The organism is Deinococcus arboris, from assembly GCF_009755355.1.
Lineage (GTDB): Bacteria > Deinococcota > Deinococci > Deinococcales > Deinococcaceae > Deinococcus > Deinococcus betulae.
This window is the reverse complement of sequence record NZ_WQLB01000002.1, coordinates 54,705-168,843: the sequence shown is the minus strand read 5'-3', so window position 1 is coordinate 168,843 and position 114,139 is coordinate 54,705. Positions and strand designations below refer to the sequence as shown.

Below are 114,139 nucleotides of genomic sequence, written 5' to 3'. Positions count from 1 at the left end.
TGATTAACCCCGCCCTGATGAGCGCTGAAGACAACCTGGTGGTGACCACTCACCTCGTGCGTACCCTGGAGCGCGCCTACGAGAGCATCTACCGCCTGGTCGGCAAGCGCCTGCGCGCCCGCATCGCTGGCGAACTGCTGGAGCTCAAGGACACCGCCCTGGCCACCCAGCTCGACAGCGGCGAGACCCTGATCTACGCCACGCACGACGAACTGGCCGCCGCCGTGGGCAGCGTGCGCGAGACCGTGACCAAGGTAGTGGGCGAGCTGAGCCGTGAAGGCGTGATCAGCGCCGGCTACGGCAAGATCACCCTCAAGAACGAGGCCGCTCTCAGCGAGATTGCCGCCGCATAACCTCAGCTGTTCAGCGCCGCAGTCCACCCCGGACGGCGGCGTTTTGTTGTGGGGTCATATTTTCTGTTTCTGCCGACGTGACACCCAGACTGGACACCGGGCATTCCCACCGCTCTCGCCTCTGCGTACACTCAGCCGGTGACCCCGATCTATACCCCAGAGCGTCCCCTGCGCGTGGCTGTCATTGGCAGCGGCCCCAGCGGCGTGTATGCCGCCGAAGCCCTGCTCAAGCAGACCGACGTGCCGGCCGAGGTGGACGTGTATGACCGCCTGCCCACGCCCTACGGCCTGGTGCGGTACGGCGTGGCGCCCGACCACCTGACGATTAAAAGCGTGACCAAGGGGTTTGAAAAGACCCTGGCCGACCCCCGCGTGCGTTTTCTGGGCAACGTGGAGTTTGGCACCGACCTGACCCATGAGGAGGCCCTGGCCCACTACGACGCCGTGCTGTACGCCGTGGGGGCCAGCAGCGACCGCCGCCTGGGCATTCCCGGCGAAGACCTGGCCGGCAGCATGAGCGCCACTGAATTTGTGGCCTGGTACAACGGGCACCCCGACGCGGCGGCGCGTGAACTGCTGCTGCACGCCAGCGGTGTGGCCGTGGTCGGCGTGGGCAACGTGGCACTGGATGTGAGCCGGATCCTGGCGAAAACCACCCAGGAACTGCACAGGAGTGACATTGCGGCGCACGCCCTGACGGCGCTGGACAGCAGCCCGGTGCAGGACATCTGGATTCTGGGCCGCCGTGGCCCGGCGCAGGCGGCCTTTACCACCAAGGAACTGCGCGAATTCGGCGAGCTGAGTGACGCCGAGCCGGTGGTCATCCCTACCGAGATCGCCCTGACGGACGCTGAAGAAGCGGCCATCACCGATAACACCAAGAAAAAGAATGTCGAGGTGTTGCGTGAATTCGCCGCCCATGAACCTGAAGACAAACCCCGCCGCGTTCACCTGCGCTTTCTGGTCTCGCCAGTCGAGATTCTGGATGATGGTCATGGGCGCGTGGGCGGCTTAAAGGTCGAGCGCAACCGACTGGATGAGAACGGCAACGCCGTGGGCACCGGCGAGTACGAGGTGCTGCCCGCCCAGATGGTGCTGCGCTCGGTGGGCTACCGGGGCGTGGCGCTGCCGGGCGTGCCCTTTGACGAGAAGCGCGGCGTGATTCCCAACGCGGAAGGCCGGGTGGAAGGTCGGGCCGGCGAGTACACCGCCGGCTGGATCAAGCGCGGCCCCAGCGGCGTGGTCGGGACCAACCGCAAGGATGCCACCGACACCGTGGCCCACCTGCTGGCCGATGCCAAAGCGGGCGCGCTGCCCGGCGCGGCGCAGTCCACCCGGGAGGCCGTAGACGCGCTGCTGGCCAGCAAGGGCGTTCACGTCTACACCTTTGCCGACTGGCAGGTGCTGGACGCCCACGAACTGGCCGAGGGCAAAACGCTGGGGCGCCCCCGCGCCAAGGTGGTTCACCGCGAGGCCATGCTGGGGCTGCGCCGGGGGTAAGCGGCCGCGCTGAGCTTGTGCACCAACTGGGGAACTCCGGGCCCCTGGCGTAAGGCCTGAAGCGGCTTCAGCGCTCTCCCAAGTTGACAGAACGGCCAGTACGCCGAACTCCAACAGCACCCATTTGCGTCCCTGCGCCTGTAACGGCGGGGGACGTTTTTTTTGCTTCCTCTGCGATACTCAGCGGCATGAGTGACCCTGTCCTGCCGGCCGATGTGCTGGTGATTGGCGCCGGTCCTGCCGGCCTGCACGCCGCCTTTTACGCCGCCTGGCGCGGCCTGAGTGTGCGCCTGCTGGAAGCCCGGGGCGAGGTGGGCGGCCAGCTGAGCGCCCTGTACCCTGACAAGCGCGTGTATGACGTGCCGGGCCTCCCCGCCACTCCGGCTGCCGACCTGGTGGCTGGGCTGCGCCGGCAGCTGGACGGGCTGGACGTGACGACCCACCTGCACACCCTGGCACACACCCTGGAGCAGCTCAATGGCAGCTGGACCGTGCAAGCTGAGACGCCGGAAGGCCCGCACACCTTCACCGCAGGCGCTGTGATTCTGGCGCTGGGCCTGGGCGCCCTGCGGCCGCGCGAGGTGCGCCTGCCCACGGGTGGCCACGCGGATGTCCGCACCGACATTCCCGACCCCAGCGGATTTGCGGGCCGGCGCGTCCTGATTGTGGGCGGCGTGCCGCAGGCCACCCGCGCCGCACTGGAACTCAGCGGAGCCGGAGCACATGTCACCCTGACGCACCGCCGCGTGGGCTTCCGGGGCAGCGCAGCCGAGTTGGCCGGTCTGAACGCCGCGCAGGCCGAGGGGCAGCTGGACGTGCTGGCCCCCGCCGTTCTCAGTCACCTCAGCCCCGGTGCCGCCCACCTGAGCGTGGACGGCCAGGATCGCACCGTCCCCGCCGACACCGTCCTGATTCTGAACGGTTACCTGCCGGACCTGAGCGCGGCCCAGACCTGGCCGCTGGCCTGGCAGGGCGAGTACATCCCCGACGCGCTGGGAGGCCACACCGCTCTGAACGGCGTGTTTGTGGCCGGCGACGTGGCGCGTTCAGGCGCCGACTTCAAACTGATTTCGGTGGGGCTGGCGCAGGCGGCGGTGGCAGCCAATCATGCCGCGCACCATGTGCGCCCCGACCTGAAGGTGCGCCCTGGCCACAGCAGCGAAAAGCGACTGGCGTAAAGGCGTGGGGCGCAGGTTGGAGGCAAAGCAGAGTCAGCACACCAAAGGACCCCATCAAGAAGTCCAGGTGGTCAGTCTCCCCTTGCTGAAGCCGCCGGCCTGTCGTCCGTTCAGCTGGTCAGTTCAGCAGGCCCCGGTGGAGGCGCGGCTGCAGGCCCCGCTCGCGCACCAGCGCACGGACCTCCTGGCAGCGGCACGAGCGGTAGGTGCACAGCAGCGCTTCAGGGTTACGGCCCAGCAGGTTCACCGTGGCGTCTACCAGGCGGCGCACCCGGTACAGGCGCAGGGTGGCGCCGCCCACCTGGGTGCTGCGCAGGCCCAGATGCACTTCAGGCGCGAGGTTGTCAAAGTCCGCTGAGCAATTGGGGAAGGCGGTGGGGACCACCTGACCCTCAAGCGGCACGTAGCGCGTCAGCAGCGGCATGCCGGCCACATGTTCGCCGTAATGCACGCTGGTGTTGCTGCCAAAATCCACGCCCATCAGCAGCGCGTAGCCGTCCAGGTCGTACAGGGCGCCAATCGGCTGATAGGGACTTTGCAGAGACTGGGCCTGCGTGATCCGCGCGGCCTCCTGTCCCAGCGCAATGAAACTCAGGGTGGGGTGAAACGACCGCAGCGCCTCGGCGCGGTCCACCAGTTCCTGCGGCACACGCCCGATGTCACGGCTCACCTTGGAGGTCCGAGTAAAGCGCGCGTTTGTCACCGAGGTCGGCCGTGAGAGCAGCGTGCTGTAGGTAAAGGCAGGGGCCACCACCGTCGCCGTGCGGGCCGCCAGCGCGTCAACCACCGCCGCCGCCCCGCCCTCCAGAGTGCCAAAGGCCTTCAGACTGGCATGGATAATCACATGCTGCGTGCCGTCCAGCCCCAGCGCTGCCAGTCCTTCATCCAGTTCGGCAGGCGTAACAGCGGATCGGCGCAGCAGGTTCAGCACACTGGGCAGTTTACTCCTCTTGCTGCTGCATTCCACCTGCCCAGCCCACTGAAAGCCGTGCTGTCCAGCCTAGAGAGAGAAGATAACTTGACTATTCCTATCAGGTTTATCAGGATAGAGGGAGTTTTGGGACGTGAGCCCTGCCCGCTCTTTTCTAGAACCTCTTGCCCCAGCCAGGCCGTCAAGTGACCGCCGGCCTCTCCAAGGAGAAACCGCCCATGACCTCACTTCCTTCTCAAAGCACAGTGGGCCTGTATTACGGCTCTTCTAATGGCGTGACCCAGCACGCCGCTGGCCTTATCGCGGACGCCCTGAAGAGCCTGACAGGCCTGACCCTCCAGCCTCAGGACATCCGCAAGGCCAACCTGAGTCGCCTGCCCGAGCATCAGGTGCTCTTGCTCGGCTGCTCGACCTGGGATATCGGCGAACTTCAGTACGACTGGGAAGACCAGCTGGAGGCCTTCCAGGCACTTGACCTGACCGGCGTACAGGTGGGGTTCTTTGGCTGCGGAGACCAGTACGGCTACCCAGAAACCTTTCAGGACGCGCTGGGGATTCTGGCCGCCGCCGCCCAGGCCAGTGGCGCGGCCCTGATTGGCAAGGTCAGCACGGCCGGCTACGACTTCGGCGCCTCACGAGCCGTGCAGAACAACCTGTTTGTGGACCTTCCGCTGGACGAGGACAACCAGCCCGAGTTGACCCCAGAGCGGGTGCAGCGCTGGGTGGCCCAGGTGGTCCACGAAGCCCAGCTACCTCTCCTGACCGAAACCCGGTAACCAGAGCGGCGGTCGGCCTCTTCAGGAAATCGCTTTTTTGCTGCCCTTTGGCTCTGCACTCCCCCACCTTTCGGCTTTGACGTAGATAAGGCGAGCCTCTAGCCCATCTCTCTGGACGAAGAAACGCGCCCCGGCTTCTAGCTTCCGGGGCGCGAGAGGTTTGCTGCTCGGTTACTTCACAAAGAGCATCTGGCGGTAAGTAGGCAGAGGCCAGTGCTGCTCGGCCACGACCTTTTCCAGTGCGTCAGCGGCCGTGCGCACGGCACTCATGGCGGGCAGGACATGGTCGCGCATGTGGTGGGCCTTGTCGTGGACCTCGTCGCCGCCGGTGGCCGCGTTCTGCTCACTCAGGCTCTGCACGGCGTCGTACAGGGCGTCAGCCGCCGCCTCAACCTCACCCGAGATGGCGGTGACGGCGCGGCCAGCCCCCGCCGCCCGCAGGTCGCCCAGGTACTTCACCGCGGCGGGCAGAATCATGGTGCGGGCCATGTACTCGGTGGTTTCGCCCTCGATGTTCACCGTCTTGAAGTAGATGTCGTACATGATTTCCTGACGGGCCGCCAGCTCGCGGTCGCTCAGGACGCCAAACTTGGCGAACAGCGCAGCATTTTTCTCGTCGGTCAGGTGCTCGACGGCGTCCAGGGTGGTCCGCAGGTTCAGGAGCCCACGGTCCTTCTCGGCTTCCTGGTGCCACTCGTCACTGTAGCCGTCGCCGTTAAACACAATGCGCTTGTGGGCGCTGTAGGTGGCCTTCACGATGTCGGCCAGGGCGGCGTTCAGGTCGCCGCCGGCCTCCAGCTTGGCCTGCAATTCGGCGGTCAGGGCCGTGACCGCGTCGGCCACGATGGTGTTCAGGACGGTGATCGGGAAGGAAATGCTCTGGCTGCTGCCCGCCGCACGGAATTCGAACTTGTTGCCCGTAAAGGCGAAGGGGCTCGTGCGGTTGCGGTCCCCCGCATGGCGGGGCAGTGGGGGTAGCACGCTGGTGCCCAGGCCCAGCAGACCGGCTTCCGTGCCGCGCCCGCCCTGACCCGATTCCAGACGGTCAAAAATCTCGCTCAGTTCGCTGCCCAGGAAGATGGAGATGATGGCGGGCGGCGCTTCGTTGGCCCCCAGGCGGTGGTCGTTGCTGGCGCTGGCGACGCTGATACGCAGCAGGTCCTGGTGTTCATCCACGGCCTTAATGACAGCGCTGGTGAAAAACAGGAACTGCATGTTCTCGTGGGGGGTGTCACCGGGTTCCAGCAGGTTCTCGCCCTTGTTGGTCGCCATGCTCCAGTTGCAGTGCTTCCCCGAACCGTTCACGCCCGCAAAGGGCTTCTCGTGCAGCAGGGCCACCAGGCCGTACTTGCGCGCCGTATTGCGCAGCACCTGCATGGTGAGCTGCTGGTGGTCAGCGGCAATGTTGCTGTCCTCGAAGATAGGGGCGATCTCAAACTGGCCGGGGGCCACCTCGTTGTGACGGGTCTTGACCGGAATGCCCAGGGCGTACAGCTGGGTCTCGGCGTCGGTCATGAAGCTCAGCACGCGGTCGGGGATGGCGCCGAAGTAGTGGTCTTCGAGTTCCTGGCCGCGCGGCGGCTGGGCGCCAAACAGGGTGCGCCCGGTCATCACGAGGTCGGGGCGGCGGTAAAAGTATTCCTCGGCAATCAGGAAGTATTCCTGCTCGGCGCCCAGGGTGCTGCCCACGCGCGTCCCCTCGCTGGCGCCAAACAGTTTCAGGGCCGGCGTTACAGCCTTATTCAGTGCTTCTACCGAACGCAGCAGCGGGGTCTTGGTGTCCAGCGCCTCGCCGGTCCAGCTGGCAAAGGCAGTGGGAATGCACAGGGTCGCCCCGTTGGCGTGGCGCATGATAAAGGCCGGGCTGCTGGAATCCCAGGCGGTGTAGCCGCGCGCTTCAAAGGTGGCGCGCAGGCCGCCCGAGGGAAAGGACGAGGCGTCGGGTTCGGCCTGAATCAGTTCCTTGCCGCTGAAGGTGGCAATAGCCGCGCCGTCGCCGTCGGGCGAGACGAACGAGTCGTGCTTCTCGGCGGTGGCGCCGGTCAGCGGATGAAACCAGTGGGTGTAGTGGGTCGCGCCCTTTTCCATCGCCCAGGTCTTCATGGCCAGGGCCACGGTGTCAGCAATGCTGGGGTCTAGGGTCGCGCCGCGCTCCAGCGTGGCCTGAATGCTCTTGAACGTCGGCTTGCTCAGGCGCGCCCTCAGCTGCTCCAGGGTCAGCACATCGCTGGCATACACGCCGGTCACGATGTCGCTGGGGGTGGCGGTCGCGGCGGCGTCCGTGCGCCAGTTGCGGGCCGCAGAAATCACGTCGAAGTCATGGTTCATGTCGCTCCCTGTGCGCGGCAGGGCGGGGTGGGGCGCCGCGTGGTGTCCGTCCCTCAATTCCACGTAAAGCCCCCGCCCCTGCCGGGCGTCCTCGCCGGCGAGTATAGGAGGGGTAGCCGAGAGCGGTCAACGCATTCTCCTGAACAAGATGCGACTTTCGACATCACCTGTCCCGTTTGGCCGACTCTGGCTTGCACTTTGTTGCGACTTGTCAAAGCGTCTGATCAAATCAGTGAATACAAGTTGCACCGTGCCTCTTTTAGCTGGAGAACGCCGTAGCATTTCGGCACAACCGTTCCCACCTCACTCTTTCCCCTGGAGACCCTCTGTCCATGTCCCCCCGTACCCCCATCCCACCGCCCACCCGCGAGCAGATTCTGGCTCAGCTGCAAGAGGCGGAGGTCAAGTTTCTGCGCCTGCAGTTCACCGACATTCTGGGCACCACCAAGAACGTGGAAGTGCCCAAATCGCAGTTTGCCAAGGCCCTGAGCGGCGACGTGACTTTTGATGGCAGCGCCGTGGAGGGGTTTACCCGCGTCGAGGAATCCGACATGCTGCTGCGCCCGGACCTGGGCACCTTTCTGATTTACCCGCAGTTTTCGCGCGAGGAAGGCGAGCGCGGCAAGGTGGCGCGCCTGATTTGCGACGTGACCTTGCCGGACGGCACCCCCTTTGAAGGCGACCCCCGGCAGGTGCTCAAGCGCCAGATTGCCCGCGCGCAGGACAAGGGCTTCGAGATGTTCGTGGGCACCGAACCCGAGTTCTTTCTGTTTGAACGCACCCCGGACGGCACTGGCAGCACCGTCACCCACGACCGCGCCGGGTACTTTGACCTGGCCCCGATTGACAAGGGCGAGCGCATCCGCCGCGAGATCACCAACAAACTGGTCGAGATGGGCTTTGAGATTGAAGCCGCCCACCATGAGGTCGCGCCCGGCCAGCACGAGATTGACTTCCGGTACGCCCCGGCGCTGGAAACCGCCGACCGCATTGCGACCTTCAAGTTTGTGGTCAAGCGCGTGGCGCTGGAATACGGCCTGCTGGCCAGCTTTTTACCCAAGCCCATGCCGGGCGTCAACGGCAGCGGGATGCACTGCCACCTGAGCCTGTTTAAGGGCGGCCGCAACGCCTTTGCCGACCCTGAGGGCGAATACGGCCTGTCGCGCACTGCCGAGCAGTTCATAGCCGGGCTGCTGGACCACGCTGCCGGGATGGCAGCCGTCACCAATCCGCTGGTCAACAGTTACAAACGCCTGGTGCCGGGGTTTGAGGCGCCCGTGAATATCGCCTGGAGCACCAGCAACCGCTCGGCGCTGATCCGTATACCGGCCAAACGCGGCAATTCCACCCGCGCCGAGGTGCGGATGCCTGACCCCAGCTGCAACCCCTACCTGGCGCTGGCCGTGATGCTGGCCGCTGGCCTGGACGGCATCGAGCAGGGGATGGAGCCGCCGCCCGCCATTCAGCGCAACATCTTCAAGATGACGGTGCGCGAGAAGCGCCATCACCGCGTCAAGGAGCTGCCCACCGACCTGCGCGAGGCTGTTGAAGAACTGCAAAAGGACGAGGTCATGGCCCGCGCGCTGGGCGAACATGTGCTGGATCATTTTGTGGAGGCCAAGCAGGCCGAGTGGCGCGAATACAGCGCCGCTGTGCACCCCTGGGAGCTGCAACGCTATCTGGACTTGATTTGAGGTGAAGCCAGCGGCAGTCGTCGTCAGCAGCCACTGACAAATTCATGAAGCGGGGGCGTGCCCTCCCCCACTGACCTGGATTCTGGAGCAAAGCCGTCGCAGACAGGGCCCAGGCCCAGAGAGGGGCGCAATGTGAGGGGACAGAAAGACACCGCTGTCCACCACGCCCCCAAAACAGACTTGCGCCGCCAGCCTCATCCGAGCGAGTGGCGCCGAAACTCTGGCACAGTTTGAGCAATTGTATTGCCAGCGTTTGGAGTCAGGGCGCAACGCAGCTCCCGACTCACTCTCATTCTGACAAAAACATTTCAAGGCGACTCATGAGGCGCGCATTGACAGACTTTAAAGCCGCTTCTAAAATTGCCGCATCTCTACACCGCACCCGGGACAGTTGGCCCGAAGTGCATCTATATCCGGAGGATTCATGAAGAAGACCGCGATTTCGCTGACCGTCCTGGCCGCCCTGGCCATGGGCACCGCCTCCGCCCAGACCACCATCAAGATTGCCAGCCTCAGCCCCCTGTCTGGCGGCCAGAGCGACCTGGGCAGCCAGATTCGCAACGGCGCGCAGCTGGCCGTCAACGAGTACAAAGCGCAGTTCAAGAAGCTGGGCTTTGACCTCGTGCTCGTCCCCTACGACGACCAGGCTGACCCCGCCACCGGCACCTCGGCTGCCAACAAGATCGCCGCTGACCGCCAGATCATGGCCGTTGTGGGCACCCTAAACAGCGGCGTGGCCATTCCCGCCAGCGCCGTGCTGGTCAAGAGCCGCGTGGCGATGGTCTCCCCGGCCAACACCGCCAACGGCGTGACCGACCGCGGCCTGACCAACATGAACCGCATCGTGGCCCGTGACGACGCCCAGGGCCCGGCCGGTGCCAACTTCATCAGTGGCAACCTGAAAGCCAAGAAAGTCTACGTCCTGAACGACAAGACCGCCTACGGCGAAGGTCTGGCCAAGGAAGTTGAGAAGGCCCTCAAGGCCAAGGGCGTGACGGTCTCGGCCAACGAAGGCACCGAGGAAAAGAGCGACTTCTCCGGCATCATCGCCAAGATTCGCCTCCAGCGCCCCGACGCCATCTACTTCGGCGGCATCTACAACCAGGTGGGCGTGTTCATCAAGCAGCTGCGTGAAGCGGGCCTGGCGACCCCCGTGGTCGGCGGCGACGGCCTGGACAGCGGCGAACTGCCCACCATCGTGGGTCAGGCCAACGCCAACAACATCTACTTCACCACCGTGGCCGCGCCCATCAGCGCCCTGCCCGCTTCGAAGGTCTTCGCCGCCAACTACAAGAAGACCTTCAACGACGACGCCCAGGGCTTCGGCGCCTTCGGCTACGACGCCGCCAAGGTGGTCGTGCAGGGCGTGCTGAACGCCGTGCGCGCCAACGGCAACAAGCTCCCCACCCGCACCCAGGTCGAGACCGCCATCCGCAAGGGCAGCTACACCGGCCTGCTGTCGGGCAGCGTGGCTTTCAACTCGGCCGGTGACCGCAAGGCCGCCACGCTGTACGTGATGAACGTCACCAGCGGGCAGTTCAAGCTCAGCACCAGCATCCCCGTCAAGCCCGTCAAGCAGTAAGGGCAGCGGGTTTCACCAAAGACCCCGTACCACCCTGGGGCCGGGCCACGCGCCCGGCCTCTTTTTCTGCCTTCTTGCCAGAACGGTAGAAAAAGAGGCCGGCTGGGCCGACCCCCAAAGCTGGACAGGCAGCCTGCGCCGCTGGAACCAGACATTTGTGAAACGGGGTACGATGCGCAGCAACGGAGTTCAACCAAGTAGGCGCGCTGATAGGCGCCGGAACGCCGCATTGTTCTCTGCCCCCCGTTTTCTGTGGCCACGCCCCCCGTGGGCGGCGCCCCCACCTCTGGATTAGAAAGGAGTTGAGTTTTTTGGATCTCGCCACATTGCTGCCGTTCCTGGTGGAAGTGATTGTCGGTGGCCTGGTGCTGGGCTTCGTGTACGCCATCATCGCTCTGGGCTACACCATGGTGTACGGCGTGCTGCAGCTGATCAATTTCGCGCACAGCGAGGTCTTTGTGACCGGCGCCGTGGTCGGCTTTGAAGTGTTTCGCGTGCTGGCCGGCGTGGAGATGAACGGCTACCTGAAGCTGATCATTGCGCTTATCTCGGCCATGCTGGTCTCAGGGCTGCTGAACGTGCTCATTGAGCGCCTGGCCTACCGGCCCCTGCGCAGCGCCCCCAAACTGGTCCCGCTGATTACGGCGATTGGGGTCTCGCTGATTTTGCAGGACGTGCTGCGAATTATTGAAGGCTTCCAGGGCCGCTTTGACCTGACCTATACCCTGCCCGCCGGCTTTTCCGGGCCGTTCTGCGGCGCCGAGAGTTCCTGCGCCAGTGTGGGCACCTTCCTGAACAGCATCGGCGTGCGCATCAAGGTCACGGACGTGATCGTGATCGTGGTGTCGCTGGTCAGCCTGGCGGCGCTGAACTATCTGGTGAACCGCACCCGCATGGGCAAGGCCATTCGCGCCACCGCGCAGGACCGCGTGACGGCCGGCCTGATGGGCATTGACGGCAACCGCATGATCAGCCTGACCTTCCTGATCGGCGGGGCGCTGGGCGGCATCAGCGGCGTGCTGTTCGGCATGAAATTCGGGACCATCAACGCCTACAGCGGCTTTGACCCTGGCATCATCGCCTTTACGGCGGCCGTGCTGGGCGGAATCGGTTCGATTCCGGGCGCGGTGCTGGGCGGCCTGACCCTGGGCGTCATCCAGAGTCTGATTGGCGCCATGAGCGTGCTGGGCAGTGTCACGGGCATTGCCAACCTGGAAGCGATTGACGCCTCTTACCAGCGCATCGGGGCCTTCCTGGTGCTGGTGCTGATTCTGATCTTCAAACCCACCGGGCTGCTCGGTAAGAGCAACGTGGAGAAGGTATGACGGCCGCGCCCCGCAAGCCCGCACGGGCCTCACGCGCCGAGCAGTCGGTGCTGCTGCTGCTGTTTTTCCTGGTGACCAGTGCAGGCCTGCTGGTTTCTCACAACGGCGACCTGCTGAACCAACTGGGCAGCGTCGGCGCCGCGCTGAAAAACCCCATCGTGGAAGCGCTGCTGGTCAGCCTCTTCCTGGCCAACATCCTGTTTGCCTACCTGTGGCGCGCACACCCGGCCGTCAAGGCCGTCGTGGGGGCCGGCAGCCTGCTGCTGGTGTTGCCCCTGGCGGGCCGCGCCGACACCAGCCTGCTGGACCTGAGCATTCAGGTCATGATTTTCGCCGCGCTGGCGCTGGGCCTGAACATTGTGGTGGGCCTGGCCGGTCTGCTGGACCTGGGCTACATCGCCTTCTTCGCGGTGGGCGCCTATACCTGGTCCATCTTTGGCAGCCCTCGTTTCTCGGAAATCCTGAGCTACTTCGGCGAGAACCCCGGCGCCACCAACGCCAGCACCCTGGCGCTGGGCCTGTTCCTGACCGTCATCACGGCGGCCAGCATGGTGTACCTCAACCGCCTGACCAAGCGCACCGCCGCCACGGCCGCGACCACCTGGAGCTTCCGCGTGGCGAGCCTGGGTCTGGTGGCCGGCATCATCCTGACCGCCCGCGCCATCCTGGTGCTGATGTCCGGGCAAGCCGACAGCCTGGCCGGCGGCATCAACCCCGCGTTCTTCTGGCTGTTCCTGGCGCTGGCCATTTTCACGGCTGCCGTGGTGGGCGTTCTGATCGGCCTGCCTGTGCTGAGGCTGAAGGGCGATTATCTGGCCATTATCACCCTGGGCCTGGGCGAAGTGATTCGCGTGCTGGCCCTGAACCTCGACCTGTACTCGGCCGGCTCTCAGGGCATCACCCCAGTCGGCAGCGCCTCGGTGCCGTGGTTTAACGCCCTGGCCGGTGCACTGGGGTTTGAAGAAGCGCAGTACAACCTGCTGTTCCTGTACCTGCTGGTGCTGGCCGTGATTGCGGTCATCATGATGGTGAATGTGCGGCTGGACAAGAGCCGCATCGGCCGCGCCTGGATCGCCATCCGTGACGACGAGGTGGCGGCGCAGGCGATGGGCGTGCCCCTGCTGCAAACCAAGCTGATCGCCTTTGCGACCGGGGCCTCGTTCGCCGGGGTCATGGGCATGATCTTTGCCGCCAAGCAGACCTTTATCAGCCCCGAGAGCTTCGTGCTGAACGAAAGCATCATGGTGCTGGCGATGGTGATTCTGGGCGGCATGGGCTCGCTGCCCGGCGTAGTGCTGGGCGCCGCTGTCGTGGCGCTACTGCGGTTCCGCGTGCTGCCCGGCCTGGGCGAAGCCACCGCCAACGTGGACTGGATTCCCCAGCAGGTCAACCCGGCCCAGCTGCAAAAGCTGATCTTCGGCGCCATTCTGGTGGCCATGATGCTGGTGCGCCCTGAAGGGCTGCTGCCCAGCCGCCGCCGTCAGCTGGAACTGCATCACGACGACAACCAGGAAGACGACAGCGTAGACGGCAATGCGGGCGCGCTGGGTAGGGGCAACCAGGGCGACGTCTACAGTCCGGGGCTGGCCCCCGCCAACGAAAATGACCGCAGTGGAGGCGCGAAGTGAGCGGGGCAACTATTCTGGACGTGGCCGGTGTGACCAAGGTCTTCGGCGGCCTCACGGCAGTCAGCGACGTGACCATGAGCGTTCCCGAGCGCAGCATCGTCAGCGTGATCGGACCGAACGGCGCGGGCAAGACGACCTTTTTCAACATGGTTACGGGTATCTATCAGCCCACCAAGGGCACCATTCGCCTGGCCGGGCGCGAACTCGTGGGCCTGCGTCCCGACCAGGTGACCGAGGCCGGCATTGCGCGCACCTTTCAGAACATCCGGCTGTTTTCCACCATGACCAGCGAGGAAAACATCATGGTGGGACGGCACTCGCGGCTGAAAAGTGGCTTTGTGGACGCGGTGCTGCGCACGAAAAAGTTCCACGGGGCCGAGCAGGAAGCGCGCGACGCTGCCCGCGTGATGCTGGATTTCGTGGGCCTGGGCAAGTGGCGCAATGAGCTGGCCACCAACCTCCCCTACGGCGACCAGCGCAAGCTGGAAATCGCCCGCGCGCTGGCCACCACGCCCAAGCTGATCCTGCTGGACGAGCCGGCCGCCGGCATGAACCCGCGCGAGACCGAGGACCTGAAGGCCCTGATTCGCCGGATTCGCGACGAGCTGGGCGTGACGGTCTGCCTGATTGAACACGACATGCGCCTGGTCATGACCCTGTCGGAGCACATCACGGTGCTGGACTACGGCAGCAAGATTGCCGAGGGTCTGCCCCACCAGGTTCGCAACGACCCGCGCGTGATGGAAGCGTACCTGGGCCGCGGGGCGGCGGCCGGCGAGTACGGGAAGGAAGAGCGCCCCCATGCCTGACACCATGCTGGAACTGAACGACGTTCACACGTATTACGACCACATCCACGCCCTCAAGGGCATTTCCATGACCGTGAACGAGGGTGAAATCGTGGCCCTGATTGGCGGCAACGGGGCCGGGAAAACGACCACCCTGCGCACCATCAGCGGCATGATGAAACCCAAGCGCGGCAGCCTGACCTTTAAGGGGCAGTCCATCGCCGGGATTCCGGCCCACCACATCCTGAACCGGGGCATCAGCCATGTGCCCGAGGGCCGGCGCATCTTCAAGGACCTATCGGTGCGCGAGAACCTGGACGTGGGGGGCTACACGGTCAGCGACCGCGCCCTTATCGAAAGCCGGATTCAGGAGGGCTTCGCGTTCTTTCCGCGCCTGAAAGAGCGCGAGAACCAGCTGGGCGGCACCATGTCGGGCGGCGAGCAGCAGATGCTGGCCATCGCCCGCGCCCTGATGGTCAACCCCAAGCTGCTGCTGCTGGACGAGCCCAGCATGGGGCTCTCGCCCCTCTTCGTAGAGGCCATCTTCGACATCATCGTCAAACTCAACCGGGAGCGCGGCACCACCGTGCTGCTGGTGGAGCAAAACGCCAACATGGCCCTGAGCATCGCCCACCGCGCCTACGTGCTGCAAACCGGCGAAATCAGGCTGTCGGGCAACGCCGCCGACATCGCCAAGGATGAAAGCGTGCGCAAAGCCTACCTGGGCGACGAGTAAAGACCTGCTGCGTCCTGGGGCCGACCTCCTGCTGTGGGGGTCGGCCTCAACCTTGCTGGCTGGGCGGCGCAGACAGGGATAGGCTGCGGCCGTGATACAGATTCTGTCCATTTCCGGAACAGCCGGGAGGGAGACGGGCGTCCCACGCCTGCGGCGCTTTGCAACCCCAATTCCCAGAAATCCGTCCTTTTCTTTCTCCATCTGCTGCGCAGCTTGGTCAGTCCGGTCGGAACAATTCCAGCACATGTTCCGGAATTGTTCGGAGCCTGTATGAAACGTCTGCTGCCCCTCCTGACCGCCGCGCTGCTGGGCGCCTGCGCCCCGGTGCAACAGGCGGTTGACCCCGCCGCGCGGCCCAGCCCTGCGGACTACGGCCCGCACACCTTTCCGATGGAATGGTGGTATGTCAGCGCTTACCTGCCGTCCGAGGCGCTGGCGCTGCACTGGGCGCAGTTCCGGGTGCGGGACACGCGGCTGCCGGTCCCGCTGATGATTTCGCATGTGGCAGTGACGGACCTGAAGAGCGGCAGCCTAAGCTTCTTGGAACAGCCAGCAGGGGGCGGCGAGGCCAGCTTTCCCCCGCTGCGCCTGAGTCAGCAGGGCTGGACTTTCCAGCAGCAGGGCACCTCTTCCACCGCGCCCTTCGAGCTCAAGGCGGGGCCGCTGGACCTCACCCTGACGCCTCTGAAGGGACCAGTCATTCATCCGCCCGGCTACAGCGGCGGGCCAGAGGTGGGGGCGCTGTATTACCAGAGCGTCACGCGGCTGGCGCTGAGTGGCACGGTCAACGGGCGCCCCGTGCAGGGCCAGGCCTGGCTGGACCACCAGTGGGGCAATCAGATTCCGGGGCAGACGGCGCTGTGGGACTGGTTCAGCGTTCATCTGGAGGGCGGTGACGACCTGATGGTCTACCGGGTGCGCAGGCCAGACGGCGAGGTGGCGCAGCTAATCGGCAGTGTGGTGGACCCCAGCGGTCAGGTGCGGGCAGTGACCGGCCTGCGGGCCACACCTGGCGAGACGTGGATCAGCCCGGCGGGCCACACCTACGCCCTGGGCTGGCACTTGCAAGCCGACGACTTTGACCTGACGGTGCGCGCCCTGCGCCAGGAGCAGGAACTGCGCAGCCGCAGCACCCGCATTGACTACTGGGAAGGCCCCATAGAGGTGCAGGGCACCTGGGCCGGCCAGCCCGCGCGCGGCACCGGGATGATGGAACTGGTGGGCGGGCCGCAGCGTTCATCTGGCGCCGCCGCTTTACAGATGGAACGGGGCCGAGTCAAGGGCATCTGAGGCAGGCGTGCGAAACTTCACGTTCTAGACTCCGGGCACAATCAACGCGGTGGGGCCGGGCTTTTGCCCTGCGCTCCTGTGCCGCGCTGCTGTCTACAAGCTTTCCCGGAGGAACCTCATGAAGCGATTTGCCCTGATTCTGACCCTCGGCCTGCTGACGCCGCAGGCCCACGCCCTGTCCACCATGATCGACTGCGCCAAAGACACGGCCAACGCCCGCTGCGTGGCCAAGAACGCCCCAGATGGCGTGGGCACGGTGGGCAGCGGCTCTTCTTTTTACCAGGGTGGCAGTGAGCAGCTGCGCGGCGGCTTTGTCACGCCCGACGGCCAGACGCTGTACGTGGCGCTGGAAACCCTGCGCAACACCGACCCCTTTGGCGTGGTGATGGCGATTGACCTGAACACCGGCAACCGCCGCGTGGTCAGCGGTTACCTGAACACCGTCGAGAAGGTGGGCAGGGGCGTGCAGGTGCAGGGTGACCGCGACCTGCTGGACCTGTACACACTGGGCAGTGTGACCGACGTGCAGCGGCTGCCCGACGGCTCACTGGTGGCCTACGCCGGGCAACTGATCCGCATTGACCCCACCACCGGGGACCGCACCCTGCTGTGGACCCCCACCACGGCCGCCGACACGCGGGTACGTGACAGCGTGGAACTGAAATACGCCGACCCGCGCCGACCTGCTGCGGCCAGCAGTAGCCCCAGCACCTCTGCGCCGACCGTGCCCAACGCCACAGTGTCCACGCCCATCGGCAACGTCAATGTGGGCGGCCTGCTGGGTGGGCTCCTGGGCGGCAACAAGCCGGCGGCAGCGCCAGCCCCCGCGCCCCAGCCCCAACCCACGGCGCCTGGCAACGGCTACTTCTGCACGCAGGTCAATGCAAAGGCGGTCACGCCGGCCCTGCCCATGCCCTACATGGCTGTTGATGGGGACGGCAGCGTGTACCTGCTGGGCAACAACGCGCCCATTGCCGCCGGCTTCGCGCTGTTCAAGCTGGACGCCAAGAATGATTACCGCTGCACCTCGGTCTCGCGCTTTGATGTCAACGGGGACAACGTGCAGGGCAGCGGGATTCCCTGGACCAGCAGCCTGGCTGGCACCGGGCCGCAGTTTGGCGACTTTGCGGTGAACGGAACGACGCTGTACGCCTCAGGCGGGCCAAACCCCAATTATATCGTGGTCAGCGTGGACCTCAAGACGGGCGAGCGCCGCCTGATTTCCGGGCAGACCGACCAGGGCGGGGCGCAGGTGTTCAAGAAAGGCCAGGGCGCCGCCCATATCGGCAGCGCGCTGGCCTACAGCGGGGGCGCCCTGTACACCACCCAGGTCCAGGTTTCAGCGGTGCCGTTTGCGCTGGTCAAGATTGATCCGGCCACGGGGGACCGCACCCTGATTGAACCGGCCAAGGGCACGCCCCTGAGCAAGGGCCGGGGCAGCAGCGCGACCCTCTACCCGATGCCGGGCAGCACTCAGCTCCTGGTGGGCTTTAACGGCGCGCTGCACGTGATGGATCCGGCAACTGGCCTGAACTACATTCTGTCGAGGTAAAGCGGGTGGTGAGGCGTAGGGAATAGGCGACATGGCCAGGCAGCCTGACCTCACCTGACCTGACACAGACTGCCATTTCATGACGGCACAGCTGGGAAAGCACCGGTTGCGCCTCCAGAGAGCAAAATCCGTCGTCGTTCCCTCTCTCTCCGCTTGGATTTCATCGAGCATTCCGCTCGATTTAATTGGAAGCCGTATGAGACTGCCTCTGGCCCCGTGGATTGTTCCCACGGGGCTTTTCCGCTGCGCGCCTGAAACCTTCGCCACTTTCTTAAACCCGCAATAAACTTGACACAACTGCACTCAAGTTTCAGAATAGAGGGAGTTGAGTCCCGACCTCTCCCCGCTTCTGGAGGTTTCCCCTTTTGAATCCCGAACGCTTGACCGAAGCCAGCACGCAGGCGGTGCAGGCCGCACAGCAGCTGGCGCAGCAGCTGCAGCACCAGAACCTCACCCCCGCGCACCTGCTGCGCGCGCTGACCGACAACGACACGGCCGCCCGCGCCCTGACGCTGGCGGGCGGCAACCTGAGCACCATCCGCACCGCATTGGACGCCGACCTGGGCAAGCTGCCGCGCGTGCAGGGCGGCGGCGAAAGCCTGTATCTCGACCCCGCACTGGCCCGCGCCTTTCGCGCCGCCGATACGCTGGCGGGGCAACTGGGCGACTCGTTCGTGGCGGCCGACGCGTTGCTGCTGGCCGTGCGCGCCGAATACAAGGGCAAAGGCCTGCCGGCCGAAGCTGACCTGAACCGCGCCGTCACTGAACAGCGCAAAGGAAAAACCGTGACCAACAAGACCAGCGAACAGCAGTTTGACGCCCTGGCCAAGTACGGCACCGATCTGACCCAGCGCGCCAAAGACGGCAAATTTGACCCCGTGATTGGCCGCGACGAGGAAATTCGCCGCGCCATGCAGATTCTGCTGCGGCGCACCAAGAACAACCCCGTCCTGATCGGCGAGCCCGGCGTGGGCAAGACGGCCATTGCTGAGGGCCTCGCTATCCGGATTGTTAAAGGCGACGTGCCGGACGGCCTGAAGGACAAGCGAATTGTCAGCCTGGAAATGGGCAGCTTGCTGGCTGGGGCTAAATTCCGGGGCGAGTTCGAGGAGCGCTTAAAAGGCGTGATTGACGAAGTGATTGCGTCCCAGGGCGACATCATCCTGTTCGTAGACGAGATCCACACCATCGTGGGGGCGGGCAAGACCGAGGGCAGCCCTGACGCCGGCAACATGCTTAAGCCGGCCCTGGCGCGCGGCGAGCTGCACCTGATCGGCGCGACGACCTTGAGCGAATACCGGGAGATTGAGAAAGATCCCGCCCTGGAACGCCGCTTTCAGCCCGTTTTTGTGGACGAGCCCAGCGTGGAAGACACCATTTCCATCCTGCGCGGCATCAAGGAGCGGTATCAGGTTCACCACAACGTGGAAATTACCGACCCGGCACTGGTCGCCGCCGCGCAGCTGTCTCACCGCTACATCACCGACCGGCAGCTGCCGGACAAAGCGATTGACCTGATTGATGAGTCGGCCGCCCGGCTGCGCATGGCGCTGGAGAGCAGCCCCGAGCGCATTGACCAGCTCGAGCGCCGCAAACTGCAACTGGAAATTGAGCGCGAGGCCCTGAAGCGTGAGAAAGACCAGGACTCTCAAAACCGCCTGATCGACATTGAAGGCACCCTCAAAGGCATTACCGACGAACTCAGCGAGGTGCGCGCCCGCTGGGAAGGCGAGCGGCAGGAGGTCGCCGCTCTGCGCGAAAAGCGCGAGGCGCTCGATCAGGTGCGCACCGACATCGAGAAAGCCAAGCGCGACTACGACCTGCAGCGCGCCGCTGAACTGGAATACGGCAAGCTGCCCCAACTGGAAAAGGAAGTGCACGACCTGGAGCAAAAGCTCAAGGGCGCCGAGTTTGCCCACACCCAGGTAACCGAAGAAGACATCGCCTCGGTGGTCAGCCGCTGGACGGGGATCCCCGTCAACAAGCTGATGGAAGGCGAGCGAGAGAAGCTGCTGAAGCTAGAAGAGCAGCTGCACGGCCGCGTCATTGGCCAGGACCGCGCCATTGTCAGCGTGGCCGACGCCATTCGCCGTAGCCGCGCGGGCCTCTCGGACCCCGGCCGGCCCCTGGGCAGCTTCATGTTCCTGGGCCCGACGGGTGTGGGCAAGACCGAGCTGGCCAAAGCCCTGGCCGAGTTCCTGTTCGACAGCCAAGACGCGATGGTCCGCATTGACATGTCCGAATACATGGAAAAGCACACGGTCGCGCGCCTGATCGGGGCCCCTCCTGGCTACGTGGGCTTTGAGGAAGGGGGCCAGCTGACCGAGGCCGTGCGGCGCCGCCCCTACGCTGTGCTGCTGTTCGACGAGATTGAAAAGGCGCACCCTGACGTCTTTAACGTGCTGCTTCAGGTGCTGGACGACGGCCGCCTGACGGATGGCCAGGGCCGCACGGTGGATTTCCGCAACACCCTGATTATCCTGACCAGCAACATCGGCAGCCCCCTGATTCTGGAAATGCAGCACGGAGGCGAGGACTCGGCCGCCATCCGCGACGCCGTGATGGGCGAGTTGCAGAGCCACTTCCGCCCCGAGTTCCTGAACCGCGTGGACGACATCATCGTCTTTGACGCGCTGACGGCCGCTGACCTGCACAAGATTGTGGACATCCAGATGCGCGGCCTCATTAGGCGCCTGGCCGAGCGCCGCATCAGCCTGCACCTGACGCCCGCCGCCAAGGACCGCCTGGCCGAAGTGGGATATGACCCCGCCTTTGGCGCCCGGCCCCTGCGCCGCGCGATCAGCCGCGAGATCGAAACGCCGCTGGCCCGCGAGATTTTGCAGGGAAACGTGCCCGACAGCAGCAGCCTGACTGTGGACTATGACGGCAGCGCCTTCCAGTTTCAGACGGGCGCCCTGAACTAAGGGGCAAAGCTGCAGGAGATTGGAGACCTCCTCCTGGCTTCAGAAGACAAGAGAAAAGCCGCCCCATAGGTTGAGGGCGGCTTTCTCCTTTTCCTTACTGGCCCGGCAGATACTCGGCCAGGCGGTCCCAGGTTTCCGTGATGCCCTGGAGCATCCCCATGTCCATGACCGTTTTCAGCGCCTCGGGGGTGGCGTACACCGAGCGGCTGACCACGCGGGTCTGGCCGTCCACCTCTTCAAATGTCAGGATGCTCTGGGTGGTGGGCAGCTCCTCATTGATCGTGCCCTCGGCGTCGGAAAAATAGTCGGTGTAGACCAGGCGGCCTGGCGCCTCAATCTCCTGATAGATGCCCAGGCCCCAGGATTCCATGCCGTAAAAGTCGCCCTGGGCGGGGTCCACGCACTTCATGCAGTAATGCCAGCGGCCCCCAGGGCGCAGATCCACCGTGCAGTGCGTCAGGGTCCAGCCGCGTGGTCCCCACCACTGACGCAGGTGCTCGGGCTGGGTAAAGGCCGCGAAGACGAGTTCGGGCGGCGCCGCGAAAGTGCGCTCTAGCACGAGTTCTTTGTTGTGTTCGGTGTGGTGGGTCAGGGTGGGCGTGGCGCTGGTCATGGCGTCTCTCCTTGGTCATCTGAGGGGGCGTCGGGAGCGGGAGGCTGAAGCTGCTGAAGGTAGTCGTCCAGCCGGTCAAACCGGCCCTGCCACAGCTGCCGAAAGGTGGTCAGCCAGTCGTCTAAGGCCTCGAAGGGTTCTGGGCGCAGGTGGCAGATACGGCGGTTGGCCTGCGGGCGCAGTTCCACCAGGCCCGCGTCGCTCAGGACGCGCAAATGCTTGGAGGCCTGCGGCTGTTTCAGGTCAAGGCGGGCTGCCAGCTCACCAACGGTCAGTGGGGCCTGGCGCAACAACTCCACCATCTGAAAGCGGTGCGGGTCGGCCAGGGCCTGAAAGGTCTGCGTGTTCACATCAGTTGCCTCTCACCTCCTTTGATATGGGCAGATTATGCCATTTACAGAATATTCCTGTCAAGGCATATAGAAGGCCGACTGCTTATAGGCCATGACAACGCCGCCCAGCTAAGGCGGGCGGCGCGAAAGCAGAAGGTTTTAGCGGCTGACGGTGACGTTCGCGCGGGGTTCCAGGGCGTAAAAGGCCACCACGGCGACCAGGGTGCCCACCCAGCCGGGCGCGCTGCCCAGGTCGAGTTCAAAGGGGCGGCCCAGCACGGTGCTGCCCAGCTGGCCGACCAGTTTCTCGCCGGTCTGCTGCGCCACGACGTTCCAGCCCACAATCGGCTCGCCCATGTAGCCGGTGACCCGGTCCACGCCGCGCAGAGTCAGGCTCTGGGGGCCCACGTTGCCCTTGAGCTCGCCGTCCTGCAACTCGATTTTGACGGGGTCGGCGCCGACGCTGCCCTGCACGCCGCGTTCGGTAATTTCGAGGGCGATGTCTTTGCCGTGCAGCTTGCCGCCCGCGCGGCCCTTGATGGTGTCGCCGTCAATGACGCAGCGGATGCCGTAGCCGTCCGCTCCGCCGAGGCGGCCCTTGATGAGGTCTTCCATGCGCGGAAGTATAGCGGAGAGCGGGCCAGCTCAGCGGCGGACCGGTGCCAGCCCCAGCCGCTCAAAGTACGCGCGGCGGGTCAGGTGCAGGCCGCCCTCGCCCAGTTCGGCCCGGCCCACATTCCAGTGTTCAAACAGAATCCGCAGCGTGCCGCCCAGCAGCGCCGCGCCGTACCACGCGGGCGGCTCGCCGTTCCAGCGCAGGGTCCAGCCGTCCCAGGCCAGGTGGGGACACCCCTCGTTGCCGGCGGCCCAGAACATGCCGCCCTCTGGCCCCAGCCGCTGCGCCCGCACGGTCAGCGGCGGCTCGCGCACCTGGGCGTCGTACTGGGGGGCCTCCCAGACCTGGGCATACAGGGCGTATAGCGTGTGCTGAAGCTCGTGGGCCTGAGCGCGCAGCCGGGCTTCCTCGCGGCCAGTCAGGGCACCCGGCGGCCGGTCCAGCTCGGCGCGGGCGGCGCCCAGCTGCGCTTCCAGTCCAGCCAGCCGCTGCCGGGGGGTGGGCGGCGGTGGCGGCGGCGGCGGGTCACCCTGGAGGGTGGCCGCCGGGTCCAGGTAGTCCCGGCCTCCCCAGCCACTGATCTCGCGCAGCTGGGCGTCCTCAATCAGCCACAGGCGGGTGGCCACCTCACGGGCAAAGCGGCGGTCGTGGGTCACGATCACCACGGCGCCGCCGTAGCCCTGCACCGCGCCCTCCAGCGCTTGCAGCGCCTCGACATCCAGGTGGTTGGTGGGTTCGTCCAGCAGCAGCAGGTCGGCGCGCAGCCCGCTGACCAGCGCCAGCCCGGCGCGCGCCCGCTCCCCGCCCGAGAGTTCTTCCGGGAATTTGGGCCAGTCGGCGGCCCCAAAACCCGCACGGCCCAGCAGACTGTTGGCCTGCCGGCCAAAGCGGCGCTCGAACTGTGCGTGCAGCCCCTCACCGGGGGTCAGGCCGTGCCAGGTCTGGTCCAGGCTGGCCACAGTCACGCCGGCCGCCACCCGCAGCAGCGGCTCGGGGCCCCGCTCGCCTGTCAGTGGGTCAGGGCCGGTCGGGTCAGGGTGCAACTCGCCGGCCAGCAGGCGCATCAGGGTGGTTTTGCCGGTCCCGTTGGCGCCCATCAGGGCCACGCGGTCACCCTGCCGCAGCCGGAAGGCGGCGTCCTGCAGCACCACGCGCTCGCCGTAGCGTTTGTTCAGGTGCTGGCCCCAAGCCACCAGCGGCGCGCGGGCGGTGCCGGCCAGCAGCCGCATGCGAATCTGGCGTTCGGGCAGCGGGGCTTCGGGGGTGGCCACGCGCGCCGCGCGGGTCTTGAGGCCCCGTGAGCGGCGGCCCCAGCGGTCCAGGGTCTCGACACTGCCCGTCAGCCGCGCCGCTTCCTGCTCGCCCAACTGGGCAGCACGGGTCTGGGTGCGGCGTTCCAGGTCACGCTGGGCGCGGGCGCGGGAGTAACCGCCGGGGTAGGGCGCGGCCTCACCATGTTCCAGCCACAGGCTGCGCGTGGCCACTGCATCCAGAAAATCGCGGTCGTGACTGGTGAGGATCACGCCGCCTGAGAAGTCGCGCAGGTAGCCCTCCAGCCACTCGCGCATGCGGATGTCGAGGTGGTTGGTGGGTTCGTCCAGCAGCAGCAGGTCAGGTTCGCGGGCCAGGGCCAAGGCCAGCGCCAGGCGCGTCTTTTCACCGCCAGAGAGCGTGGCGGCTTCTCGGTGACGAAACCGGGTCAGGTCCAATATCCCCAGCACCCGGGCCGCCCGCGCTGGCCAGCGGAAGGCGTCGGCCTCGTCCAAGCGGGCGTGCAGGGCGCTCCAGGCGGCCAGGGCCTCCGGGTCACCCAGGTTGGCTTCCAGCACCAGCAGGTCCTCTTCCAGGTCGCGGTAGGGGTGCGCGGCGTCCACCAGGGTCTGCACGCTCAGGCCAGGGGGGTGCGCGTGGTGCTGTGCCAGGATGGCCACCCGCAGGCCCGCTTCGCGCCAGATCTCACCGTCCTCGGGCGTCAGGTCGCCTGTCAGCACGCGCAGCAGCGTGGTCTTTCCGGCGCCGTTGCGGCCCAGCAGGGCCACCCGCTCGCTGTCCGTGACACTGACAGACACGCCGTCCAGCACCGCCCGCTCCCCGTACCGCACGGTGAGCGAAGTGGCCGTCAGCAGCGTGGGCACGCCCATCAGGCTAGCAGAGGTGGAGGACAGCGAAATGCGCCAAACCGCGCAGATGAGGCAGCGGGAGGCCCTGGCGGCCTTTACACTCGCACCGTGAACCACGACGCAGCTGTCATTGTGAGCGGCTGGCGACTGACCCTTCTGATCCTGGGGCTGGAGCTGGGGTCCTTGGCCCTGAAGGTGGCTCTGGGGATAGCCGCTGGCCAGACAGAATATCTGAGCGCGGGACTCTTCGCTGGTACAGCGCTGCTGTGCTGGCCGGTCTATCAGGGCAAGCTCTGGGCCCGTATTGAGGTGTGCATCCTCTGGGGCACCGGCGCCATTGAGCTGGCCCTGAGCGGTTCGCCCGTCTGGGGCCTCACTTCTTTCCTGCTGGGCCTGACCCTGTTCTGGGCCCCACAGGTCAATGCCTATATGGACTACGCCGCCCAGCAGTAAGGCCGGGCAGCGCAAGGTCCCGCTTATACACAAACGGACAGTGGGGCTTGGTCAGGACTCTCTCGCCTGACCCCGACGCCACGCAAGAAGCGCCAGAGATCCTACCCTGGCGCCTCTTTTCCCTGTCTGGCCTCTTTAGCGCGCGGCCAGTGCTTTACTCACGTTAATCAGGCTGACGCTGCCCGCCGGGTCCACGCTGTAGTCGGCGCTGGGCTCACCCTCGTTGGCGGTCAGAAGCAGTTGCCCGTCGGGCGAGAAGGTCAGCATGTCGGGCTGGGCTCCCACAGTGACGGCGGGAGCCCGCTCGCTGCCGTCGGGCTTCAGGAAGGCCACCTTGCCGGGGTCAGTCTTGATGACCGCTTCGACTGCCACCGCCACCACTCCGTTTGAGACCGCCACACTGTTGGCACTACGGCCGTAAGCGGCCAGACTGACGGACTTCACGAGTTTAGGCTGGGCCACATCGGCCAGGGTCAGGATGTCCAGGCTGCCGGTTGCGCCGTTGACCACGAACAGCTGCTTGCTGCCCTTGTCATAGGCGCTGATTTCCGCCACACCCTGGTCGTAGGCATAGGGGCTGGCCTGGTAGCGGCCCGCCAGGGTCAGCTTGCCGCTGTCTTCCACGGCGTAGATGGTCACGCTGCCACTGACCTCGTGGCTGGCGACCAGCAGGGCCTTGCTGCTGGGGCTGTCGGCAGCGGGAATAAACAGTAGCCCTTCAGGGGCCAGGTCGCCCGCCAGGCCGCTCTTGGGGTCGGCGGTGGGGGTCACGGTGTGGCGGTAGTCCACAAACGCTGGGGCCGAGGGCGTGCTGACATCCAGCACCATGACGCCGCCCGTGCGCTCCAGGCCCACAAAAGCCAGCGTGCGCCCCGCCACCACGCCGGTCGCCACGCCTTCGGGCTCTGGCCCCTTGTTATCGCTGCGGGTGTCGAAGGTGCTGACCGTACCGCCGCTGTTAAAGGTCGTGGGGCTGAGTTCGGCGGTCTTGGCTTCAAACAGGCTGCCGGTATCGGCCACCAGGCCCAGGTCCGTGTTCCAGACGCTCAGGCTGCGCGCACCGAACGCCACCAGCCGGTCGGCGTCTCCGTCTCCATCGGTGTCGGCATCGGGCTTACTGACCACCAGGCGGCCCAGAGCGGCGTCGGCTTTCAGGGCGGCCGCGTTGGGAAAGGCCGCCGCGTCCAGCGTCAGGGCCGAGACCTTGACCTCGTCCAGATACGCCGCGCCGTAATCACGGGTGTCGCCCTCGTTGGCGGTGAGCAGGTAAGTCTGCCCCCCCACCGAGATGCTGGCGATGGCGTCAGGCATATACGCCCCCAGCACCGGCCAGGTCTTCAGGTTGACGCCGCCGTCCTTGTCGCTGGGGTCAAAAGCGTTGGCGGCGAGGGCGTGATTTTTAAACCCCAATGATTTGAGGCCCACAATTTCGCCGCGCGTCAGGTCCAGGGTGGCGACAGCGTTGCTTTCTTGCAGGGTCACGTAGGCCCGGCGGCTGTCGGCACTCACCGCGATGTATTCGGGTTCGGCGTCCAGCGACAGCTTCTGACTCTTGCCTGCGCGCAGGTTCAGGGCGCTTTGCTGGGCGTCAAAGGCCGTGAAGTTGAGGGTGGTCACCAGCGGCAGTTCCGGCGCGGCGGGGCGCACGCAGGCCGAGAGCAAGGTGCTAAGAACTAGGGCGGCAGGCAGCGCGGCAAATCGGGTCACGCCCGCAAGAATGGGCAGCGTATATCAGCCCAGCGTCAGGGTTCTGGGCGTAGGGGGGAGTTATGCAAGGCTCTGTCTCTTGTCAGCGGCCGTTGTGGAATCTCTGACGGCATTTTCCTCTCGGCAATGCTGCCGAACACCGTTGAATGCGTGGGGCCCCGCTATCATGGCCAGGATGTCTGCTGTACCTGCCGAGCCCGCTGCGGCGCCCTTTGTGGTGGCCGCCCTGTACCAGTTCCGTGCCTTGCCAGACCCTGAAGGGCTCAGAGAGAGGCTGCTGGCGCTGGGGCAAGCGGAGGGACTGTGCGGCACCCTGATTGTGGCCCACGAAGGCCTGAACGGCACGGTGGCTGGCTCCCGGACCGGCATTGACCGCCTGCGCGCCGCCCTGCACGCCGAGGGCTTTGACCGGCTGGAAGACAAGGAGTCGTGGGCGACCGAGCAGCCCTTCAAGCGCTTCAAGGTGCGCCTGAAAACAGAAATCGTGACGATGGGCGTGCCTGTCGAACCGACCTCGCAGGCCGGGCAGTATGTGGCTGCGCAGGACTGGAACGCCCTGATCACAGCGCCAGATGTCGTGGTCATTGACACCCGCAACCGCTATGAGGTGAAGGCCGGCACATTTGAAGGCGCGGTGAATCCCGAGATCGACTCTTTCCGCGAGTTTCCCGCGTGGTTGGACGCCCACGCCGACGAACTGAGTGGCAAGCGCGTGGCGATGTTCTGCACGGGCGGGATTCGCTGCGAGAAAAGCACCAGCCTGCTGCGGGCACGCGGCTACCAGGACGTGTTTCACCTGCAAGGCGGCATCCTGAAATACCTGGAAGATGTGCCAGAGACGCAGAGCCGCTGGCAGGGCGAATGCTTTGTGTTTGACGGCCGGGTGACGGTAGGCCACGGCCTGCGCGAGGGCGGCGCGGCCATGTGCCACTCCTGCGGCTGGCCGCTGACGCCAGAGGAACGTGACCACCTGCAGTACGAGGAAGGCGTGAGCTGTCAGCACTGCCACGCCCAGACCACGGCCGCGCAGAAGGCGGCCTTCCGTGACCGGCAGCGCCTGTACGACGCCCAGGCCAGATGAACCGGGGCGTGGCCGCAGGCGTCCTGGCGTCGCTGCTGCTGGGCGGGGGCCTGCTGCTGGCCCAGCCCAGACCGGCCACGCCCACCGCAGACAGCCCAGAAACCCAGTTCGTGCGCCACATGCTGGTTCACCATGAGCAGGCGCTGGCGCTGAGTGCGCCCATGCTCAGGCGCTCGCGGGACCGTTCGCTGCGCTCGGTGGCGCTGGACATCACGCTGGGGCAGGAAGAACAGCTGCGCCAGATGCGGGGCTGGCTGGCCGGCTGGGGGCAGTCCCAGGAGCCGCGCCCCACACCAGCCCACGCCCGCGCAATGGGCATGGCTTCGGCGCAGGAGGTTGCGGCGCTGTGGACTCTGCCCCTGCCACAGGCCGAGGCGTCGTTTTTGCGGCTGATGATTCGCCACCATCAGGGCGCCGTGAGCATGAGTGAACCGCTGCGGGACAGCCCTCAGGCCACTGTGCGCCGCCTGGCCCGGCAGGTCGTGACCCTGCAGCGGGGCGAAATGGCGACGATGACGAACTTGCTTCAGGTACGGGGAGGTACAGCGACGCCTCCCCCAACAGGGCCGCAGCACCACCACTAGGCAGTTGCAGAGAGAACTGGGCCTGCCAGAGAGAGGCCTGACTCTGTCCAAGGCCATTGTGGTCTGGAGGCGGCTCCGACGCAAAATGCAAGTGCCACCAGCAGCCACCCCTCAGATAATCGGCTTGGCAGGCAAACACGCCTGTCCTCAGTCGCTAGGATGCCAGAGAGATGACAATCAAGCGACTGGACCACATCAGTGTCGTCGTCGAGGACCTCACGGCCGCCACCGCATTTTTCACAGCGCTGGGTCTAAGCACCATCGGCCAGACGCCCATTGAGGGGCCCTGGGTAGACCGCATCAACGGACTCGACGGGGTCCAGGTGGACATCGTGATGATGCAAACGCCCGACGGGCACGGGCGGCTGGAGCTGACCAGCTTTCGTCACCCTCCTCTGGTGGAGGCTCAGCCCGCCGCCGCGCCGCCCAATACCCTGGGCCTGCGGAGTGTCATGTTTGCCGTGGAGAGCGTGGAGGATTCACTTGCGCGGCTTCGCGCACATGGGGCTGAACTCATTGGCGAGGTGGCCGACTACCGGGACATCTACAGGCTCTGCTACGTGCGCGGGCCGGCCGGCATCATTGTCGCGCTGGCCGAAGACCTCCGCCCCCAGACCTGAGCCTGCGGGGCTGCTCGCGCGTGTTTTGGTCACTCGCCAGCGTGAGCAGCCCATAAAAAGCCTCATTGGCCGACGACTGTCTTCAAATCTCGAAGCCGCGCTCAGCCTTCTGCCGCTTCTGGTGACAGCGGCGCCGGGAAGATCAGCGCGCTCAGGGCCACGCCGCCCAGACCGGCCATGACCGCCACGCCCAGCCACAACTCCAGGCTCAGGTTGCTGGCCCCCTGACGCACGCCTTCACCCAGGTATGGCCCCCACACGACCAGAGGCACCAGGAAGGCGAAGGCCCGGAGCGCCCATACCCGCGCCGCCGACGGGCGCAGCAGCGCGTGCAGGGCGTCCACCACCAGGCCGCAGCCCAAGGCCAGCAGCGGCATCTGCCATTCACCGGGCGTGATCATCACGCTCATGCCCAGATTGGTCAGGCCGTACATCACGCCCACTGCGCCAAAAGGCAAGGCAAAGCGCCGCAGCACCAGCAGCACGGGCGCGGCCATGATGACGGCGGTCAGCAGCACCGCGCTGAGTTCGCCGCGCGTTTGCACGTAGCTCAGGCCCTGCGGCACGGTCAGCAGCCCCCACATATACATGTGCATAAAGGCCGTCATGGCCAGCAGCGAGGTCGCCGAGAGCGCCGCCACCCAGCGCACCCCCCCGGCCTCATGGCGCCGCGCGGGCGAGCGCCACGCCGCGTTCAGGGGCGAGGCCACAATCAGCATGGCCCCCAGAAAGAGCAGCAGGTGGGTGGGCGACAGCAGGGCTTCAATCCCGACCTCAATGCCCAGAACCGTGTGCCACGTCAGGTCTCCGGCGCCGCCCAGGGCGAAAATCGGCACACCCAGCGCCGCCAGATGGTAACCCTCTGGGAACGCCGCCAAGCCACGCCGCCCCTGCTGCCACCCGCGCGAGGCCAACCACAGACACCAGCCCGCGACCGCCGCAAACCCACTGTAAAAGGCCGCGTGCCAGGGCGTGAAAAAGGTTTCCAGCGACTCGCCGTAGGTGTTGTGCGCCCAGCCGTCTATAAAGACCCCACCCAGCAGCCACCACCCCAGCAGGATGGTCAGCAGGTTCTGCCGTGTGGTGACGCGGTAGACGGCGGGAGCAGGGGCCGCTGCCGTCACCGGCAAGATCGGAGGCACGGTGGTCATAGGGGGAGTGTAGGTGAAAGATACCGCTGCGCTGCTGACTTCTTTTCAGAACAAACTTCTATAGCGGCTGGTTGTGTTCAGCTCTTCCAGAATCTGGCTAGCCCACTCCTGACTCTCGCCCGTCTCCTGCTGAGCGATGATTTCAAATTCACTCTGGCACTGAAGAAGCACGCGACGTATTTCCGTAACCCAGCTTGGCTGCTCGCCTGTTCGGGGTGGCACAGAGTGATAGGCAAACCCCGACAGGATATTTAAAACTGCCTCCCTGACGGCAGCTTCTGGCCCTTGAATGGCACGCAGGAGAAACGGTAACGCCGCCGCTGCCGCTGAAGACAGGTAGGCATGTTGATGACAGAGCGCGCACCATAACTGGTGGGCCGCTGCGAGTTGCACCTCAGAGCTGCCCGTTAACAGATCAAACAGTTGATCTGGGACAGCTTCGGCAGATCCATAGGCTGTTTCGTACAGGCGCCAATTGATCGCATCCAGTTGCGCGCGCACTGCTTCACTCACCCAAAATACCCCAGCAGGTCAATTAGGGTTCGCGCGTAGTCATCTGGTTTGATGCCGCGTTTGTCTAGCTTCACGCTGGGCGGGAACATCTGCACCTCGGTCTTGTGTGGGTAGCGCCGCAAGCCCGGCGCGTCGTAATCCAGGCTCTTGTAAGCAAACGTGACTTGCAGGTGGGTCATGGTGCCGCCAATGGTCAGCACGCGCTTGGCGGCTGCCGTGAGCCGCAGCTTGGCCAGGTCGATAAAATTCTGGACTTCAGGGCTGGGCGGACCGTATTTCTTGCGCAGGTCGCGTTCGACCCTCGAAATAGCCTGGAGGGTGCGGCTTTCGCTGAGGCGGCCGTAGGTGGCAATCCGGGCTTCCTCGTCGCGGTCAAAGTAGTCCGGGCTCAGGCGGGCGTCAATGGGCAGGTCAATAGAAATATTGACGGGCGCTTCCATCTTCTCGCCCTTGAGCTTGGCCACCGCTTCGGCCAGGAGTTCGGTGTACACGTCAATGGACACCGCCTGCACATGCCCGTGCTGTTCCTCGCCCAAAATGTTGCCCACGCCGCGAATTTCCATGTCCTTTTCGGCCAGCAGGTGCCCGCTGCCCAGGTCTTGCAGGTCGGCAATGGCCCACAGGCGGCGCTGGGCGTTTTCGGTCATGCGCGGCGGGTAGAACAGGTATGCGTAGGCGGTCTGAGCGCGGCGGCCCACCCGGCCACGCAGCTGGTACAGCTGGGCCAGACCCAGGCGGTCACTGCGCTCAATCAGAATCGTGTTCGCCTCGGGGATGTCCAGGCCGGTTTCGACGATGGTGGTCGCCAGCAGCACGTCAAAGGCACCCTGCTCAAAGCCCAGCATGATTTCTTCCAGCTCTTCTTCATTCATGCGGCCGTGGGCCACGCCAATGCGCGCCTCAGGCACGAGGTTGCGCAGGTAGAGGCTGCGGGCGCCGATGCTGGCAATGCGGTCGTGAATGTAAAAGACCTTGCCGCCGCGCTCGATTTCGCTCAGGATCGCGTCGCGCACGGTAATCGGGTCGAAGGGCGCCAGCACCGTCTGAATGGGCTTGCGGCCCTTGGGCGGCGTCTGGATGCTGCTCATGTCGCGCAGACCCACCATGCTCATGTAGAGGGTGCGGGGAATGGGGGTGGCCGACAGCGCCAGGGTGTCCACAGCGCGCACATCCTCGGGGATTTCGATCTTGCCGTCTTTGGGCACTTCGGGCAGGCCGCGCAGGGCGCGTAGTTTTTCCTTCTGGCCCACGCCAAAGCGGTGTTCTTCGTCCACGATGATCAGACCCAGGTCACGGAACGCCACGTCGCCGCTCAGCAGGCGGTGGGTGCCGATCAGAATGTCGACTTTGCCCTTCGCGGTGTCGGCCAGGATGCTCTTGGCCTGCTGCGGGCTGGTAAAGCGCGATAGACCCTCCACCCGCACTGGCAGCCCCTTGAAGCGCTCGACGAAGGTCGAGGTGTGCTGCTCGGCCAGCAGCGTCGTGGGCACCAGCACCGCCACCTGCTTGCCGTGCCCCACCACGCGGTGCGCGGCGCGCAGGGCCACCTCAGTTTTACCGAAGCCCACGTCGCCGGAAATCAGGCGGTCGGCCGGATTGGCCTTTTCGAGGTCGCGCATGGTCTCTTTCAGGGCCGTTTTCTGGTCGGCGGTCAGGTCGAACTTGAAGTTGGCTTCCACCTGACTGTCCCACTCGGGCTGCGCCGGGAACGCATTGCCCGGCGTCACCTGCCGCGCGGCGTACTGCACCAGCAGCTTGCCTGCGACCTCTTCGGCGTTCTTGCGCGCCTTTTCCTTGGCCCTGGCCCAGTCTTTCTTGTCAAAGGAACTCAGGCTGGGTGGGTCGTCGGTGGTGCCGGGATGGCGGCGCAAGACCGGCAACTGCTCAATGGGGACGCTCAGGCGCGCGCCGCCCCGGTAGGTGAGGTTCAGGTAATCGCGCGTGACGCCCAGGACCTTGCGCGTTTCCAGTCCCTCGAATTGCCCGATGCCGTGCTCAGGATGAATCAGGTAGTCGCCCACATGCAGGCCCAGCGCGTCGGTGACCGGCTTGCCGCCCAGGCGCTTGCCGCGCAGCGCACTGCCGCCCTGGAACCCGTAAATCAGGTCTTCGGTGAGCACCACCGTCTTGTGCTCGGGGATGACAAACCCACCCTCACCGGCCGCGCGCAGGAAACCCAGGCCGCCCTCTGGCACGCGCGGAATCTTCAGCCAGGGAATCTCGTGGGTGTTCAGCAGCTTGTCAGCCAGATAGGAGGCGGTGCGGTCGTGCCGGACCAGAATCAGGACGCGGTAGTCGGCGGCTCGCCACTCCTCGACATCACGCTCCAGGTCCTTCAGGCGGGCGCGGTAGAACGGCAAGGTCAGCAGGCCAGTGTCCAGGTCAGGCAAAGCCAGCGGCGAGCGGCCAAAGCTGGTCACCTCGCGCCCGGCCAGCCGGGGCCACAGCGTGTCGGTCAGCACCCCCAGGGCCGAGGCATAGAACTCGGGCGAGTCCAGAAACACGCGCCCTGGCAGCAACTCCAGGCGCGTGGCGTCCCACTTCACTTCCGTCAAGTAATCGGCGGTCGGTTCCAGGGTAAAGCTCTGAGCTTTTTCGCCGGTCAGCTCGCCGGGCTTCATCAGACGCAGGGTGTCCAGTTCGTCGCCAAAGAACTCGGCGCGCACCCAGAGGCCCTCCTCGGCCTCGGCGGGCAAGCCCGAACCGGCCAGGAGACGCAGTTCCAGGGTATCGCCCTTGATCTCGAATCCGGGTTCTTCTCCGCGTTCGTAGCCCAGGCGCTCCAGGCGGTCCAGCAGGCTTTCGCGCGGGTAGCTGCTGCCCACCTTCAGGGTCAGGGCGTGGTCCTCGGGGCGCGACGGAAACAGGTCCAGCGCCGTGTTCACGTCCAGCACCACATGGTCGTGGCGGGCGTCCCAGTCGCGCAGGCCGGGGTTAACAGTCACGGGCGCGCCCAGCACGCCAGCGGTGGCGTAGCTGCCCAGGCGGTCGGGCGTGGTCAGCAGCACGGCCGGGCCAGGGAACGCCGCGAACAGCGCCGCCCGCGCCACCTGCGGCAGCAGCAGCAAGTTTCCAGGCGGGGCGGCGGGCAGCAGTTTGGCCAGATTGGGTGCAGCGACAGTCACCGGAAGAGTGTACGCGGCGCGGCCAGAAGCAACCGCGAGCCAAAAGACTTACGGAAGAGGGGTGGCGTGGGTGAGGGGCAGCCTTTCCTGCCTCCGAACAGACCTCAGCTCAGCGGCCCCAGCGCCGAGCGGTAAAAGGCATTGAGGGGCGTCTGCGTCAAACTTCTGGTGTTCTGAAAGCCCAGTGAGGCGTAGAAGGCCAGTTGACCAGGATCGTTGTCGGTGAGCAGGACCATCTGCATCACGCTGCCGTACCTCGCCAGCACCGCGTCCAGCAGGGCCCGCCCCACGCCCCGGCGCTGCCAGTTGGGGCACACCAGAATGTCCTGCACATACAGAATGCTGACCTCATCCGTCAGGCCGCGAACGAGGCCAATCAGACGGCCGGCATCTTCCCGCGCTGTCCAGAGAAAGCTCGACTGTTAAACAGCCTGGCCAAGGCGCTGTGGCTCGCGCGTGTAGGCCGTCCATCCAACGGAGCTGTACAGGTCAGTCAGTTCTGGCAATGAAGGGGTCTGGCCGGAAGACAGGGTAAACGTCACCTTTCAGACTCTGCCGCATAAATGGCCCCAGCGGAGGCGCGATTGCGGCTCCATGCAGGGCCGAGCTATCAGGCCCCTTCCTTCTCAAACAGCCCCAGCACCCGGTCAGGAAAAGCGCTGAAGGCACTCTCCGGGGCCTCCACATGCGGGTGGTCCCAGGCGATCAGGCGGACGGCCACCACCCCACGCCGCCGGTCTATGACGAGGTTCTGCCCCCGGTGTCCGTCATGCCGGAAGCCCGCCTGGGGGCCGCGCGTTGTGGTCAACCACGCCACGCCCGCCGGAGCGTCCTGCGGCACGAAGCCTGCTCCGCGAATCAGAGCCAGGACCTCGTCACGGCTGACCTGATCGCACAAACAACGGCCCAGCGCGGCCACCTGACGCGGGTCAGCTCCTGCGGCCTCCAGTGCCCGCACGTTTTCAGCCGTAACGCTGTAGCGCGTCCAGGCCGGCAGCATCCACCACAGCAGGCCGATCTCGGGGAAGACAGGCGTAGCAGGGTGAGTACTCTCCTCTATCCACTCCGCTTCTATCAGCCACTCTCCCCCATTCAGCGCCAGTTGTCCCAGCCGCGCCAGATCGCGGGCGTGCAGGCGTAGACCGCTCATGCCGTGTGGGTTGCCGGCGGGGTCGCGCTGCCACGACCAGTCATCTATGCCCAGCGGGCCAAACAGGTCGGCGCGGGCAAAGTCGTCAGCCTTCTGCCCGGTGGCGCGTTCCAGCACGCCGCAAATCAGGTTGGCGGCCTTGTTGTTGTAGGCGAAATGGGTGCCGGGGTCGTGGTCCAGTTCAGCGCACAGGGCCAACTGCACAAAATCCTGGCTCGGATAGATGTCCTGACCCGTATGGGGGTGGTTGTGCAGGCCGCTGGTATGTGTCAGCAGATGACGCAGCGTCAGGTCACGCTTGCGGCCCTGCCGCCATTCGGGGAAAAACTCGCTGACCTTTACGTCAGCACCTGGCAAATGCCCCAGCATCACCGCGCGGCCCACGATCAGGCTCAGCACGGCTTTGGTCACGCTCATGGTTTCCAGGGGCCGGTCGCCCTCGCCGTCCAGCACCTCATCCAGCAGCACCTCGCCACCTTTAAGCACCACCAGGGCGCTGGTGTTCGTGCGCTTTGCTTCGTCCAACAGGGCATGCAGAGGGTCAGTGGACACGCCGTCAGCCTAGCCGGTTTATATTGCACGCCACGCCGCATTCTGGGAGCCACCCTTGAGGACGCTTCAGCCGAACTCAAGGCGCCCAGCCCCCAAACTCGCCACACTACTTGACATGAAACGTTCGCTCGCCGCCCTGCTGCTGGGCCCGGTCTTGCTGGCCGCCTGCTCGTCGCAGGCCGAAACCACCCTGCCGGCCAGCGTCTCCCTGAAGGGCGTAGGGCACGACAACCAGGGGCTGAACAACTGCGGGCCGGTCACCGCCAGCATTGTGCTGGGGTATTACGGCAAGACCGTCACGCAGGCGCAGGCGGCAGCGGCCCTGAAAGACAGCAGCAAGGATGTGGAGGTCTCCACGCAGGAGGTCGCCGCCTACCTGGAACGCAACGGCCTGAAAACCCTGATCCGCTACGCAGGCACCCCGGTCCAGATGCGGGCGCTGCTGGCCGCCAAGCTTCCAGTGGTGGTGCAGCAGCGTCTGCAACGCGGCGACAAGACCGCCCATTTCCGCACGCTGTACGCCTACGGCCCGGACAGTTTTACAGCCAGCGATTCGCTGCTGGGCCCAGAACTGACCCTGACCGAAGCCCGTTTTACAGAGCTGTGGGACTACTACAACGGCGAATATCTGCTGGCTTACCCCGCCAACCGTGAGGCCGAAGTGCGCGCCATTCTGGGCAAAGACTGGGACGAGGCCGCCAACTGGACCCGCCTGCGCGACGAGATGACGGCCCGCACACGGCAGGACAGCGCCACCGCCTTTGACTGGTGGGGCCTGGGGCAAGCGCGGCTGGCCCTGGGGCAACCCGCAGAAGCCGCAAAAGCTTTTGACCGCGCCGTAGAGCTAGGTGTGCCCCTGCAATACCACTGGTATCGTCAGGGCGCCATGCTGGCCTGGAACCGCACCGGGCAGCCTGAAAAGACGCGCGAGGTGGCCCAGCGCATTCTGGACGAGCAGCCTGGCATTAAAGAGGTTGAAGCGCTGCTGGGCGCTGCAGGCACAGATTGACGGCCAGGGTGGTTGCATGAAGAGAGGAAGTTTCGGTGCGCCGGCGCTCAAAGTCTTGGTCAGACAGCAATGAGAGCGGCGGCCCACCTTTCGGGCCGCCGCTCTCCACAATTTAACGCTGGGTCGGCGTTTTACAGCCCGTCAGCAGCGTCTTGGTCGTCACGGTACTGTTGCCCGTAAAGGTGCTGAGGTCGGCCTTGCCCTGGTGTTCCCACCACTGCAGGCCCCCACGCGCGCCGACAGGGCCGTACAGCCCGGCGTAGCGTGCCCCACTGCCACTGATGGCCTGGGCCAGGCCGTAGCGGGCGCCGTTCCAGTCCAGCACCGCGAACATGGGCTCCTGCCCGTAACTGACATACGACACGCTGATCTTCTTGCCGGCGTCACAGGTGTAGTGGTAGACGCGGTAGGTCACCTGCACGGGCGGCGTGGCCGCCGAAGCGGCAGTCAACAGGCTCAGGGCCGAAGCAACAACCAGAGAACGGAACATGCCGTCAGGCTAGAGGGCTTCCATGAAGGCCAACTGGGACGCACATGATGACCGGAGGAAGCCTATGCTCCGGCCATGCCCCACTTTCAGCTGTCCAGCGCCGCTGCCCGGTTGCTCCGCAGCGCCCTAACGGCGCTCTTTGCGGCGCTGCTGACCCCGGCGGATTGGCCCCTGCCCGCGCGGCTCATGTTCGGCTGGCTGGCCTTTTGTGCCGTCTTCATGGCGCAGCTGTGGCCCACCCTCCTGCGCGCCGACGCGCCCCGGACCCGCACCCTCGCCACCCACGAAGACGACTCGCGCGTGGTGGCGGGGGCCGTGGCCCTCGGCGCCGCGCTGGTCAGCCTGGCCGGGGTGGTCTCCTTGCTGGTCGCCGCAGGCCACGCGCCGCGTTCTGCCGAGCTGGCCCTGACTGGCCTGGCCCTGCTGACCGTGGTCGCCTCCTGGCTTCTGGTGCAGACCGAATACACCCTGCACTACGCGCGGCGCTTTTACCGCGACGGGCACGGGGCGCAGTTTACTGGCCCCGACAACCAGCCGCTGCCCGAGCCGACCTACCAGGATTTTGCCTACCTGGCCGCCACCATCGGCATGACCTATCAGGTCAGCGACACCACCCTGACCACGCGCGCCATGCGGCAGTTGCTGCTGGGCCACGCCCTGCTGTCATTTGTCTTTGGCACCGTCATCATCGCAGTGACCATCAATGGTGTGGCGGGCCTGATTCGGTAGGGAGGTCTTGCCCCTTTAGGCCGACGCTCAAAAAGCTTCGGCGAATTGGTCAACCAACTGGGCAACCTGCAACAGCAAGCCACAAGGAAAGAGCCAGCGCTCGACTCTAAAAAATTCAGAATCGCCAGACCGATCTCCTTCCCCCTGAAACCGAGCTCAACCCTTCATGCTTGTTATAGGCAGGTAGAGACTGAACGCAGCATGACAGACCGAGTTTGGTGTACGATGGACACTGCTGCCGTCTGGGGCCTGCGGAGGTTTCCAGCGGTATTCTCGGGTCTACGGGCCAGGTTCCCAGACGATTCGTGAATTCGTTCACAGGAGTAAAGACATGAAGACCCTCATCCTCGGTGCTGGTTACGCCGGTCTGGCCGTCGCCACGAAACTGAAGCCCACCCCTGGCCTTGAGGCCCTGATGGTGGAGCAGAATGCCTACCATACCTTTGAAACCCGCCTGCACGAAGCGGCGGCCCACAACACCCGCGTGACCCTGCCGCTGGCGCCGCTGCTGCGCGGCACGGGCGTCGAGCTGGAACAGGCGCAGGTTGACCATGTCGATCTGGACGAGAAAGAGGTCAAGCTCAAAGATGGCCGCGTGCTCACCTACGACACGCTGGTCGTGGGCCTGGGGTCGGTCACCAACTTCTACCGCATTCCTGGTTTGGCTGAAAACGCCAGCGAACTCAAGCAGCTGAGCGACGCCGACGAGATCTTTAACTTCGTTAACCGCGCTTTTTCCAGCGAGTACCAGGGCAACCGCGACATCGTGGTGGGGGGCGCTGGCCTGACCGGCGTGGAACTGGTCACCGAACTGGCCCAGCGCGCCGCGCTGCTGAGCAAGGAACGCGGCCTGCCGCCCTTTAACATCTACCTCGTTGAAGCGGGGCCCAAGATTCTGCCCATTCTGGACGAGGGCCTGCGCGCCAAAGCTCAGAGAACCCTGGAAGAGTACGGCATTCACATTCTGGTCGGTCACCGCCTGATGCAGGCGACCGCCGACACGGTGACGGTGCAGACTGCCAGCGGCGAGCAAAAGGTGATTGAAGCCGGCAAGATTATCTGGACCGGCGGCATTCAGGCCCGCGACATCGTCAGTGGCCGTCAACTGGAAAAAGGTCCCGGCGGGCGCATTGCCGTGGACGACAAGCTGCGTGCCAAAGGCTACCCCGAGGTGTTCGTGATTGGCGATATGGGCCTGGCGCTCAATCAGGAAGGCAAGCCTGTGCCTACCACCGCGCAGCACGCCGGGCAGCAGGGCCGCTTGACGGGCAAAAACATCCTGCGCCTGGCCAGAGGCGAGGAACTGGACGCCTATGAACCCACCACCCTGGGCGAGTTTGTGTCGCTGGGCGGCCTGATGGCCGTCGGCTGGATGAAACTGCCGTGGAACCAGAAGCTGGCCATTACTGGCGGCATCGCCCACGTCATGAAGCGCGCGAGCGAATGGCGCTGGCGCGCCAGCATTGACTGACCCCGCTCAGCTGGGTTTGCCTCCCCTGTGCGGGAGGCTTTTTTTGTGGCTCTGCCAAATGGCTGATGGGCAACAGATCAGGCAGCGCGCGCTCAGAGGGGCTTCTACACTGAGACCCATGCTCAAAGGGTGGACCTTTCTGGCGCTGGGCGCCCTGCTGTGCAGTTGCAACAATCCTATTGAAGCGCACAACAAACGCCGCGACCAGCAGCTGATGCACGACAACGCCCTGTACTATCGGCGCCAGTGCATTGAGGCCCTGGAGCGCATCCGCGCGACCAGCACGCCACAGGTGTTCGCGGCGGCCCTGAACGGCCAAGGCTGCCAGTCGCCGCTGCTGGGTGACTACGCCCTGCAAGACAACCTCAACCGGACCGTCCAAGGCAGTGTCATCACGCTCGACCTCAAGCGCCTGAGCGACTACACCCTGGAAGTCACGGGGCTCAATGGGCAGACCTACGAGTATGTGGACGGCGGCGATGCGGCGGCCGCCGCCGAGCAGGACGGCACCTTTACTGAAACGGCCCCCGATGTGGTCTCGCCTGACGGTGACGGAGGCCGTGTGGTGGACGAGGCCACCCCCTAACCGTCCAGCCAGGGAAAGCCCCAGGGGTCCTGCCCACACAGGGCATCGACCTGCGCGGCGTCGTGGGTACGGACGGGCAGGGGAAAGTCACTGGGCTGCACCGGGACCGCCAGCAGTGGCGTGACCGGCTGCGGGCTGACCCAGTGCGGTTCTTGCACGCGGCCCAGCCCAGGCCAGTCGTAGGGAGGCATTTGCTCAAAGCCAGCGGACGGCAAAACGTACACGGTGCCGGGCGACAGCAGTGCCCGCCCACTGGTCACAACCGGGTCGCACGGGGCCAGCGACAGAAAATAGTGGGGAGTGGACCACTCTCCGCCGTGTTCCAAGCGCAGCGCCACATTCAGCATGCGCCGCACTTGAACCGGGTCGCGCAGGGCGTACATCATGGCCCACAGGCCGTCCGAGGCCGCAAACACGCCGGCGTGAACTCATCTGGGCTGAGGTCGTGGGGCAAGCGCGGCTCGAAGGTGTCAATGCCGGACTGCGGCGAACCGTGGAGCAGCAGGCCCTGACCGGTCAGCCACTGTAGAAAAACCCAGCGCGGCACCGTGGCTGGCAGGCGGGTGAAGTCACGGGCCTGCCAGGCAGCCTGGAAAACTGTCCTATCGGCAGCCGACAGGATGACCTGTGGGGCTTGCAACATCCACGGACGCACACGAGCAGTCTGCCAAATCAGGGCTGATGCCAACCATAGACAGACTAAGCTTGACAAACCATCTACTTAGACAGACTATGTAGACAGACAAGGCTTTGTAAGGGCGGCAGCCGGCTGGGACGCTGGACGGTCAACGCCCACGTTCATCCCCGGAGACCCTATGAACCCTGACCTCCTGCGCGGCAACCTCGATCTGATTCTGCTGTCCCTGCTGGAACAGACCCCGCTATACGGCTTTGCCATTCTTCAGGCCGCCAGGGACCAGACGGGCGGCTACTTTGAGTTTAAAGAGGGCAGCCTCTACCCTGCCCTGCACCGGTTAGAAGCCGAAGGGCTGCTGTCTGGGCAACCCGGCGAGGTCGGCCGCAACGGCAAGCCACGCAAGTATTACGCCATCACAGACCAGGGGCGGCAAATCTTGCAACACAAACGGCAGGAGTTTGCCGAATTTACCCGCGCCGTGGCTCAGCTTGGCAAGGCGGGGGCATGAAGGTTCAGACGGTGGCCACGTGCCAGGCCCTGAACACCTATCTGCGCCGCGCTACCTGGGGCCTGCCCGCACCCCGCCGGCAGGAACTGTGGGATGAACTGGAAGAACACGCCCTGACCCGCGCCGCTCAGCTTGGGCTGCACGGCTTCTCTTCTCAAGACGCCCTGACCCAGGCCATCCGCGAACTCGGCCCGCCCGTGCGCGTGGGCCTGGGCATGGCCAAGGTGTATGCCATGCCAAAACTTCTGCTTGCCGCTGGTACCCTCGCCGTCGCCCTGAGTGCCGCGCTGTACGCGCTGGCGGGAGGCCGGGACGCCGTCAGTCTCCTGCCTGTCCTGACCCAGCGGCCCGCCAAGCCCACCTGCGTTCGGGGCACCGTCCCCACCAGCCCACACATCGCGGTTGTCAGCCAGCAAGGCAACGTAACGTGCTACACGTTTAACCAGCCCGGAGCCTACGGTGGCGTCTTTCTGAGCGGCACCGACCTTCAGCGGGCCATCACGGCCCAGGGCGGTCAGGTAACCTTGCAGAACGGTCACCTGACCCTGAGCCTGCCCGGCCAGACCACAGGTGGGGGCTCTGTCAGCGCCTTTTTCAGCAAGGATGGCGTTGCCTATTACGACGCGGCGAGCGTGGTTCGCAGCCTCCGGACCCCACGGCCCATCACTCTTCAGGGGTTTCGGGCGCCCCAGCTTCGGGTGAGTGGCCTGACCCTTCAATTCGGTGCGCCTGGCACCGAGTTGGGCCGCGCTTTTTACAATCCCCTGGGCCTTGACCTGGCCGCTCGGCTGTTGCGTTCTGGGCAGGCGGCCGTCCCTGTTGACCCTCTCCCAGGTGAATGGGTGGCCGCCGCTCCCGGCCAGACCTCAACTGGGCCACTCCACGCGGTTCAGACCGGGCTGCCCAAGGGCGAGGTGGTCATGCTCATGACCAAGCGTGACGGCCAGAACTATGCAGTTGATACGGCAGAGGTGCAGGCCGGGGGCCTCGTGCAGCTTCAGAGCCATGCCGCAACGCTGCGGTTTGTTAAAGATCCCGGCCAGCTTGGTCCCTTTGCCAGTGGGGGCGCCGTTCCCGGCCTACTGGTGCGAGTGAGTGGCGTGCCGCTGGACAGGCTGGCCTCTGGCATTTTTTTGCCGGCCCAGGCCACCAGCACCGCCCGCTAACCGCTTTCTTCATCTGAGCGCTCAGCCCATTCTTCTAGCAGATACTGGAGTCTGGTCTGGGCGTTTTCCTGGCTGCCGTACACGCTGCGCAGCAGTTCGCCGCCTGGCGCAAACGCCAGCCAGTGGGGTGTGCCCTCGGTGCGCCAGGCGCGGGCAAAGTCCCCTTGCAGGTCCAGTGCCACTGGAAAAGGCACCCTGGCGTAGTCCCGCGCAAATTTGACCAGGGTGGGCTCCACATCCTCACGGGGCAACAGGCGGTGCCCAAGACTGGTATGGACCGCCAGCAGGTGCGCGGTCTCGCCAAATTCAGCGTGAAGCCGCTTAAGAAACGGAATCCCCCGCGACATGCACCCTGGACATTCGAGGTTGAAGGTCATGACCAGGCCGGGGCGCGTCCAAGCCGTTGGCGGCGGGATAGGCACACCCTGCACGAAGTCGGTGGGCTGAGGCCAGTTCATGCCTGAACGCTACGCGCCTGTGCCTGGTCACGCCTGAAGCGTTTGCAGAGGCTCAGCCAACCGGCGCAGGCGCCTGGGGTCTTTTCATGCCTATCTGGCCTGGTCTGCTGACCACCTGGCGAGGTCACGTCTAAGTGATTCTGTCATTTGCGTAATTCATTACATTGTTCTAAAATATACATATCTGCGCGAACGGGTCGCGCGGACCGAACGGCGCCACTCTTCGGTGTCCAAAATTCTGTTTCAGAGATGTGCCAGAAGCCAAAAATCGGCTCAGGCAAGCTTCTTCTTTGACTTTCTAGCTGGTTAAGACAGTCAAAGCGATGACCTCCTTTGCCCCGCTTGCTTCACAAGCGCCTGATTCCACATTGAAGGTGATTATGTTTTCAGCGTATTTCGAATCTATGTACTACTTGCTGACCCTATTGCTGATTGTCCCAACGGCAGATGGCACTAAGGGCAACGAAGGCGTGTGGCGTACAAATCCCACAACCTAGGGTTAAATTTGTCCATCTCTGTCTTATCTTCAACGAGTGACCGCGCTGGACCTCCCGCATTTGCAGACCTTGAAGGCCCAGAACCTCAGTGAACCACTGGCGACACATATTCTTCAATTCGCCCGCACCGTAGTGTCGCGGGACGATGCACTGCTCCTGCGCCAATTTGTTGTGGACATTCCTCAAGAATGGCGTGAAACGGGGCAGTGGCCCTTGGCCCTGGCCTGGCTAGGGCTACGCGCCGTAGATTCAGCGCTTATTGCAGAGGCTCTGGCTACAGGAATAGGTGAACATACATCCTTCTTTAAAGGCATTCTGGCTTATCGGCGTCAGGATATGGCTCAAGCTGCCGACCTAACCACCAACGCCAGAGCTGGAACTGATGCCATAATGCGCGCTATTGCTCTACAGATTTATGCTGAGCTACTTAGGCATCAGGGCGCAGAGAGCTGGGAGCAGCCCTATATAGAGGCGATTGAGTCGGCGGCAGGGCGTGACCGTGGCCTCATCCGCAGCGCTTACGCATTAGCACTGGCCAAGGACCCGGCCAGAGCACGTGCCGAACACATCAACGCGCTCACAGATGTACGCAACGACCCTTTCTGGACCAGTGAAATCTGGGGGCAAATTGCCTACCTTGACTTGCAAGCCGGGCAATTTGCCAGCGCTAACCAGGCGTTTGAGCGTGCCCTTAAAGCGGCACAGCAGGAGAAGCTCGAGAGTTCTATTCACAAGGTATATCTAGGACGAGTAACTCTGTTTACCGCGCTGGGTGCCTACCCGTGCGCCCTGCATTGGTCCTCTAAAGCAGAAGGCAAACGCCTAAGTCCTAACCAGTATTGCGAGAGACAAATTACGGATACCTATGCCCTGGCGGCCTACGGGCGTCGAGCCGAGTCACTGGAACGAATCACTAACCTAGCTGCCGATCTAAGCGTGTTATACGAAGGGAAGCATTTTCTTCTGACTGTCCTAGCCTCTATTCGAGCACTAACAGGCGATAGATTTGGCGCGCGCGAAGCTCTCTCCCGAAGTCTCAGTACATCTGCTGTAGAACACTTTCGTCATGTCGTAACGCAAGCTGAACTCTACCGGCAGGAAGGCGATCTGGCGCGGGCGCAGGAAACCATGAACCATGCCGACAGCCACCTGCTGCCCAACATGCGCACCCTGGGCCGCCTCTTTCCCGAGGTCTACGCCCTACGCGGCGTGGTGGTCGAGACGCCCCCCTGGACCATTCGCTGCTCGCTGGCTGGACCAGTGCGGGTGTGGATGTACGACATCGAGCTGTCGCTGCGGCCCACCCGGCCGGCGGCGGGTCTGCTGGCCCTGCTGCTCACCTGCGGCGGCCGGGTCTCGCGTGAGCGGGCGCTGGACGCCCTCGACCTGCCTGGCCGCACGCCTGATGCCCGGCGCAAGGCCCTAAGCACCGCCGCTGCCGAGTTACGAGAAGTCCTGGGCTGGCCCGACTCGGTGCAGGTGAGTGGCGGTGTCCTGGCGCTTTCCGAGGAACCGGTCTGGCTGGACCCTATCTACCCTGAGCCGGGCCGGGAAGACCTGTTCTGCGAGGGCCGGTACGACCCGTGGATTGTGGATTGGCGAGCTGAGCAAGGTGTACTCAATTAAATTGATTTGATAATGTCTTTTCAAAAGAACAGACGAAAAGTGGACGGCAGAATGACAGGGTGAGGTCATGCCGGCCTCCTCACCACAATCTAGCGACATGCAGCGCACACAGCAGCTTTTCCTGCTTGCTCGCCTCCTGCGGCGTGCGGCCATGACCCACGCTGACTTGCTGGAGGCGACCGGGTTGGAAGAAGAGGTGCTTGGCAACCTTTTGACCGAGCTGGCCACGCTGGAGCCCGAGTTGCAACAGGATGAACACTTGTGCTGGAGGCTCAGGGCTCCCGAACCCACATGGACGGCGGCGGAGCGCCTGACGCTCCACCGAGGCCTGAGCGCTCTGGCGACATGCGGAGCTGAGCCGACCGCAGCGCTTCGCGCGTTGGCCAACCGCCTGACGGCCCCCTTGCCCACTCATGTCCAGGTGGCGCTGCCTCCCCTGCCCCAGCCTGCACAGCAGACGCTGGCCCCAGAGCAGGTGCTTCCTCTGGTCACGCAGGCGTGGTTGGGTGGCCACGCTCTGCAATTCGAGTATCTGCGGCCAGGCCGGGCCCAGTCGCGCCGCCGCGTGACCCTTCAGCCGCACCTGATTTGCGCACACCCCGTCACGCTGGAGCTGCTGGTGGTGGGCCGCGAGCTGAACGGGCGGCGTCCTCAGCGGACCTTTCGCCTGGCCCGGATGCTGGGGGCGCAACTTCACCCTGGGCGGCCCGCTGCGGCGCCCGTGCCTGTCCCGATCTGCCCTGCCGCCAGCGCTGTGACCCTGAGGTTTACCGGACAGGCCCGGCTGCGGGTCATCGAAGGGCGCGTACCGCATCTGAGCGAGCCCATCATCAATCCTGACGGCAGTGTGGACGCCACCTTGCAGGCCCCGCACGACGGCCGCGCCGCCCTGCCCTGGATTCTCAGCTGGGGCGGCGGCGCCGAGGTGCTGTCCCCAGCGCCGCTGCGGGCCCTGTGGCAGGCCGAACTGCGCACCGCCCTGACCGCCGCCCAACGCCCACCCACGCAGTTTGGGGCCGGGGCCGCGTAAGCCAAGGTGAGGCCAACCCTGAGCAGACCTCTCAACCTGCAGCGCCATGCGAGCTGTTCCGGTCAGACAATGTTCTTCATGGCATGGATGTTCAGCGGAGCATTGCTCACTCCGCAGAGAACCTCAGCCGAACCATCAAGCGACGGGCAATTTCACCGCCCTGTCTCTCCCTTACACAGCCTGCTTGCCTTCTGAGCCGCTTGAGTTTTGTGCCCGCCATGTCAGTGTGTTCCTGCCAGAGCAAACACCCGCAGAAGGTGGTTGCTCTGGCAAGAATGATTGTTCACAGCCTCAAGAGAAGCCGCGTCTGGCCTTCTCTCAGTTGGCCTGCTCAGCCGGCTTCCTGAGCATTAGCCCAGGCAGTCACAGCGGCACTCTGGTAGGCCGCCAGGCCCGGCCCAGCCCGGTCAATGTTGCGGGTGAAGCGGTCGTCCTGCACCCACATCTGGGCCAGGCCACGCATCATGGCCGGCGGAGCGTCGTAATAGCGGGCCTCAATGTGCGCGTGGTGCTGTGCAGCCACCGCCTGCCCCTGTGAGCCGTCCGGCGCCACGCCAGCGGCCATCAGGGCCAGATACTGGCTGTAGATGTGGTCCATCTCGGCCTTGACCGCTTCCCAGTCGGCCTTCGTGTAGCGGGCTGTTTTGGCCTTGCTCTGCCGATAGGCGTCCGTGTCGCCCCAGCGGGCCTGGACTTCGGGTTCGTACTGCTCGGGGTCAAAGCCGTCAAAGACAGCCTTTACGTCTTCATTGTTCATGGGGTCTCCTGGACTGGCCAGCATCGCCAGCACGGCGTCAATCGTCGCCTGGGTGCGCCGCTGCTGCTCTTGCAGCAAAGACAGCTGGGTGGTCAGCGCCTGCTGCTGCAGGGCGCTCGGGGCGGCCAGCAGCGGCGCAATGTCGTTCAGGGCAAAGCCCAGCTGACGGTAGGTCAGCACGGCGCGCAGCCGCGCCAGGTCCGCCGGGGTGTACAGCCGGTAATTGCCCTCGCTGCGCTCGCTGGGGCGCAGCAGCCCAATGTCGTCGTAGTGGTGCAGGGTCCGCACGCTGACGCCGGTCAGCAGCGACACCTCGCCCACCGTCCAGCGCGGCGGGGATTGGCGCTCCAAAAGCCCACCTCCTTCTGTCTGGCAGCGTAGGCCCTCACGCGGCGTCAGGGTCAAGCGGTAGGTGAATTGGCCGAGGAGACGCCTCCAGACCGCAGACTGAACTGGATGCGCCTGGTTGCCCACGCCCCCAACCGCCTGCGCTGGGACGCCGTGCCAGACCGGCCGCCTGGTCCCGGCGAGGTGAGTGTCCGCACGCACTTCAGTGCCCTGAGCGTCGCGTCGGAACTCACCCTCCTGCACGCTGGCCCCTTTCCAGCGGCACTGGGCTATCAAACCCTGGGAACGGTTGAGGCAGTGGGAGCAGGCGTGACCCTGGCACTCGGCACGCGCGTCGTGACCACGCTGGGCCACGCTTCCCACGGCTTTCACCCCGCCGGGCGAGTGGTGCCGGTGCCGCCGCATGTCTCTGACCGCGCCGCCCTGTGCGCCATTCTGGGCGAGGAAACCCACAAGGGCCTGCGCAAGGTCAGGCCGCGCCCCGGCGAAGCGGTGCTGGTGGCGGGCGCGGGACTGCTGGGCCTCCTCAGCATCTTCAATCTGACCCGGCGCGGCGTGCATGAGGTTCATCTCCTGGAGCCGCGTGCCGACCGCCGCGCCCTGGCCCTGACTTTTGGGGCCGCCGCCCACGCCCCTGGCGAGCTGCCGCACGACAGGTTTCAGGTGGGCGTGGAGTGCAGCGCTTCCCCGGCCGGGTTTACCGAACTGGTGTCACACCTGGCACCCGGGGGACGCTGCGTCGTGCTCTCAGATGGGAATGGCGGCGCCCTCAGCCTGCCGCCCGCCTTTCACCAGCGGGAGGTGCAGGTGGTGGGCTCCAGTGACGGCGAAGATTACGCGGCCTACGCGCACTGGCTGTGGGCCCACGCCGAGCCGCGGCTGGACCATCTCTTTCCGCTGACGGTCAGGCCGGCCGACCTCCCAGGGCTCTATTCTCAGTTACAGGCCCGGGGGCGGCCCGTCAGCGCGGTGGTGGACTGGCGGGGGGCGCTAGGGTGAGGCACATGACGACCTTCCAAACAGGCTTCTGGCAGGGCTTCCGGCTGATGCTGCCGCTGTGGCCTGGGGTGGTGCCGTTTGCGGTGGCCTACGCGGTCACGGCGCGCGGCGCGGGCCTGAGTCTGTGGGACACCTGCCTGATGAGCCTGACCGTGTTTGCCGGGGCCAGCCAGTTCGCGGCGGCCGGGCAATTTGCGGGCAGCACGCTGCCTCTGGGCGCCGCACTGGCGCTGGTGGGCACCACCTTTCTCCTGAACGCCCGGCATCTGCTTTACGGCCTGAGCCTGTCGCGGCAGCTACCGCTCAGTGGCCGGCAGCGCATCCTGGCCGCACAGTTCCTGACCGACGAGGCGTTTGGCGTGGTCACCGTGGCGGGAACGCGCACGCCGGGGGGCGTGACCTTCGCGCTGCTGCTGGGCGCCGAACTGAGCCTGTACGCGGCCTGGAACGCCGCCACCTTGCTGGGCGCCCTGGCCGGCCAGGTGCTGCCGGGACCGGCGGCGCTGGGGGTGGGCGTCATCTTTCCTCTGGCCTTTTTGGGGCTGCTGGTGCCGCTGCTGCGGGGCCGCCCCGAGGTGTTGGTGGCATTGGTGGCTGGGCTGGGGGCTTGGGCTCTCTCGGGCCGGGTGCCGGGTGGGCTCAGCATTCTGCTGGTTGGGGTGGGTGGGGCGCTGCTGGGCGCCTGGCTGGTGACCCGCCGCGCGCCAGTTGCGGAGGCCGCGTGAGCGCCTGGGCCGTCATTGGGCTGATGTGGGCAGTGACCTTCGGGCCGCGCCTGCTGGGCCTGAGCCTGGGGCGCCTGGAACTGACGCCCTTCTGGCACGCCTTCTTGCGCTTTGTGCCGGTCAGCGTGTTTGCCGCGCTGATTGTGCCCGAGATTCTGGGCAGCCCCGAGTGGCTGCGCCGACTGGTGGGGGCCGCCGTCGCCGCGCTGCTCGTCTGGCGCCAGGGCAACCTGGCCGTGGGTCTGCTGGGCGGCTTCGGGGCGTACTGGCTGGCGCGGGTGGCGGGGCTGTAGCCCAAATAGCCAGGCTCTTTTTGAAGTCGCACGTGCTTATCAGAGTTCTTCGCCAACAAGCGGCGTGCTGTACTTCAGGAGCAGTGATGCAACCTGAATACCGCTAATAAGCGAAATAGGTTGCCGGTCAGGAGCCGCAGCTTCCAGCTTGGCGTTTTCACTGTAGTCGCCTGTGGTGAAAAACCAGCCCAACTCTCCAATAGCGAGACTGCCACGGAGTTTCTGAATGTCTGGCCGCGAGATGTTGGATGCGTGCTGCTTAACTTGCACCGCTACGCGAACATGTATTAGTCCTTCCATACTCCATAGCCCTCTTAGGTCAATCCCACCATCACGCTGTGCTGGTGTGCGAACCACGTTCTGCATCCCCAAGGCAGGTAAAAGCTGCTCAATCTGCGCCTCAAAGTCCTGCCAATTCATAGCTCTCAGGCGTTTGAGACAGGCTCGCTCAGCTTTAGAATAACCGGCGCGTGGAACAGCAGCCTCACTGTTGTGCCGGGAAGGCGACGACTTAGTTTGTGCCGGCTGACCAAGCCAGCTCAGCCGGTACAGTCTTCCCACTCGGCCAATGCCAAACCTCTGCTGCTGCCCTCGTCTGGCCCGCATCTCCCGCTCAGCTAGGATATTTTCGATGACTTGCTGTGCCCGGTAAGGATGGCCCGTACTCTCTAAGCGGCGCACTACATCTGCTACTTCTTGATAGCCCGAGGTGGTTTGCATGACCTGCTCCAGAGCGACCAGAAGCTCTGTATCTACACGCCCTTTCAAGAGCATTTCAGAACCGCCCGGCGCACCCTTTTTCATCATGACTTGCCCAAACTATATGCAGCCCGCGCTATGCTGCGGGGCGCATGACGGACCAGGGCAACGGCAAAGTAATAGACGGCAAATACGAGGTGCTGCGCGAACTGGCCGTGCAGGGGTCAGTCACGCTGTCCGAGGTGCGCGCCGCCGAGGGCGTCACCCGGCAGGTGGCGTGGTTTAACGTCGCCTCGCCGGCCGAGCGGCAAGCCTTTCACACCTACCGTTCGGCCCTGCGCGCCCTGGCCCCCGCCGGCCTGACCGATGTGGTGGCGCGGCCCGGCGCCTATTACGCGGTGTGGCAGCCGGTGACGGGGCAGCCGCTGGACACCGCCCTGGCCCAAAAGGTCAAGCCACAGGAACTGATTGACGGGGTGCAGGCCCTAAGCACCCGCCTGGCCGAGCAGGGCTACGCCTTGGACGACGCCCAGGTGGTCGTGGAAGGCACCGAGCCGCGCCTGGCTTACCTCACCCCCCTGCCAGCCCCCCGCTCCGCCGAGGACCTTGCGGCGCGCAACGCCCGGTTCCTGACCCCACTGCGGGGTGGGCGCGTGAAAAAGAAACGCGAGCCGGGCGGCTGGCTCACCTTCATTCCGGGCCTGCTGCTGCTGGGCGGCGCCGGTTACCTGGGCGCACAGGCCGCGCAAACCTACCTGAACCCTCCGGTGCGCGAGGTTACCGCCGTGACGGGCCAGGACGCCCTGCGCGGCGCGCGCCTGCTAGCCAAAGCCGGGTTCCGCGTCACCTACAACGAGGGGCAGGCGGGCGGGCGCCCGATTGGGTCTGTCATCCGCCAGGACCCGCCCGCCGGCACCAACCTGCCGGTGGGGCGCCTGGTCACGCTGACGGTGAATAACCCCCCCGCCATCGAGGTGCCGCGCCTGGAAGAAATGAACCTGGATCAGGCGCGGGACGCCCTCAAAGACCGCGCCATGACGGTGGGCAAGGTCGTCAAGGTGGACGGCACCCTGACGAGTACCCCTGAAGGCCGCATCGTGGCGCAGCTGCCTGAAGCCGGGTCCAGCGCCCAGCAGGGCCAGCCGGTGCAGCTGATGGTCAGCACCGGCATCAGCGGCAAGGAAACCTGGCTGCCCAACCTGGGCGGCATGACCTACGACCAGGCCCGCGAATACGCGCGCGCCGCCGGCCTGGTGGTCACGTCGGTGACGCCGCAGCCCAGTGACCGGGCGGCGGGCACAGTGCTGGAACAGACGCCCGCCGCCTTCGTGCGGGTCAAGGTGGGCAGCGCCGTGAAATTGACGGTGGCCACCTCGCGCTACAGCGCCCCCAGCCGCCCGGCGGGCGACCTGCCGCTGCCGCCTGCGCCGCTGCCCACCGTCCCCGAGCAGCCCACCGAACCCGAACCGGCCCCTGTGGACAGCGGCGTGACCGACCCAGTGGTTCCCGACTCCCAGCCCGTCACGCCCGATGAGATTCCGCCCGTTCCCGTGACCGAGAGCCGCAGTGTCAGTTTCGCCTACACCTTTCCCACCGACCTGCCAGAAGGCACCTATACCCTGGCCGTGCAGGACGAGACAGGCGAGCGCCCCCTGGACTTCAGTTACGCGGCGGCCGATATCGCCGGGCAGCGGGCCACCACCACGGCGACGGTGACGGGCGACGCCGTGTTCATCATCCGGCGCGACGGGGCGGACTTCGCCACTGTCACGCCCTGAGCGCCATGATTTACCTGGACTACGCTGCCACGCACCCCATGACCCCCGAGGCGCTGGCCGCCTACGCCGCCGCCGCCGCGCTGCCTGGGAACCCTGCCAGCGTTCACGCCGCCGGTCAGGCCGCCCGCGAGCGGCTCGAAGAGGGCCGCGCCCACGTGGCGGCGGCGCTGGGTGTGGACCCCCGAACCCTGCTGGCGAACAGTGGCGGCACCGAAGGCGACAACCACGTGCTGCTGGGCGTCACGCGCGCCTGGCAGGAGGTTCACGGACGCCCCGGCCACTTGATCACCACGCCCACCGAGCATTCGGCGGTGCTGGCCCCGGCCCGCGCCCTGGCCGCGCAGGGCTGGGCGGTCACGTGGCTGACCCCCGACGCCTCCGGACGCTACGACCCAGCCGAGCTGGCGAGCGCGCTCCGGCCAGACACGGCGCTGGTGTCTGTTCACCACGCCAACAACGAACTGGGAACAATGCAGGACACGTCCGCGCTGGCCGCCCTGGCCGCGCAGGCGGGCGTGCCCTACCACACCGACGCGGTGCAGGCGCCGGGGGTACTACCGGTGAACCTGCCAGCCTGGGGCGTGAGTTACGCCAGTTTCAGCGCACACAAATGGGGCGGGCCGCGCGGGGTGGGCTTTCTTTATGTGGCGCGCGGCGCCGACCTGCCGCCCCTGACCCTCGGCGGCGGTCAGGAGGGAGGCCGGCGCCCCGGCACCCAGGACACGGCGGGCGTGTACGCCGCCGGTGTGGCCCTGACCCACGCCGAGGCCGCGCGTGAGGCGACATTTGCCCACCTGACGGCCCTGCGGGAGCGCTTTGTGGCCGCTGTTCAGACCATTCCGGGCCTGCGCGTGAACCACGCCCCAGAGGGCAGCCCCAAGGTGGCCAGCGTGACCCTGCCGGGCGCCGACGGCGAGGCCCTGCTGATGAACTTGGATATGCTGGGCATCGCCGCCAGTGCGGGCAGCGCGTGCAGCGCCGGCACCATGCAGCCCAGCCACGTCCTGACGGCCATTGGCCTGAGTGAGGCCGACGCCCGCGCCACACTGCGCTTCAGTTTTGGGGCCGCCACCACGCCCGCCGAGGTGGACGCCGCCGCCCAGGCCCTGACCCAGGCAGCAGCCTGGAGCCGGGGCTGAAGGAGGCACTTCAAGCTGGGGGTTCAAAGGCAGCCTTTGACTCTGCCCACGTTGCTGTCTCTTGCAGCCGCTCTAGAGCAGTGAAAGGGAGGCCCCCTTCACTGCTCAGCGTTCAACCCTGAGACGGATGCCGCTTCATGACGGCACAGCCGTAAGGGCACCGTCTGCGCCTCCCTCTCGCGGCATTCGTACCTGCTCGCTCTCCTGCGGAGCTTTGCAAGTCCGCTCGGATTTCACCGAGCAGACTGCTCGATTCAATCGGAGTCCGTATGAGCGCCTAACCCAGCAGTTCCAGCGGCAAGAGGGGGGACTGCACCGTGACCTTCATCCCTCGGCGCCGGGCCAGCGCGCACAGCCCCAGGGCGGGCAGGCAAATCCAGGCCACTGACTTATTTCTCAGGTCCTCGTCGCGCTGGTAGTACTTGACATGGCGCTCCAGGGCCAGGCGCACTTCGCCGTTAAAGCTGGCCTCGTCGCCCTGGGCCAGGCGGGTCATCATGCCCGCCTCACACATGGCGATCTCGGTGGCAAACGCCTGGTCTTCAGGGTCGAGGCCCGGCGCCTGCATGGCGTCCAGGGCGGCGATCAGTTTCTCCAGCACATCCGGCGCGCGGGTGTAGAGGGCCTGCGCCGCCTCGACCTGCAGGGTGCGGTAGGCCGGCGCCCGCGTCGAAGAAGCCGCAAACACCGGGGCGTAGGGCCGCATCAGCGTTTCTATCATCACGACCGGCTCATCCCAGAGCAGGGTGAGATAGAAAGCTTTGAACCAGTGGCCGGGAGAAGCACTGGCGGGCCCCGTCGTGGTACGCCCGATACTCAGGAGGCCATGCGGCGGGTTGGGCAGCAGGACTTCCAGTTCCTTCTCGCCCTTGGGGAAGAGAGAGAGGTACAGGGCAAAGGCTTCAGCGTTGCCTGCCAGCCACGCCATATTGCCGCACTCCGGGTCCGACGCGCGGCCGGCCAGCACCAACAGGGTGGTCAGGTCATAGGCTTTGGTGGCCAGCCAGGTCAGGTTGTGCTGCGGCTCCTCGGCGCGGGCCAGGGAATCGCGCACAGACTGGCGGTACCAGGCAATGTCCTCTTCCAACGTTTCAAAGACGTACTCTTCCGCCAGGACATGACTCATGGCTGGCCTCCCACCGGATTCAAGTCAAACTCGCGCACCACCACCTGCGTGACCTCGTTGCTCACGGTGACCTGACCCGTCTGGGTGTCGGTCGTGCGGGTGGTAACGACAGGCGCCCGGACCTCCAGATAATTCACGTTGCCCTGCTCGTAGGCGCCGTCCAGCGTCCGGCCCACAGCTTTGAGGTCCGCGTTGCGGTTACGCACCATGTTGTTCAGGATATCGGTGAAGTAGTCCTTGCTGCCCTGCTCGGCAAATTCGCCGGATTCAATGCGGCGGCGCCCCAGCGGACTGGAGCCGCCCTTGGCTTCAATTACGATGTACTTCAGCTTGCCGTTCGCGTCCTTGACCCGCCACACCTGGTCAAAGTCCCCGGAGCGGGACGGCGCGCCGGGCGGCGGGTACACCAGATCGGATTCGGGATACTGACTCTTGATGTAGTTGGTGCCGGCCAGCTCGCCCAGTTGCCGGCTCTCGTCCCGAATCTGCTGGTCGAGCACCTTCATGCGCGCCAGGTCTGCCTCGGTGGCGCCCAGCCCCTTGAGTTCCAGCAGGTCCCGTTCCTGCTGCGCCAGGGCGCGGCGGTCAAGCCGTTCTTGCACCTCGGCTTGCAGCTTCAGGTCCTGGCCGTCCCGCTGGCCCACCACCAGCTCGTTGTCCCAGTCATGTTTGGAGGCGTCGCCCTTCTTGGCTGGAATCGTGGCGTCGCCAGTATTTTCGAAAGCGCGCGTGGTCTCGTTGTAACGCATGGGCGCGTTGTTCTTGTCGGTCACGTTCAGCTGAGGCCTGGTTTGCCCTTCGTACAGCGCCCACTGGTAGCCGTCTGGGGCGTCGGGCCAGCCCAGTTCCTTGGCCGCCACAGGACCGCGCTTGAGCCGGGTGTCCACCTGCCCCACGGTGTCGGGGGTGGCTTCGGGGCTGGCTTTGGCCTTCTGGGCGTAGTCCCTGGCATACGCGTCGGCCAGATTGGCCTGCTCCAGCAGCTGCTCGCGCTTCAGAGGGCTGGGCGCGAGGTCCGCTTCCTGGCGCAGTCTGGCCGCCGTTTGCAGATGCTTCTCGGTCTCGGCGGTCAGCCGGGCGCGCTCGGTCCTTGGCCTGGGGCTGGTCGGTTCAAACCCCAGCATGTCCTGAAGTTTGGCGCGGGTGCGGTTAACCAGACTGTTGTCGGCCCGCAGGTCGCGCGCCGCCGCCTCATGCTGCCGGAGGGTGGCCGGCGAGGTTTCCGGCCCCACCTCGATGCGTGTTCGGCCGTCCGTATACCCCTTCACGCTGGCCTGGTCGCCCCGGACCTGAAGGTTCATCTCTGTGGGCACTGTGCCGTGCCGGTTGCCGGTCACATTGTTGACCCGGTCGCCTAAGTTGCTCCCAAAGCGCTCGCCCGCTGCCGTGGCCTTGGTCTGGAGGCCGCCCGCCCGGCCCGGCAGGCGGGTGGTGGCCGCGCCGACGCCCGTCCCAATCGCCATCATCATGATGGCCTCGGGGCTGGAGATGCTTTTCAGGGCGTCACCCAGGGACGCGCCAGTCATCAACTCGCCCAGGACGCTGCCGCCCAGGTCGAACGTGGTGCCCACAGCAAAGGTGCCGGCCTTCTGGGTCAGGCCGCTGCCCAGCAGGCCCGCCGTGCCCAGTTTGCCCGCGATCAGGCCGCCGGCTCCGCCCAGGGCGCCGCCCACTGCGCCCAGCACGGCGGCCTTGCCCACGCCGTCAAACAGGCTTTTCTGGAACTTGGCGTCCATGCCTATGTTGTCAATGGCGTTGTTGCCCATCTGAATGACGGCGCCGCTGGCAGCCCCCACCAGGGCGCCGCCCACCACCGCGCCGATGGCCCCGGCCGCCGCGCCGGCCCCCAGCGCCCCGGCCATGGCGCCCACCGCCGCAATCACGGCCGGTCCCGCCACCACCGCCACCACGATGATGACGGCGACCATCAGGGCAATCTTGACCCAGGCTTTCCAGCGCGGCTGCACCTGCGCGGCCGCCTTCTCAGCGTTTTCGCGGATAGCGGCGTCTTCCTGCGGAAAGTTGGCCGAGAGCCCCTCGCGCAGCGGCGGCAGGGTGGCGCGCAGCTCCTCGGGCAGGTTCTTGAGGGCGCGGGCATACAACCCGTCCAGGCCCTGCTCCAGCGCCGTCAGTGTCTTGGCGGTGCTCTGCGCGTCCTGTTTGGTGCCCTGCTGATGGGCCTTGGTCAGGCCCTGAAAGAGGGCCAGCGCCTGCGTCACGACCGCCTGGGTCGAGCGGTCAAAGCCGGCGGCCTGCGCCGCCCCCTGACCCACGGCGGCGCGGGCCACCTGACCCAGCGCGGCGCTCGTCTGGGCGGCGCCCTGGCTCAGGCCTGCGGTCACCTGCGCCGTGCCCTGGGTAAAACTCAGCTGCGCGCGCTTGACGCCCGCCGTGATGCCGCGCTGGGCCTGGTCCAGCGTGCGCCTCAGGTCCGCCGGGTCGGGCGCCTGGGCGCGGGCGACCTGGGTGCTAAAGGCGCTCAGCTGGCTGTCCAGCTGTTTGGCCAGCCCGGTCACCGAGCGGCCCAGCGACGTGCTGGCGCTGCCCGCCTGCCGACTGAGCGCCGCCTGCTGCGTCTGCGCCTGGCGGGCAATGGCGGCCAGCTGAGCACCCTGGGTGGCGTCCAGGCCACTCAGAGTGCCGGCCAGCTGGGCGCGCAGGCTGCTGCTGAGGCTGCTGTAGGCCGCCTGCGCCTGCTGACGCGCCTGCCGCTCCCGCGCGCTGATGCGGCGGTGAGAGGCGTCCAGATGCTGTTTCAGGAGGCGCTCGGTGTCCTGCAGGGCCAGGTCAATGTTTTTCAGGTCCTTGCCCAGGCCGCCGCTCTCGCTCGTCAGCTTGTTGGCCTCGTCCTGGGCCTGCTCCTGAAAGCCGGGGGCGTAGGCCGCGCCCACCTCCCGCGCGGCGCCCGCGCGGGCCTTCCAGCGGTTGTCAGTCAGGGGCCCTTCCAGAAAGCTGTCATTCTGGCCGGTCACATTCGATTCGTAGGCCTGGGCCTGGGTTTCGGCGCGGCTGCGGGCCTCCTGACCCACCTCGCCGCCCACCCGTACATAATCGGCTTTCAGGCGCTCGTATTCGGCGCGCACCGCGCTTTTTTGTGCGCTGGCCGCCGTGCGCGCGGCGGTGACCGACGCCGCATACTGCGTCTGCGTCTGGGTGCGCGCCGCCTGGGTGGCGGCCGGCAGTGCGGCCAGCGCCGCCGCTTTGCGCGCGGCCAACTGCGCCGTGCCGGCGGCGGCGCGCGCCCGCGCCCTGGCTTTTTGCGCCGAGATGCCGGCGCGGACCTTGCCCTGCTGCGTAGCGGCGGCGCGCGCCACCTGCGCCCCAGCTTTGCGGGCCTGGGTCTTCAGGCGGGTCTGGGCCGCGCCGGCCTGCCGCTGCAAGGTGCCCACCTGCACGCGGTTGCGTCCCAGAAAGGCGCTGGCCAGCGCCCCCGAGGCCTTGCGCTGCGCCGCCAGTTTCCTGTTCGCGGCCGAGGGCGACACGCCCGCTGCCTTCAGTTTCGCGTGGTCCAGTTTGGGCTTGGCGAACTGGGCGCGCACCGGACTCTTGGCGGCCACCTTGGTCAGGCGGGCGGCTGTCGTCATGGCCGCTTTGGGGTTGAGGGCCGAGGCCTTGAGGGCGGGCTGAGGCACCACTTTGGCCGGCAGGGTCGGGCGCTTGACCGGCTGCGGGGGGGCCGCCTTGACCTGGGGCTTGAGCACCTGAGTGGCCCCTTTCTGGGCCGCTGCAAAGGCCTGGGCGTGGCTGGCCAGGTTGGGGGCAGGGCGCCGGGCGGCCGGCACGCGCCGCACCTGGGCCGCGACCTGTGGCGGCCGGGCTGGCGGCAAACCCGCCTGCTCAGGAGCCTGCGGCCCCGTCTGGCTGGCCCCGCCCTTAGTGGGCTGACCGGGCTTGCCCCCCTCCCGCTTGCGCTCTACGAACATGACTCATCGTACAACTCCGGGGCGAAGCTGCTCACCGTAGCTTCCAGAGCGACTGAGAAGGGCCTAGATGGAATGCCTGTTCCAGACGTGTCCGAGAGCCTTTGGAGCATTAAGGAATAAGGGTTCCGGGCATGCGTTGGTAATTCAGAGACTTTCCAGAATGTGGGCGTTTGAAACAGAGGCCGACTAAGAAGTTGCCGCCCAGAACGACTGGCTTTGGAGGGAGGCGGCGCAAGGCTCTGCGTCTCAATCGACATCCGGTGTCACGCGACTGACGCTCCGCCGAACCTTAGAAAGACAGGAGTCACTCACCTGACCGCACCGTACAGGCTGGTTTCCAGTCCCGGAAACGCAGCGCGCAGCTGATCAGCCAGCTGCCCCAGCCCCCACCATTCGGTGCGGCGGTGCCCTAGGGCAATCAAGCCCAGGCCCGCTGCCTGCACGGCCGCGAGGGCCGAGGGCCGCTGCTGCCCCGTCAAGTAGACGTGCGCCCCCTGTGCCGCCGCCAGCGTCACGGTGCCCGGACTGAGGCGGTTCATCAGCGCCACGCGCAGCGGCCTTGCCACGGGTTCCCTGGGCGCCAGGGCCTCATCCTCACCGCCCAGTTCGGCGTGAAGGGCAGCCCGCAACTCCCCCCAACTGGCCTGAGGCGCCGTGGCCAGCAGTCCGGCTGGCTGGCCTTCCCAGTGCAGCAGCTGCACCGCCGTCCAGCCCAGTCGCGCCGCCAGCACGCGGTTCGGCCCGGTGGTCAGGTGCAGGTCAAAGCCGTCGTGGGCGCCCAGGACCCCCAGCCCCGGCCAGCCCTCCCCCACCCCGCGCGAGCGGTGCAGAAACAGGGCGTCGGCCTGAGGGTCGGTGGGCAGATCGCCTGGTTCCAGCGCCAGGGCCAGGCGCGTCACTGCCTCTGGGCCGGGGCGCTTGAGGGGCTGCGGCTCGGCCAGGTGGGTGCCCAGCCAATCGGCCAGAGCCGAGAGGGTGGCGGGACTCATGCCGGCCACCGATGAACGACGGCCCGGTAGGGCGGCTGGGTGGTGGGGGCCAGCTCGGCGTGGTCGGGCCCCTCATACCACCCCGCCCAGGTCTCCAGTTCGGCGCGGGTGACAGGGAAAGTGTGGGACGGTAGAGCCGAGTTGCGCGCGTCCAGCCGCGCCCACAGGGTCTCCAGCGGCACCTCCAGCACATGCAGCTCGAACGCCACGCCCAGTGCCGCCGCCCGCGCCCGGAACAGGTCGCGTTCCTGGCGGGCCCAGCAGCCGTAGTCCAGCACGACATTTATCCCCAGGGTCAACACCCGCGCCGCCACGTTCCACAACAGGCCGCTTTCCAGCAGCCAGCGCTGTTCCCCGGCCTCACCTGCGCCGAACAGCGGCGCCATCCACTCGTCGGGGGTCAGGCGCAGGGCCGCGCGCCCAGTCTCCAGCTGCCGCGCCAGCGTGGTCTTTCCGGCGCCGGGCAGGCCCACGAGCAGCATTAGGGTGGCGGCCATGTGGGCAGCATAGCGGGCGGGAGCCACAACTGCGGTCGCCCCCGGCGCCTGGCCGCGCCAGACTGCACGGGTGACGTCCACCCTGCCGCCCGTGACCCTGGCCACGCCCCTGAGCCTGCGCAGCTCGTTCCGGTTTCCTGTGCAGCATGCCCAGGCCCGCCGGGAGGTGCTGCTGGGGGCCGCCCTGCTGCTGGTATTTCCGCTGGGCTGGCTGCTGAACATGGGACACCGCATTGCCCTCGTTCACGCCATGCACAGAGGCCAACCCGCCTGGCCCGCGTGGCCGGCCTGGGGGCGCCGTGGCTGGGACTGGGCCGGCTGGAGCGCGCTGCTGCGCCACGGCTGGCTGACCTTTCTGGGCATGGTGCAGTACCACAGCCCCGCCCTGGCCGCCGAGACGCTGGCCTGGAGCCTGCACAGCCCGGCGCTGCACCTGCTGGCGGCGCTGCTGTGGGTGCTGGCCACCGCCGCTGTGCCCGGCTACATGACCCACTACTGCCTGAACCTCGACCCCCGCGAAATCTTTGACCCCTGGCGGGCGCTGCGCCGGGTCCACGAAGGCGGCCGGGCCTACTGGCACGCCTGGGGCGTCGTGCTGTGTGCCCTGGCCTGCTCCTTTCTGGGCCTGCTGGCCGGTGGCGTGGGCTTCCTGGTCAGCAGCGTGTGGTTCTGGCAGGTGGCGGGATTTAGCTTTGCCACCGTATTTACACAGCGGTTTGAACTGGGTGCAGCCGCAGGCCCACCCCCGCTGACCCCTCAGACGAACTGATGCGGATTCCGCTTCATTGCAGCACAGCAAAGACAGGCACCGCCTGCGCTTCCATATCGCGAAATCCGCATCTATTCCCTCTCGCTCTGCTGCGCAGCTTTCCAAGTCCGCTCGGATTTCAGCGAGCATTCTGCTCGATTCAATCGGAGTCCATATGACGTTTCAGTGCATCGCAGCAAAGAAAGGCACCGGCTGCGTTTCCATCTTGCGAAATCCGCACCTTTTCCTGCTCGCTCTCCTGCGGAGCTTTTCAAGCCTGCGGCGCCGCTTTCCAAGGCCGCTCGGATTCTACCCAGCAGTCTGCCCGAGGATGGTCAGAGTCCGTATCACGGCTGAAGCGCGGCTCTGATCCTCTGAACCGCCTGATCCAGAATGGCGCGCACGGGTTGATCAGGCTGGGTCTGAAGCTGGCGCAGCGCCTCGGCCCACGGCCGCCACACCGCAGTCATGGCCGAGATCTTGGGCACTGGCGCGCCCCGGCGGATGCCTTCCCCAAACCCGCTGAGCGCCTGATTGTCCTGAATGGCTACGGCCCGCGCCGCCGGGCTGGACGGGAGGCGGCCACCCGCTTTAAACAGCGTCAACTGCGCCTCATCCGTCGTTAAGGCGCGGGCCAGTGCGGTCGCCTCGGCGCGGTGGGCACTGCTGGCCGCGACCATCACCGCCTGCCGGCCCACGAACGGCTGCCACGCCTCGGGGGCGCCGGGCGGCGCTGGCAACGGCACGGAACGCACGTCCAGTCCAGCCCGCTGCAGGGCCCCGAAGTTCCAGGGCCCCGTCAGCCACAGGGCCAGGCGCCGGCTCGTGAACGCTTTCTGCGCCGCCTCATCATCGAGGGTGCCGGCCAGGCCCTCTACCTGCCCCAGTTCCCGCAAGAAAGTGCCGGCCTGCACCGCCCCTTCGGTGGCCAGGCCCAGGTCGGCTGGACCAAGGCGGCCCGCCTTCAGGCCGAACACTGGCGCACTGTACGCTTCAAAGACGCCGGCCTGCGTATAGGGGTCTTGCAGATCAGAGGCCAGCCCCAAGCGGCCCGCCCGGACCTGTTCGCTCATGACCTGGCGCAGTTCGGCCCAGGTTGCTGGTGGCCTGGGCACCAGCCCCGCGTTGTAGACCAGTGCGAGGGCCTCGGCCACAAGGGGCAGACCCAGCAGCTGGCCCTCAGAGGTAAAGGCCTGCTGACCCGCCGCGTCCGGCGTGCCCTGAGGGGTCAGGGGCGCGGCAAGCCCGATGACGGCCCCCAGCCACTCGTCAGGAACCCCCACCACCACATCCGGCCCCGCACGGCCTGCCGCCTGCCAACGGGGCCCCAGTTCATCAAAGGGAATCTGGCGCACCTGAACGCGGTGACCCGTGCGCGCCGTGAACGCCTGGGCCTCTGTCTCCAGCCAGTGACGGTCACCCGCCACGTAGGACGTCCAGACCGTGAGGGGAACCGCTTGCCCAGCACCGGCCAAGAGCAGAAGGGTGGTGAAGAAAAAGCGCCGCATGGTCCTTTCAGATAGCACAGATGGTTTGACTGAAGCCGTGCAAAAAGAGGCCCCGCCCCCAGCCGCAGCTGGAAGCGGGACCAGGGACCGCCCTTACGCGAACTGAGCCAGCACCTGCTCCAGCCGCTCTTTCTGGGCGCTGAAGTCAGCCACGCGGCGCTTTTCCTCCTCGATCACCTCGGCGGGGGCGCGGGCCACAAAGCCCTCGTTGCCCAGCTTGCCCTGCGCCTGTTTGATTTGCTTGTCAAACTCGACCAGGCGTTTTTTCTGCTTGCCCACCCAGTCGGCAATGTCCACGGTGCCTTCCAGGGGCGCGCGCACGGTCACGCCGCGCAGGGGCAGCGACAGGGTGCGGCCGTCCAGGCTGGGCACCAGGGCCACGCGGGCCATGCCTTCCACCACGCGGGCGTTGTCGTGGACGGTGGCGGCCAGGTCGCCTTCGACCACCACATTCAGGCGGTCTTGCGGGCTGAGGCCCAGTTCACTCTTCAGGCTGCGGGCGGCGGCCACCGCGGCGCGCAGGGCCTCAAAGGCCGCCTCGGCCTCGGCGTCATGCAGGGTGGCCTCGGGGCGGGGCCAGTTGTGCAGCGCCACCTGACGGCGGTGGCCCAGAGCCGCGTACAGCTCACTGGTCACAAACGGCATGAAGGGGTGCAGCAGTTTCAGGATGTGTTCCAGGGTGGCCTTGAGCGTGACCAGGGTGGTCAGTTTGCCCTCACTCAGGGCGGGCTTGGCCGCCTCGATGTACCAGTCGCAGAACTCGTCCCAGGTAAAGGCATAGAGGGTGCGAATGGCCGCGCCAATATCAAAGTCGTCCAGGTGGGCGCTGGCCTCGGCGGTGACCGCATTCAGGCGCGAGAGAATCCAGCGGTCAGCCAGCGAGAGGTCGGGGCGGGCGCGCACGGCGTCAATCGCGTCGCGGCTGCGCATGGCCTCGCCGGCAGTGTCGTCCAGGGCGCTTTGCACGTACCGAATGAGCGCCTCGTCCTCGTCGCTGCCTGCGGTTTGCAGGTTGGGCAGGGCCTCTGAAAGGCGCAGCAGGGCAAAGCGCGCGGCGTTCCACAGCTTGTTGGCGAAGTTGCGCCCCTGCTCAAAGCGCCGGGGGTCGTGCTTGATGTCCTGCCCGCCGGTCGACAGGAAGGCGAAGGCAAAGCGGCTGGCGTCCACCCCGTACTGGTCAAACAGCTCCAGGGGGTCCAGGCCGTTGCCCTTGCTCTTGGACATCTTCTGGCCTTTGCTGTCCAGGTACAGGCCGTGGAGCATCACCGTCTTGAACGGCGCCTGACCGGTCAGGCCGTAGGCTGCCATCTGCATCCGGGCCACCCAGAAAAACAGGATGTCGTAGCCGGTCACCAGCACCTGCGTCGGGTAGAACTTGCGGAAGTCCTCGTGGTCGGTGTCGGGCCAGCCCAGCGTGGAAAAGGGCCACAGGTTGCTGCTAAACCAGGTGTCAAACACGTCGGGGTCGCGCCGCAGGGTCAGGTGGGCATAGCGGGGGTCCTGGTCGCAGTCGAGGTCAGGGTTCTCGGGGTCAGGCACGTAGAGGTTGCCCTCTTCGTCGTACCAGGCCGGAATCTGGTGGCCCCACCACAGCTGCCGGGAGATGTTCCAGTCGCGGATGTTCTCCAGCCAGTCGCGGTTGACCTTGGCGTAGCGCTCGGGGGTCAGCTGGATGTCGCCCGCGTCCAGCCCTGCCAGCACCTGCTCGGCAAAGGGCTTCATCTTCACGAACCACTGCTCGCTCACGATGGGCTCCACCGGCACCTTGGTACGCTCGGACAGGCCGATGGCGGTGTCGTGGTCCTTTTCTTCCAGCAGGTCGCCGGACTCGGTCAGGGCCTTCACCACGGCCTTGCGGGCGGCGAAGCGCTCCAGGCCCCGGAACTCGGCGGGCACCAGCTCACTGGTCAGATTGCCGTGCAGATCAATAACACTGGGCCGGGCCAGGCCGTGCCGCTCGCCAATCTCAAAGTCAGTGGGGTCGTGGGCCGGCGTGATTTTCAGGGCGCCCACGCCAAATTCCATCTCGACGGCCTCGTCGGCGATGATGGGCACGTAGCGCTCTGTCAGGGGGATGCGCGCCTCCTGGCCGATCAGGTGGGCAAAGCGGGGGTCATTCGGGTGAACGGCAATCGCCTGGTCGGCAAAGATGGTCTCCGGGCGCACGGTGGCGATGCGGATTTCGCCGGCCTCGCCGTTGCTGGGCGCCGCCTGGGGGTCACGCAGCTTGTACGACAGAGTGGACATCTTCCCTTTGCGGACTTCACGGTCGATTTCCAGTTCCGAGAGGGTGGTCTGCGCCGCCGGGTCCCAGTTCACGATGCGCTCGCCCCGGTAGGCGAAGCCGCCGTGATACAGCCGCACGAACTGGTGACGCACGGCGCGCGACAGCCCCTCGTCCATCGTGAAGCGCTCACGGGTCCAGTCGGCACTCACGCCCAGGCGCGAGAGCTGATTCAGAATCATGCCCCCGGACTCGGCCTTCCAGTTCCAGACCCGCTCCAGAAAGCCCTCACGGCCCAGGTCGTGGCGCGAAGCGCCCTGGTCACGCAGTTGCCGCTCCACAACCACCTGCGTAGAAATGCCCGCGTGGTCCATGCCGGGCAGGTACAGGGCCTCAAACCCCTGCATGCGCTTGTAGCGAATCAGGGTGTCAATGAGGGTGTTGTCCAGCGCGTGCCCCAGATGCAGGTTGCCCGTCACGTTGGGCGGCGGAATCACGATGGTAAAGGCCTCCTTGCCGCTGGTGGCGTCGGCCCGGAACGGCTCGGTGCGCCATTTGGCGGCCCAGCCCGGCTCGATGGCCTGCGGGTCAAACTGCTTGGCCAGGGTGGAGGCGTCGGTCTCGGGGGCGTCGGGGGTGTGGGTGAGGTCAGTCATGGCAAGGCTCCTGTGGGGTGGGCTCCGGGTCGGCCAGGATCAGCAGATGGGGCAGGGCGGCTTCGTACCCGAAGCCGGGAATCAGGCCGTGGGACGCCTGAGGCACGAAGCGGCAGTGGAAGGTCATGCCGGCGTCGGTCTCGCCGGCAGTCACGACATGGGGCCAGTCGTCGGGGGTGGCCAGCGGCGCGGCCAGCCAGAAGTAGTGCCAGACCTGCGATGTTTCGCCGCGCGTCCAGTGAAAAGACGCCAGGTGCACGGGACCCGACAGCCTCAGCCCGGTTTCTTCCCAAGCTTCGCGCACCGCCGCCTCAGCCGGGGTCTCGCCGGGGTCCACCCCGCCCGCCGGCACCTGAATGCCTGCGTCGGGGTACATGGGCGGATGCTCAAAGACCAGCAGTTCGTGAGGCGCGCGGGTGACGTAGGTCAGGACCCGCTGGCGCCAGCCACGCCGCTCGGCCAGCGCTGCCGCCTCTGGCAGCGGCAATTCATATCCGGTGGTCTGTGCTGTGGTCATAGCTGCTTCCTCCAGACAACGAAAAAACGTCCCGTCCGCCGGCGTAGGCCGGATGCGGACGAGACGAAAACAGGTCCCGTGGTACCACCGCGTTTCCCCCACTGGCGGCGGGGGCACTTTGCGCGCGCTGTGCCGGGCGCACCCGGAGGGGTCTAGTGGGCCGCCGGCAGGCTGGCGGGCCGTTCTTCCCTCATGCTCGCGGGCGACGTTCGCCGGGTGCCGTTTCCGCCGGCCCTCTCAGTCGCGGGGCAGGCTTCCTGTGGTGGCTGTCCCGGTTACTCTTCCCGGTCACTGCTGCCTGGGAGTCTACGCGCCGCGCGGGGGCGTTTTCAATCCGCCTCCTGGCCCATAGGCGCCCAGGCCCCCCAGCCGGCACCCTAATCAGATGCCAGAACATGACTGGGCCGGCCTGACCCTGTACCACCGCGCGGTGCGGGACGTGCGCGGCGACCGCCTGTGGCCCCTGAACCGGCTGCGTGACCTTCACCCCGAGGTCTACGCCCGCGAGGTGGCCAAGTACGCCGGGCGCGAGGCCCTGCTGACCGAACGGGTGGAGCGCCTGAACTGCCTGTGGAACGACGTGCTGTTCTTCTCGCCCGTGCATCCGGGCCCCCTGCTGGACGCGGTGAGGAGCATGGGACGGGCCGTGCCACCCGTGCGGTTCTGGTCGCTGCCGGCCTCAGCGCTGGACCCAGCGCGGGCCTGCGTGCGGCTGGTGCGGCCCTGGCCGGACGGCATCAAGCCGCCCCCCGACCCGGCCGACGAATGGCCCTACACGCCAGAAGGGCTGGGTCAGTTCACGCTGCCACCCGCCGAAACGCTGGCCCGGCTCCGGCAGTTGCCGCTGGCCGACCCCCTCATCCTGTGGATGGACGTGCCGCATGTGCTGTACCGGGGCGAGGTGCCCCTGAGCGCCCTGACCGAGTTGCGGGCCTAGCGCTCCTCGCTGGGGGCCAGCTCGTAGCGGTACAGCAGCGGCTTTTTCAGCAGGCCGCGCGGCACGGTCACGGTGGCGCTGCGGTAGGGCACCCCCTGCACGGTCGCCCCCGCCGCAAAGGTCTGGGTGTCGGTGCCCAGGCGGGCGGTGCGCTCACCCAATTCCAGCACACCCTCGGCGCGGGCCAGGACATCGTAGGGATGTTCAATCAGGGCGGTCAGGCGCACGGGTTGCCCGGCCAGACTGCGCAGGGGGTTGGCAGCGCTGGCAAAGGCGGCGCGCACCGGGTCGGCCACCCGGTCACAGGTGACGCGCAGGCTCAGGGCGTACTCGCCCACCGGGAACAGCGCCTCACGAATCAGGGTCACGCCGTCGCCCTCGGCCTCGCGGAAGGCCGTCAGCAGCGCGGCGCGGCGGTTACGCAGCAGCGTCACGGGCGCGGCCGAACTGCCGCCCTGCATGGGAAAGTCGCCCCGGTTAATCAGGCGCTCGGCGTGCAGCAGCGTGTCCTCACGGGTGCGGAAGGTGCGGTGCGTGACCGGCTGGTGTGGGTGCCAGCGCCCCCCCGAGTCCCGCTGCTGCCACTCGACCCACAAGTCGTAATGGTCCTGCTCGCGCCAGCTGGGGTGCGTCTGCACAGCCGCCGCTGGGCGCACCTGGCCTTCCCGGCCAAAGTCCTCACGGGGTTCGGGGCTGCTGCGGTCGTTCCGGGTGATGGCGCTCATGAGTCCTCCGCTGCCGCCCATCATGCCTGAATGGGCCGGCCTTGTGTGCAGAAGTCATAAGAAACGCTGGCCAGGCGGCCTAGCCCAGCTCCACCAGCCCCGCCAGCAAAAAGGGCCGCAGGGTTTCTAAGGTCATGCGCGGCGACTCGGGTGAGCGCTCCAGCAAGGCGCGGATATTGGCGCTGTCGCCCACCAGGTTCAGCACGCGGTACTGGGTGCGGGTGACGGGCTGGGCGTCGTTCCATTTGGCACTCAGGCGCAGGCGCTGGTTCCAGTCGGGAAAGGTGCGTGACAGCGCGGCCCAGCCTTCGCTGTCTTCAATCAGGCGGCGCAGGGCGCTGTCGCGGCGCAGGCTCAGGGTGCGGGTGGGCGGCACCTGTCCCACCTCGAAGGTAAAGGCGCCGCCGTCCAGACTGGCCATGAACTGCAGGGCGTTGTCGCCGCGCAGCCGCCCGGCCTCGGCGTGCACAATCTCGCCGCGTTCGAGCCACAGCTGCCCGCCGCGAATGTGGTCCACGTTCAGGCGCCCCGCCCGGCCGCTGGTCAGGAACATCTGCATCACGGACAGAAACGGAAAGACTGCCAGGTCACCGCGCACCATATGTCCCTCAGTGTAAGGCCCCTGTCTGGGGGAAGCCAGAGGCTGCCCACCGGGGGCATGCCTGGTGGGCTACCGCGCGCCCGGCTGGAGGCTGTGGCAGCATGGCCAGCGTGACGCGCCCAGACTGGCCCCTGACCACGCTGCTGTCCCTGTGCGCGGCCGACGCCCTGGGCGCCGCCACCGAGTTCAAGACCCCCGCCGCGATTACGGCGCAGTACGGCCCCCTCTTTCGCAGCTACCAGCCGGGCAGCGTCTTTGCTTTTGCCCCTGGCGAGGCCACCGACGACAGCCAGATGGTCGTGGCGACCCTGCTGGGCTACCACCGGGGCCAGGGCCACGCGGGCGTACTGGCGGCGCTGCGCGAATGGCTGTCCACTGGACCGCCCGATGTGGGCGGCCTGACCCGGCAGGCGCTGAGTCTGGGGGCCGGCACGCTGGACGGCGGCGCGCGGGCCTGGAGCAGCAGCGGCCACGCCTCGGCGGGCAACGGCGGCCTGATGCGCGTGGCGGCGGTGTGGCTGGCGGGCTTTGAGGGCGCGGCCCTGGCCACCGAATCGGCGGTGGTCACGGCCCTGACGCACACTGACCCCCGCTGCGTGCACGCCTCGGTGTTCTTGACGGCGTTACTGGCAGCCCTGGCCCAGGGCGCCGCCTATGAGGACGCCAGCCAGGCCGCCCTGGTCATCATGGACACCTTTGACGCCCGCGCGGCCCTGCTGGACGCCGGGGTGCTGGGCCTGGAGACCCAGGCGGCGCACGCGGCTTTCCGCGCCGCTGACCGTGAAGCCCGCGCAGCAGTGCGCGCCCGCGTGCGCTCGGGGCGGGCGGGCGCCGTGGTCTCGCAAAGCGGGTATGTGCTGGACACCCTGGAAGCGGCGCTGGCCCACGGCCGCCGCGCCGACTGGTGGGCGTGCATTGAGCCGGCCGTTTTGCTGGGTGACGACAGCGACACCGTGGCCTGCGTGGCGGGGGCGATTGCCGGGGCGCGGGGGTTGGAGGTGCCCCCGGCCCTCCTGCCGGCCCTACGGCTGGGCCACGACTGGCCAGGCTGGGCACGCACCTGGGCCTGTACGGCGCAGCTGCCTGGGGTGCTTGAGCAGGCCAGAGCCGGAGCCGGCCAGACACGCTAAGAGGAAAACCCAGCGCCACCTCAGGGTTAGTCCCAAGGTGGCGCTGGGGTGAGTACAGCAAAACTTCGTCAGAAGGCTGATAGAAAACGACTTCGCAATGGGGCCCTGGGAGAGTGCTGACGAGTCATCTCCTTATCCTGTGGTCAAGGCCCTCGCCCTGACCCAGCTACCCTTCTCTACCGCGTCAGGGCGTAGGGAATCACGTGCGGCTTGCCGGTATCAGGGTCGGGGATGATGTGGCCGCGCAGATGAAACACGTCGCGCAGCAGCTCGTGGGTCAGCACGTCTTCCGGGGCGCCCTGGGCATAAATCTCGCCGCCCGACATGGCCACGATTTCGTGGCTGTAGCGCGCGGCCTGATTGAGGTCGTGCAGGACCATCACCACGGTCTTGCCCTGTTCGGCGTTCAGGCGCTGGGCCAGGTGCAGCACCTCCAGCTGGTGCGACAGGTCCAGGTAGGTGGTCGGTTCGTCCAGCAGCAGAATGTCCGTCTGCTGGGCCAGGCTCATGGCAATCCAGGCGCGCTGGCGCTGCCCGCCGCTCAGGGCTTCCAGAGAGCGGCCGGCAAAAACGCGCATTCCCGTCTGGTCCAGCGCCCAGTCCACGGCTTCACGGTCCTCGGTGCGGCGAACAGGAAAGCGGCCCTGATGCGGGTGACGGCCAAACCACACCAGTTCCTCGACACTCAGGCCCTCGGGCGCGGTGGGCCCCTGCGGCAAAATGGCCAGGCGGCGGGCCACCTCGCGGCTGGGCAGGGCGTGCAGCGCCTGGCCGTACAGCTCGATACTTCCGCCTCCCACCGGCAACAGCCGCGCCAGAGCGCGCAGCAGCGTGCTTTTGCCGCAGCCGTTGGGCCCAATGATGGACGTGACCTGCCCACCCCCAAGGCGGAGGTTGAGGCCCGGCACAATGACGGTCTGGCCGTAGCCGAGCCGCAGATCGCTGGTCGAAAGAGGAGGGTTGGTCATGGAGTCCTTAGGGGCAGGGAGTGAAGAACGAAAGGGTGGGCTGGGTGCTCCGGGGGGTGAGCAGGAGTCTGCCGACGGCTGCTGGCCGGCTGAGGCGCCACTCGTCCCCTGCGTTCCACTGACCACTCACCTCGCCTTTCTCAGCAGATACAGAAAATACGGCGCCCCGACCAGGGTGGTGAAAATCCCGGCAGGCACCTCGATGGGGGGCAGCAGGGAGCGGCCCAGAGTATCGGCGGCCAGCACCAGGGCGGCGCCCAGCAGCATGGACACCGGCAGCAGCCGGGAATGGCGCGCGCCCACCAGCAGCCGGGCCACATGTGGGGCCAGCAGGCCCACGAACCCCAGAATCCCGGCGCCCGTCACGGCGGCCCCGGCCAGCGCCACCGCCACCGTCAGGCACAGCAGCCGCGCGGCGTTCACGCGCGTGCCCAGCGAGGTCGCCAGGTCCTCACCCAGGTTCAGGACATCCAGGGTGCGGGCCAGCAGCAGGCTCACCGGCAGCAACACCAGCGCCCAGGGCAGCAGCCGGGCCGCGCGGGCCGCGTCGGCGCCGTAGACCGTGCCGGTCAGAAAGGTCAGGGCCGACCCCAGCCCGTCGGGGGCCCGGACGATGACCAACTGCTGCGCCGCCCCCAGGGCCGCCGCCACCGCCACACCCACCAGCGCCAGGCGCACCGGGTGCAGGCTGCCGGACTGCGGGCCAGTCCAGTCGCGGGCCAGCGCCAGCACCAGGCCAAAGCCGGCCCAGGCGCCCACCAGGGCCGCCCAGGGCAGGCCGCCTGGGGGCGCCGAGGGCCAGGCGAGCAGAAAGATGGTGGCCGCCAGCCCCGCCCCCGCCCCCACCCCGATGATGTCCGGTGAGGCCAGCGGGTTCCGAATAACGCCCTGCATCATGGCGCCGGACGCCGCAAACATGGCCCCGGCCAGCAGCGCCACCACGATGCGCGGCGCGCGCAGGTCAATGACCAGCTGCCGGGTCAGGTCGTCGCCGCCGCCCAGCAGTACCTGCACCACGTCGGCCGCCGGGGTCTGCACGGCGCCAACCCCCAGCGCCAGCACCGACAGGACCAGGGCCAGCGCCGCCAGGCCCAGACTCAGGGCCAGGGCGCGGGCGGTGGTAAAGCGGGGGGCCGTGGTCACAGCGGGCTCACGGAAGGCGGAAACGCCCAGCCGGCGCGGCGTCTTGCAGCAGGCGGCTCTCGATGGCCTCGGCGACCATCAGTTTCAGGGCCAGCGGGCCCCGGCCGCGCGTCCAGTTGTCGCGGTTAAACACGTACACGCGCCCGCGCGCCACGGCCGGCAGTTTCTGCCACAAAGGACTCTTTTTCCAGGTTTCGGTAATGGGGGTTTCATCGGGGGCCGTGAACAGCACCAGCGTCTGGGGATTCAGGGCCACCAGGCCCTCCAGGGACAGCTCGTACTGGGTCTGGTCACCCTTGACCGGCACCAGATTCTTGCGGCCCAGGTCTTCCAGAAAGCTGCCCACAAAACTCTGGTTGGTGTGAACGGTCAGGGACTGCGGCGTGACTACGGCCGTTACGAAGGCGGGCGCGCCCTTCTTGGCAAAGGCGCGGGCCTTGCCAATCAGGCTGGCCTGGTCGGCCAGCAGACGCTTGGCCGCCGCCTCGCGCCCCACCAGTTGCCCAATCAGGAGGGTCTGGGCACCGAGGTCGTCGGTGCTCCCCCGGCGGCTCTGAAAGGCGGCGGTGGGCGCCAGGCCCCCAAACTGCGGCAGCGTGGCCTTGTGAACAAAGGCGTCGGCCAGAATCAGGTCAGGCCGGGCCGCCGCGATGGCTTCCAGGCTGGGCTGCGCGCGGCTGCCGGTGGCGGGAACGCCCTGCATGAAGGGTGCCAGGTAGGGGGGCGCGCCGCGGTCACCGCCCTGGTTGCCCAGCGCGCCGCCCACCGGCTTGACACCCAGGGCCACCAGCGTGTCCAGGAAAGAGTATTCCAGCGCCACCACCCGTTTAGCGGGGGCAGGCAGGGTCAGGGTGCCGCCTTCATGGCGCACGGTTACGGCCGCCGCCGAGGCCACCAGGGCCAGCGCGGACAGCACCGAGAAACGACTGAACTTGTTCATCACAGACCTCTGAGGTTATTTCTGGCCCACACGGCGGGCCAGCAGAACGAAGAAGGGTGCGCCAGCAGCGGCCACCAGAATGCCCACGGGCGTTTCGGCCGGCTTGTCCACCAGGCGGGCGGCGATATCGGCCACCACCAGGAATGCGGCGCCCAGCAGGGCGGCCAGCGGCAGGCTCAGGCGGTGATCTGCCCCCACCAGGGTGCGCGCGGCGTGAGGAATAATCAGACCCACAAAGCCCACTGGCCCCACCACACTGACCGAAGCGGCGGCCAGCAGCACGCCCAGCCCCGTGACCAGCACCGAGTCGCGTTCCAGGCGGGCGCCTAAGCTGCGCGCCACGTCCTCGCCCAGGGCCAGGATATTGAGCCGGGGGGTCAGGAGCAGCGCGGCCAGCAGGCCGCCGATCATCCAGGGCGCAATCTGCGCGGCGTGTTCCCAGGTGCGGCCCGCCACGCTCCCGGACAGGGCGAACAGTGCGCCCTGCGCCCGCTGCTCCCACAGAATCTGAATCACGCGGCTGGCGGCCCCCACCAGGCTGGCCACCGCCACCCCAGCCAGCGCCAGACGAAGCGGGGTGATGCCTACACTGCGCGCCACGCTGTAAGCAGCCGTGGCGGCCAGCAGGCCCCCCAGAAAGGCAGCCGGCACGAACAGCCAGCCGGGCACCGTCGGAAAGAAGACCACCATCACCAGAATGGCCAGCGCGCCGCCGGCCTCGACGCCCAAGATGCCGGGGTCCGCCAGCGGGTTGCGCGTCACAGCCTGAAGCATCAGCCCCGATACGCCCAGCCCGGCGCCAGCCAGCGCCGCCACCACCGTGCGCGGAAGGCGCAGGGTATGGACCACCAGGCTTTCAGTGGAATCATTGGGGGCAAACAGCAGGGCCGCCACCTGTGCCAGCGGCAGATCGGTGGCCCCCAGCGCCAGCGAAGCCAGCACCACGAAGACCAGCAGCGCCACGCCCAGGGGCAACCACAGCGGGCGCCACGAGACGCGGCGGGTCGGTTGCGCCAGGGGCCGGGTCATGCCCACGCCACCTGATACTGCTTGACCTCGCCGTAATCGGGCTTGTGACTGGACCCCGGCACGCTCAGGAGGCTGTGGCCCACCACGGCGCGCACCTCGCCGCTTACGCCCTGCCAGGTGTAGCTCAGGGTGACGTGCTGGCCGTCCACCTGGGCGCGGCGCTCGGCGCTCAGCCAGGCCCAGCCGTGGCGCAGCAGCAGTTCGCGGTCCACGGCCTGGGCCAGCGGCGGCAGCCCCGCAAAGCCGCGCAGGTGCCGCGCGGCCTCGGCCGGGGCCACCTCACGCTGGGCCACCCGCACAGCCAGCTCGGGGGTCAGGTGCGCCCACATAAGGCCCGTGGGCAGCTCCACGGCTGTGGCCGCAAAGCGGTGCCCGCCAAAGTGCCCGGTGCGCCAGGCGCGCACCCCTGCCTCGCCCAGCCGCTGAAACACCGGCACGCCGTAGCGCCCGCAGGCGGCGTCCACCGTGCCGTGGGTGCAGACGTGCAGGTCGGGGCCGGCGGGCGATTCCTCTTCCTGCCAGCCGCCCAGGTTCTCACGGTCCAGCAGGGTGTCGGTCAGGCCGCGCGCCCACTCGCTCTGCGGCAGCTCGCTGAGGTAGTCGCGCCGGCGGTAGCCGCCGGCCCCCAGCGTGTAGTGCCGCACCCGCAACGGCTGCCCCGGCATGCGCGGCGCACTCATGAGCAGGCCAAACCCCGCCCCCGACCCCTCGACCTTGCCGCGCAGCCGCTCGAAGAGGCCGCTTTGCTCGGGGGTCCAGTTCGCCACGTCGCGCACGCGCGCCCACACCGGCACGTCCAGTTCCAGCACCGTGACTTCCTGCCAGTGGGAGGCCGTGCCGATGGGGTCTTCGTTCAGTTCGCGCGACACGTCGGCGCACAGCGGCAGGCGGGGGGCGGCCGTCATAGTCAGCGGCCCAGCATGGCGCGGCTGATTTCGCCGGCCAGGGTCAGGGCGCTCAGGGGCCCGCCGAAGGTCCAGGTCTTTTCATTCAGGGCGTAGGTGCGGCCCGACTTGACAAAGGGCAGCCCCTGCCACAGCGGCCGGAGGCTGGGCGCCGCAAACACGTTGTCCTCTTTCTGGGTGACATACAGGAAATTGGCAGTGTTCAGGGCCGAGAGCGGCTCCAGGCTGACTTCTGAAAAGCCGTAGGGCTGGGCCGGCGCCTTCCAGGCGTTGACCAGGCCGATTTTCTCCATGACCTCGCTGACCATGCTGTTGCCGGTAAACAGGCGCATGGTGGCGGCGCCGCCCCGGCCCGTGTAGGCCTGGGCCAGCACGTAGGTTTCGCGCGCGCGCCCCGCCGCCTTCAGGTCCTGCCCCACGCGCGCCAGGCGGGCGTCGAGGTTGCTCAGAACCTGCCGGGCCGTGTTCTGGCGGTTCAGCAGCGTGCCGATGGTGGTAAAGGTCGAGCGCATCTCGCCGTACTGCGAGGCGCCCGCGTAGGGGTCAAAGGCCACGGTGGGCGCGATGGCCGCCAGCTGCGCGTAATTCTGGGCCGAGCGCAGCTTGGCCGTCAGAATCAGGTCGGGCTTCAAGGCGCGGATTTTCTCAAGGCTCGGCTGCTGCCGGGTGCCAATGTCCTGCACCGAGGCCGCAAGCGCCACGGGGATATTGACCCACTCACGGTAGCCGGCGATGTCGGCCATCCCGACCGGCTGCACGCCCAGGGCCAGCACGTCCTCGGCGTAGGTCCATTCCAGCACCACGACGCGCCCCGGGGTGGCCGGCACGCAGGAGGTGCCCAGCGAGTGCGTGATCTCGCGCCCCGCGCAGGCCGCCGAGGCCGAGGCGCCGCCCGCCAGCGCCAGCAGAGCCAGCAGCCGCTTCACTTCACCTTCTCCAGAATCATCTTGGTCAGGGCATTACTGTTATGAATGCTCATGAGGGGCCCGCTGTAGGGGCTGAAGTCCTCGGGGACGTAGACGATGCTCTGGTCTTTCAGGCGCTGGCCCACGGGGGTCTTCAAGAAGGCCTCGGCGCCGTTGTACTTGCCGCCGGGGGGAAACAGCACGACCAGGGTCTGCTTGTCGAGCCCCAGCAGCGCCTCGTCACTGATGGCCGAGCCGACGCCCAGCGTCGTTTCCTTGGCCTTGATGCCGTCCTTGAAGCCCAGGGTGCGCAGGTCGGGGATCAGGCGCACGTCGGTGTACAGCCAGTTGCTGCCGCCCGCAAAGGGCGCCACGACAACCACCTTGGAATACTTGCGGAACACGCCCGCCGCCAGCAGCTTGCGCGCGTTGGCGCGGTTGGTGTCGGCCACCTGCTTGATGACGCGCTCGGCCTCGACCTGCTTGCCAAACACCTTGGCCAGGTCGCGCAGGCCCTTTTGCCAGAAGCTGGGGCTGTCTTCGGCGTAGCCGACCGTGGGGGCAATCTTGGTCAGCTTGTCGTAGTTCTGGTTGCCCTTCCAGGTGATGCGGACAATCAGGTCGGGCTTCAGGGCCGTGATGGTTTCCAGGTTGGGCGTAATCCAGTCGCCGATGTAGGCGGGGCTATTCAGCTTGACGCGGCCGTAAAAGCCCTGCTTCAGGACTTCAGGCTTCAGCTTGCCGGCGCTCAGGTCGGCCGGCGTGAAGTAGGTGCTGCCCAGGCCCACCACGCGGTCACTGACACCCAGTGCGGCCAGCCAGCCCAGGGCTTCCTCGTCCATGACGACGACGCGCTTGGGGTCCTTCTTGACAGTGGCGCTGCCCTCGTCGTGCTTGAGGGTCAGGCTCTGGGCCGAGGCGGTGCCCAGCAGCAGCAAGGTCAGGGTGGTCAGGGATTTCAACATAACTGAAGCATGCTGAACTAAACCGACTGAAATAGTCAAGTTTGAAACGTCCCATCTGGTGTCGTTAATGGGGGTATGGGGGAGGGTTGTGGCCACAGCTGATAACGCCCCGGCCTTCTGGTCAAGTCTCTGGCCGCTTCCGGTGCAGCCTGCGCCTGGGTGGTGTATACTGTCAGGGTTGCCCGCTACGCACATGCCACCGCACTGGGGCGCAGACGTGGCGGAGGAGGCACCTATGAAAAAAGACATCCACCCCAAGACCGTTCCTTGCAAGATCATCTACCAGGGCCAGGTCGTGATGGAAACGCTGAGCACCAAGCCCGAAATCCACGTTGACGTCTGGAGCGGCGTTCACCCCTTCTGGACCGGCGAAGAGCGCTTCGTGGACACCGAAGGCCGCGTGGACAAGTTCAACAAGCGCTTCGGCGACAGCTACCGCACCAAGAAGAAGTAAGGCCGGCTGGCCTCTTCTCTGCCCCGCTTCGGCGGGGCTTTTTGTTGCCGGTGGCGCGCCGCCCTTCATCTGGCCCTATCTGCCATACTCCCCTGCGTGCTCAAGTCCCCCTATCACGGCGGTCACCTGGAGGTCATCGTCGGGCCGATGTTCAGCGGCAAAAGCGAGGAGCTGATTCGCCGCGTCACCCGCGCCGTGATTGCGCGCCAGAACGTGCAGGTGTTCAAGCCAGCGCTGGATGACCGCTACCACGAATCCAAGGTCGCCAGCCACGCGGGGCGCACCGTGGCCGCCCTGGCGGTGGGCAGCGCCGCCGAGATTCGCGCTCACCTGGCCGGTGAGGGTGCCCTCCTCAGCGACCCGGGCGTCAGCGCCCTGCCCGACGTGGTGGGCATTGACGAGGTGCAGTTTCTGGGGCCAGAAGTGGTGCCGCTGGCCCTGGAACTGGCGGGCGCAGGCGTGCGCGTCATTCTGGCTGGGCTGGACCTGGATTTCCGCGCCGAGCCGTTTGGCTCCATGCCCGACCTGCTGGCCCGCGCCGAGAGCGTGGAGAAACTGACCGCCATCTGCACGGTCTGCGGCGCCCCGGCCACCCGCTCCCAGCGCCTGATTGGTGGTCAACCAGCCCGCCTGAGCGATCCCGTGGTGCTGGTGGGCGCCCAGGAAAGCTACGAGGCCCGCTGCCGCGTTCACCACGAACTGCGGGAATAAACAGGCTGCCGGCTGCACCGTTTGCACCAACGGCTGACTCTTAGCGAACCCAGAAGCGAGTGACTTGGGCAAAACTGGTTTGCTCCGGTGGCTGAGTATCACAGACGGCACCCATACCAGAGGGCGGCTCTCTCCTCCACCACAAAAGGCACAGAAGCAGGCGTAAGCAGCTGACCGCTCATCGGCAGCTGGCCTCACGGCTGGAGGCCAGCTTTGGGGCCTTCTCTCCCCTTTCTGCCCGAGTCAGCCCCGGCGCACAGGTGCAGCCCGCCGTGCCCAGACCAGGGGTACACTGTGGGGATTTCTATGTGGATGCCCCTGCCTTCTGCCTGCAGGCCAGGGCGGCGGTGACGCCGCGCCCCGCCGCAGACGCGCCGCCCGAGCCTGCCGCCTGGCAGACCACCCAGCGGCGCATGTTCGCGTGGCTGGTGGGGCTGGCGAGCCTGGCCTGCGGCGCCGCCCTGTGGATGCAGGCCCCCAGCTTTGACCCCCTTGACCGGGTGGCGCTGCCGGCCCTGGGGCTGGGCCTGCTGGGGCTTCAGGGGCTGCTGTCGCTGGGCGTCTTGCAGCTGCCTGGGGCTATTCGCGGCGCGTTCATCGGGGCCGGTGCCTACCTCCTGCTGGCGCTGAATCACCAGTTCAGCGTGCTGACCCCAGCCTCCCGCACCCTGATGGAAAACACCTACTGGTTTGCCGTGCTGTATGTGGCGGTGTTTCTGGTGTATCCGCCGCGCCGCGCGACCTGGTTGTCGGGCAGCCTGCTGCTGGTGTCGGCGGCGGTGTGTGGCCTGAATCTGCTGCTGACCGTGCCCGCCGAAGCCCGGGGTGACCTGACCGGGGCCTCCCTTCAGTTTCTGCTGGTGGGCGCGGTGCTCACGATCCTTCAGGCCACGCTGGGGGCACAGCGCACCCAGCTGCTGGCCTCGCATGCGGCGGCCTACAGTGACGCCCTGACTGGCCTGGGCAACCGCCGCGCCGCCGAGGAACATCTGGCCGCACTGACCGCGCGCGGCGCCACCTACACCCTGGTGCTGTTTGACCTGGACCACTTCAAACGGGTTAACGACCTGCATGGGCATGCGGCGGGCGACCTGGTGCTGCGCGGCGTGGGGCAGGCAGTCCAGGCGCATTTGCCAGGCGGTGGCGTGGCGGCCCGCTGGGGCGGCGAGGAATTCATGCTGATCTTGCCCGAGCAGCGTGACCGCCAGGTGCGCGCGCTGCTCGATACCCTGCGCGCCGACCTGCGAGGAGCGCGCTACGGCACGGTGGATGGCGTGACCGCCTGCTTTGGTGTGGCCACCGCCCAGGCGGGCGAGGACCCCGAGGCGGTGGTGGCCCGCGCCGACGCCGCCATGTACCGCGTCAAGCGGCAAGGCCGCAACGACGTGCATCTGGCCGACCTGCGCCACACCCAGTTTGGCTGAGGGCCAGCACTGTCCTGACAGCGGCTGCCAGCTCCATTGAGGGGGTCAAAACATCCCCCTCACTTCCACTTCTGCCGCTGTCCCTTCCAGAGACTGACTTCGTTCGCCCCAGGGCGCTGTCCCGCTTCCTGCTTGATCTGCGCTCAAGACCTGTCCATCGGCCGGGCTCTTGTGCTCGACATCACCGCCACGCCTGGAGGTCATTTGGCGCCCACCTGTTCTGCCGCGTGACCTTCACTCAGCCGCTCATGGCCAACGGTGCCACTGATACGGATTCCGTCTATTCCGTTGACAAACCAGAACAGAACTGGTTTGCAAACTCCATGCCCGGAACCCGCCCTCCTCCTGCTCACTCCGCTCGGATGAAACCGTTTTTGCAAACGATTTAATCGGAGTCCGTATGAGATGTGGAGAGGTCGGAGACCAGCCCACTGGGGGACACCAGCCTCCGTGACGCGCAGGGACCGGGCCTGCATTATCATGGGGCTCATGGCGTATACCATCCTCGTCGCAGACGACGAACCAGCCATCCGCACCATGCTGGAAGTCATTTTGTCGGCAGACGGGCACGAAATTGTGGCTGTGCAGGACGGCAGGCTGGCCCTCGACTACCTCAAAGACCACACGCCCGATGCCATGCTGCTGGACGTGAAAATGCCGCACATGGACGGCTTTGAAATCTGTTCCCGGGTCAAGCGCATCAAGCGGCTGCGCGATACGCCTGTGCTGCTGCTCACTGGCTTTGACGATGACCAGACCCGCGACCATGCCAAGCTGGTGGGCGCCGACGACATCGTGTACAAGCCGCTGTCCGGCAAAAATCTTCGCAGCCGCGTCAACCAGCTGATCGAAGCCCGGCGCCGTTAGGCCGCCCGGCACCGACCAGCCGGCAGAAAAAGGCAGGACCGCCGTGATTTATATTGTCCGTTTCCTGAAATTCCTCACCTCGCTGGTGCTGGCGGCCCTGGTCGCTGGGGTTGGCGTGGCCGCCACCTACGCGGTCAAGTGGAACCGCGAACTGCCCGACTACCGTGAACTCGACAACCTGACGCGCTCGCTGGGCGCCGAAACCCGCGTGTACGCCCGCGACAACACGCCGCTGGGCACCCTGATTCCCAAGGTGGGCGACCAGGCCATCAGCCGCACGATTGTCAACCTGAATGAAATCAGCCCGTTCATGGTGGCCGCCCTGATTTCCAGCGAGGACCGCCGCTTTTTCGAGCACTACGGCCTGGACCCCTACGGCATTGGGCGGCAGTTTCAGCGCCTGGCGCGTGGGGACAATGTTCAGGGCGGCTCTACACTGACCAACCAGCTGATCAAAAACACCTTGCTGCTGGAGGAATACCAGCAGGCGCGCAGCCCGGACCGCAAGTTCAAGGAATGGATGCTGAGCGTGCAGGTCGAGCGCTCCTTTACCAAAGAAGAGATTCTTCAGAACTACCTGAACGCCATTTACTGGGGCGACGGCGGGCCAGTGGAGCTGTACGGCATCTACTCGGCCGCGCAGGCCTATTTCAGAACCACGCCCGCCGCCTTGACGCTGGCGCAGAGCGCATACCTGACGGTGCTGGTTCCCAGCCCTGGGCGCTTTTACCCCAACTACAAGACCGTGCGCCCACAGATGAAGATCCTGCTGGCGCGCATGGTGCAAGACGGCTGGATTACCCAGGCCCAGATGGACGCCGCGTGGCGCGAACCGGTGCAGCCCAGAGGCTGGAAGGTGCTGTACGACGCTGGGGGCAACATCACCAGCGCCCGGTTAGTGGACGCCAGCCAGAAAGAATTGAAGGCCGTAACCAGCACGCGCGCCCCGCACTTTGTGCATCAGGTCGAGCAGGAACTGGTGCGCCGCTTTGGCCGCGAAAAGGTGTACGGCTCGGGGGGCCTGCGGGTCTACACCACCCTGGACCCCAAGGTGCAAAACGCCGTGGAAACCGCCAGCCGCGAAACCACCTACCTGCCGCCCGGCGCCACGCTGGCGGCCACCATCCTGAACCCCTATACCGGCGAAGTGCTGGGCATGATTGGCCAGAAGCTGCGCGGCACCGAGCCGCCAGACGACTGGAACAACGCCGCGCAGGGCCAGCGCCAGATTGGGTCGACCATCAAGCCGCTGCTGTACACCACCGCGCTGTCCACCGGGCTCACCCAGGCGCACCGCGAGGAGGACCGCCCTATTACCTTTCCCTGCACTGGCTGTAAGAACGGCGTCTACGCCCCGCAGAACTTTGAAAGCATCACCACTGGCCGCGACATGACCATCCGCGAGGCGCTGGACCGCTCGCTGAATCTGGTCACGGTGCGTCTGGCGGACCGCATCGGCCTGCAAACCTTTTTTGGCAAGCTGCGCGAACTGGGGCTGCAGACCAACGACGGCACCGGCCTGGCCGCCGCGCTGGGCGCTGTGGAAACCACGCCCGTTAAGATGGCGGCGGCCTACGCCCCCTTTGTCAACGGCGGCCTGTACCGTGCGCCGCGCTACGTCACGCGCGTGACGAATGCGCGCGGCGAGGTGCTGTACGACGCGGGCAGCGAGCCCGTGCGCCCGGCGCGCGTCTGGACCCCGCAGATCGCCTGGCTGGGGCTGGACATGATTCGCGGTGTGGTGGGCGACATGAGCGAGGCTCAGGGTGGCCTGGCGACCCGCGCCCGGTTTGGCGAGTGGCCGGTGGCCGGCAAGACCGGCACCAGCAACTTCGTGAAGGACCTGTGGTTTGTGGGCACCACGCCCCTGTACACCGGCGCCGCCTGGGTGGGCCGGCAGCAGGGCGGCGCCAACCCTGATTACTACTACTCGGGCTACGTGGCGGCCCCCATCTGGCGCCGCATGATGGAACTGGCCCACGAGGGCCAGGCGGTGCGGCAGTTCAGCGAGCCGCCCGGCATTCAGTACGTCGAGGCGCCGGACCAGCAGTTCCTGCCCGGCGTGCAACTGGCCGTGCTGGACCCGAGCTTCCAGGGGGCGGCGAACACTGATGTGCAGGAGGACGCTCCTCCACCCGTGCAGTTCCGTGAAACCAGTTACGCTTCCTATGACGACCCGAACACCGTGCTGGTCAGCCTAGACCGCGTGACCAACCGCCTGGCCACCGAATTTACGCCGCCCGAAAATATCGTGCAGCGGCGCGTGGAGTTTCAGGCGCTGCCGGCCTATGCCCCGGACCCCGCGCCAGCCCCGCTGAAAGATGAAACCCCTGACCCGGCCGCCCTGAAGGCCGCTCAGCCGCAGGGCACCTCACCGCAGGGCGCCCCAGCCACACCGTAAGTTCAGCAAGACCGGGCCGCCTGTCTGCAAATGACAGGCGGCCGACTGCTGTTCTCTGGGCGGTCGTCAGCCCTCCTTTTTCTTGGAGGTGACGTCCACAACTCGAAGGGCTGGCGGAAGTGAAGGCGGCGCTCCCCTGCGAGTTCCGTCAACTCTTGCTTCTGCTTCAGACGATGAGATCGGGAATCGGCCAGTACGACTTCTGCTTCTTACCTTCATCCACCGCAACCGAGTTGCTTGCACTACGTCCTCCTCCCGCTCGCTCTGCTGTGCCCATCCGCTTGGCCTGAACCGGTTCGACAGCCGGCGGGCGCGGAATATACCCGACCCTCACCATTCTCCAAGCACTGCGGCCCTGGGGCGCCTATCATGACCGCCATGCGACTGCGCCGCGCGCCTCTGCTGACCTTACTGCTGACCCTGGGGGTGTCGGCCGCCGACGCCCGTGTGCGCCTGGGCGAGAGCCTGCCCGCCCATCCCTGGACCGCCGCCGAGCGCGAGGTGGTGGTCGTCTACAGCCACGACTGCGGCGACCTGGGCGACCTGTGGGATGCGGTGCTGGCGTCGGGCCTGCCGGTACGGGCCGTCAACGCCGAGGGAATACAGACCCCAGCCCCCGCCGGCCTGCGCGCCTGGGACGGCGAGGCCGCCACCGCCTTTGCCCGCAAACTGCGGGTGGGCGCCTATCCCACGGTGCTGCTGGTGCAGGGTGGCCGCATCCTGAACGCCTGGGAAGGCACCTTCACCGGCCAGCTGGAATAGGGCTTCACTTCGGGCTATGCCTTTAGAACGGTCCCAGTCTCAGGCTTCGCCCAGTGGCGCCGACATTCCTTTGGTTGTGCAATGAACCAGACGAGAGCACAGATTGCGCGGTGCAGCCTGCTGTCAATGCTCTGAATGGAGCGCAGTTTTTCACAGCATTGACGAGAGAGAAACACCATCATCTACTCCCTAAATGCTGCTGGGCACAAAGCCCTCCCGCCTCACCCCCCTTAACAACAAAACCTCAGGATGATGCTGAATTCTGCCCTCCATCTGTTCAGCTAAAGCGGCCTCAGAGATTTCTTATGCACACTCTCCTTCTGCGGGACAGGCGGCCTGGGGCGTGGCCGCTAGACTGCGCCTCATGGTTGTCCCGACCCTCACAGTCGCGTTTCTGGCGGGGCTGGTCTCGTTTCTCAGTCCCTGCGTGCTGCCGCTGGTGCCCAGTTACCTGGGGGTGCTGGGCGGCGAACGCGCGCCGTGGGGCCGGGCGCTGGGGTTCATTCTGGGCTTTGGGCTGGTGTTTATCGCGCTGGGCGCCACGGCCAGCAGCCTGGGTGCCCTGATCGCGCCGCACAAGGCGCTACTAGGCCAGCTGTCGGCCCTCCTGATTCTCTTTTTTGGCCTGGTGATGCTGGGCGCGGTGCGCCTGCCCCTGCTGATGCGCGACACCCGCGCGCTGGCCAACGCAGGCGGCTACGGCCCGGTCGCCCTGGGGGCAGCCTTTGCCTTTGGCTGGAGCCCCTGCCTGGGGCCGACGCTGGGCAGCGTGCTGGGCCTGGCGGCCAGTAGCGCCAGCCTGGGTAGTGGTGTAGGCCTGCTGGCCGCCTATACCCTGGGCCTGAGCGTGCCCTTCCTGCTGGCCGCGCTGCTGTGGCACCGGGTCAACCTGCGGCGCATGAACCGTTACGCCGGCATTTTTGAGCGGGTGGGCGGCGCGCTGCTGGTCGCTATGGGCCTGCTGATGCTGAGCGGACAGTTCACCCGCCTAGCAACCTTCTTTTACAGCGTGATGCCTGAATGGCTGCGGGTGTGAAGGAGGCTGGGGGCGGTGGAACGGTGGCCCCACCTGAACTCGCCTCTGCGCATGCCCTGCAACTGCGAGGCGTGTGGCTCAGACTGGGCCGGGAGGCGGTCTTGCGTGGCCTGGAGGTGGACATTCCCGCTGGCCAGGGCGTGACCCTGCTGGGCGAGAACGGCGCGGGCAAGACCACACTGCTGCGGTTGCTGGCCGCTGGCCTGCGCCCTACACGCGGCGAGGGCCGACTGCTGGGCTACGACCTGCGCGACAGCCGGGCGGTGCGGGGGGTCACCCACCTGATGCCTGTGGACGGCGGCCTCTACCCCGACCTGACCGGCGCGGAAAACCTGCGCTTTGCCCTCCAGATGCACGGGCAAAGCGGCGACGTGGCCGGAGCCCTGCGCCGAACTGGACTGACTGGGGCCGCCGAGCGCCGCGCCCGCTTTTTCTCGGCGGGAATGCGCAAGCGACTGGCCCTGGCCCGCGCGCACTTGCTCGCCCGACCCCTGACCCTGGTGGACGAGCCCTTCGCCAATCTGGACGAGGGGGGCCGCGCCCTGGTGCAGGAACTGTTGACCGAGTTGCGTGCCCAGGGGGTCACCCTCATCATTGCTGCCCATGAACCAGCACTGGCGCAGGCGGTGGCGCCGCGTACCCTGCGGCTGGCGGGTGGCCAACTGCACGAGGAGCACCGCGCTTGAGTGCCCTGCGGGTCATCGCCACCGTGGCCGCCAAGGATCTTCGGGTGACTGGCCGCACGCGTGACACCCTGCTGGCCACCGCTTTTTTTGCCGGGCTGGTGCTGCTGGTGCTGGGCCTGGCCCTGGGCGGCGGTGGGCGCACGCCCGACCAGACAGCGGCACTGGCAGCCGGGGCCATCTGGACAGCGCTGGCCCTGGCGGCGGCGGTGGGCGCCCAGCGAGCGTTTGCCCAGGAACAGGAGGCGGGCGCACTGGAGCAGCTCCTGGCTTATCCCGGCCCCCACGGCGCGCTGTACCTAGGCAAACTGCTGGGGGTGCTGCCGCCGCTGCTGCTGGTGGCGGCCCTGACCCTGCCAGTGGGATTGGTGCTGTTCGGCGCCGCCGAGACCGGGCGCGCGGTGCCCTGGGCGGCCCTGGCCCTGACCGCCGCCCTAGGGGTGCTGGGCTTTGCCTCGGGCACAACCTTTTACGGCAGCATTACCGTGAATCTGCGCGCGCGTGAGGCGCTGCTGCCCGCGCTGGCCTTTCCCATTCTGGTGCCGGCGGTGATTGCCACCGTTAAGGCCACCACCCTGCTGCTTACAGGCGGCTGGAGCGCTGAGGTGGCCACCTGGCTGACTTTTCTGGCGGCGTTTGACCTGGGCACGGTGATCTTGGCCACCCTGTTGTTTCCAGCAGCGGCTGAGGGCTAAGCCTCGCTATACCTGTGGTGGCCAACGGCGTCAGGCCGAGGGCGCCCGAACAGCGGTCAGGTCAGCTCGTCAGCTTGCTTCAGGCGAAGCACTGCCCTCTGATTGAGAGAAGCCACTGATACGGATAGTGTCTTCCTCTTCCGTACCATTTTGGAAGTTGGCTCGCCCAGCGCCACCTAAGGGAGTAGCGCGGAAAAGCAGGGACCACTGAAAGGGCATCGGTCTCCCCTGCCACCATCCCGTCGTTGGTCCTGTTCCTTCTATTTCGCCACCCCACAAGCTGACGGCAGTCTGGAAGCCATCTCGCGCTTCAGGACAGAGCCTGGGAGCCAACCTGAGCCTCCCTCCTGGCCCTACTCGTCACTGGTGACGCCCGCAAGAACCACCAGAGTCAAAGCCTCTTTAGCTTCATCCCAAGGAGATTCCGGGTTCCAGACTCACCTGTCTCTGTCACTCCTTCAGGCCCAGGGTCAGCAGGGTGGCCCGCAATCCGTCGCGCTCCTGCTGGGCCTGGGACTGCTCGCCCCGGTCTTCGTGCCAGCGAATCAGAGCTTCTCGGCTGGCCGTGTCGTAGGGGTCAGCGGTAATCAAGGCGCGCAGGGCGTCACGGCGGCGCACATCGTCGCCGGGCTGGGCCGCCGCGTGCAGGCGCAGGGCGTCGTGCAGCACACGCTCGGCCTGTTCGCGCTCCTCGGTCAACTCAGTGACCAGTTCGGGCAGCACGCTCTGAGAGGCGGTAAAGGGCCGCAGCAATTCGGTCAGGCGGCCCAGGTCGCGTGCCTGTAGGGCGCCGCGCAACTCTTCAACATCACTGCGCACTGGAAACAGCAGGGACAGCAGCCCCCGCTCGCTGGCCACCACCGGCACCGAGAAGGCGCTGCGCAGGTGGTACACCGCCGTTTGCAAGCTGGCCAGCGGGTTCTTGGCCCCCGGCCAGAAGCGTTCGGCCAGCAGTTCACGCGGCTGAGGCCGTTCAGACAGGGCCAGGGCCACCAGCAGCGCCGCACTTTTGCGGGTGGGAAAGTCAGCCAGACCCAGCTGCCGCCCCGCGTGGGTCAGGCGCAGTGGCCCCAGCGCTTGCAGGTGCAGAGGAAACAGGGCCCGCGTGGCCCCGTCGTGCGCCAGCGCCGCCAGGGGCGCGGCAGCCGCACTCGCCAGCAGCGGCAGGTAGCCATGCGCCTGAATCAGAGCCAGGGCTTCGCGCAGGTCGTCAGGCTGGGCGCGGCGCAGCAGCGCTGAAGCCAGTTCCAGCCGCGCCTCTTCCTGGCGGGCCGCGTCAATCACGCGGTCCAGGCTCTCGTCGCCCAGCAGCGCCGATTCCAGGTCGGCGCGCAGGCCCAGGGGCTGGGCGCGGTCTAATGCCGCGCGTGCCATGTCCGGTTGGCCCAGCTCCCGCCACGCCCGGACCTGAAGCAGCGCCATTTCGGCCTGCAAACTGGGGTCTTCGGCGCCGGCGAGGTCCAGCAGGGCCAGGGCCTGCCGGGGCTCGCCTCCCTGAAGGGCCAGCAGCGCCCGCAAGCGGCGCAGCCAGCCCAGGGCGCGCGGGTCTGGGTCTGCCGCCTGCACCAGCGCCGCCTCCTGAAGCAGCTCCTGAGCAGCGGCCACCTCGCCCAGCAGGGCGTGGCATTCGGCCAGGTTCAGCAGGGCCAGGGTGGCCTGCGCCGGGTGGTCAGCCCGCAGCAGCGTCAGCGCGGTACGCAGCGGCGCCAGGGCGTCTCGCAAGAGCCCACGCCCAAAATGCAGGGTGCCCAGGGTTTCCAGACTCTGGGCCTCGCGCCTGGGATCGCCGGCCTCGCGGAAGGCCGCCACCGCCGCGTTCAGGCTGCGCTCGGCCTCGGCGTGCCGGCCCAGCTGCACCAGCAGGGTGGCGCGGTTGTGGTTGGCCTCGCCGGCGCTCAGACCAGGCTGCTGGGCCGCCTGGTCAAAGTCCTCCAGGGCACCTTGCACCTCGCCGCTCAGGGCGCGGACCACCCCACGCGCGTTCCAGGCCAGCGCGGCCAGGGGCTTGGGCAGGCGTGGGAGCGCACGGGTGTACAGTTCCTGCGCGCTGTCCAGGTCGCGCGCCGCGCGCGCCAGCAGCCCCGCGACATACAGGGCGGCGGGTTCGGCCCGCCAGAGGTCGGGCAAAACCTGAAACCGGGCGCGCAGCGTCGCCTCACCCTCGGCGCTGCGCGCGGTCTGGGCCAGCCGCTCCAGGTACTCGGGCCAGCAGGCGCCTGCCGCCAGGGTGTCCAGAGCCGCCGGGTGATGCCCCCCCGCGCCGAGGGCCTGGGCGGCACGCCGCACATCTTCGGGGGCAGGCAACGGCGCCAGCCACCGGCGCAGCGCGGCTGGAAAGCGGCCTCCTGCCGGCTCGGGCCACAGCCAGCCGCCGTCCAGCAGCGCCTCAAAGTCAGTCTGGGCCACCCCCAGGGCCTCGGCCACGGCGGGGGTCACCAGATCGGCGCAGGCCAGGCGACCAGCAGCGGCCCGGAGCTGGGGCGGCGGGCACCACGGCACCAGCAGCGCGTGGGCCTGGGGGTGCAGAGGGGCGTGCGGCTCGCCGGGAAAGACGCTGGCCAGCGGCAGCGCCCCAGGCCAGCCGCCGAAGGCACGGAAGGTCGCCACTGCCTGGACTGGCGTCTGACCGGGCAGCGCCGCCTGCCATTCGCCCGCGCTGACCAGCAGTTCGGGCCCACTGAGGAGCAGCGGTGCGGGAGAGTCCACCGGCAGCCGTTCCAGGTCACTGCGGCGCCGGGGCAGCCAGAGCCAGGCGCCAGCGCCGCTCACCGGCGCCTCTTCAGTGACCTGCCGGCCTGTCGCCTGCGCCCAGGCCACCAGGCCCGCCTGATTGGCGCCCACCTCTACCGGTGCTACGACGCCGCCAGCCGCCGCTGAAAGGCGTGCCAGCAGCGCAGCGGGCAGGGGCAACATCGGCCCAGTATAGGTGTGGCGGCTCAGGCGTCTCATGGAGAGCTTGGTAATAAAGGCGGTCATCAGACCGTACATCCATCCGAAAGTAGAGAAGGCTTAATAGCGTCCCACAGCCATTTTCATACGGTCAAGCTCATGTGACATCACCATGAAGATCAGGTTTTCTCTCCTCCAACAAGAGGCGCACTGGAGAGCCCCCTAACAGCCCCCCGCATGACCCGCCTTTAGAAAGACTTGAGGCTTGGCCGGGGCTGCAAGGTCACTGAGAGGATTTTGTGTTTTTTTTGAGCGCCGTTTGCTGCAATGGGGTCACTTCAAATTCCTGCGCTGTACCTTCCCAAGGAGCCTGCCATGAAGAAAGTGTCCACCACCGTTCTGGGTCTGACCGTCCTTCTTTCCGCCTGCGGCCAAAGCACCCCCCAGGGCACGGGGGCGACCGTGGCCAGCCAGACCCAGGGCCGCCTCCAGGCGCAGGGGACCACCCTCTCGGCCTGCTCGGCGCTGTATGCCACGGCGCCGCAGGACGTGCAGGTGGACAGCACCCTGCGTTACGGCCAGGTGGGCACCCTGATCCTGTCGTTTGCCGATGACGCCAGCAAGGGCCGCGCCGTCACCTGGATGGACGCCAGCCTGCCGGTGAACCTGGGGCAGGGCCTGGGGGCCCTTGAGAACCTGCCGGTGGTGGCGGTCAAAACGCTGGTTACGCCGCACCTGATCGAGCAGCTGAAGACCAGTCTGCCGGGGCTGGTCTCGGTTTACCAGGACGCGCCCCTGAGCTACAAGCTGGCCGAGAGCGTGAAGTTTATCGGCGCCGACACGGCCCGCACCACCTACGGCGTGACCGGGCGCGGCGTGGGCGTGGGCATCATTGACTCGGGGGTGGACGCCACGCACCCCGACCTGGCGCACACCGCCAAGAACGTCAAGCTGGTGGGCCCTGTCACGGACACCCCGGCCGGCGGATACCTGTACCTGGACCTGCCCAATACCGACACCAGCAGCGGGCACGGCACGCATGTGGCCAGCACCATCGGCGGCTCTGGCGCAGCCTCGGCGGGGGGGCGCGAGCGGCGCGGAGTAGCCCCCGGCGCCACCCTGGTCGGCGTGGGCGCAGGCGAGGGCCTGAGCATCCTGTACGCCCTGCAGGGCTTTGACTACCTGCTCAAACCCGACATCCGCGAGGCACACAACATCCGCGTGATCAGCAATTCGTGGGGCAGCAGCGGCGAATTTGCGCCGTACAACCCCATCAGCCTGGCGGCCAAACGCGCCTACGAAGCCGGCATGGTGGTCGTGTTCGCCGCTGGCAACGAAGGGCCCGGTGCCAACACCCTCAACCCCTACTCGGCCAGCCCCTGCGTCATGAGCGTGGCCGCCGGCGACAAGCAGGGCTACCTGGGCGACTTTTCCAGCCGGGGCCGCGCGGGCGACACCCTGGTTCACCCGGACGTAACGGCCCCCGGCGTGGACATCAGCGCGGCGCGCGCCCTGACCGGCCTGGCGGCCACCACCGTGCCCGACACCGATAACCCCCGCTATAGCACCATCAGCGGCACCAGTATGGCGACCCCACACATCAGCGGCGTGGTGGCCCTGATGCTGGAAGCTAACCCGAAGATGAATCTGGATAGCGTGCTGGCCACCTTCAAGAAGACCAGCCGCAAGATGTACTACGTGGCGCAGGCCACGGGTGGCCTGGACCCCAACCAGGTGGTCGTCAAGCAGCGCGAGGAATGGGAAGTGGGCTCCGGCTACGTGGACGCAAACGCCGCCGTGCGCGAGGCCGCGCGTCAAAACCCTGCGCGCACCACGGTACAGACCACTGCGCTGCCCGGCTGGAGCGGCACGGTCAGCACCGCCGTGTGCGCCCCCACAGTAAACTGCGTGCAGAACGCCGAACACAGCCACAGCCTGGCTGTTCCTGCGGGCAGCAGCGTCCTGCGCGTGACGACCGACTGGGGCAACCCCGCTTTCGACCTGGACCTGGAGGTCTACAGTCCCGCCGGACAGCTGGTCGGTTCCAGCGCCCAGGGCACCAGCACGGGCGAGGCCGTCAGCATTCCCAATCCTGCCGCCGGCACCTGGCGCGTGGTCCTGAAGGGCTTTCTGAACGCGCCCACCACCTACACGGGCGCGGCCGAGGTGGACAAAATCGTTCGGAAGTAAGGGCAGGCCACCCCAGCTGAACGGAGGATGCGAGTCCTCCGTTCGCTTTTTGCGGTAGGCATGGGCCGCCTGGACTGCTCAGGCTTACCGAACCCACGAATTACCCGGCGCCGCCCCATTGCTCCGACCTCTCCCCTGCCCCTTCTCTGGCCGCACCTGGGGACACTCGCACTTGGCCAGGAGGGCCCCCAGACGCGATGGTGGGCGAACTGGCGCCGCCCAGACCACCGCTGAGCCCGCAAGCGCCGCTTCCGGCACGGTTCATGTTCACGGCGGCGGGGCACAATAGGAGCGATATGAAACGAGACCTCACGACAACGCTGCTGGGCGCAGTCACGCTGGCCAGTGTGCTGGCTGTTCTGGGCCTGGGCCTGAGCGCGCCGCTGGACACCAACCAGGGCTCCCTGGTGCGCCTGATGTTCGTGCATGTGCCCACCGCCTGGCTGAGTTACCTGGCCTACGGCGGCACCGGGCTGTTTGGCCTGCTGTACCTCATTCAGCGCCGCCGCCACTGGGACCGCCTGGCGATGGCCAGTGCCGAGATGGGCGTGCTGTTTACCCTGGCGACCATCGTGGGCGGCATGCTGTGGGCCAAACCCACCTGGGGCACCTACTGGGTCTGGGACGCCCGCCTGACCACCACCGCCCTGAGCCTGGTGGTCTACGGCGGCTACCTGCTGATTCGCAGCCTGATTGATGACCCCGACCGGCGTGCGCGGGTCTCGGCGGTGGTGGGCATCGTGGGCACGCTGTACGTGCCTGTCAATTACATGGCCGTGGAGTGGTGGCGCGGCGTTCACCAGACCCAGACCCTCAAGCTGCTGGGCGGCATTCAGTGGAAGGCCGAATCGGTGTACCTGCCCACCCTGATGTTTGCGACCTTTACCTTTACGCTGCTGTATGTCTATCTGCTGCGTCTGCGCGGCATTCTGGCGGCCCGTGAAGAAGCGCGCGAGGAACGTGAACTGACCCGTGACGACCTGAGCACCGCCGGGGTGGAGGTGGCCCGTGGATAAGTACAGCTGGTACGTGATCGTGACCTACGTGGCGTCGTTTGGGGTGCTGTTCGGCTACCTGCTGTGGATCTGGCTGAGGCTGCGCGCCGCCCAGGGCGAATCGGCGGCTGAGGCGCCCCGTTGACGGCGCCCCTGTCTCCCCTGCCACGCGCCCGGCAGCGCCGGCGCAGCCCCTGGCCAGCCGTGCTGGGCGTGACCGCGCTGGTGGGCCTGGTCGGCGCCATCGCCTTTGGCAACCTGAACAAGAGCCTCGAATACTTCGTGACCCCCACCGAGTACCAGCAGCAGCGCGCCGATCTGGAGGGCCGCCCGATTCGCATCGGCGGCCTGGTCCAGAACGCAAAGTACGACCCGCAGACCCTCCAGCTGCGCTTTGTGGTGTCAGACGGTGGGGCCAGCTTTCCGGTGCAGTACACCGGGGCCGTCAGCGACCTGTTCAAAGACAACCAGGGCGTCGTGGTGCGCGGCCAGTTTCAGGGCGGCACCTTTCACGCCTCCGACCTGGTTGTTAAACACAGCGAGGAATACCGCGTCCCCGAAACCCAGGCCGAGCTGAAGGACATGCTCAAGACCACGCCGTGAAGGCGGCGCCCTGCCCATGCTGAACCTGATTTCGTTCTCGTCGAGTGCCGCTGGCGCCCTGGGGCAGCTGAGCCTGCTGGGCGCGCTGCTGTTCTGCCTGGCGGGCCTGGGGCTGGCGGTGCTGGGAGGCGTGCGCCGCGACGCCCGCCTGACCGAAGCCGCCCGCCGGGCCACCTGGGCGGTGTTTGCGCTCACCACACTGGGCACCCTGGTGCTGCTGGGCGCCCTGCTGCGCGACGACTTCTCGGTGCGCTACGTCGCCGAGCACTCCATGCGGGCCTCGCCCACCTGGATCAAGGTGACGGGGCTCTGGGGCGCGCTGGAAGGCAGCATTCTGCTGTGGGCGTGGCTGCTGGCTGGCTTTACCTTCATCCTCAGCCTGACGCTGCGGCGCGACGCCCTGCGGCCCTGGGCGCTGGCCACCATGTTTGTCAGCCTGCTGTTTTTCGTGGGCGTGTGCGCCACCGTGGCCTCGCCTTTCACGCCGCTGGCCGCCGTGCCGACCGACGGGCGCGGCCCCAACCCGGCGCTGCAAAACCACTGGATGATGGCCGTTCACCCGGTGCTGCTGTACCTGGGCTTCGTGGGCCTGAGCGTGCCGTTTGCCTACGCGGTGGCCGCGCTGGTCACGGGCCGCCTGTCCGACCACTGGGTCGTGGTCACGCGGCGCTGGACGCTGGTGGCCTGGACCTTCCTGACGGCCGCGATTGTGGCTGGCGGCTGGTGGAGTTACGAGACCCTGGGCTGGGGCGGTTACTGGGCCTGGGACCCGGTGGAAAATGCCTCCTTTATTCCCTGGCTGCTGACCACCGCCTTCCTGCACTCCATTCAGATTCAGGAACGCCGGGGCCTGATGCGCTCGTGGAACGTGTGGCTGATTGTCCTGGCCTACGCCAGCACCGTGCTGGGCACTTTCCTCAACCGCAGCGGGATTGTGCAGAGCGTGCACGCCTTTGCGGGCGGGCCGGTAGGACCCGTGTTCCTGGGCTTTCTGGCCCTGCTGCTGGTGCTGGGGACCCTGCTGGCCGCGTGGCGCGCGCCGCACCTGCGCGACGAGGCCGAGCTGCCCGGCGTGCTCAGCCGCGAAGGGGCCTTTCTGGCGGGCAACTGGCTGTTCGTGGTGTTTGCCGTGATGGTGCTGGTGGGAACGCTGTTTCCCACCTTCGTGGAGGCTGCGCAGGGCCGCCGGGACGCCAGCGTGGGCCCCGCCTTTTACAACGCCTTCGCCATTCCGCTGGGCCTGGGGCTGCTGCTGCTCATGGGCGTGGGCCCGCTGCTGCCCTGGCGCCGCGCCGATGGGCAGGGCCTGTGGCGGGCGCTGCGGCCGCTGCTGGCCGCTGGCCTGGGGGCCGCTGCCCTGGCCTTTGCCCTGGGGGTGCGCCACCCCGGCGTGCTGACCACCCTGGCGCTGAGCGCCTACAACCTACTGGGCCTGGGGATACTGACGGTGCGCGCGGCGCGGCAGGCGGGTGGCCTGGCCCACACCCTGCGCGCCCAGCCCCGGCGCTACGGCGCCTACCTGGCCCACATTGGCCTCGTGGTGGTTGCATTGGGCCTGGCTTGCAGCGGCACCTACCGCCGCGACGCCCAGGCGACCCTGAACCTGAACCGGCCTGTGCCCCTGCTGGCCGAACGCCTGGAACTGACCGGCCTGACCACCGAAACCCGTTCGGATGGCCGCTCGGTGGTGGCCCGCGTCCGGATCGACGGCCAGCCCTACCGCGCCCGCCTGAACACCTACGTTCAGGGAGGCAACACGCCCTTTCCCGCGCCGGCGGTGCGCTACGGCCTGACCGGCGACACCTATCTGGTGGTCACCGCCGCCGACCCAGGGGGCCAGTGGGCCAGCGTGCGCCTGATTGAAAGCCCGCTGGTGTCGTGGCTGTGGTGGGGCACCCTGCTGATCTGCCTGGGGGCCAGTGTCACGCTGGTCAACCCTGTGCGCGCCGCTCGCCCAGCGGCGGCTCGCCTGGCCCCGGCCACCGACTGAGACGGCGGGCAGTGAGATGACCGTACAGTCGGGAGAGCATCGCCTGCACCGCCACCTCACCCTTCCCTGCTTCTCCTGCTCACTCTGCTCCCCAGCTTTCCAAGTCCGCTCAGATTCCATCCAGCAGCCCGCTGGATTCAACCAGAGTCCACATGAAGGATGACTGACATGACCCAGCCTCCGCCTCCACCCGCCGCGCCGGCCTGGCGCCGCCTCCTGCCCCCCCTGATCGCCTTTGCGCTGGTGGCGGCGCTGGCCGCCGCGCTGCTCAGCCCGGCGCGTCACGCCACCACGGGCGGCCCCCTGGTGGGGAAACCCGCGCCCGCCTTTGCCCTGCAAAGTCTGGAGGGCGCAAAAGTCAGCTTGGCCAGCCTCAAGGGCCGTCCCGTCGTCCTGAACTTCTGGGCCTCGTGGTGCGGCCCCTGCCGCGAGGAAGCGCCGCTGCTGCGCGAACTGAGCGAGCGGCAGCGTAGCGGCGCGGGCCTGACCGTCGTGGGTATCCTGTACAACGAGACCAACGAGCAAAATGCCCGTGACTTTATCCGCGAATACGCGCTGGCCTACCCCAACCTGAAAGACCCCAGCACTGCGGTGGGGCTGGACTACGGCCTGATTGGCATTCCTGAAACCGTGTTCATCGACGCCAGCGGCGTGGTGAAGCACTTTGACCGGGGCGGCCTGACCCGCGACAAGCTGAACGCTGGCCTCAGCGCCATCGGAGTGCCGGGGCTGTGACCGCGGCGGCCAACTCCAGTGAGGGGCCACAAAGCACCCCTCAATTCTGTCTGTTACGGTCACTCCCTCTGTTGGACCCAGAGTGGTTAAGGGCACTGGCCTCCACCGCTCTGGGGTCTAGGATTCCGCTGTGAGGCCCATACACCTCACCCTGCTGACCCTGGGCTTGCTGGGCGGGGCCAGCGCAGCCCCCACCCTGACCCCGGCGCAGGAGGCGCGCGCCGCCGCCATTCAGAAAAATCTGCGCTGCCCCCTGTGCGACACCGGCGAGTCCATCGCCGACTCACGCGCCGACATCAGCGCGACCATGCGCGCGGCGGTGCGGCAACAGGTGGCGGCTGGGCGAGGTGACGGCGACATCTACCTGTTCTTTACCCAGCGTTACGGCAACTTCGTGCTGCTGGACCCGCCCAAGAGTGGACGCAACCTGTGGCTGTGGGGCACCCCTCTGGCGGCGCTCGCGGCCGGCGGCGCCCTGCTGTGGGTCCGGTTTCGCCGGGGACCGGCCACCAGCGCGACCCTGGACGCCCAGCAGCCCGACGATGCCTTTGACTCTTACCTGGCCCAGGTGCAGCGCGACACCGGCCAGGGGCGGAAGACGCCGTGACTGCGGCGGCGCTGCTGAGCCTCAGCATTCTGGCGCTGGCCCTGCTGATCTGCCTGTGGCTGGTCACCGAGCCTCTGCGCGCCGGCGCCCCCAGCGACCCCGACGCCCCGGCGCGCGAAGGGCTGGAAGCCGAGCGGGACCGCCTGTACACCGAGCTGGCCACCCTGACTGACGAGCGCCGCCGCCCTGACCTGGAGCGCCGGGCCGCCCTGACCCTGCGGGCGCTGGACGCGCTGCCCCCCGCTCCCCGCCCGGAGCGAGGCGGCGATGGCCGCCGGGGGCGGCAGTTGGCGCTGGCTGCCCTGGGGCTGTCGGCCCTGCTGGTGGGCGGCGGCGCGGTGACCTTTGTGCCGCGCTGGCAACTGGCGGCCCTGCCTGCCGGTGAGGCCGCCAACGTGCAGGCGGTGCTGAACCTGCCGGCCCTCAGGGCGCGCGCCGAACGGACCCGCACCGCGCCTGACTACCTGGCCTGGGGCCGAGCGGCCTTTGACACCTCGGCCTATGACCAGGCGGTCAGTGCCTACGGCAACACCCTGAAACTCAATCCCCGCCAGCCTGAAGCGCTGCGCCGCCTGGGCATTTTGCTGCTCACACGCGGCGAGCAGGGCGGGGCGGCGCCCAGCGCAGGCGACGCGGCCCAGGCCGCGCTCCTCATCCGCACCGCCGCGCAACTGGCGCCCCAGGAACCCGAGTCGCAGCTGCTGCTGGGCTTTGCCCTGGCCCGCTTCGGTCAGGACGAAGAGGCTCTGCGTGCGCTGGAGCGCTACCGTACCCTGGACCCCCAGGGCCGCGACGCCGACGAACTCATCAGCGCCATCCGTGCCCGCCAGACCGACAGCGACCCTGGCCTGCGTGTGTACGCGGCCAACTGCGCGTCGTGCCACGGGCCAGCGGGCGGCGGCGGCATCGGCCCCAGCCTGCGAGAGTCGGTCCTGAGCCGGGACGCCCTGCGGCAAATCACCGTGCAGGGCAAGGGCGCCATGCCGGGCTTTCCCCAGATAAGGGGCCAGGACCTAGAGGCGCTGCTGGACCTGCTGGAAGGATGGCAGCCGGGCCGGGCCGCCGCCGCCCCGTGAAAGCCCGGCGCGCACCTCTGACCCGGCGGGCACTGCTGGAACGCTGGTGGCTGCTGCCCGTGGCCGGCACAGCAGGCGCCTTTGGGTACATGGGCTGGTACGCCGCGCGCATCACGCTGGGCAAGCGCGGTGTGGGCCCGCCCGAGTTTCAGGCCGGGCCGCCTCTGCGCTTGGCCGCACTAGACCGCCTGAGCGTCCTCTGGGCCGAACACACCTTCTCCTATGCTGGTCGGCCCTGCACGCTGCTGCGGGTGCCGCGCCCCGTTGAGGGTGGCCTGAGTGCGCCGGGCGGCGTTCATCTGGCGGCGTTTTCGCGGGTCTGCACGCACCTGGGCTGTCAGGTCAATCTGGTGCGGGACACGGATGTGCTGGCCTTCGCCTTCAATTACCGCCCGCCCGATGGTCAGCCGCAGCTGGGGTGCCGCTGTCACTACAGTGTGTTTTCGCCCCTGCAAGCTGGACAGGCTGTGTTCGGCAAGGCCAATGGCCCGCTGCCGCGCGTGCGCCTGGAACTGCGCGGCGCAGAGGTCTGGGCCACCGGCATCGAACCGGCGCCCAGCCTGGGAGGCTAGAGACATGACGCCACTGACCTTTACCACTGGTGACCTGCACGCCGCGTCTGGGGTGTTGCAGGCCAGCGCCGCCCAGCTTCAGGCGCGCGGCCGCCCCCTGTGGCCGCCTGAAAGCCTGACCCCGGAGCGGCTGGCCCAGCATTACCCGCCGCACACATGGCGTGTGGCCTGGCGCGGCCCCCAGGCCGCCGGGACCTTCTGCTTGCTGGAGAGCGACCCACCGTTCTGGCCTGACGACCCGCCCGGCGAGGCGCTGTATCTGCACAAGTTGGCAGTGCACCCAGAGGCGCAGGGCGGTGGCCTGGGCGCGGCGCTGCTGCGCGAGGCCGTCACCCAGACCCGCGCGGCTGGCCGCCCCTGGCTCAAGCTGGACACCGCCGCCGACCGCCCTGCGCTTCAGGCGCTCTACGAGACCTTCGGCTTTGAGCGCTGCGGACAGCGCCGCGTCTTTGAGTTCGAGGTGGTCCTGTACCGCCTGGCTGTCGTGGGGAACGCCCTGCACCCAGAGGATGAGCCGCCTGCCCCAGACAAGTTCCCCTGATGGTGCAGAACGGGCCGAAGCAGCGTCACGACGCTGGACTTGAACGGCAGGGCCAGCGGGCTCAGGGCAATCCCCGCCGAGCCCTCAGGCCCCTGATGGCGCTTCTCCAGGGTCGGCGATCAGGCGCCTCCAGCTCAGGAGCGCGTGCCGACCAACTGCGCGCCCTTGAGCAGCGCACTCTGGGCGCCGTGCAGTGTCCTGACCTGCATCTGCATGTGGGCCACGCTGGCGCGCACCAGTTCGTACTCGGCCGGGGTGGTCCAGCCGGGACGCGGAATCAGTTTCATCAGGCGCTCCAGATCATCGGCCTGGGCCAGGCGCTGCACGCTGTGATGGAGGGCGGCCACCTCCTCGGCCAGCGCCCTCAGGTCGTGGGGCGCGACCTGTTGCGGGTGAACGCTACCTTTGGCAGCGGCGGTGGGTTTGGTCATGGTGGACTCCTGGGTGTGGGTGGGGAAAGGGAGGGGGCAGCGGCGGAGCAGGGGGGTGGCGCAGTGGTCTTCCCCGCAGACCACCTGGACCCTGTCCTGACGCCCATCATCAGCGGCGGCCATGACCAGCCCATGACCAGCGTCTGACAGCGACTGCCCGTTCCATTGAGGGGCCAACCGCGCCCCTCCACTCCACTTTCGCCGCTGTCTCTGACGGAGACTCACTCTGTTCGCCTCAGCGTGGTTGAGACGTATGATCCTCAACCACGCTGAGTTCCGCTGTGAAGCGCACCACGCCCTCAGGCGGGGTAGCATCGGGGGCATGTCGCTGTCGCCCCTGCCGCTCATCGTAAGTGCTGGAGAAGCCCTGACCGACCTCGTGACGGCGGGCGGGCAAGCCTGGACGGCTCATCCGGGCGGCGCTGGCTGGAATGTGGCGAGGGCCTGCGCCGCCCTGGGGGTGCCCAGCGCTTTTGCGGGGGCCGTGGGCCAGGACAACTTTGGGGATGACCTGGAACGCGCCTCGGTAGAGGCGGGGCTGGACATGCGCTTCTTGCAGCGGGTCCCGGCCCCCACCCTGATGGCGGTGGTCTACCGCGCCCACCCGCCCGCCTACCGCTTTCTGGGCGAAAACAGCGCTGACCTGCATTTTGACCCCACCCAGTTGCCGGGCGGCTGGCTGCGGGACGCCCGCTGGCTGCATGTGGGCGGCATCAGCCTCAGCCGCTGGCCCCTGGCCGACACCCTGCTGGGCCTCGTGGAAACGGCGCGCGCCGCTGGCGTGCAGATCAGCTTTGACCCCAACGCGCGCATTACGCACCGCCACCCCAACTACCCGGCGGTGTTCGAGGCGGTGGCCCGCCGCGCCAATCTGCTGAAATTCAGCGACGAGGACCTGGCCTTTTTCTTTCCCGGCCTGACCGAGGCCGATGCGCTCCGGCACTTGCGAGGTCTGAATGCCCGGGCACCCATCGTGATCACGCGCGGCGCCGCTGGGGCCACCCTGGACCACACGGCGGGCCAGGCCACGCTGCCGGCTGTACCTGTGAAGCTGATTGACACTGTCGGAGCCGGCGACGCGCTGTGTGCCGGGCTGCTCGTGAGCGCTGCTGAACGCACGGACGCTCTGTGGACCGAGCACCTGCACCTGGGCCTGCGCGCCGCCGCCGCCGCTTGCGCCCACGCAGGAGCCTACGCCCCCACCCGCGCCGATCTGGCCGCCATCGGCTGACAACATTTGAGGGACAGGCGGCGGGTCTGCCAGCCTCAGCAAATACGGGCCTTCCAGCCAACATAGCCCTTGGTCAAGCCTGATTTTTGGCTGAGGGTTGGCCAGCTTAGCAACCTGTCCCTCTATTCAGCGTTTCAAAGCAGAGAGTCGCCCGCTGCTTGCAACCTCTGTAAATCAAGAACATCAGCCCACACCGTCACTCCGATGAGTGCTGTGGTTCAGACCGACTTGACTGACAGACGTTTGCCGATGAGCCCATCAGGGGCTATCAATGTCAGGCCGCCGACTCTCAGCTCACCAGGTGGGCGTCGTCGTGTTCGGCCATCATGCGCAGGAAGGCCTCCACATACTGCGGGTCAAACTGCCGCCCCGCCTGCGAACGGATCTCGCTCAGGGCGCGGTCGCGCGTCCAGGCGGGCTTGTAGGGGCGCGCGTTGGTCAGGGCGTCGAACACGTCAATCAGGGTGAACAGGCGGGCAGTGTCTGGGATGTTCTGCCCGCGCAGGCCGCTGGGGTAACCGGTGCCGTCCCAGCGCTCGTGGTGGTAACGCACCAGGTCCAGGGTCTCAGCCGGGAGAAAATGCAGGTCCTGCAACATGTCGTACCCAATGACGGTATGGGTCTGAATGACGCGGCGCTCGTCAGGATTCAGGGGCCCGCGCTTGTGCAGCACGTCGTCAGGAATAGCCAGCTTGCCCAGGTCGTGCAGGTACGCGCCCCAGCGCAGCGCCTTGACCTGATCCTCGTCCCAGCCCAGGCGGCGGGCCAGGCGCACGCTCATGCCCACCACGCGGGTGGTGTGGCCGCCGGTATCGTCGTCCCGACGTTCCAGGGCGGCGCCCAGCGACCGCAGGGTCAGGTCGTTGGCATCCCGCAGGTCGCGGATGGCGTGCCACTGCCCCAGCTGTGCCCCCAGCAGGCGGGCAAAGGCGCCCACCACGCCCTTTTCATCCTCGTCAAAGGGAACCTGGGCCGGGCGGGTCAGGATAATGACACCCAGATGGTTGGACGCCCGGCCATAGACCGGAGCCACATGAAAGACGCGGCGCTGGGCCTTGTCGAGCAGCGCCAGCACCTCTTCAGCGACCCAGTGGTCTGCCTGAACACTGCGGCTGTCGTTGTCGCTGGGATGAATGGGCCGCTCTAAGAAGGCATCGAAAGCCCCCGTGGCGGCCAGGATGTGCGGTGTGCCCCGGCGGTAGGCCACGAATGCCAGGTTAGGGGCGACCTGCAACTTGTCCAGAATGCCGATGCCCGCGCGAATGATGGCCTCGGCGTCTCTGGCATCGGCCAGCCGTTCGCTGCCCGCACGCAGGGCCGCCACGGTGTTGCGCTGCCAGGTCAGTTCGCGGGCGTTGGCTTCACCGCTCAGGGTCATGACGCCCAGCGTCAGCAGCGTGAGCAGCGCGGCCAGCAGGTCAAAGAGCGTGGTTGTCGGGCCGGGCAGCACCAGCGCGACCACAAAGGCGGCGGCGTACCCAGCGGGCCCAGCCCAGCGCAGCGGCCCGCGCCGCCCCAGTGTCAGCGCCGTCAGCAGCAGCGCGGCGGCAATCATCAGGCCCTGCAGGTCCCGCGCGGTGGCGTAGCCCAGCAGCCCCGCCGAGGCCACCAGGAGAAGGTTCGACCAGAGGGCGGGCTGGAACACGTCAGGCAGTGTAGCACCAGGACTTAACGTCTATGAAGCATTTAACGTCCTGGGGGCGTCTTGCCCCCATCTGCGCCCGGCGCAGTTGTAGACGCATATTTGTCCTGCACAAAGGCGCGCTGGGCCTGGGCCGCGCGGGCAGCGTCCTGCTCGCCTTGACGGGCAATGGACACCATGCGTTCCTCGATGACCAGCAGCGAGGCCCGCAACTCTGGTTGCTGCTGGGGCGCCGCGTGGTAGGCGTGCAGCAACTCGGGCAGGTCAGCGCGGGCCGCCTGGCGAACGTCAAAAGCGTCGCGGGTCAGGGTGGGCAGGGCCGCCGTGGCGCGCAGAGCGCCGGCCGTGGCCTGCAAGGTGCGTTCCAGGTCGGCGCGCAGGGGGCGGGGTAGCGCACGCGCCTGCTGGTGCAGGGCACGCAGGGCCTGTAAGTCCTGGGCTTCCTCCGCTGGGAGTGCGGACGGCGCTGGCTGCCAGCCCAGTAAACGGCCCCGCGCCCACAGCAGCACCCCGATGGCCAGCACCAGCGTGACCCCTAAGAGCCAGCCGGCCACATCGCTGCCCGACGCCACCCCAATGGCCAGCAGCATGGCCAGTGTCCCCAGGATGGAGAGCGCCAGCACCGTCACCAGGGCCAACGCCCCCAGCCCCGCCGCGCGGCGCAGCCTTAGCCCCGACGCAGGCCGAGCCGGCGCCAGAGCCCACGGATCAGTCTGTGCCACCTGAACTGGCCGCAGCAGCGCGGTGGTGGCCCGCACGCCCGACCGGGCCACGCGCCAGACGCCTCTGGACCGCGCCGCTTTGGAAGAAGGAGGGGGGGCCATAGTGCTCCTACGCGCCGCTGGGGGCGGGGGTTCCCGCCGCGCCCCGCAGCGCCACAACGCGCGCCGCCAGCGCCTGCCAGGGTGCCAGCTGAAAATAGGTCTGCCCCAGTGGGCTGGTGCTGGGCAATACCCAGAGTTCGGCCTCTTCCAGGGTTCCTGATTGACGGCCGTAAGGCAGCCGCCCGGTGGACACCCCCAGCACTTCTGCGGCGCCACGCTTGCTGGTAAAGGCGACCAATTGCGGGCGGTACTCGCGCAGCTTGGCCCGCAGTTCCTCGGGCGCCCAGGCGTCACCGGGCAGGACGGCGTCTACCCCCGCATGCCGCTTGGCCACATCGGTCAGGCCGATGCCAAAGCGGGGCAGGAGGGCGTAGTCGTGGGGGGCCAGTTGCGTGGGGGTCAGGCCAACTTCGTGTAAGGTGCGCCAGAAACGGTTGCCGGGATTGGCGTAGTACGCCCGCGCCCGCGCACTGATGCGGCTGGGCGCCGTGCCGACCAGCACCAGTGTCAGGCCCTTGTTCAGTACGTCCGGGACCAGATACTCGCCGCCGCCGGTCAGGTCCGGGGTTAGGGGCTCAGTCGTCGTCGTACCGCTCCTCCTTGAAGGGGTCGCCGCGCATGTGGTACCCGTTGCGCTCCCAGAACCCCGGCTGGTCATGGTTCATAAATTCCAGCTCGGTCAGCCACTTGGCACTTTTCCAGAAGTACAGGTGCGGCACCACCAGCCGCAGCGGGCCGCCGTGCTCAGCGTCCAGCGGCTGGCCGTCGAAGGTGTGGGCCAGCAGGTTCTCGGGCCGCACGAAATCCTCCAGCGAGAGGTTGGTGGTGTAGCCGCCCACCGAATGCTGCATCACGTGCGTGGCGCCGGGCTGCAGGCGCAGGTGCTCCATCAGGTCCGTGACCCTCACGCCGGTCCAGGTGGTGTCCAGCTTGCTCCAGTGGGTGACACAGTGAATGTCATAGGTCAGGGTGGTCTGGGGCAGCGCCAGCAGGTCGGCCCAGGTCAGGGTCTGCTCCTCGGCCAGCCCGGTGATTCTGACCACCACGTCCTGAGGGGCGTACCGCTGCGTGGGACCGTAGGTCAGCACCGGAAACCGGGTGGTCAGACTCTGGCCCGGCGGTACACGGCCCCCCATATCATCGGCCGGCTTCTTGAAAAATTTGCCCAGCATGGCCCCCATTCAAGCCTGCGGGCCGCCGCCCAACCTGGACGCAGGGCACGTTTGGCCCGGAGCATGAAGTTTTTCGGTAGAGCGGGCGCAGCGGAGGCGCCGATCACACAAGGCTGACTGGCTTTGGTGTACGCTGGACACCAGCAGACCGGGGCCTTTTCTTGCTCCCCGGCAGCCTTGGCACCCCGCCTGCTTTTGACCCGTCTGTGCACGGATCACCCAGGAGTTGCCCATGTCCACCACCGACCAGGCCCGGCACGAAGTCGAGCGCGCCCGCTTTCTGAGCGACGTACGCGACATTCTGGCCCGGCTGCGCCGCCAGCCCAACGAGCTGCTGCCCTTTGACTGGGTGCGGCACCTGGCCCCCGACGGCGAGTATCCGCGCGGCCTGCAAACCATTGAAGTGGACCACATCATCGGGTCCGTGGACCGTTACCGCGAGTTCGACCGCCAGTACCTGCCCCGGGAGCGGCACCTCGACGAACGCTGGATTGGCGTCCGGGCCGCGCAGCTTCAGGGCAAGGAGCTGCCGCCCATTCAGGTGTACCAGGTCGGTGGGCTGTACTTCGTCAAGGACGGCAACCACCGCGTCTCGGTGGCGCGGCGCCAGGGCCAGAAATACATTGATGCCCACGTGATCGAGCTGCACGTTACGGTGCCGCCCGAAGAAGGTGACACCCTCAAGGACCTGATTATCAAGGGGGAGTACGCGCAGTTCCTGAAAGCCACCAACCTGGACCGGGTGGTGCCGGGCCACCACGAACTGCTGTTCACCACGCCAGGCCGCTACGAAAAGCTGCTGGACCACATCCGCACGCGCCAGTATTTTCTGGACCGTAAGCCGGGGCGCGCGGGCCTGCCGCCCGTCACCTGGGAAGAGGCCGTGGAGAGCTGGTACCGCCGCATGTACTGCCGAATCGTGGAAAACATCGGCAAGCATGACGTCATGGCGCGCTTTCCAGGCCGCACCGAGGCTGACCTGTACCTGTGGATTATGGACCACCGCTATTTCCTGACGCAGGAAGAGGGGCGCGACGTGGGCAGCGAACAGGCCACGGTGGATTTCCGCGCCGAGCACTCCCCCCCGGCCTACCGGCGCCTGCGCCAGCGGGTGCGCCTGCTGCTGCGGGGCAAACTGGGCCCAGCGGTGTAAATGAGGAAGGGGCAGGAGAGAGTGGTAGGTGGAAAAGATAACCCACTCTCTCCTGCCCACTCACCACTTACCGCTTCAGCACGTATTCCACCAGCGTCTCCACCCCCCAGCCGGTCGCCACCTCTTCGCGGGTGGCGTTGCCCGCAATATCCAGGTGGGCCCAGGGACGCGTCACGAACTGTTGAAGGAACAGCGCAGCCTTGATGCTGGCGCCTGCCGGGACCATATCGCTGTTTCTGAGGTCAGCCACAGTGTTTTTCTGGTAGCCCTTTAGGTAGGGCTGGTGCAGAGGCAGTTCCCAGACATATTCGCCCGCCGCGTCGGCCGCCGTCTTGAGGCGACTGGTCAGGGCGGCGTCGCTGCTGAACAGGCCCGCGATGTCACTGCCCAGGGCGCTGACCTTCACGCCGGTCAGGGTGGCGAGGTCAATCAGTTCAGTGGCGCCTTCCTCGCAGGCCACGGTCAGGGTGTCAGCCAGCACGAGGCGGCCCTCGGCGTCGGTATTGGTGACCTCAACGTGCAGGCCGTTGGCAGCGCGGTAGATATCGCCGGGCCGCATGGCCTGGGGCCCGACCATGTTTTCGGCGGCGGCTATGTAGGCCCGGACCTCTATCCCTTCAGGGACGTGCGCGCGCAGCTCGCCCAGGGCGCGCATGGCGCCCAGCACGGCCGCCGCGCCGCCCATGTCGTTTTTCATGCCGTTCATGCCGGCCGCCGGCTTGATGGAATAACCGCCAGTGTCAAAGGTAATGCCCTTGCCCACCAGCGCCAGCACCGTGCGGGCCTCGCCGCGTGCTGGTAGGGTCACGCGAATGAGGCGGGGGCCAGTGACGCTGCCGGCGGCCACGGCGGCCAGTAGACCCATCCCACGCGCCTCAATATCGTCGCCGTCCCAGATATCCACGTCCAGCCCCAGGGCTTCCAAGGTGCGGGCCTCGCGCGCCAGGGTGGCCGGGTTCAGGACATTGGCGGGGGCGCTCGTCAGCTCGCGGGCGAAGGTCAGACCCGCGCTCAGGGCGTTGATGCGGGCGTGGTCGCCTTCGGTCAGGCCCTCGACCAGCAGCGCTGGGGCAGAAGCCGACGCCTGACGGTAACGGCCTTCCCGCCAGCCCTCGGCCAAGGCGGCGGCAGCCAGGGCCGCGCCATGCTCGCTGGCGGGCACCTGTACCGAGGCCGCCCGGAGGTCACGCGCCGTTCTGGCCAGCGCGGCGCCCAGCTCACGGGCCTCAGCGGCGCTGGTGGGGCGCAGGGCGGCGACTTCATCTCCGGTGCCACTGCGCGACAGCAGCCGCACCTCGCCAGATTTGAGGCCACGGGTCAGGCGCTCCGAATGCTCGGGGGCGGCAAACACCAGCGAGAGGTCCGCCTGTTCCAGCCTATTCACAAGGGGCATGGGCGGAGTAAAGCACGCCTGGACTGGGGCTGTTCAGACCGGCCAGACAGAGGCGGCACACATGACTCGTCCTCATTCCTTCTCACTCACGCCCGGCTTCCTGAGTCTCCTCTCGCCCTGCAGCCCATCCCCAGCGCCCCGTATACTGCCCCTTACTGTGAACGGCTCCATTCAAATCACCGAGGCGGCGCTGGCCTCGCTTATCGGCCTGACCGCCCATGAAGTGCCGGGCGTGGTCGGCATGGCCCCCGCCAATCTCAAAGAAGGCCTGAGCCGCGTGCTGGGCCGCGCACAGGTCAGTGACGGCGTGGTCATCGGCAAGGACGGCGCACGTTATACGGCCGACCTGTACGTGGTCGTGGCCTACGGCGTCAGCATTCCCACCGTGGCGCGCAACATTGCCGAGCGCGTGGAGCACACCGTCAAAACCCAGGCGGGCTTGGAGCTTGCCGCTACCCGCGTGCATGCCGTGGGGGTGCAGCGTGTCTGAAGCTCACCGCCACCTGAACCCGGCCGACCTGGCCCGCATGCTGCGCTACGCCACCGACTGGCTGGGCGTCTACCGCGAACAGGTCAACGCCCTGAACGTGTACCCCGTGCCCGACGGCGACACCGGCACGAACATGCACCTGACCATGCAGTCGGTGCGGCGCGAGCTGGACACCTGCGAGGAAACCAGCATGCCGCAGGTGGCCCGCGCCATCAGTTACGGCGCGCTGCTGGGCGCGCGCGGCAACAGCGGCGTGATTCTGTCGCAGCTGCTCAAGGGCTTTGCCGAGGTCATCAAGGACCAGAAGGTGGTGGACGCCCCCACGCTGGCCCGCGCCTTCCAGGCCGCCCAGCGGGTGGGCTACGGCGCGGTCATGAAGCCTGTGGAAGGCACCATCCTGACCGTGGCACGCGGCGTGGCTGAAGGTGCACGCGGCGACGACATCGAAACCGTGCTGGAGCAGGCGCTCTTTAAGGGTCAGGAACTGCTGGACCAGACCCCCGAGATGCTGCCGGCCCTGAAGCAGGCGGGCGTGATTGATAGCGGCGGCCAGGGCTATCTATACATCGTGCAGGGGATGCTGGCGCAGCTGCGCGGCGAGGCGCTGCCCCCGGCCCCCGACATCACCTCGTACGCTCAGGAGCAGTTCGAGAACGAGGAGTTCGGCTTCTGCACCGAATTTCTGATGAGCGAGGCCACCAAGCCTATTGAGGAGATCCGCGAACTGGTGACGCCGTTTGGCGACAGCCTGCTGGTGGTGGGCGCCGAAGGCTATGTCAAGGGGCACATCCACACCAACGAGCCGGATCAGCTGCTGGCCACAGTAGGCCGCTACGGCAAGATGCTCAAAACTAAGGTCGAGGACATGAGCGAGCAGCACACCGAGATCCTGGGCATGGCGGGGTCAGCGGCGCGCGCCGAGGAAGAGGTGCCGGCCAGCGGCCTGGTGGCGGTGGCCAGCGGCTACGGGTTGGTTAAGCTGTTCCGCAGCCTGGGGGCGCGCATCGTCTCCGGGGGGCAGACCGCCAACCCCAGCGTGCAGGACATTGTGGACGCGGTGCGCTCCGTCAGTGCCGAACGGGTCGTCATTCTGCCGAACAACAAGAACGTCCTGATGGCCGCTGAGAAGGCGATGGAACTGATGGAAGGCCGCGCCGTCGTGGTGCCTACCCGCACACTGGGCCAGGGCATGGGCGCGGCGCTGAACTTCAGCCCCGACACGCCCGCCGAGGACCTGAAAGAGGCCATGACCGAGGCCGCCGGGGCCGTGACCACCCTGGAAGTCACGCGCGCCAGCCGGACCACGAACATCACCGTGAAAGATGGCCGCACCCTGGACATCAAAGAAGGCGACGTGATCGGCCTGATGGACGACGAACTGGTACAGAGCGGTGGCAGCCCGGACGACAGTGTGCTGGAGATGTTGGGCCGCCACTACGAAGGCCAGGAAATCATTACTGTCTTCGGTGGCCCGCAGAAAACCCAGGACGACCTGGACGCACTGGCCGACCGAATTGGCGCGGCGCACGCCGGTGCCGAGGTCGAGACGCACCTGGGCGGCCCCGACCTGTACGACTATCTGGTCACGCTGGAATAAGAGAAGCAGGACAGAAGGGCCGGAGGGCAGTGATGCTCCGGCCCTCGCCCTTTGGCTTAGTGCCGGGGTGCGCCGAACGGCGAATGTGGCGCGCGCTGCCTGGCCTCTACACTTCCCCACATGCCCGCTGACCGGGCCGAAGGCGCAGGGTTACCTGTCAACGTCCCCTGCGCCGCTCACTTGCCCGGTCTGCCTGCACCTGATTCCTGGTGTTCACTCAGGAGACACCTGTTCAATTCCGGTCGGGTGAAGCTCTCCGCTGGGTGGGCCGAAGGTCGTGAGTTCTCCCTTTCCAGGAAACCCCCTCACGGCTCTGCCTTGTCCACCCCCTCTCACGCAGGTTTCTTCTAGTCAGCAAGATGTCGGGCAACCGTCCGGTGACGGCGGTGCAACCAAGAGCACGTCTTCCCACATCAACAGGGACAAGAAAGGCGAGGGGCCGCCCCTGAGCCTACAGCCATACCTTCCGACCAACCTGCTCCACGGGACTTTACGTCCCTTTTGCACACCCTTGCCCAGTCTGTGGGCCGAAGCACAAGGGGTCTCTTCCCGACCGCTCCGGCCCCCACGAGGTCTCCCTATGCTCCGGTATACCAACTTGGTAGAGGACCACGGCTCAGAACCGTGTCAGTGCTGGTTCAAATCCAGCTCGGAGCACCAGCCCCTCGCAGGGCAACGCCTGATGGGTATCGCAGCCCCGCAACTTTCTACATCCCGTTTGGGCCGCAGCTTGAGGATGAGTGGTGTGCCTGGTCCGAAGCCAGACACCCACCTTGCCAGCCGGAGGCGAAATTTTCGGCCCTCACAGTCAGGTGGCAGAGGTCATTCGCCGCGCAGAGCTGGCAATGTTTTGCCTTCAGGTGAGTCAGTCTAGATCCACCCATTCTTGAACATGCAGCGGGTAGCTCAGTTGGCAGAGCCATTGGCACCAGCTTTCACACCTATTTGTCCATCTCTGGGCCGCTGTGAAAGGTTACCTCTTCATCAATAGGTCGCGGGTTCGACTCCCGCCCCGCTGCACCCCTTCTTCGCAACATCACCGTGGGGACGGTGGTGGAACTGGTAGACACGAATGTTTGCTTCCTCTGGGAAGCTTTGCTTTAGCACCCCCTTGCCCGTTTTCCAGGCCGACCGCGAAGGCTTATAGGGAACATTGTCCTGCGGGTTCAAATCCTGCCCGTCCCCAACCCCTTTTTTTGGAACGGTAGCTCAGTGGAGAGAGCACTTGCCAGCGCCGCACCTTGCCCTCTAGGGCCGATGGCACCTGGCTTATCGACTGTTAATCGAGAGGTCGTGGGTTCGACTCCCACCCGTTCCACCTCACATGAACCGGTCGCTCAGATGGCAGAGCGGCTGATTGAAGCTCAGCAGGCGCAGGTTCGATTCCTGCCCGGTTCACCACCCAGGCGATGAGCGCCGGGGTCGCCGCTGGCGCATGTCCAGCACCCATCTCCCCTGCCCCCACGAAGGAGGGCCGAATTCCCATGAAGAACCTGCTGAACTCGATCACCCCTGCCCGCCGCCTCCAGACTGAACAACTCGACCCGCACCAGATGAAGAACAACGCTGGTGGGTTCGTTTACGGCCTGAGCGACGAGGCCCGGCTGACGCGCTTTCTGATCCTGGGAACAGAGGGAGGCACCTTCTACGCTGCGGAACGGCCCCACACCGTTCAGGCTACTGAGTTCGTGAAGACCTTCGTACAGGTGGACACTGCGGCGGCCCTGCGCGTGACGTTAGACGTGGTACGCGCTGGCCGGGCGCCTAAGACAGACCCTGCACTGCTGGTGCTGGCGCTGATCGCCAAGACGGCTCCGAACGCCGCTGACCGTCAGGCGGCCTGGGCCGCGCTGCCCGAGGTGGCCCGCACCGGCACCATGCTGCTGCACTTTCTGGCCTTTGCGGACACCCTGGGCGGCTGGGGCCGCCTGACCCGTCGGGGCGTGGCGAACGTATATGAAACGGCAGACGTGCAGAAGCTGGCCCTGTGGGCCGTGAAGTACAAGAGCCGCGACGGCTGGAGCCAGCGCGACGCCCTGCGCAAAAGCCACCCCAAGACAGTGGATGCCGAGCGCAACGCGGTGCTGAAATTCATGGCCGGCGGCGCACTGCCCGATCTCGGCGCCGATGTGAGTGCGCCCGCCCTGCGCGTGATTGAAGGCCACCTGCTGGCGGCCAGTGCCACGACTGACCGGGACGCCGCCACGCTGATGCAGGGCTACGGCCTGCCCATCGAAGCGGTGCCCACCCACCTGCGCGGGTCCGAGGTCTACCGCGCCGCCATGCAGACCAACGGCTTGACCTGGCTGCTGCGCAACCTCGGCAACCTGGGCCGTGTGGGCGTCCTGACGGTGAACGACCGTGACACCGTGCAGAGTGTGGTCGAGCGCTTGGCTAACCCCGCCGCCCTGAAGCGCGGGCGCATCCACCCGCTGGATGTGTTGAAGGCCCGCTTGGTCTACGCTCAGGGGCGCGGCGTGAAGGGCAAGGGTGAGTGGCTGCCCGTGCCGAAGGTGGTGGACGCGTTAGAAGACGCATTTCACCTGGCCTTCGGCAATGTGCAGGCGGCGGGCACGCGGCATCTGCTGGCACTGGATATCTCGGGGTCCATGACCTGCGGGCAGGTGGGCGGTGTCCCCGGCCTGAGCCCCAACATGGCCGCCGCCGCCATGAGTCTGGTCGCCCTGCGCACCGAGCCGAGCGCCCTGACGATGGGTTTTGCTGGGCAATTCCGGCCCCTGAACATCACGGCGCGCGACACGCTGGAAGCGGCCATGCGCAAGGCCCAGAGCGCCAGCTTTGGACCCACTGACTGCGCCCAGCCCATGCTGTGGGCCGCCCAGCAGAAGCTCAAGATCGACACCTTCGTGGTCTACACCGACAACGAAACCTGGGCCGGGACGGTTCACCCGACCGCCGCACTGGACCGCTACTGTCAGAAGATGGGCATCGGCGCGCGCCTGATCGTGGTTGGCCTGACCGCTACGGGGTTCACGATTGCCGACCCCAACCGGGCCGACATGCTGGACGTGGTGGGCTTCGATTCGGCGGCGCCGGGCGTGATGGCGGACTTCGCGCGGGGAGCGTTGTAATACGCAGAGCGCCTAGAGCAAAAGGCCGATGGCCAGGGCTTTCATGCCCCGGCCATCTTTTGTGTTCTTGCCGGATTAGGGCAGAACGACGATGCGGCCCTTGACGGTGTTCGTCAGGCTGGGGCCCTTCAGCTTGAGGTAGTTGCTCAGCACGTCGGTGTCGGCCACGCCAGGCAACTGCACGACATTGGTCGCGCTCTTGAATGCCGCAAAGTTGTCGCCACCCGCCGCCAGGAAGTTGTTCGTGGCAATGCGGTAGGTGCCGGTGGGGCTGATGGCCGTGCCGTTCAGTTTGATGCTGGCAATGTCGATCTTGCTGCCCGCCGCAGCGCTCTGGCTGTAGCTGTAAGTGAAGCCTTCAGACACTTGCAATAGCTTAACTGCCTCAGCATTGCCGCCTGAGAACTGCTGCTCCAGCATTTCGTCAATCTGGGCGCCGGTCAGGGTTAAGATAGTGGTGGTATTGCCGAAGGGGTTTACGGCGAACACGTCCCCAAAGTTCACGGCGTTGTTAGCTTTGATCTTGGTGGAATCTGGCAAATCGGCGCGGATGCCGCCGGGGTTCATGATGCCAATAACAGCGCCTCGGTCCTTGCCGGCTTCCAGAAGGGCGTCGGCAATCACGTCGCCCAGGGGTGACTCGGTGTTACGGGCGTTGGCGATCCCGCGCTGAATCTGAGGTGAACCCAAGCGGGCGATCTCGACGCTGCTGATGGCAGCCACTTTGCTCTTGGCGGTGGTCACAATCTGCGTCTGCGCAAAGTCAAGCTGACCCGCCTTCTCGCGCTCCGTGTAATTGACCACCAAGTTTTCCGCTTTCACAGTTATGACCTTGTGGTTGGCCTTGTCCACCGTCAGGTCGAGGCGCTGCAGGAGGTGACCGTACTGCTCACCCTGAATGACGATGCGGTCCTTGCCAGTAGGATCGGGAACCAGGCAGTTGTACCCCTGGTGGGTGTGGCCGCTGATGATGGCCGTCACGGCCGGGTCTACCCGCTTGGCAATGGTGTAAATGGGGCTGTCAGTCTTGAGAACCTTGCAGCCCACGGTCGCGTAGGTTACGTCGGCGTTGATAGGCTTGCCGTTGGCGTCAGTCTTGACAATTTCACCGCCTTCGTGGATCAGCATGATGATGGCATCTACGTTCTGACGCTTCAGTTCGGGGACGACAGCATTAACGGCGTCGGCCTCATCCGTAAAGGTCAGCATGCTGACGCCGTCTGGGCTGACAATGGTCGGCGTGGTCTTGGTCACAGCCCCCACAAAGGCAATTTTGGCGCCGCCTACGTTCTGTACCACGTAGGGAGCAAAGGGGCTCCCCGTCTTGCCAGAGCTGGCGTTGTACTGCACATTCGCGCCGATCCACTTAAAGGTCGCGCCCCGGTAGTTGGGATCAAACTTACAGGCCTTGGCCTTGTCGTTGCTGTCGCAGCCGCCATTTTGCATCCGCAGCAGCTCGGTCAGGCCCTGGTCAAACTCGTGGTTGCCCAGCGCGCTGACCGACATCCCCAGGGCGTTCAGGGCGTACACCGCCGGCTCGTCGCGCAGCAGACCCGAGGTAATGGGGCTGGCGCCAATCAGGTCGCCGCCGCCCACGAAGACCGTGTTGGCGTTGGCCTTGCGCGCCGCCGCCAGTTCAGCGCCGATGGCTTCCGTGCCGCCCGCGCTAATAGGCTTCTCTGCTCCAACTGGTGTAAAACCGGTCGGTTCCAGGTTGCCGTGAAAATCGTTCAGGCCCAGCACCGTCACGTTCACCGGGTCGGGCGTCAGGGTGCTTGGGGGTGTCGTACAGGCGCTCAGGCCCAGGGCCACAGTCAACAGCAGCAGAGGCGTTTTTCTCATAAGAGGCTTTCATTGTACTCAGTTCTAAAAAGGCGGGATGAGTGTCAGGGCTGGTCTGCCAGGTTCCCTTAGTGGGGGCTTTGCTAGCCTCGGGCCATGCTTGACCCCCATCAATTGCCGTTCAGCGCTGCTGTCCACCCGCAGGCCCGACCCGCACAGCACCTGACCTGGGACTCACGCGAGGCGGGGCCAGACACCGCGTTCGTGGCGCTGCCCGGCGAGCGGATGCACGGCAACACGTTCATAGATCAGGCGCAGGCGGCGGGTGCGCCGTTCATCCTGACCGACTTAGACGTGCCGGGGGCTGTGCGGGTGCCTGACGCCCAGGCGGCCCTGTTCGCCTGGGCACGCGCCGAGCGGGCGCACGCGCCGCTGGTCGTGGGCATCACCGGCAGCGCCGGTAAAACCACTGCCAAGAGCTACGCGGCGGCGGCCCTGGAGGCCCTGTTCATGCCGGTGTACAACACTATGCCCGCTATCGCCTGCTTTCTGATTGAACATGGCCGCGCCGGGCGCCCACTGGTGGTCGAGATGGGCATTGACCGCCCCGGCGAGATGGCCGAACTGATGGTCCTTGTGCGGCCTGACGTGGGCGTGGTGACGACCATCGGCCCAGCGCACCTGGAACAGTTGGGCAGCGTGGAGAACATCGCCCGGGAGAAAGGCGAGATTCTGGCCGGCACGCGCAGCCTGGTGGGAGCGCAGGCGGCGGCCTCTTATCCCGGAGCCCAGAGCTACGGCTTTGGCGACGTAACCTTCAGGGGAGAGACCCTCAGGATCACGCCGGAGGGTGCGCGCTTTACCTTTGCCGGGGTGCCAGTCTTTCTGCCTCATGGGGCGCCGGTTCAGGCCGAGGCCGCTGTGCTGGCGCTGGTGCTGGCCCGTGAAGCGGGCGTGGCGCTGCCCGACGCAGCGGCCCGGCTGCGGGGCGTGCATGTGCCCGGCGGGCGCTACCGGGTGCATCCGGGGCGCTTTACCGTGATTGACGATGCTTACAACGCCTCGCCTGTGGCGGTCCAGGCAGCCCTGGACGCCCTGCAGACCCTGCCAGGGCGGCGCATTAGCGTGCTGGGCCGCATGCTGGAACTGGGCCCGACCGAGCGCGAACTGCACGCCGAAGTCGGCCAGGCGGCGCGGCAGAAGGCAGACGTGACCTACGGCGTAGGGGCGTTCGCCGCCGAGCTGGGCGAACGGGCCTTTGCCACGGTGCCCGAGCTGCTCGCCGCCCTTCTGGCGGACCTTCGGGACGGCGACACCGTGCTGGTTAAGGCCAGCCGCGGCATTTCCTGGACGCCAGAGCGCCGCGCTCAGGAAGGAGTGGGGTTGGACGTGGTAGTGCAGGCTTTGCTGCAAGCAAGAGGCGACGCCTGACAGCGGCGGCAATTCCACCTTGAGGCATAGGACGCCGCTCAATTCCACTTTCGCCACTGCCTCTTACAGAGACTTACTTCCTTCGCCTCAGCACGGTTGAGGCCCATAGCCTTCAACGAGTCCGGGTTGTTCTGTGAGATGCACTTTTAAGGAGCGGGCGTCGCGGGTGTCCTCATACCACCTCAAACCTCTGCGCCGCCCAAGCACTGTGCTGATACCAATGGGCTCATGAGCGCCCGTCCCGACCTTCATGCCCCTCAGCGGTTCGGGACCGACAATGCGGCCATGCGCGCCCTGCTGCCGTCCCTCCTTGCCCCCCTGCTGCTCGCCGCCTGCGCGCCAACCCAGACGGCTTCACCGACTGGAGCGGCGCTGCCGTTCCGGGTGGCTTTCAGCGATCTGGGGGTGGCGTGGACGAGTGGGGGCCGGGCGTGCGTGGCGCGGGCGCCGTCCTTTTCGCCGGTCTGCCCGACCATACCCAGAGCCACCGATGTCGCCTGGCAGGGCGAGGACGCCTGGGCCGCCTTGCCAGGATTGGGGGTCACCGTCACCCTGGACCGCGCCGCCCGCACGGTCAATGTGGGGCGGGTGGTGGCCCTGAGCAGCACCCGCGCCTACCGCGAAGACGGCAGCGCCGTGACTTACGGCGGTCAGCCGGCGCCCGGCGTCCTTGGCGCCCCCGAGGCCGCCCTGACCAGCCCCCAGGGCGAGGACTTTGTGTTACTGGCTGGCCGGGTGGTGCGTGTGGCGACCCAGACGGGCAGCGGGAGCGCCGCGTTTTTGACCCTGACGCTGGACAGTGTGGTCGGCGCGGCGCAGCCCCAGGTGCAGACACCCAGCGGCACCTACCGCCTGACAGGCCAGCGCCTGGAACGACTGGATGCCACGGGGCGGGTGCTGACCAGTGTGCCGCACAGCGAAGCACGCATTGGCGTGGTGGGCGCCCAGCTGGTGACCGTGACGCCCAGCGGTCAGATCCGGGTGTTCGGCCCTGACCTTCAACCGCGCTAAACACGCTTTATTGGCAGATCAGCAGGTGTCGGGCAGGCCCTTCCACGCATCCAGGAGCCATCCACAACCTCAGGCTGACCAGACTCCCCGCGCTGTCCACGACCCTCTTGCCCAAATCTGCCCAGGCTCTCATTTTGCCCACCAGGGCGGTGTTATTGGGTTTCGTACAGATGTAAGTGTTCGGTAAGCGGAATGATGGTCATATGGCCCAAGCCCATGACCCTCACGTCCTTCTTTCTGTCGCCTGCTTGCCGGCTCCCCCAGCCCCCTTCCCTCAGTCAGATGAGGGAATGCTAAAATCCGCGTGACCCTGGAGGGAGAATGTCGAGTTTCCTGAACCGCTTATTGAATCCACGGCCGAACGCGCTTGGAGTCGAAATCGGCACCAGCGCCATCAAGGTTGTGGCGCTGCGTCCCGGCTCTCCGCCTTCCCTCCAGCACGCCATCATGGTGCCGACCCCCATCGGCAGCATGCGCGACGGGCTGGTTGTCGAACCGCAAGCAGTGGCCACCGAGCTGAAAAACTTGCTGGCCCAGCACCGCATCACCACCCGGCACGCCGTCACGGCGGTGCCCAATCAGGTGGCCGTGACCCGCAACATCATGGTCCCCAAGATGGAGCGCAAGGACCTGCAAGAAGCCATCAAATGGGAGGCCGAGCGCTATATCCCCTACCCCATTGATGACGTGAGCCTGGACTTTGACCTACTGGACGACCCGGCCAACGTCCCCGACGACGGCCAGATGGAAGTCGTCATTGCGGCGGCCCCCACCGAGGCCGTGGCCCGGCAGGTCGAGGTGCTGCGCCTGGCGGGCCTGGAACCTGTGGTGGTGGACCTCAAGAGCTTTGCCTCGCTGCGCGCCCTGCGCGGCAACCTGCTGGGCGAACACCTGACCAAAAGCACCCTGACCGGCACCAACTACACCGAGGCCGGCGAGGTCGCGCTGGTCATGGAAATCGGCGCCAGCAGTAGCGTCATTAACCTCGTGCGCGGTGAACGCGTCCTGATGGCCCGCAACATCAATGTGTCGGCGGACGACTTCACGACTGCCCTGCAAAAGGCCTTTGACCTGGA

At 66.8% G+C, this 114,139-nt stretch carries 101 protein-coding genes, 5 tRNA genes and 1 pseudogene (2 of these 107 only partly in view); 65 read left to right on the top strand and 42 right to left on the bottom strand.

What is annotated here, in order from left to right; all coding sequences use genetic code 11:
* The 3 genes from GO986_RS02275 to GO986_RS02265 form a co-directional block, all read left to right on the top strand.
* On the top strand, window positions 1–353 hold the 3' portion of the coding sequence (locus GO986_RS02275; protein WP_198170356.1) for a helix-turn-helix domain-containing protein. Its footprint begins 253 nt before the window's first position; the window shows 353 of its 606 coding nt (coding positions 254–606); its start codon lies beyond the left edge, outside the window; its stop codon occupies window positions 351–353.
* Between the two features lie 138 nt (window positions 354–491).
* Window positions 492–1,853: an FAD-dependent oxidoreductase gene (locus GO986_RS02270; protein WP_369409097.1), complete on the top strand. Its 1,362-nt coding sequence runs from the start codon at window positions 492–494 to the stop codon at window positions 1,851–1,853.
* 83 nt (window positions 1,854–1,936) lie between these two features.
* A complete protein-coding gene (locus tag GO986_RS02265; protein ID WP_255449176.1) occupies window positions 1,937–3,031 on the top strand; it encodes an NAD(P)/FAD-dependent oxidoreductase in 1,095 nt (364 codons plus the stop codon).
* Window positions 3,032–3,149: 118 nt separating this feature from the next.
* Here GO986_RS02265 and GO986_RS02260 read toward each other — a convergent pair whose 3' ends face one another.
* A complete protein-coding gene (locus GO986_RS02260) occupies window positions 3,150–3,962 on the bottom strand; it encodes an AAC(3) family N-acetyltransferase (RefSeq protein WP_369409096.1) in 813 nt (270 codons plus the stop codon).
* A 218-nt stretch (window positions 3,963–4,180) separates the two neighbouring features.
* Between GO986_RS02260 and GO986_RS02255 the strand changes: the two genes are divergently transcribed.
* A complete protein-coding gene (locus GO986_RS02255; protein WP_157457586.1) occupies window positions 4,181–4,738 on the top strand; it encodes a flavodoxin in 558 nt (185 codons plus the stop codon).
* Window positions 4,739–4,909: 171 nt separating this feature from the next.
* Here the strand turns inward: GO986_RS02255 and GO986_RS02250 are convergent, their stop codons facing one another.
* Complete coding sequence (locus tag GO986_RS02250; protein WP_157457704.1) at window positions 4,910–7,066, bottom strand: glutamine synthetase III family protein; 2,157 nt, start codon at window positions 7,064–7,066, stop codon at window positions 4,910–4,912.
* Between the two features lie 332 nt (window positions 7,067–7,398).
* Here GO986_RS02250 and glnA point away from each other — a divergent pair, with 332 nt between their 5' ends.
* From glnA to clpB, 9 genes are all read left to right on the top strand, one after another.
* Window positions 7,399–8,760, top strand: coding sequence for a type I glutamate--ammonia ligase (gene glnA, locus GO986_RS02245; protein WP_157457585.1), 1,362 nt, complete (start codon window positions 7,399–7,401; stop codon window positions 8,758–8,760).
* A gap of 424 nt (window positions 8,761–9,184) precedes the next feature.
* On the top strand, window positions 9,185–10,342 hold the full coding sequence (locus GO986_RS02240; RefSeq protein ID WP_157457584.1) for a branched-chain amino acid ABC transporter substrate-binding protein: 1,158 nt from the start codon (window positions 9,185–9,187) through the stop codon (window positions 10,340–10,342).
* 311 nt (window positions 10,343–10,653) lie between these two features.
* On the top strand, window positions 10,654–11,667 hold the full coding sequence (locus tag GO986_RS02235; RefSeq protein ID WP_157457583.1) for a branched-chain amino acid ABC transporter permease: 1,014 nt from the start codon (window positions 10,654–10,656) through the stop codon (window positions 11,665–11,667).
* A complete protein-coding gene (locus tag GO986_RS02230) occupies window positions 11,664–13,295 on the top strand; it encodes a branched-chain amino acid ABC transporter permease (RefSeq protein WP_157457582.1) in 1,632 nt (543 codons plus the stop codon). The genes GO986_RS02235 and GO986_RS02230 overlap by 4 nt, the downstream gene beginning before the upstream one ends.
* Window positions 13,292–14,104, top strand: a complete 813-nt coding sequence (locus GO986_RS02225; RefSeq protein WP_224574932.1) for an ABC transporter ATP-binding protein — start codon at window positions 13,292–13,294, stop codon at window positions 14,102–14,104. The genes GO986_RS02230 and GO986_RS02225 overlap by 4 nt, the downstream gene beginning before the upstream one ends.
* Window positions 14,097–14,819: an ABC transporter ATP-binding protein gene (locus tag GO986_RS02220; protein ID WP_157457581.1), complete on the top strand. Its 723-nt coding sequence runs from the start codon at window positions 14,097–14,099 to the stop codon at window positions 14,817–14,819. Before GO986_RS02225 ends, GO986_RS02220 begins: the two co-directional genes overlap by 8 nt.
* A 270-nt stretch (window positions 14,820–15,089) precedes the next feature.
* A complete protein-coding gene (locus GO986_RS02215) occupies window positions 15,090–16,109 on the top strand; it encodes a lipocalin-like domain-containing protein (RefSeq protein WP_157457580.1) in 1,020 nt (339 codons plus the stop codon).
* 118 nt (window positions 16,110–16,227) lie between these two features.
* On the top strand, window positions 16,228–17,661 hold the full coding sequence (locus GO986_RS02210) for a hypothetical protein (protein WP_157457579.1): 1,434 nt from the start codon (window positions 16,228–16,230) through the stop codon (window positions 17,659–17,661).
* Window positions 17,662–18,026: 365 nt separating this feature from the next.
* A complete protein-coding gene (gene clpB / locus GO986_RS02205; protein WP_157457578.1) occupies window positions 18,027–20,585 on the top strand; it encodes an ATP-dependent chaperone ClpB in 2,559 nt (852 codons plus the stop codon).
* Window positions 20,586–20,679: 94 nt separating this feature from the next.
* Here clpB and GO986_RS02200 read toward each other — a convergent pair whose 3' ends face one another.
* The 4 genes from GO986_RS02200 to GO986_RS02185 form a co-directional block, all read right to left on the bottom strand.
* On the bottom strand, window positions 20,680–21,198 hold the full coding sequence (locus GO986_RS02200; protein WP_157457577.1) for an SRPBCC domain-containing protein: 519 nt from the start codon (window positions 21,196–21,198) through the stop codon (window positions 20,680–20,682).
* The gene (locus GO986_RS02195; protein WP_224574942.1) at window positions 21,195–21,548 is read right to left on the bottom strand and encodes an ArsR/SmtB family transcription factor; all 354 of its coding nucleotides are present in this window, start codon (window positions 21,546–21,548) and stop codon (window positions 21,195–21,197) included. The genes GO986_RS02200 and GO986_RS02195 overlap by 4 nt, the downstream gene beginning before the upstream one ends.
* A 141-nt stretch (window positions 21,549–21,689) precedes the next feature.
* Window positions 21,690–22,145, bottom strand: a complete 456-nt coding sequence (locus GO986_RS02190; protein ID WP_157457576.1) for a hypothetical protein — start codon at window positions 22,143–22,145, stop codon at window positions 21,690–21,692.
* A 30-nt stretch (window positions 22,146–22,175) separates the two neighbouring features.
* Entirely contained in the window at window positions 22,176–24,287 is a 2,112-nt protein-coding gene (locus GO986_RS02185) for an ABC-F family ATP-binding cassette domain-containing protein (protein WP_157457575.1), read from the bottom strand.
* 87 nt (window positions 24,288–24,374) lie between these two features.
* Between GO986_RS02185 and GO986_RS02180 the strand changes: the two genes are divergently transcribed.
* Window positions 24,375–24,719: a hypothetical protein gene (locus GO986_RS02180; RefSeq protein ID WP_157457574.1), complete on the top strand. Its 345-nt coding sequence runs from the start codon at window positions 24,375–24,377 to the stop codon at window positions 24,717–24,719.
* Window positions 24,720–24,854: 135 nt separating this feature from the next.
* On the opposite strand, the gene GO986_RS02175 is transcribed toward GO986_RS02180, so the two are convergent.
* Window positions 24,855–26,426, bottom strand: a complete 1,572-nt coding sequence (locus tag GO986_RS02175) for a choice-of-anchor I family protein (RefSeq protein WP_369409094.1) — start codon at window positions 26,424–26,426, stop codon at window positions 24,855–24,857.
* Window positions 26,427–26,601: 175 nt separating this feature from the next.
* Here GO986_RS02175 and trhO point away from each other — a divergent pair, with 175 nt between their 5' ends.
* The 3 genes from trhO to GO986_RS02160 all read left to right on the top strand — a co-directional run bounded on the left by trhO (window position 26,602) and on the right by GO986_RS02160 (window position 28,711).
* On the top strand, window positions 26,602–27,507 hold the full coding sequence (trhO, locus tag GO986_RS02170; RefSeq protein WP_157457573.1) for an oxygen-dependent tRNA uridine(34) hydroxylase TrhO: 906 nt from the start codon (window positions 26,602–26,604) through the stop codon (window positions 27,505–27,507).
* A gap of 8 nt (window positions 27,508–27,515) precedes the next feature.
* On the top strand, window positions 27,516–28,091 hold the full coding sequence (locus GO986_RS02165) for a DUF305 domain-containing protein (RefSeq protein WP_198170355.1): 576 nt from the start codon (window positions 27,516–27,518) through the stop codon (window positions 28,089–28,091).
* Between the two features lie 170 nt (window positions 28,092–28,261).
* Window positions 28,262–28,711 (top strand): VOC family protein, encoded by a 450-nt coding sequence (locus tag GO986_RS02160; RefSeq protein WP_198170354.1) that lies wholly within the window; start codon window positions 28,262–28,264, stop codon window positions 28,709–28,711.
* 101 nt (window positions 28,712–28,812) lie between these two features.
* On the opposite strand, the gene GO986_RS02155 is transcribed toward GO986_RS02160, so the two are convergent.
* The 5 genes and pseudogenes from GO986_RS02155 to GO986_RS02135 all read right to left on the bottom strand — a co-directional run bounded on the left by GO986_RS02155 (window position 28,813) and on the right by GO986_RS02135 (window position 35,202).
* Window positions 28,813–29,862, bottom strand: coding sequence for a hypothetical protein (locus GO986_RS02155; RefSeq protein WP_157457571.1), 1,050 nt, complete (start codon window positions 29,860–29,862; stop codon window positions 28,813–28,815).
* A 45-nt stretch (window positions 29,863–29,907) separates the two neighbouring features.
* Window positions 29,908–30,375, bottom strand: coding sequence for a hypothetical protein (locus GO986_RS02150; protein ID WP_157457570.1), 468 nt, complete (start codon window positions 30,373–30,375; stop codon window positions 29,908–29,910).
* Complete coding sequence (locus tag GO986_RS02145; RefSeq protein ID WP_369409093.1) at window positions 30,372–33,500, bottom strand: DEAD/DEAH box helicase; 3,129 nt, start codon at window positions 33,498–33,500, stop codon at window positions 30,372–30,374. Before GO986_RS02145 ends, GO986_RS02150 begins: the two co-directional genes overlap by 4 nt.
* Window positions 33,501–33,604: 104 nt before the next feature.
* A pseudogene (locus GO986_RS22495) lies at window positions 33,605–33,907 on the bottom strand (GNAT family N-acetyltransferase); the annotation flags it as partial.
* Window positions 33,908–34,110: 203 nt separating this feature from the next.
* Entirely contained in the window at window positions 34,111–35,202 is a 1,092-nt protein-coding gene (locus GO986_RS02135; RefSeq protein ID WP_157457569.1) for a serine hydrolase domain-containing protein, read from the bottom strand.
* Between the two features lie 115 nt (window positions 35,203–35,317).
* On the opposite strand from GO986_RS02135, the gene GO986_RS02130 reads away from it, so the two are divergent.
* Entirely contained in the window at window positions 35,318–36,211 is an 894-nt protein-coding gene (locus tag GO986_RS02130; protein ID WP_157457568.1) for a C39 family peptidase, read from the top strand.
* Window positions 36,212–36,323: 112 nt separating this feature from the next.
* On the opposite strand, the gene GO986_RS02125 is transcribed toward GO986_RS02130, so the two are convergent.
* The gene (locus tag GO986_RS02125; protein ID WP_157457567.1) at window positions 36,324–36,701 is read right to left on the bottom strand and encodes an MliC family protein; all 378 of its coding nucleotides are present in this window, start codon (window positions 36,699–36,701) and stop codon (window positions 36,324–36,326) included.
* 75 nt (window positions 36,702–36,776) lie between these two features.
* Between GO986_RS02125 and GO986_RS02120 the strand changes: the two genes are divergently transcribed.
* The 3 genes from GO986_RS02120 (at window position 36,777) to GO986_RS02110 (ending at window position 39,487) form a co-directional block, all read left to right on the top strand.
* Entirely contained in the window at window positions 36,777–37,430 is a 654-nt protein-coding gene (locus GO986_RS02120) for a DUF1345 domain-containing protein (protein ID WP_157457566.1), read from the top strand.
* 331 nt (window positions 37,431–37,761) lie between these two features.
* Window positions 37,762–38,901 carry an NAD(P)/FAD-dependent oxidoreductase gene (locus GO986_RS02115; protein ID WP_157457565.1) on the top strand — a complete coding sequence of 380 codons (1,140 nt, stop codon included), beginning with the start codon at window positions 37,762–37,764 and terminating at the stop codon, window positions 38,899–38,901.
* Between the two features lie 118 nt (window positions 38,902–39,019).
* The gene (locus tag GO986_RS02110) at window positions 39,020–39,487 is read left to right on the top strand and encodes a hypothetical protein (protein ID WP_157457564.1); all 468 of its coding nucleotides are present in this window, start codon (window positions 39,020–39,022) and stop codon (window positions 39,485–39,487) included.
* Here the strand turns inward: GO986_RS02110 and GO986_RS22780 are convergent.
* Both GO986_RS22780 and GO986_RS22775 read right to left on the bottom strand, forming a co-directional pair.
* Entirely contained in the window at window positions 39,484–39,903 is a 420-nt protein-coding gene (locus GO986_RS22780; protein WP_232337348.1) for a hypothetical protein, read from the bottom strand. The two genes, GO986_RS02110 and GO986_RS22780, sit on opposite strands and share 4 nt — an antisense overlap.
* Window positions 39,870–40,142: a hypothetical protein gene (locus GO986_RS22775; RefSeq protein WP_232337347.1), complete on the bottom strand. Its 273-nt coding sequence runs from the start codon at window positions 40,140–40,142 to the stop codon at window positions 39,870–39,872. Before GO986_RS22775 ends, GO986_RS22780 begins: the two co-directional genes overlap by 34 nt.
* Window positions 40,143–40,302: 160 nt before the next feature.
* On the opposite strand from GO986_RS22775, the gene GO986_RS02100 reads away from it, so the two are divergent.
* Window positions 40,303–40,632 (top strand): PadR family transcriptional regulator, encoded by a 330-nt coding sequence (locus tag GO986_RS02100; RefSeq protein WP_157457563.1) that lies wholly within the window; start codon window positions 40,303–40,305, stop codon window positions 40,630–40,632.
* A complete protein-coding gene (locus tag GO986_RS02095; RefSeq protein WP_157457562.1) occupies window positions 40,629–41,798 on the top strand; it encodes a hypothetical protein in 1,170 nt (389 codons plus the stop codon). The genes GO986_RS02100 and GO986_RS02095 overlap by 4 nt, the downstream gene beginning before the upstream one ends.
* Here GO986_RS02095 and GO986_RS02090 read toward each other — a convergent pair.
* Window positions 41,795–42,256 carry a TlpA family protein disulfide reductase gene (locus GO986_RS02090; protein ID WP_157457561.1) on the bottom strand — a complete coding sequence of 154 codons (462 nt, stop codon included), beginning with the start codon at window positions 42,254–42,256 and terminating at the stop codon, window positions 41,795–41,797. The two genes, GO986_RS02095 and GO986_RS02090, sit on opposite strands and share 4 nt — an antisense overlap.
* Before the next feature lie 1,625 nt (window positions 42,257–43,881).
* Here GO986_RS02090 and GO986_RS02085 point away from each other — a divergent pair.
* The gene (locus GO986_RS02085) at window positions 43,882–44,379 is read left to right on the top strand and encodes an AfsR/SARP family transcriptional regulator (RefSeq protein WP_157457560.1); all 498 of its coding nucleotides are present in this window, start codon (window positions 43,882–43,884) and stop codon (window positions 44,377–44,379) included.
* Window positions 44,380–44,530: 151 nt separating this feature from the next.
* Window positions 44,531–45,409 carry a helix-turn-helix transcriptional regulator gene (locus GO986_RS02080; RefSeq protein WP_198170353.1) on the top strand — a complete coding sequence of 293 codons (879 nt, stop codon included), beginning with the start codon at window positions 44,531–44,533 and terminating at the stop codon, window positions 45,407–45,409.
* A gap of 331 nt (window positions 45,410–45,740) precedes the next feature.
* On the opposite strand, the gene GO986_RS02075 is transcribed toward GO986_RS02080, so the two are convergent.
* On the bottom strand, window positions 45,741–46,517 hold the full coding sequence (locus tag GO986_RS02075; RefSeq protein ID WP_157457558.1) for a MerR family transcriptional regulator: 777 nt from the start codon (window positions 46,515–46,517) through the stop codon (window positions 45,741–45,743).
* Between the two features lie 105 nt (window positions 46,518–46,622).
* On the opposite strand from GO986_RS02075, the gene GO986_RS02070 reads away from it, so the two are divergent.
* The 3 genes from GO986_RS02070 to GO986_RS02060 are packed head-to-tail and all read left to right on the top strand — an operon-like array spanning window position 46,623 to window position 48,531.
* Window positions 46,623–47,513, top strand: a complete 891-nt coding sequence (locus GO986_RS02070; RefSeq protein WP_157457557.1) for an MDR/zinc-dependent alcohol dehydrogenase-like family protein — start codon at window positions 46,623–46,625, stop codon at window positions 47,511–47,513.
* A gap of 5 nt (window positions 47,514–47,518) precedes the next feature.
* Window positions 47,519–48,238 carry an AzlC family ABC transporter permease gene (locus GO986_RS02065; RefSeq protein WP_157457556.1) on the top strand — a complete coding sequence of 240 codons (720 nt, stop codon included), beginning with the start codon at window positions 47,519–47,521 and terminating at the stop codon, window positions 48,236–48,238.
* Window positions 48,235–48,531 carry an AzlD domain-containing protein gene (locus tag GO986_RS02060; RefSeq protein ID WP_369409092.1) on the top strand — a complete coding sequence of 99 codons (297 nt, stop codon included), beginning with the start codon at window positions 48,235–48,237 and terminating at the stop codon, window positions 48,529–48,531. The genes GO986_RS02065 and GO986_RS02060 overlap by 4 nt, the downstream gene beginning before the upstream one ends.
* Window positions 48,532–48,570: 39 nt before the next feature.
* On the opposite strand, the gene GO986_RS02055 is transcribed toward GO986_RS02060, so the two are convergent.
* Window positions 48,571–49,338 carry a restriction endonuclease gene (locus tag GO986_RS02055; RefSeq protein ID WP_157457555.1) on the bottom strand — a complete coding sequence of 256 codons (768 nt, stop codon included), beginning with the start codon at window positions 49,336–49,338 and terminating at the stop codon, window positions 48,571–48,573.
* 44 nt (window positions 49,339–49,382) lie between these two features.
* Between GO986_RS02055 and GO986_RS02050 the strand changes: the two genes are divergently transcribed.
* Complete coding sequence (locus GO986_RS02050; protein WP_157457554.1) at window positions 49,383–51,008, top strand: PASTA domain-containing protein; 1,626 nt, start codon at window positions 49,383–49,385, stop codon at window positions 51,006–51,008.
* Between the two features lie 5 nt (window positions 51,009–51,013).
* Window positions 51,014–52,147 (top strand): cysteine desulfurase family protein, encoded by a 1,134-nt coding sequence (locus GO986_RS02045; protein WP_157457553.1) that lies wholly within the window; start codon window positions 51,014–51,016, stop codon window positions 52,145–52,147.
* Window positions 52,148–52,424: 277 nt separating this feature from the next.
* On the opposite strand, the gene GO986_RS02040 is transcribed toward GO986_RS02045, so the two are convergent.
* The 4 genes from GO986_RS02040 to GO986_RS02025 form a co-directional block, all read right to left on the bottom strand.
* Window positions 52,425–53,273: an immunity 49 family protein gene (locus GO986_RS02040; RefSeq protein ID WP_157457552.1), complete on the bottom strand. Its 849-nt coding sequence runs from the start codon at window positions 53,271–53,273 to the stop codon at window positions 52,425–52,427.
* Window positions 53,270–57,196, bottom strand: coding sequence for a hypothetical protein (locus GO986_RS02035; RefSeq protein WP_157457551.1), 3,927 nt, complete (start codon window positions 57,194–57,196; stop codon window positions 53,270–53,272). Before GO986_RS02035 ends, GO986_RS02040 begins: the two co-directional genes overlap by 4 nt.
* Window positions 57,197–57,504: 308 nt before the next feature.
* Window positions 57,505–58,185 (bottom strand): Nif3-like dinuclear metal center hexameric protein, encoded by a 681-nt coding sequence (locus GO986_RS02030; protein WP_157457550.1) that lies wholly within the window; start codon window positions 58,183–58,185, stop codon window positions 57,505–57,507.
* Window positions 58,182–58,682 carry a P-loop nucleotide/nucleoside kinase family protein gene (locus tag GO986_RS02025; protein WP_157457549.1) on the bottom strand — a complete coding sequence of 167 codons (501 nt, stop codon included), beginning with the start codon at window positions 58,680–58,682 and terminating at the stop codon, window positions 58,182–58,184. The genes GO986_RS02030 and GO986_RS02025 overlap by 4 nt, the downstream gene beginning before the upstream one ends.
* 70 nt (window positions 58,683–58,752) lie before the next feature.
* Here GO986_RS02025 and GO986_RS02020 point away from each other — a divergent pair, with 70 nt between their 5' ends.
* Complete coding sequence (locus GO986_RS02020; protein ID WP_157457548.1) at window positions 58,753–59,451, top strand: hypothetical protein; 699 nt, start codon at window positions 58,753–58,755, stop codon at window positions 59,449–59,451.
* Window positions 59,452–59,777: 326 nt separating this feature from the next.
* Here GO986_RS02020 and GO986_RS02015 read toward each other — a convergent pair whose 3' ends face one another.
* The 3 genes from GO986_RS02015 to GO986_RS02005 all read right to left on the bottom strand — a co-directional run bounded on the left by GO986_RS02015 (window position 59,778) and on the right by GO986_RS02005 (window position 64,335).
* Window positions 59,778–60,938 carry a sugar ABC transporter substrate-binding protein gene (locus tag GO986_RS02015; RefSeq protein WP_157457547.1) on the bottom strand — a complete coding sequence of 387 codons (1,161 nt, stop codon included), beginning with the start codon at window positions 60,936–60,938 and terminating at the stop codon, window positions 59,778–59,780.
* Between the two features lie 93 nt (window positions 60,939–61,031).
* Window positions 61,032–63,818: a valine--tRNA ligase gene (locus GO986_RS02010; protein WP_157457546.1), complete on the bottom strand. Its 2,787-nt coding sequence runs from the start codon at window positions 63,816–63,818 to the stop codon at window positions 61,032–61,034.
* A complete protein-coding gene (locus GO986_RS02005) occupies window positions 63,811–64,335 on the bottom strand; it encodes an NUDIX hydrolase (protein ID WP_157457545.1) in 525 nt (174 codons plus the stop codon). The genes GO986_RS02010 and GO986_RS02005 overlap by 8 nt, the downstream gene beginning before the upstream one ends.
* Window positions 64,336–64,720: 385 nt before the next feature.
* On the opposite strand from GO986_RS02005, the gene GO986_RS02000 reads away from it, so the two are divergent.
* Window positions 64,721–65,272 (top strand): hypothetical protein, encoded by a 552-nt coding sequence (locus GO986_RS02000; RefSeq protein ID WP_157457544.1) that lies wholly within the window; start codon window positions 64,721–64,723, stop codon window positions 65,270–65,272.
* Here the strand turns inward: GO986_RS02000 and GO986_RS01995 are convergent.
* A complete protein-coding gene (locus GO986_RS01995) occupies window positions 65,269–65,997 on the bottom strand; it encodes a hypothetical protein (RefSeq protein WP_224574995.1) in 729 nt (242 codons plus the stop codon). The two genes, GO986_RS02000 and GO986_RS01995, sit on opposite strands and share 4 nt — an antisense overlap.
* A gap of 79 nt (window positions 65,998–66,076) precedes the next feature.
* On the bottom strand, window positions 66,077–66,598 hold the full coding sequence (locus tag GO986_RS01990; RefSeq protein ID WP_157457543.1) for a DUF4388 domain-containing protein: 522 nt from the start codon (window positions 66,596–66,598) through the stop codon (window positions 66,077–66,079).
* Between the two features lie 110 nt (window positions 66,599–66,708).
* Between GO986_RS01990 and GO986_RS01985 the strand changes: the two genes are divergently transcribed.
* Window positions 66,709–67,728, top strand: coding sequence for an ADP-ribosylglycohydrolase family protein (locus tag GO986_RS01985; RefSeq protein ID WP_439648689.1), 1,020 nt, complete (start codon window positions 66,709–66,711; stop codon window positions 67,726–67,728).
* A 176-nt stretch (window positions 67,729–67,904) separates the two neighbouring features.
* On the opposite strand, the gene GO986_RS01980 is transcribed toward GO986_RS01985, so the two are convergent.
* From GO986_RS01980 to GO986_RS01950, 7 genes are all read right to left on the bottom strand, one after another.
* A complete protein-coding gene (locus GO986_RS01980; protein WP_157457541.1) occupies window positions 67,905–68,696 on the bottom strand; it encodes an ABC transporter ATP-binding protein in 792 nt (263 codons plus the stop codon).
* 126 nt (window positions 68,697–68,822) lie between these two features.
* Entirely contained in the window at window positions 68,823–69,839 is a 1,017-nt protein-coding gene (locus tag GO986_RS01975; RefSeq protein ID WP_369409091.1) for a FecCD family ABC transporter permease, read from the bottom strand.
* Window positions 69,840–69,846: 7 nt separating this feature from the next.
* Window positions 69,847–70,779, bottom strand: a complete 933-nt coding sequence (locus tag GO986_RS01970) for an ABC transporter substrate-binding protein (protein WP_157457539.1) — start codon at window positions 70,777–70,779, stop codon at window positions 69,847–69,849.
* A gap of 15 nt (window positions 70,780–70,794) precedes the next feature.
* A complete protein-coding gene (locus GO986_RS01965; protein ID WP_157457538.1) occupies window positions 70,795–71,808 on the bottom strand; it encodes a FecCD family ABC transporter permease in 1,014 nt (337 codons plus the stop codon).
* On the bottom strand, window positions 71,805–72,713 hold the full coding sequence (locus GO986_RS01960; RefSeq protein ID WP_157457537.1) for a sucrase ferredoxin: 909 nt from the start codon (window positions 72,711–72,713) through the stop codon (window positions 71,805–71,807). The genes GO986_RS01965 and GO986_RS01960 overlap by 4 nt, the downstream gene beginning before the upstream one ends.
* 2 nt (window positions 72,714–72,715) lie before the next feature.
* Window positions 72,716–73,639 (bottom strand): ABC transporter substrate-binding protein, encoded by a 924-nt coding sequence (locus GO986_RS01955; protein WP_369409090.1) that lies wholly within the window; start codon window positions 73,637–73,639, stop codon window positions 72,716–72,718.
* Window positions 73,636–74,583, bottom strand: coding sequence for an ABC transporter substrate-binding protein (locus GO986_RS01950; protein ID WP_157457536.1), 948 nt, complete (start codon window positions 74,581–74,583; stop codon window positions 73,636–73,638). The genes GO986_RS01955 and GO986_RS01950 overlap by 4 nt, the downstream gene beginning before the upstream one ends.
* 235 nt (window positions 74,584–74,818) lie before the next feature.
* Here GO986_RS01950 and rpmE point away from each other — a divergent pair, with 235 nt between their 5' ends.
* The 9 genes from rpmE (at window position 74,819) to GO986_RS01905 (ending at window position 83,616) form a co-directional block, all read left to right on the top strand.
* Window positions 74,819–75,037: a 50S ribosomal protein L31 gene (gene rpmE / locus GO986_RS01945; RefSeq protein ID WP_107138623.1), complete on the top strand. Its 219-nt coding sequence runs from the start codon at window positions 74,819–74,821 to the stop codon at window positions 75,035–75,037.
* 96 nt (window positions 75,038–75,133) lie between these two features.
* Entirely contained in the window at window positions 75,134–75,748 is a 615-nt protein-coding gene (locus GO986_RS01940) for a thymidine kinase (protein ID WP_369409089.1), read from the top strand.
* 308 nt (window positions 75,749–76,056) lie between these two features.
* Window positions 76,057–77,172: a GGDEF domain-containing protein gene (locus GO986_RS01935; protein WP_369409088.1), complete on the top strand. Its 1,116-nt coding sequence runs from the start codon at window positions 76,057–76,059 to the stop codon at window positions 77,170–77,172.
* Window positions 77,173–77,652: 480 nt separating this feature from the next.
* Complete coding sequence (locus GO986_RS01930; RefSeq protein WP_157457694.1) at window positions 77,653–78,039, top strand: response regulator; 387 nt, start codon at window positions 77,653–77,655, stop codon at window positions 78,037–78,039.
* Window positions 78,040–78,082: 43 nt separating this feature from the next.
* Window positions 78,083–80,440, top strand: a complete 2,358-nt coding sequence (locus GO986_RS01925) for a transglycosylase domain-containing protein (RefSeq protein WP_369409087.1) — start codon at window positions 78,083–78,085, stop codon at window positions 80,438–80,440.
* 378 nt (window positions 80,441–80,818) lie between these two features.
* Window positions 80,819–81,202, top strand: coding sequence for a penicillin-binding protein (locus tag GO986_RS01920; protein ID WP_157457534.1), 384 nt, complete (start codon window positions 80,819–80,821; stop codon window positions 81,200–81,202).
* A 364-nt stretch (window positions 81,203–81,566) separates the two neighbouring features.
* A complete protein-coding gene (locus GO986_RS01915) occupies window positions 81,567–82,238 on the top strand; it encodes a cytochrome c biogenesis CcdA family protein (RefSeq protein ID WP_157457533.1) in 672 nt (223 codons plus the stop codon).
* Window positions 82,223–82,924 (top strand): ABC transporter ATP-binding protein, encoded by a 702-nt coding sequence (locus GO986_RS01910; protein ID WP_157457532.1) that lies wholly within the window; start codon window positions 82,223–82,225, stop codon window positions 82,922–82,924. Before GO986_RS01915 ends, GO986_RS01910 begins: the two co-directional genes overlap by 16 nt.
* A 5-nt stretch (window positions 82,925–82,929) precedes the next feature.
* Complete coding sequence (locus GO986_RS01905) at window positions 82,930–83,616, top strand: heme exporter protein CcmB (protein WP_157457692.1); 687 nt, start codon at window positions 82,930–82,932, stop codon at window positions 83,614–83,616.
* 450 nt (window positions 83,617–84,066) lie between these two features.
* On the opposite strand, the gene GO986_RS01900 is transcribed toward GO986_RS01905, so the two are convergent.
* A complete protein-coding gene (locus tag GO986_RS01900) occupies window positions 84,067–86,592 on the bottom strand; it encodes a tetratricopeptide repeat protein (RefSeq protein ID WP_232337346.1) in 2,526 nt (841 codons plus the stop codon).
* Between the two features lie 288 nt (window positions 86,593–86,880).
* On the opposite strand from GO986_RS01900, the gene GO986_RS01895 reads away from it, so the two are divergent.
* From GO986_RS01895 to GO986_RS01855, 10 genes are all read left to right on the top strand, one after another.
* Window positions 86,881–88,695, top strand: a complete 1,815-nt coding sequence (locus GO986_RS01895) for a S8 family serine peptidase (protein ID WP_157457530.1) — start codon at window positions 86,881–86,883, stop codon at window positions 88,693–88,695.
* Between the two features lie 296 nt (window positions 88,696–88,991).
* Entirely contained in the window at window positions 88,992–89,711 is a 720-nt protein-coding gene (gene ccsA, locus GO986_RS01890; protein WP_157457529.1) for a cytochrome c biogenesis protein CcsA, read from the top strand.
* Window positions 89,704–89,835 (top strand): hypothetical protein, encoded by a 132-nt coding sequence (locus GO986_RS23165; RefSeq protein WP_255449172.1) that lies wholly within the window; start codon window positions 89,704–89,706, stop codon window positions 89,833–89,835. The genes ccsA and GO986_RS23165 overlap by 8 nt, the downstream gene beginning before the upstream one ends.
* On the top strand, window positions 89,832–90,293 hold the full coding sequence (gene ccmE / locus GO986_RS01885; RefSeq protein ID WP_157457528.1) for a cytochrome c maturation protein CcmE: 462 nt from the start codon (window positions 89,832–89,834) through the stop codon (window positions 90,291–90,293). The genes GO986_RS23165 and ccmE overlap by 4 nt, the downstream gene beginning before the upstream one ends.
* 16 nt (window positions 90,294–90,309) lie before the next feature.
* Complete coding sequence (locus GO986_RS01880; RefSeq protein WP_157457527.1) at window positions 90,310–92,283, top strand: heme lyase CcmF/NrfE family subunit; 1,974 nt, start codon at window positions 90,310–90,312, stop codon at window positions 92,281–92,283.
* Window positions 92,284–92,451: 168 nt separating this feature from the next.
* On the top strand, window positions 92,452–93,018 hold the full coding sequence (locus GO986_RS01875; RefSeq protein WP_439648688.1) for a TlpA family protein disulfide reductase: 567 nt from the start codon (window positions 92,452–92,454) through the stop codon (window positions 93,016–93,018).
* Window positions 93,019–93,148: 130 nt separating this feature from the next.
* Complete coding sequence (locus GO986_RS01870) at window positions 93,149–93,625, top strand: cytochrome c-type biogenesis protein (RefSeq protein WP_369409086.1); 477 nt, start codon at window positions 93,149–93,151, stop codon at window positions 93,623–93,625.
* Window positions 93,622–94,701, top strand: coding sequence for a c-type cytochrome (locus GO986_RS01865; protein ID WP_369409085.1), 1,080 nt, complete (start codon window positions 93,622–93,624; stop codon window positions 94,699–94,701). The genes GO986_RS01870 and GO986_RS01865 overlap by 4 nt, the downstream gene beginning before the upstream one ends.
* Entirely contained in the window at window positions 94,668–95,273 is a 606-nt protein-coding gene (locus GO986_RS01860) for a Rieske (2Fe-2S) protein (RefSeq protein WP_157457525.1), read from the top strand. The genes GO986_RS01865 and GO986_RS01860 overlap by 34 nt, the downstream gene beginning before the upstream one ends.
* A gap of 4 nt (window positions 95,274–95,277) precedes the next feature.
* Window positions 95,278–95,814 (top strand): GNAT family N-acetyltransferase, encoded by a 537-nt coding sequence (locus GO986_RS01855; protein WP_157457524.1) that lies wholly within the window; start codon window positions 95,278–95,280, stop codon window positions 95,812–95,814.
* Window positions 95,815–95,948: 134 nt separating this feature from the next.
* On the opposite strand, the gene GO986_RS01850 is transcribed toward GO986_RS01855, so the two are convergent.
* Window positions 95,949–96,245, bottom strand: coding sequence for a hypothetical protein (locus GO986_RS01850; RefSeq protein ID WP_157457523.1), 297 nt, complete (start codon window positions 96,243–96,245; stop codon window positions 95,949–95,951).
* Window positions 96,246–96,567: 322 nt separating this feature from the next.
* Between GO986_RS01850 and GO986_RS01845 the strand changes: the two genes are divergently transcribed.
* Window positions 96,568–97,476, top strand: coding sequence for a carbohydrate kinase family protein (locus GO986_RS01845; protein WP_198170352.1), 909 nt, complete (start codon window positions 96,568–96,570; stop codon window positions 97,474–97,476).
* 289 nt (window positions 97,477–97,765) lie between these two features.
* On the opposite strand, the gene GO986_RS01840 is transcribed toward GO986_RS01845, so the two are convergent.
* Genes GO986_RS01840 through GO986_RS01825 form a run of 4 tightly spaced genes read right to left on the bottom strand, consistent with a single transcriptional unit; the run spans window position 97,766 to window position 101,114 of the window.
* Window positions 97,766–99,121, bottom strand: coding sequence for an HD-GYP domain-containing protein (locus tag GO986_RS01840; protein ID WP_369409084.1), 1,356 nt, complete (start codon window positions 99,119–99,121; stop codon window positions 97,766–97,768).
* A 41-nt stretch (window positions 99,122–99,162) separates the two neighbouring features.
* Window positions 99,163–99,942 carry a hypothetical protein gene (locus GO986_RS01835; RefSeq protein ID WP_157457522.1) on the bottom strand — a complete coding sequence of 260 codons (780 nt, stop codon included), beginning with the start codon at window positions 99,940–99,942 and terminating at the stop codon, window positions 99,163–99,165.
* Window positions 99,943–99,949: 7 nt separating this feature from the next.
* Window positions 99,950–100,600 (bottom strand): mismatch-specific DNA-glycosylase, encoded by a 651-nt coding sequence (locus GO986_RS01830; protein ID WP_157457521.1) that lies wholly within the window; start codon window positions 100,598–100,600, stop codon window positions 99,950–99,952.
* Window positions 100,518–101,114 carry a sulfite oxidase-like oxidoreductase gene (locus GO986_RS01825; RefSeq protein ID WP_157457520.1) on the bottom strand — a complete coding sequence of 199 codons (597 nt, stop codon included), beginning with the start codon at window positions 101,112–101,114 and terminating at the stop codon, window positions 100,518–100,520. The genes GO986_RS01830 and GO986_RS01825 overlap by 83 nt, the downstream gene beginning before the upstream one ends.
* Before the next feature lie 232 nt (window positions 101,115–101,346).
* Here GO986_RS01825 and GO986_RS01820 point away from each other — a divergent pair, with 232 nt between their 5' ends.
* A complete protein-coding gene (locus tag GO986_RS01820) occupies window positions 101,347–102,267 on the top strand; it encodes a DUF4032 domain-containing protein (protein WP_157457519.1) in 921 nt (306 codons plus the stop codon).
* A gap of 67 nt (window positions 102,268–102,334) precedes the next feature.
* Here the strand turns inward: GO986_RS01820 and GO986_RS01815 are convergent, their stop codons facing one another.
* Window positions 102,335–103,660 (bottom strand): M17 family metallopeptidase, encoded by a 1,326-nt coding sequence (locus GO986_RS01815; RefSeq protein WP_157457518.1) that lies wholly within the window; start codon window positions 103,658–103,660, stop codon window positions 102,335–102,337.
* A gap of 157 nt (window positions 103,661–103,817) precedes the next feature.
* Here GO986_RS01815 and GO986_RS01810 point away from each other — a divergent pair, with 157 nt between their 5' ends.
* From GO986_RS01810 to rsr, 8 genes are all read left to right on the top strand, one after another.
* On the top strand, window positions 103,818–104,150 hold the full coding sequence (locus GO986_RS01810) for an Asp23/Gls24 family envelope stress response protein (RefSeq protein ID WP_369409083.1): 333 nt from the start codon (window positions 103,818–103,820) through the stop codon (window positions 104,148–104,150).
* Window positions 104,151–104,187: 37 nt separating this feature from the next.
* Window positions 104,188–105,747, top strand: coding sequence for a DAK2 domain-containing protein (locus tag GO986_RS01805; RefSeq protein ID WP_198170368.1), 1,560 nt, complete (start codon window positions 104,188–104,190; stop codon window positions 105,745–105,747).
* 582 nt (window positions 105,748–106,329) lie between these two features.
* A tRNA-Leu gene (locus GO986_RS01800) sits at window positions 106,330–106,407 on the top strand.
* Window positions 106,408–106,641: 234 nt separating this feature from the next.
* Window positions 106,642–106,767 (top strand) — tRNA-OTHER (locus GO986_RS01795).
* A gap of 24 nt (window positions 106,768–106,791) precedes the next feature.
* Window positions 106,792–106,932, top strand: a tRNA-OTHER gene (locus GO986_RS01790).
* A gap of 13 nt (window positions 106,933–106,945) precedes the next feature.
* Window positions 106,946–107,065: transfer RNA gene (locus tag GO986_RS01785), tRNA-OTHER, on the top strand.
* 8 nt (window positions 107,066–107,073) lie between these two features.
* A tRNA-Phe gene (locus tag GO986_RS01780) sits at window positions 107,074–107,148 on the top strand.
* A gap of 83 nt (window positions 107,149–107,231) precedes the next feature.
* Window positions 107,232–108,839, top strand: coding sequence for an RNA-binding protein Rsr (rsr, locus tag GO986_RS01775; protein ID WP_157457515.1), 1,608 nt, complete (start codon window positions 107,232–107,234; stop codon window positions 108,837–108,839).
* Between the two features lie 75 nt (window positions 108,840–108,914).
* On the opposite strand, the gene GO986_RS01770 is transcribed toward rsr, so the two are convergent.
* A complete protein-coding gene (locus GO986_RS01770) occupies window positions 108,915–110,681 on the bottom strand; it encodes a bifunctional metallophosphatase/5'-nucleotidase (RefSeq protein WP_157457514.1) in 1,767 nt (588 codons plus the stop codon).
* A gap of 96 nt (window positions 110,682–110,777) precedes the next feature.
* On the opposite strand from GO986_RS01770, the gene murF reads away from it, so the two are divergent.
* From murF to pilM, 3 genes are all read left to right on the top strand, one after another.
* The gene (gene murF / locus GO986_RS01765; RefSeq protein WP_157457513.1) at window positions 110,778–112,052 is read left to right on the top strand and encodes a UDP-N-acetylmuramoyl-tripeptide--D-alanyl-D-alanine ligase; all 1,275 of its coding nucleotides are present in this window, start codon (window positions 110,778–110,780) and stop codon (window positions 112,050–112,052) included.
* Between the two features lie 228 nt (window positions 112,053–112,280).
* On the top strand, window positions 112,281–113,063 hold the full coding sequence (locus GO986_RS01760; RefSeq protein ID WP_232337345.1) for a hypothetical protein: 783 nt from the start codon (window positions 112,281–112,283) through the stop codon (window positions 113,061–113,063).
* Between the two features lie 321 nt (window positions 113,064–113,384).
* Window positions 113,385–114,139, top strand: the 5' portion of a protein-coding gene (gene pilM, locus GO986_RS01755) for a type IV pilus assembly protein PilM (RefSeq protein ID WP_157457512.1). Its footprint extends 424 nt past the window's final position; the window shows 755 of its 1,179 coding nt (coding positions 1–755); the start codon lies at window positions 113,385–113,387; its stop codon lies beyond the right edge, outside the window.

Excerpts from the sequence above, each read along its gene's own strand:
- GO986_RS02025 (WP_157457549.1), bottom strand. The coding sequence starts at position 58,682 with ATGGCCGCCACCCTAATGCTGCTCGTGGGCCTGCCCGGCGCCGGAAAG.
- GO986_RS01875 (WP_439648688.1), top strand. The coding sequence starts at position 92,452 with ATGACCCAGCCTCCGCCTCCACCCGCCGCGCCGGCCTGGCGCCGCCTC.
- GO986_RS01770 (WP_157457514.1), bottom strand. The coding sequence starts at position 110,681 with ATGAGAAAAACGCCTCTGCTGCTGTTGACTGTGGCCCTGGGCCTGAGC.
- GO986_RS01995 (WP_224574995.1), bottom strand. The coding sequence starts at position 65,997 with ATGAGCGCCATCACCCGGAACGACCGCAGCAGCCCCGAACCCCGTGAG.
- GO986_RS01960 (WP_157457537.1), bottom strand. The coding sequence starts at position 72,713 with ATGACGGCCGCCCCCCGCCTGCCGCTGTGCGCCGACGTGTCGCGCGAA.
- GO986_RS02100 (WP_157457563.1), top strand. The coding sequence starts at position 40,303 with ATGAACCCTGACCTCCTGCGCGGCAACCTCGATCTGATTCTGCTGTCC.
- GO986_RS02010 (WP_157457546.1), bottom strand. The coding sequence starts at position 63,818 with ATGACTGACCTCACCCACACCCCCGACGCCCCCGAGACCGACGCCTCC.
- rsr (WP_157457515.1), top strand. The coding sequence starts at position 107,232 with ATGAAGAACCTGCTGAACTCGATCACCCCTGCCCGCCGCCTCCAGACT.
- GO986_RS02050 (WP_157457554.1), top strand. The coding sequence starts at position 49,383 with ATGACGGACCAGGGCAACGGCAAAGTAATAGACGGCAAATACGAGGTG.
- GO986_RS02110 (WP_157457564.1), top strand. The coding sequence starts at position 39,020 with ATGCTCAAAGGGTGGACCTTTCTGGCGCTGGGCGCCCTGCTGTGCAGT.
- GO986_RS01915 (WP_157457533.1), top strand. The coding sequence starts at position 81,567 with ATGGTTGTCCCGACCCTCACAGTCGCGTTTCTGGCGGGGCTGGTCTCG.
- GO986_RS02065 (WP_157457556.1), top strand. The coding sequence starts at position 47,519 with ATGACGACCTTCCAAACAGGCTTCTGGCAGGGCTTCCGGCTGATGCTG.
- GO986_RS02055 (WP_157457555.1), bottom strand. The coding sequence starts at position 49,338 with ATGATGAAAAAGGGTGCGCCGGGCGGTTCTGAAATGCTCTTGAAAGGG.
- GO986_RS02085 (WP_157457560.1), top strand. The coding sequence starts at position 43,882 with ATGAACCATGCCGACAGCCACCTGCTGCCCAACATGCGCACCCTGGGC.
- GO986_RS02130 (WP_157457568.1), top strand. The coding sequence starts at position 35,318 with ATGAAACGTTCGCTCGCCGCCCTGCTGCTGGGCCCGGTCTTGCTGGCC.
- GO986_RS01900 (WP_232337346.1), bottom strand. The coding sequence starts at position 86,592 with ATGACCGCCTTTATTACCAAGCTCTCCATGAGACGCCTGAGCCGCCAC.
- GO986_RS02015 (WP_157457547.1), bottom strand. The coding sequence starts at position 60,938 with ATGCGGCGCTTTTTCTTCACCACCCTTCTGCTCTTGGCCGGTGCTGGG.
- GO986_RS01930 (WP_157457694.1), top strand. The coding sequence starts at position 77,653 with ATGGGGCTCATGGCGTATACCATCCTCGTCGCAGACGACGAACCAGCC.
- GO986_RS01805 (WP_198170368.1), top strand. The coding sequence starts at position 104,188 with ATGCTGCGCTACGCCACCGACTGGCTGGGCGTCTACCGCGAACAGGTC.
- GO986_RS01825 (WP_157457520.1), bottom strand. The coding sequence starts at position 101,114 with ATGCTGGGCAAATTTTTCAAGAAGCCGGCCGATGATATGGGGGGCCGT.
- GO986_RS01760 (WP_232337345.1), top strand. The coding sequence starts at position 112,281 with ATGAGCGCCCGTCCCGACCTTCATGCCCCTCAGCGGTTCGGGACCGAC.
- GO986_RS01970 (WP_157457539.1), bottom strand. The coding sequence starts at position 70,779 with ATGAACAAGTTCAGTCGTTTCTCGGTGCTGTCCGCGCTGGCCCTGGTG.
- GO986_RS02080 (WP_198170353.1), top strand. The coding sequence starts at position 44,531 with ATGACCCACGCTGACTTGCTGGAGGCGACCGGGTTGGAAGAAGAGGTG.
- GO986_RS02095 (WP_157457562.1), top strand. The coding sequence starts at position 40,629 with ATGAAGGTTCAGACGGTGGCCACGTGCCAGGCCCTGAACACCTATCTG.
- GO986_RS02000 (WP_157457544.1), top strand. The coding sequence starts at position 64,721 with ATGCCAGAACATGACTGGGCCGGCCTGACCCTGTACCACCGCGCGGTG.
- rpmE (WP_107138623.1), top strand. The coding sequence starts at position 74,819 with ATGAAAAAAGACATCCACCCCAAGACCGTTCCTTGCAAGATCATCTAC.
- GO986_RS01895 (WP_157457530.1), top strand. The coding sequence starts at position 86,881 with ATGAAGAAAGTGTCCACCACCGTTCTGGGTCTGACCGTCCTTCTTTCC.
- GO986_RS01980 (WP_157457541.1), bottom strand. The coding sequence starts at position 68,696 with ATGACCAACCCTCCTCTTTCGACCAGCGATCTGCGGCTCGGCTACGGC.
- glnA (WP_157457585.1), top strand. The coding sequence starts at position 7,399 with ATGTCCCCCCGTACCCCCATCCCACCGCCCACCCGCGAGCAGATTCTG.
- GO986_RS01820 (WP_157457519.1), top strand. The coding sequence starts at position 101,347 with ATGTCCACCACCGACCAGGCCCGGCACGAAGTCGAGCGCGCCCGCTTT.
- GO986_RS02215 (WP_157457580.1), top strand. The coding sequence starts at position 15,090 with ATGAAACGTCTGCTGCCCCTCCTGACCGCCGCGCTGCTGGGCGCCTGC.
- GO986_RS01830 (WP_157457521.1), bottom strand. The coding sequence starts at position 100,600 with ATGACCAGCCGGGGTTCTGGGAGCGCAACGGGTACCACATGCGCGGCG.
- GO986_RS02125 (WP_157457567.1), bottom strand. The coding sequence starts at position 36,701 with ATGTTCCGTTCTCTGGTTGTTGCTTCGGCCCTGAGCCTGTTGACTGCC.
- GO986_RS01880 (WP_157457527.1), top strand. The coding sequence starts at position 90,310 with ATGCTGAACCTGATTTCGTTCTCGTCGAGTGCCGCTGGCGCCCTGGGG.
- GO986_RS02220 (WP_157457581.1), top strand. The coding sequence starts at position 14,097 with ATGCCTGACACCATGCTGGAACTGAACGACGTTCACACGTATTACGAC.
- GO986_RS02040 (WP_157457552.1), bottom strand. The coding sequence starts at position 53,273 with ATGAGTCATGTCCTGGCGGAAGAGTACGTCTTTGAAACGTTGGAAGAG.
- ccsA (WP_157457529.1), top strand. The coding sequence starts at position 88,992 with ATGAAACGAGACCTCACGACAACGCTGCTGGGCGCAGTCACGCTGGCC.
- GO986_RS02230 (WP_157457582.1), top strand. The coding sequence starts at position 11,664 with ATGACGGCCGCGCCCCGCAAGCCCGCACGGGCCTCACGCGCCGAGCAG.
- GO986_RS01850 (WP_157457523.1), bottom strand. The coding sequence starts at position 96,245 with ATGACCAAACCCACCGCCGCTGCCAAAGGTAGCGTTCACCCGCAACAG.
- GO986_RS02090 (WP_157457561.1), bottom strand. The coding sequence starts at position 42,256 with ATGAACTGGCCTCAGCCCACCGACTTCGTGCAGGGTGTGCCTATCCCG.
- GO986_RS01990 (WP_157457543.1), bottom strand. The coding sequence starts at position 66,598 with ATGGTGCGCGGTGACCTGGCAGTCTTTCCGTTTCTGTCCGTGATGCAG.
- GO986_RS01950 (WP_157457536.1), bottom strand. The coding sequence starts at position 74,583 with ATGTTGAAATCCCTGACCACCCTGACCTTGCTGCTGCTGGGCACCGCC.
- GO986_RS02185 (WP_157457575.1), bottom strand. The coding sequence starts at position 24,287 with ATGGGCGTGCCCACGCTGCTGACGGCCACTTCGCTCACCGTGCGGTAC.
- GO986_RS01845 (WP_198170352.1), top strand. The coding sequence starts at position 96,568 with ATGTCGCTGTCGCCCCTGCCGCTCATCGTAAGTGCTGGAGAAGCCCTG.
- GO986_RS02030 (WP_157457550.1), bottom strand. The coding sequence starts at position 58,185 with ATGAGTCCCGCCACCCTCTCGGCTCTGGCCGATTGGCTGGGCACCCAC.
- GO986_RS02190 (WP_157457576.1), bottom strand. The coding sequence starts at position 22,145 with ATGGAAGACCTCATCAAGGGCCGCCTCGGCGGAGCGGACGGCTACGGC.
- GO986_RS01815 (WP_157457518.1), bottom strand. The coding sequence starts at position 103,660 with ATGCCCCTTGTGAATAGGCTGGAACAGGCGGACCTCTCGCTGGTGTTT.
- GO986_RS02005 (WP_157457545.1), bottom strand. The coding sequence starts at position 64,335 with ATGACCACAGCACAGACCACCGGATATGAATTGCCGCTGCCAGAGGCG.
- GO986_RS01835 (WP_157457522.1), bottom strand. The coding sequence starts at position 99,942 with ATGGCCCCCCCTCCTTCTTCCAAAGCGGCGCGGTCCAGAGGCGTCTGG.
- GO986_RS02160 (WP_198170354.1), top strand. The coding sequence starts at position 28,262 with ATGACAATCAAGCGACTGGACCACATCAGTGTCGTCGTCGAGGACCTC.
- GO986_RS02200 (WP_157457577.1), bottom strand. The coding sequence starts at position 21,198 with ATGACCAGCGCCACGCCCACCCTGACCCACCACACCGAACACAACAAA.
- GO986_RS02210 (WP_157457579.1), top strand. The coding sequence starts at position 16,228 with ATGAAGCGATTTGCCCTGATTCTGACCCTCGGCCTGCTGACGCCGCAG.
- GO986_RS02115 (WP_157457565.1), top strand. The coding sequence starts at position 37,762 with ATGAAGACCCTCATCCTCGGTGCTGGTTACGCCGGTCTGGCCGTCGCC.
- GO986_RS01855 (WP_157457524.1), top strand. The coding sequence starts at position 95,278 with ATGACGCCACTGACCTTTACCACTGGTGACCTGCACGCCGCGTCTGGG.
- GO986_RS02045 (WP_157457553.1), top strand. The coding sequence starts at position 51,014 with ATGATTTACCTGGACTACGCTGCCACGCACCCCATGACCCCCGAGGCG.
- GO986_RS01920 (WP_157457534.1), top strand. The coding sequence starts at position 80,819 with ATGCGACTGCGCCGCGCGCCTCTGCTGACCTTACTGCTGACCCTGGGG.
- murF (WP_157457513.1), top strand. The coding sequence starts at position 110,778 with ATGCTTGACCCCCATCAATTGCCGTTCAGCGCTGCTGTCCACCCGCAG.
- trhO (WP_157457573.1), top strand. The coding sequence starts at position 26,602 with ATGTCTGCTGTACCTGCCGAGCCCGCTGCGGCGCCCTTTGTGGTGGCC.
- GO986_RS02255 (WP_157457586.1), top strand. The coding sequence starts at position 4,181 with ATGACCTCACTTCCTTCTCAAAGCACAGTGGGCCTGTATTACGGCTCT.
- GO986_RS02035 (WP_157457551.1), bottom strand. The coding sequence starts at position 57,196 with ATGTTCGTAGAGCGCAAGCGGGAGGGGGGCAAGCCCGGTCAGCCCACT.
- GO986_RS01910 (WP_157457532.1), top strand. The coding sequence starts at position 82,223 with ATGGCTGCGGGTGTGAAGGAGGCTGGGGGCGGTGGAACGGTGGCCCCA.
- GO986_RS01860 (WP_157457525.1), top strand. The coding sequence starts at position 94,668 with ATGGCAGCCGGGCCGGGCCGCCGCCGCCCCGTGAAAGCCCGGCGCGCA.
- GO986_RS02120 (WP_157457566.1), top strand. The coding sequence starts at position 36,777 with ATGCCCCACTTTCAGCTGTCCAGCGCCGCTGCCCGGTTGCTCCGCAGC.
- GO986_RS02070 (WP_157457557.1), top strand. The coding sequence starts at position 46,623 with ATGCGCCTGGTTGCCCACGCCCCCAACCGCCTGCGCTGGGACGCCGTG.
- GO986_RS02240 (WP_157457584.1), top strand. The coding sequence starts at position 9,185 with ATGAAGAAGACCGCGATTTCGCTGACCGTCCTGGCCGCCCTGGCCATG.
- GO986_RS02250 (WP_157457704.1), bottom strand. The coding sequence starts at position 7,066 with ATGAACCATGACTTCGACGTGATTTCTGCGGCCCGCAACTGGCGCACG.
- GO986_RS02155 (WP_157457571.1), bottom strand. The coding sequence starts at position 29,862 with ATGACCACCGTGCCTCCGATCTTGCCGGTGACGGCAGCGGCCCCTGCT.
- GO986_RS01965 (WP_157457538.1), bottom strand. The coding sequence starts at position 71,808 with ATGACCCGGCCCCTGGCGCAACCGACCCGCCGCGTCTCGTGGCGCCCG.